Source organism: Pseudorhodoplanes sinuspersici, from assembly GCF_002119765.1.
Classification (GTDB): Bacteria; Pseudomonadota; Alphaproteobacteria; order Rhizobiales; family Xanthobacteraceae; genus Pseudorhodoplanes; species Pseudorhodoplanes sinuspersici.
Map to the genome: position 1 here is coordinate 3,854,661 of NZ_CP021112.1, position 113,143 is coordinate 3,967,803.

At 60.6% G+C, this 113,143-nt stretch carries 112 protein-coding genes (2 of these 112 only partly in view); 73 read left to right on the forward strand and 39 right to left on the reverse strand.

Annotation, left to right across the window (positions count from 1 at the left end):
• The 16 genes from CAK95_RS18685 to CAK95_RS18760 form a co-directional block, all read right to left on the reverse strand.
• A protein-coding gene (locus CAK95_RS18685) for a TIGR04283 family arsenosugar biosynthesis glycosyltransferase (protein ID WP_086089282.1) crosses the window boundary here: on the reverse strand, window positions 1-709 show its 5' portion. 62 nt of this gene lie to the left of the window's left edge; the window shows 709 of its 771 coding nt (coding positions 1-709); it begins with the start codon at window positions 707-709; its stop codon lies beyond the left edge, outside the window.
• 60 nt (window positions 710-769) lie between these two features.
• The gene (locus tag CAK95_RS18690; RefSeq protein WP_086089283.1) at window positions 770-1,570 is read right to left on the reverse strand and encodes a DUF3750 domain-containing protein; all 801 of its coding nucleotides are present in this window, start codon (window positions 1,568-1,570) and stop codon (window positions 770-772) included.
• A 275-nt stretch (window positions 1,571-1,845) separates the two neighbouring features.
• Window positions 1,846-3,198 carry a TIGR03808 family TAT-translocated repetitive protein gene (locus CAK95_RS18695; RefSeq protein WP_086089284.1) on the reverse strand — a complete coding sequence of 451 codons (1,353 nt, stop codon included), beginning with the start codon at window positions 3,196-3,198 and terminating at the stop codon, window positions 1,846-1,848.
• 93 nt (window positions 3,199-3,291) lie between these two features.
• Window positions 3,292-3,990, reverse strand: a complete 699-nt coding sequence (locus CAK95_RS18700; RefSeq protein WP_086089285.1) for a pyroglutamyl-peptidase I — start codon at window positions 3,988-3,990, stop codon at window positions 3,292-3,294.
• 8 nt (window positions 3,991-3,998) lie between these two features.
• The gene (gene meaB, locus CAK95_RS18705; protein WP_086089286.1) at window positions 3,999-4,985 is read right to left on the reverse strand and encodes a methylmalonyl Co-A mutase-associated GTPase MeaB; all 987 of its coding nucleotides are present in this window, start codon (window positions 4,983-4,985) and stop codon (window positions 3,999-4,001) included.
• A gap of 28 nt (window positions 4,986-5,013) precedes the next feature.
• Window positions 5,014-7,170: a methylmalonyl-CoA mutase gene (gene scpA, locus CAK95_RS18710; RefSeq protein WP_086089287.1), complete on the reverse strand. Its 2,157-nt coding sequence runs from the start codon at window positions 7,168-7,170 to the stop codon at window positions 5,014-5,016.
• 161 nt (window positions 7,171-7,331) lie between these two features.
• On the reverse strand, window positions 7,332-7,652 hold the full coding sequence (locus CAK95_RS18715; RefSeq protein WP_086089288.1) for a hypothetical protein: 321 nt from the start codon (window positions 7,650-7,652) through the stop codon (window positions 7,332-7,334).
• A gap of 182 nt (window positions 7,653-7,834) precedes the next feature.
• The gene (locus tag CAK95_RS18720) at window positions 7,835-8,230 is read right to left on the reverse strand and encodes a hypothetical protein (RefSeq protein WP_086089289.1); all 396 of its coding nucleotides are present in this window, start codon (window positions 8,228-8,230) and stop codon (window positions 7,835-7,837) included.
• Window positions 8,230-10,053, reverse strand: a complete 1,824-nt coding sequence (locus CAK95_RS18725) for a methylmalonyl-CoA mutase subunit beta (protein WP_086089290.1) — start codon at window positions 10,051-10,053, stop codon at window positions 8,230-8,232. Before CAK95_RS18725 ends, CAK95_RS18720 begins: the two co-directional genes overlap by 1 nt.
• 12 nt (window positions 10,054-10,065) lie before the next feature.
• Complete coding sequence (locus CAK95_RS18730; protein WP_198343741.1) at window positions 10,066-10,506, reverse strand: hypothetical protein; 441 nt, start codon at window positions 10,504-10,506, stop codon at window positions 10,066-10,068.
• A complete protein-coding gene (locus tag CAK95_RS18735; RefSeq protein ID WP_086089292.1) occupies window positions 10,499-11,104 on the reverse strand; it encodes a nucleotidyltransferase domain-containing protein in 606 nt (201 codons plus the stop codon). Before CAK95_RS18735 ends, CAK95_RS18730 begins: the two co-directional genes overlap by 8 nt.
• Window positions 11,105-11,150: 46 nt before the next feature.
• Window positions 11,151-11,633 carry a 2-amino-4-hydroxy-6-hydroxymethyldihydropteridine diphosphokinase gene (gene folK, locus CAK95_RS18740; RefSeq protein WP_086089293.1) on the reverse strand — a complete coding sequence of 161 codons (483 nt, stop codon included), beginning with the start codon at window positions 11,631-11,633 and terminating at the stop codon, window positions 11,151-11,153.
• Between the two features lies 1 nt (window position 11,634).
• Window positions 11,635-12,006 (reverse strand): dihydroneopterin aldolase, encoded by a 372-nt coding sequence (gene folB / locus CAK95_RS18745; RefSeq protein WP_086089294.1) that lies wholly within the window; start codon window positions 12,004-12,006, stop codon window positions 11,635-11,637.
• Window positions 12,003-12,845 carry a dihydropteroate synthase gene (folP, locus tag CAK95_RS18750; RefSeq protein WP_086089295.1) on the reverse strand — a complete coding sequence of 281 codons (843 nt, stop codon included), beginning with the start codon at window positions 12,843-12,845 and terminating at the stop codon, window positions 12,003-12,005. The genes folB and folP overlap by 4 nt, the downstream gene beginning before the upstream one ends.
• Window positions 12,846-13,016: 171 nt before the next feature.
• Entirely contained in the window at window positions 13,017-13,424 is a 408-nt protein-coding gene (locus CAK95_RS18755; RefSeq protein WP_086089296.1) for a DUF4332 domain-containing protein, read from the reverse strand.
• Window positions 13,425-13,445: 21 nt separating this feature from the next.
• The gene (locus CAK95_RS18760) at window positions 13,446-13,796 is read right to left on the reverse strand and encodes a hypothetical protein (protein WP_086089297.1); all 351 of its coding nucleotides are present in this window, start codon (window positions 13,794-13,796) and stop codon (window positions 13,446-13,448) included.
• Window positions 13,797-14,031: 235 nt separating this feature from the next.
• Between CAK95_RS18760 and CAK95_RS18765 the strand changes: the two genes are divergently transcribed.
• The gene (locus CAK95_RS18765) at window positions 14,032-15,765 is read left to right on the forward strand and encodes a helicase HerA-like domain-containing protein (protein ID WP_086089298.1); all 1,734 of its coding nucleotides are present in this window, start codon (window positions 14,032-14,034) and stop codon (window positions 15,763-15,765) included.
• Window positions 15,766-15,892: 127 nt separating this feature from the next.
• A complete protein-coding gene (locus tag CAK95_RS18770) occupies window positions 15,893-17,287 on the forward strand; it encodes a M20/M25/M40 family metallo-hydrolase (protein WP_086091510.1) in 1,395 nt (464 codons plus the stop codon).
• Window positions 17,288-17,468: 181 nt separating this feature from the next.
• On the opposite strand, the gene CAK95_RS18775 is transcribed toward CAK95_RS18770, so the two are convergent.
• Entirely contained in the window at window positions 17,469-18,971 is a 1,503-nt protein-coding gene (locus CAK95_RS18775) for a porin (RefSeq protein WP_157699676.1), read from the reverse strand.
• Between the two features lie 1,114 nt (window positions 18,972-20,085).
• On the opposite strand from CAK95_RS18775, the gene CAK95_RS18785 reads away from it, so the two are divergent.
• The gene (locus CAK95_RS18785; RefSeq protein WP_157699677.1) at window positions 20,086-21,315 is read left to right on the forward strand and encodes an MFS transporter; all 1,230 of its coding nucleotides are present in this window, start codon (window positions 20,086-20,088) and stop codon (window positions 21,313-21,315) included.
• A gap of 1,269 nt (window positions 21,316-22,584) precedes the next feature.
• Here CAK95_RS18785 and CAK95_RS18790 read toward each other — a convergent pair.
• The 3 genes from CAK95_RS18790 to CAK95_RS18800 all read right to left on the reverse strand — a co-directional run bounded on the left by CAK95_RS18790 (window position 22,585) and on the right by CAK95_RS18800 (window position 26,267).
• A complete protein-coding gene (locus tag CAK95_RS18790; RefSeq protein ID WP_086089301.1) occupies window positions 22,585-23,619 on the reverse strand; it encodes a calcium-binding protein in 1,035 nt (344 codons plus the stop codon).
• 317 nt (window positions 23,620-23,936) lie between these two features.
• Complete coding sequence (locus tag CAK95_RS18795; RefSeq protein ID WP_245303453.1) at window positions 23,937-25,556, reverse strand: glycosyltransferase family 39 protein; 1,620 nt, start codon at window positions 25,554-25,556, stop codon at window positions 23,937-23,939.
• A 108-nt stretch (window positions 25,557-25,664) separates the two neighbouring features.
• Window positions 25,665-26,267 carry a superoxide dismutase gene (locus tag CAK95_RS18800; RefSeq protein WP_086089302.1) on the reverse strand — a complete coding sequence of 201 codons (603 nt, stop codon included), beginning with the start codon at window positions 26,265-26,267 and terminating at the stop codon, window positions 25,665-25,667.
• A 359-nt stretch (window positions 26,268-26,626) separates the two neighbouring features.
• On the opposite strand from CAK95_RS18800, the gene CAK95_RS18805 reads away from it, so the two are divergent.
• Window positions 26,627-27,403 carry a hypothetical protein gene (locus CAK95_RS18805; RefSeq protein WP_086089303.1) on the forward strand — a complete coding sequence of 259 codons (777 nt, stop codon included), beginning with the start codon at window positions 26,627-26,629 and terminating at the stop codon, window positions 27,401-27,403.
• Between the two features lie 351 nt (window positions 27,404-27,754).
• On the forward strand, window positions 27,755-28,162 hold the full coding sequence (locus CAK95_RS18810; RefSeq protein ID WP_086089304.1) for a Ros/MucR family transcriptional regulator: 408 nt from the start codon (window positions 27,755-27,757) through the stop codon (window positions 28,160-28,162).
• 46 nt (window positions 28,163-28,208) lie between these two features.
• Here the strand turns inward: CAK95_RS18810 and CAK95_RS18815 are convergent, their stop codons facing one another.
• A complete protein-coding gene (locus CAK95_RS18815; RefSeq protein WP_245303454.1) occupies window positions 28,209-28,592 on the reverse strand; it encodes a YybH family protein in 384 nt (127 codons plus the stop codon).
• Window positions 28,593-28,680: 88 nt separating this feature from the next.
• Here CAK95_RS18815 and CAK95_RS18820 point away from each other — a divergent pair, with 88 nt between their 5' ends.
• The 3 genes from CAK95_RS18820 (at window position 28,681) to CAK95_RS18830 (ending at window position 30,406) form a co-directional block, all read left to right on the forward strand.
• A complete protein-coding gene (locus tag CAK95_RS18820; RefSeq protein ID WP_086091512.1) occupies window positions 28,681-29,034 on the forward strand; it encodes a winged helix-turn-helix transcriptional regulator in 354 nt (117 codons plus the stop codon).
• A 140-nt stretch (window positions 29,035-29,174) separates the two neighbouring features.
• Window positions 29,175-29,630 carry a helix-turn-helix domain-containing protein gene (locus CAK95_RS18825; RefSeq protein WP_086089306.1) on the forward strand — a complete coding sequence of 152 codons (456 nt, stop codon included), beginning with the start codon at window positions 29,175-29,177 and terminating at the stop codon, window positions 29,628-29,630.
• Entirely contained in the window at window positions 29,627-30,406 is a 780-nt protein-coding gene (locus CAK95_RS18830; RefSeq protein ID WP_342587962.1) for a DUF6456 domain-containing protein, read from the forward strand. The genes CAK95_RS18825 and CAK95_RS18830 overlap by 4 nt, the downstream gene beginning before the upstream one ends.
• Window positions 30,407-30,488: 82 nt before the next feature.
• Here CAK95_RS18830 and CAK95_RS18835 read toward each other — a convergent pair whose 3' ends face one another.
• The 3 genes from CAK95_RS18835 to CAK95_RS18845 form a co-directional block, all read right to left on the reverse strand.
• Window positions 30,489-30,782, reverse strand: coding sequence for a hypothetical protein (locus tag CAK95_RS18835; RefSeq protein ID WP_086089307.1), 294 nt, complete (start codon window positions 30,780-30,782; stop codon window positions 30,489-30,491).
• A 39-nt stretch (window positions 30,783-30,821) separates the two neighbouring features.
• On the reverse strand, window positions 30,822-31,247 hold the full coding sequence (locus CAK95_RS18840; RefSeq protein WP_086089308.1) for a SufE family protein: 426 nt from the start codon (window positions 31,245-31,247) through the stop codon (window positions 30,822-30,824).
• Between the two features lie 196 nt (window positions 31,248-31,443).
• Window positions 31,444-31,839: a DUF5330 domain-containing protein gene (locus CAK95_RS18845; protein ID WP_086089309.1), complete on the reverse strand. Its 396-nt coding sequence runs from the start codon at window positions 31,837-31,839 to the stop codon at window positions 31,444-31,446.
• Window positions 31,840-32,226: 387 nt separating this feature from the next.
• Here CAK95_RS18845 and CAK95_RS18850 point away from each other — a divergent pair, with 387 nt between their 5' ends.
• The 3 genes from CAK95_RS18850 (at window position 32,227) to CAK95_RS18865 (ending at window position 35,260) form a co-directional block, all read left to right on the forward strand.
• Complete coding sequence (locus CAK95_RS18850; RefSeq protein ID WP_086089310.1) at window positions 32,227-34,038, forward strand: sensor histidine kinase; 1,812 nt, start codon at window positions 32,227-32,229, stop codon at window positions 34,036-34,038.
• Window positions 34,031-34,834, forward strand: a complete 804-nt coding sequence (locus CAK95_RS29645) for a peptidoglycan-binding domain-containing protein (protein WP_183044153.1) — start codon at window positions 34,031-34,033, stop codon at window positions 34,832-34,834. Before CAK95_RS18850 ends, CAK95_RS29645 begins: the two co-directional genes overlap by 8 nt.
• A 78-nt stretch (window positions 34,835-34,912) precedes the next feature.
• Window positions 34,913-35,260 (forward strand): DUF1491 family protein, encoded by a 348-nt coding sequence (locus tag CAK95_RS18865; RefSeq protein WP_086089311.1) that lies wholly within the window; start codon window positions 34,913-34,915, stop codon window positions 35,258-35,260.
• Here CAK95_RS18865 and CAK95_RS18870 read toward each other — a convergent pair whose 3' ends face one another.
• Window positions 35,261-36,256: a DUF2336 domain-containing protein gene (locus CAK95_RS18870; protein WP_157699678.1), complete on the reverse strand. Its 996-nt coding sequence runs from the start codon at window positions 36,254-36,256 to the stop codon at window positions 35,261-35,263.
• Window positions 36,257-36,618: 362 nt separating this feature from the next.
• Here CAK95_RS18870 and CAK95_RS18880 point away from each other — a divergent pair, with 362 nt between their 5' ends.
• A complete protein-coding gene (locus CAK95_RS18880; RefSeq protein ID WP_147413446.1) occupies window positions 36,619-37,359 on the forward strand; it encodes a hypothetical protein in 741 nt (246 codons plus the stop codon).
• Window positions 37,360-37,362: 3 nt separating this feature from the next.
• On the opposite strand, the gene CAK95_RS18885 is transcribed toward CAK95_RS18880, so the two are convergent.
• The 3 genes from CAK95_RS18885 to CAK95_RS18895 form a co-directional block, all read right to left on the reverse strand.
• Window positions 37,363-37,911 carry a DUF1254 domain-containing protein gene (locus CAK95_RS18885; RefSeq protein ID WP_086089315.1) on the reverse strand — a complete coding sequence of 183 codons (549 nt, stop codon included), beginning with the start codon at window positions 37,909-37,911 and terminating at the stop codon, window positions 37,363-37,365.
• Window positions 37,912-37,936: 25 nt separating this feature from the next.
• Complete coding sequence (locus tag CAK95_RS18890; protein ID WP_086089316.1) at window positions 37,937-38,515, reverse strand: DUF1214 domain-containing protein; 579 nt, start codon at window positions 38,513-38,515, stop codon at window positions 37,937-37,939.
• 64 nt (window positions 38,516-38,579) lie between these two features.
• Window positions 38,580-40,790 carry a transglycosylase domain-containing protein gene (locus CAK95_RS18895; protein WP_086089317.1) on the reverse strand — a complete coding sequence of 737 codons (2,211 nt, stop codon included), beginning with the start codon at window positions 40,788-40,790 and terminating at the stop codon, window positions 38,580-38,582.
• Window positions 40,791-41,197: 407 nt separating this feature from the next.
• Between CAK95_RS18895 and CAK95_RS18900 the strand changes: the two genes are divergently transcribed.
• The 5 genes from CAK95_RS18900 (at window position 41,198) to CAK95_RS18920 (ending at window position 48,395) form a co-directional block, all read left to right on the forward strand.
• On the forward strand, window positions 41,198-41,782 hold the full coding sequence (locus tag CAK95_RS18900) for a YcgN family cysteine cluster protein (protein ID WP_425349619.1): 585 nt from the start codon (window positions 41,198-41,200) through the stop codon (window positions 41,780-41,782).
• 59 nt (window positions 41,783-41,841) lie between these two features.
• Window positions 41,842-43,050, forward strand: coding sequence for an SIR2 family protein (locus CAK95_RS18905; protein ID WP_147413448.1), 1,209 nt, complete (start codon window positions 41,842-41,844; stop codon window positions 43,048-43,050).
• Window positions 43,047-45,788: a hypothetical protein gene (locus CAK95_RS18910; RefSeq protein ID WP_086089319.1), complete on the forward strand. Its 2,742-nt coding sequence runs from the start codon at window positions 43,047-43,049 to the stop codon at window positions 45,786-45,788. The genes CAK95_RS18905 and CAK95_RS18910 overlap by 4 nt, the downstream gene beginning before the upstream one ends.
• Window positions 45,789-46,002: 214 nt before the next feature.
• Window positions 46,003-46,542, forward strand: coding sequence for a hypothetical protein (locus CAK95_RS18915; RefSeq protein ID WP_086089320.1), 540 nt, complete (start codon window positions 46,003-46,005; stop codon window positions 46,540-46,542).
• Between the two features lie 293 nt (window positions 46,543-46,835).
• Window positions 46,836-48,395, forward strand: a complete 1,560-nt coding sequence (locus tag CAK95_RS18920; protein WP_086089321.1) for an MDR family MFS transporter — start codon at window positions 46,836-46,838, stop codon at window positions 48,393-48,395.
• A 61-nt stretch (window positions 48,396-48,456) separates the two neighbouring features.
• Here the strand turns inward: CAK95_RS18920 and CAK95_RS18925 are convergent, their stop codons facing one another.
• Complete coding sequence (locus CAK95_RS18925; protein ID WP_086089322.1) at window positions 48,457-48,771, reverse strand: hypothetical protein; 315 nt, start codon at window positions 48,769-48,771, stop codon at window positions 48,457-48,459.
• 266 nt (window positions 48,772-49,037) lie between these two features.
• Between CAK95_RS18925 and CAK95_RS18930 the strand changes: the two genes are divergently transcribed.
• The 16 genes from CAK95_RS18930 (at window position 49,038) to CAK95_RS19000 (ending at window position 59,725) form a co-directional block, all read left to right on the forward strand.
• A complete protein-coding gene (locus tag CAK95_RS18930; RefSeq protein ID WP_086089323.1) occupies window positions 49,038-50,507 on the forward strand; it encodes an MFS transporter in 1,470 nt (489 codons plus the stop codon).
• Between the two features lie 219 nt (window positions 50,508-50,726).
• A complete protein-coding gene (locus CAK95_RS30505; protein ID WP_086089324.1) occupies window positions 50,727-50,966 on the forward strand; it encodes a DUF4160 domain-containing protein in 240 nt (79 codons plus the stop codon).
• Entirely contained in the window at window positions 50,953-51,438 is a 486-nt protein-coding gene (locus CAK95_RS18940; RefSeq protein ID WP_086089325.1) for a hypothetical protein, read from the forward strand. Before CAK95_RS30505 ends, CAK95_RS18940 begins: the two co-directional genes overlap by 14 nt.
• Window positions 51,439-51,512: 74 nt before the next feature.
• A complete protein-coding gene (locus CAK95_RS18945) occupies window positions 51,513-51,899 on the forward strand; it encodes a helix-turn-helix domain-containing protein (protein WP_342588015.1) in 387 nt (128 codons plus the stop codon).
• 236 nt (window positions 51,900-52,135) lie between these two features.
• The gene (locus CAK95_RS18950) at window positions 52,136-52,651 is read left to right on the forward strand and encodes a hypothetical protein (protein ID WP_086089326.1); all 516 of its coding nucleotides are present in this window, start codon (window positions 52,136-52,138) and stop codon (window positions 52,649-52,651) included.
• A complete protein-coding gene (locus CAK95_RS18955; RefSeq protein ID WP_086089327.1) occupies window positions 52,572-53,912 on the forward strand; it encodes a DNA-packaging protein in 1,341 nt (446 codons plus the stop codon). Before CAK95_RS18950 ends, CAK95_RS18955 begins: the two co-directional genes overlap by 80 nt.
• A gap of 193 nt (window positions 53,913-54,105) precedes the next feature.
• Window positions 54,106-54,729 carry a cupin domain-containing protein gene (locus tag CAK95_RS18960; protein ID WP_245303455.1) on the forward strand — a complete coding sequence of 208 codons (624 nt, stop codon included), beginning with the start codon at window positions 54,106-54,108 and terminating at the stop codon, window positions 54,727-54,729.
• A gap of 18 nt (window positions 54,730-54,747) precedes the next feature.
• Window positions 54,748-54,870 (forward strand): hypothetical protein, encoded by a 123-nt coding sequence (locus tag CAK95_RS30225; protein ID WP_280949824.1) that lies wholly within the window; start codon window positions 54,748-54,750, stop codon window positions 54,868-54,870.
• 99 nt (window positions 54,871-54,969) lie between these two features.
• Window positions 54,970-56,154 carry a phage portal protein gene (locus tag CAK95_RS18965; protein ID WP_086089328.1) on the forward strand — a complete coding sequence of 395 codons (1,185 nt, stop codon included), beginning with the start codon at window positions 54,970-54,972 and terminating at the stop codon, window positions 56,152-56,154.
• Between the two features lie 58 nt (window positions 56,155-56,212).
• Complete coding sequence (locus CAK95_RS18970) at window positions 56,213-56,818, forward strand: hypothetical protein (protein ID WP_147413450.1); 606 nt, start codon at window positions 56,213-56,215, stop codon at window positions 56,816-56,818.
• Entirely contained in the window at window positions 56,811-57,260 is a 450-nt protein-coding gene (locus CAK95_RS18975) for a hypothetical protein (protein ID WP_086089330.1), read from the forward strand. The genes CAK95_RS18970 and CAK95_RS18975 overlap by 8 nt, the downstream gene beginning before the upstream one ends.
• 54 nt (window positions 57,261-57,314) lie before the next feature.
• A complete protein-coding gene (locus tag CAK95_RS18980; protein WP_086089331.1) occupies window positions 57,315-57,500 on the forward strand; it encodes a hypothetical protein in 186 nt (61 codons plus the stop codon).
• Entirely contained in the window at window positions 57,500-57,688 is a 189-nt protein-coding gene (locus tag CAK95_RS18985; protein WP_086089332.1) for a hypothetical protein, read from the forward strand. Before CAK95_RS18980 ends, CAK95_RS18985 begins: the two co-directional genes overlap by 1 nt.
• 237 nt (window positions 57,689-57,925) lie before the next feature.
• On the forward strand, window positions 57,926-58,492 hold the full coding sequence (locus tag CAK95_RS18990) for an HK97 family phage prohead protease (RefSeq protein WP_086089333.1): 567 nt from the start codon (window positions 57,926-57,928) through the stop codon (window positions 58,490-58,492).
• 4 nt (window positions 58,493-58,496) lie between these two features.
• Window positions 58,497-59,357: a hypothetical protein gene (locus CAK95_RS18995; protein ID WP_086089334.1), complete on the forward strand. Its 861-nt coding sequence runs from the start codon at window positions 58,497-58,499 to the stop codon at window positions 59,355-59,357.
• Window positions 59,354-59,725, forward strand: a complete 372-nt coding sequence (locus tag CAK95_RS19000) for a DUF2019 domain-containing protein (protein WP_086089335.1) — start codon at window positions 59,354-59,356, stop codon at window positions 59,723-59,725. Before CAK95_RS18995 ends, CAK95_RS19000 begins: the two co-directional genes overlap by 4 nt.
• A 288-nt stretch (window positions 59,726-60,013) precedes the next feature.
• Here the strand turns inward: CAK95_RS19000 and CAK95_RS19005 are convergent, their stop codons facing one another.
• Window positions 60,014-60,295 (reverse strand): hypothetical protein, encoded by a 282-nt coding sequence (locus tag CAK95_RS19005; RefSeq protein ID WP_086089336.1) that lies wholly within the window; start codon window positions 60,293-60,295, stop codon window positions 60,014-60,016.
• Window positions 60,296-60,507: 212 nt separating this feature from the next.
• Between CAK95_RS19005 and CAK95_RS19010 the strand changes: the two genes are divergently transcribed.
• The 3 genes from CAK95_RS19010 (at window position 60,508) to CAK95_RS19020 (ending at window position 63,088) form a co-directional block, all read left to right on the forward strand.
• Window positions 60,508-61,761 (forward strand): phage major capsid protein, encoded by a 1,254-nt coding sequence (locus CAK95_RS19010; RefSeq protein WP_086089337.1) that lies wholly within the window; start codon window positions 60,508-60,510, stop codon window positions 61,759-61,761.
• Between the two features lie 194 nt (window positions 61,762-61,955).
• On the forward strand, window positions 61,956-62,681 hold the full coding sequence (locus CAK95_RS19015) for a hypothetical protein (protein ID WP_086089338.1): 726 nt from the start codon (window positions 61,956-61,958) through the stop codon (window positions 62,679-62,681).
• An 8-nt stretch (window positions 62,682-62,689) separates the two neighbouring features.
• Complete coding sequence (locus CAK95_RS19020) at window positions 62,690-63,088, forward strand: hypothetical protein (protein WP_086089339.1); 399 nt, start codon at window positions 62,690-62,692, stop codon at window positions 63,086-63,088.
• Between the two features lie 21 nt (window positions 63,089-63,109).
• Here the strand turns inward: CAK95_RS19020 and CAK95_RS19025 are convergent, their stop codons facing one another.
• Entirely contained in the window at window positions 63,110-63,865 is a 756-nt protein-coding gene (locus CAK95_RS19025; RefSeq protein ID WP_086089340.1) for a S1 family peptidase, read from the reverse strand.
• A 150-nt stretch (window positions 63,866-64,015) separates the two neighbouring features.
• Between CAK95_RS19025 and CAK95_RS19030 the strand changes: the two genes are divergently transcribed.
• The 8 genes from CAK95_RS19030 (at window position 64,016) to CAK95_RS19065 (ending at window position 68,351) form a co-directional block, all read left to right on the forward strand.
• Window positions 64,016-64,984 carry an AEC family transporter gene (locus CAK95_RS19030; RefSeq protein WP_086089341.1) on the forward strand — a complete coding sequence of 323 codons (969 nt, stop codon included), beginning with the start codon at window positions 64,016-64,018 and terminating at the stop codon, window positions 64,982-64,984.
• 258 nt (window positions 64,985-65,242) lie between these two features.
• Window positions 65,243-65,818 (forward strand): head-tail connector protein, encoded by a 576-nt coding sequence (locus tag CAK95_RS19035; RefSeq protein WP_086089342.1) that lies wholly within the window; start codon window positions 65,243-65,245, stop codon window positions 65,816-65,818.
• A complete protein-coding gene (locus CAK95_RS19040; RefSeq protein WP_086089343.1) occupies window positions 65,815-66,138 on the forward strand; it encodes a phage head closure protein in 324 nt (107 codons plus the stop codon). The genes CAK95_RS19035 and CAK95_RS19040 overlap by 4 nt, the downstream gene beginning before the upstream one ends.
• A 173-nt stretch (window positions 66,139-66,311) precedes the next feature.
• A complete protein-coding gene (locus CAK95_RS19045; RefSeq protein ID WP_086089344.1) occupies window positions 66,312-66,719 on the forward strand; it encodes a DUF3168 domain-containing protein in 408 nt (135 codons plus the stop codon).
• A gap of 14 nt (window positions 66,720-66,733) precedes the next feature.
• Entirely contained in the window at window positions 66,734-67,141 is a 408-nt protein-coding gene (locus tag CAK95_RS19050; RefSeq protein WP_086089345.1) for a phage major tail protein, TP901-1 family, read from the forward strand.
• A 121-nt stretch (window positions 67,142-67,262) separates the two neighbouring features.
• Window positions 67,263-67,580 (forward strand): gene transfer agent family protein, encoded by a 318-nt coding sequence (locus tag CAK95_RS19055; RefSeq protein ID WP_086089346.1) that lies wholly within the window; start codon window positions 67,263-67,265, stop codon window positions 67,578-67,580.
• On the forward strand, window positions 67,577-67,807 hold the full coding sequence (locus tag CAK95_RS19060) for a rcc01693 family protein (protein WP_086089347.1): 231 nt from the start codon (window positions 67,577-67,579) through the stop codon (window positions 67,805-67,807). The genes CAK95_RS19055 and CAK95_RS19060 overlap by 4 nt, the downstream gene beginning before the upstream one ends.
• Window positions 67,776-68,351 carry a phage tail tape measure protein gene (locus tag CAK95_RS19065; RefSeq protein WP_086089348.1) on the forward strand — a complete coding sequence of 192 codons (576 nt, stop codon included), beginning with the start codon at window positions 67,776-67,778 and terminating at the stop codon, window positions 68,349-68,351. Before CAK95_RS19060 ends, CAK95_RS19065 begins: the two co-directional genes overlap by 32 nt.
• 9 nt (window positions 68,352-68,360) lie before the next feature.
• Here the strand turns inward: CAK95_RS19065 and CAK95_RS19070 are convergent, their stop codons facing one another.
• Window positions 68,361-68,594, reverse strand: coding sequence for a hypothetical protein (locus CAK95_RS19070; RefSeq protein ID WP_086089349.1), 234 nt, complete (start codon window positions 68,592-68,594; stop codon window positions 68,361-68,363).
• 91 nt (window positions 68,595-68,685) lie between these two features.
• Between CAK95_RS19070 and CAK95_RS19075 the strand changes: the two genes are divergently transcribed.
• From CAK95_RS19075 to CAK95_RS19090, 4 genes are all read left to right on the forward strand, one after another.
• Window positions 68,686-69,330, forward strand: a complete 645-nt coding sequence (locus CAK95_RS19075; RefSeq protein ID WP_086089350.1) for a DUF2460 domain-containing protein — start codon at window positions 68,686-68,688, stop codon at window positions 69,328-69,330.
• A gap of 162 nt (window positions 69,331-69,492) precedes the next feature.
• Window positions 69,493-70,389, forward strand: a complete 897-nt coding sequence (locus tag CAK95_RS19080) for a DUF2163 domain-containing protein (RefSeq protein ID WP_086089351.1) — start codon at window positions 69,493-69,495, stop codon at window positions 70,387-70,389.
• A gap of 4 nt (window positions 70,390-70,393) precedes the next feature.
• The gene (locus CAK95_RS19085; RefSeq protein WP_086089352.1) at window positions 70,394-70,861 is read left to right on the forward strand and encodes an NlpC/P60 family protein; all 468 of its coding nucleotides are present in this window, start codon (window positions 70,394-70,396) and stop codon (window positions 70,859-70,861) included.
• Window positions 70,861-74,748, forward strand: coding sequence for a baseplate multidomain protein megatron (locus CAK95_RS19090; RefSeq protein WP_086089353.1), 3,888 nt, complete (start codon window positions 70,861-70,863; stop codon window positions 74,746-74,748). The genes CAK95_RS19085 and CAK95_RS19090 overlap by 1 nt, the downstream gene beginning before the upstream one ends.
• Before the next feature lie 2 nt (window positions 74,749-74,750).
• Here the strand turns inward: CAK95_RS19090 and CAK95_RS19095 are convergent, their stop codons facing one another.
• Window positions 74,751-75,218 (reverse strand): hypothetical protein, encoded by a 468-nt coding sequence (locus CAK95_RS19095; RefSeq protein WP_086089354.1) that lies wholly within the window; start codon window positions 75,216-75,218, stop codon window positions 74,751-74,753.
• A 63-nt stretch (window positions 75,219-75,281) separates the two neighbouring features.
• Between CAK95_RS19095 and CAK95_RS19100 the strand changes: the two genes are divergently transcribed.
• The 20 genes from CAK95_RS19100 (at window position 75,282) to CAK95_RS19195 (ending at window position 97,858) form a co-directional block, all read left to right on the forward strand.
• Window positions 75,282-76,727: a DUF2793 domain-containing protein gene (locus tag CAK95_RS19100; RefSeq protein WP_157699679.1), complete on the forward strand. Its 1,446-nt coding sequence runs from the start codon at window positions 75,282-75,284 to the stop codon at window positions 76,725-76,727.
• Window positions 76,728-76,877: 150 nt separating this feature from the next.
• On the forward strand, window positions 76,878-77,696 hold the full coding sequence (locus CAK95_RS19105; protein ID WP_086089356.1) for a metallophosphoesterase family protein: 819 nt from the start codon (window positions 76,878-76,880) through the stop codon (window positions 77,694-77,696).
• Window positions 77,681-78,448 (forward strand): sulfotransferase, encoded by a 768-nt coding sequence (locus CAK95_RS19110; protein WP_147413452.1) that lies wholly within the window; start codon window positions 77,681-77,683, stop codon window positions 78,446-78,448. The genes CAK95_RS19105 and CAK95_RS19110 overlap by 16 nt, the downstream gene beginning before the upstream one ends.
• 23 nt (window positions 78,449-78,471) lie before the next feature.
• On the forward strand, window positions 78,472-79,047 hold the full coding sequence (locus CAK95_RS19115; protein WP_086089358.1) for a hypothetical protein: 576 nt from the start codon (window positions 78,472-78,474) through the stop codon (window positions 79,045-79,047).
• A gap of 396 nt (window positions 79,048-79,443) precedes the next feature.
• The gene (locus tag CAK95_RS19120) at window positions 79,444-80,454 is read left to right on the forward strand and encodes a glycoside hydrolase family 108 protein (RefSeq protein ID WP_086089359.1); all 1,011 of its coding nucleotides are present in this window, start codon (window positions 79,444-79,446) and stop codon (window positions 80,452-80,454) included.
• 1 nt (window position 80,455) lies between these two features.
• The gene (locus CAK95_RS19125) at window positions 80,456-80,890 is read left to right on the forward strand and encodes a hypothetical protein (protein WP_086089360.1); all 435 of its coding nucleotides are present in this window, start codon (window positions 80,456-80,458) and stop codon (window positions 80,888-80,890) included.
• A 71-nt stretch (window positions 80,891-80,961) separates the two neighbouring features.
• A complete protein-coding gene (locus CAK95_RS19130) occupies window positions 80,962-81,639 on the forward strand; it encodes a nitroreductase (RefSeq protein WP_086089361.1) in 678 nt (225 codons plus the stop codon).
• 62 nt (window positions 81,640-81,701) lie between these two features.
• Window positions 81,702-82,037, forward strand: coding sequence for a PepSY domain-containing protein (locus CAK95_RS19135; protein WP_086089362.1), 336 nt, complete (start codon window positions 81,702-81,704; stop codon window positions 82,035-82,037).
• A 17-nt stretch (window positions 82,038-82,054) separates the two neighbouring features.
• Complete coding sequence (locus CAK95_RS19140) at window positions 82,055-82,723, forward strand: response regulator transcription factor (protein ID WP_086091518.1); 669 nt, start codon at window positions 82,055-82,057, stop codon at window positions 82,721-82,723.
• 152 nt (window positions 82,724-82,875) lie between these two features.
• On the forward strand, window positions 82,876-84,243 hold the full coding sequence (locus CAK95_RS19145) for an ATP-binding protein (RefSeq protein ID WP_086089363.1): 1,368 nt from the start codon (window positions 82,876-82,878) through the stop codon (window positions 84,241-84,243).
• 147 nt (window positions 84,244-84,390) lie between these two features.
• On the forward strand, window positions 84,391-84,870 hold the full coding sequence (locus tag CAK95_RS19150; RefSeq protein WP_086089364.1) for an RT0821/Lpp0805 family surface protein: 480 nt from the start codon (window positions 84,391-84,393) through the stop codon (window positions 84,868-84,870).
• A 78-nt stretch (window positions 84,871-84,948) separates the two neighbouring features.
• Window positions 84,949-86,358, forward strand: coding sequence for a hypothetical protein (locus CAK95_RS19155; protein ID WP_157699680.1), 1,410 nt, complete (start codon window positions 84,949-84,951; stop codon window positions 86,356-86,358).
• Between the two features lie 48 nt (window positions 86,359-86,406).
• Entirely contained in the window at window positions 86,407-87,555 is a 1,149-nt protein-coding gene (ccmI, locus tag CAK95_RS19160) for a c-type cytochrome biogenesis protein CcmI (RefSeq protein ID WP_086089366.1), read from the forward strand.
• A 19-nt stretch (window positions 87,556-87,574) separates the two neighbouring features.
• Entirely contained in the window at window positions 87,575-88,054 is a 480-nt protein-coding gene (ccmE, locus tag CAK95_RS19165) for a cytochrome c maturation protein CcmE (protein WP_086089367.1), read from the forward strand.
• Window positions 88,051-90,030, forward strand: a complete 1,980-nt coding sequence (locus CAK95_RS19170; protein ID WP_086089368.1) for a heme lyase CcmF/NrfE family subunit — start codon at window positions 88,051-88,053, stop codon at window positions 90,028-90,030. Before ccmE ends, CAK95_RS19170 begins: the two co-directional genes overlap by 4 nt.
• Window positions 90,031-90,034: 4 nt before the next feature.
• A complete protein-coding gene (locus tag CAK95_RS19175; protein WP_086089369.1) occupies window positions 90,035-90,538 on the forward strand; it encodes a cytochrome c-type biogenesis protein in 504 nt (167 codons plus the stop codon).
• Between the two features lie 172 nt (window positions 90,539-90,710).
• Window positions 90,711-92,243 carry a Do family serine endopeptidase gene (locus CAK95_RS19180; protein ID WP_086089370.1) on the forward strand — a complete coding sequence of 511 codons (1,533 nt, stop codon included), beginning with the start codon at window positions 90,711-90,713 and terminating at the stop codon, window positions 92,241-92,243.
• Between the two features lie 299 nt (window positions 92,244-92,542).
• Window positions 92,543-93,223, forward strand: coding sequence for a response regulator transcription factor (locus CAK95_RS19185; protein WP_183044154.1), 681 nt, complete (start codon window positions 92,543-92,545; stop codon window positions 93,221-93,223).
• Between the two features lie 5 nt (window positions 93,224-93,228).
• Complete coding sequence (locus CAK95_RS19190; protein ID WP_086089372.1) at window positions 93,229-94,686, forward strand: sensor histidine kinase; 1,458 nt, start codon at window positions 93,229-93,231, stop codon at window positions 94,684-94,686.
• Between the two features lie 154 nt (window positions 94,687-94,840).
• Window positions 94,841-97,858, forward strand: a complete 3,018-nt coding sequence (locus CAK95_RS19195; RefSeq protein WP_086089373.1) for a bifunctional [glutamine synthetase] adenylyltransferase/[glutamine synthetase]-adenylyl-L-tyrosine phosphorylase — start codon at window positions 94,841-94,843, stop codon at window positions 97,856-97,858.
• On the opposite strand, the gene CAK95_RS19200 is transcribed toward CAK95_RS19195, so the two are convergent.
• Window positions 97,843-100,131: a sensor histidine kinase gene (locus CAK95_RS19200; protein ID WP_086089374.1), complete on the reverse strand. Its 2,289-nt coding sequence runs from the start codon at window positions 100,129-100,131 to the stop codon at window positions 97,843-97,845. The two genes, CAK95_RS19195 and CAK95_RS19200, sit on opposite strands and share 16 nt — an antisense overlap.
• Before the next feature lie 176 nt (window positions 100,132-100,307).
• Window positions 100,308-102,950, reverse strand: coding sequence for an aminopeptidase N (gene pepN / locus CAK95_RS19205; protein WP_086089375.1), 2,643 nt, complete (start codon window positions 102,948-102,950; stop codon window positions 100,308-100,310).
• Between the two features lie 148 nt (window positions 102,951-103,098).
• On the opposite strand from pepN, the gene CAK95_RS19210 reads away from it, so the two are divergent.
• The 5 genes from CAK95_RS19210 (at window position 103,099) to CAK95_RS19230 (ending at window position 107,309) form a co-directional block, all read left to right on the forward strand.
• Entirely contained in the window at window positions 103,099-104,064 is a 966-nt protein-coding gene (locus tag CAK95_RS19210) for a tripartite tricarboxylate transporter substrate binding protein (RefSeq protein WP_086089376.1), read from the forward strand.
• Window positions 104,065-104,232: 168 nt separating this feature from the next.
• The gene (locus CAK95_RS19215) at window positions 104,233-104,901 is read left to right on the forward strand and encodes a PepSY-associated TM helix domain-containing protein (protein WP_245303456.1); all 669 of its coding nucleotides are present in this window, start codon (window positions 104,233-104,235) and stop codon (window positions 104,899-104,901) included.
• 8 nt (window positions 104,902-104,909) lie between these two features.
• Window positions 104,910-105,422, forward strand: a complete 513-nt coding sequence (locus CAK95_RS19220) for a DUF2271 domain-containing protein (protein WP_086089377.1) — start codon at window positions 104,910-104,912, stop codon at window positions 105,420-105,422.
• 17 nt (window positions 105,423-105,439) lie between these two features.
• Window positions 105,440-106,300, forward strand: a complete 861-nt coding sequence (locus CAK95_RS19225) for a DUF4198 domain-containing protein (RefSeq protein WP_086089378.1) — start codon at window positions 105,440-105,442, stop codon at window positions 106,298-106,300.
• A gap of 19 nt (window positions 106,301-106,319) precedes the next feature.
• On the forward strand, window positions 106,320-107,309 hold the full coding sequence (locus CAK95_RS19230; RefSeq protein WP_086089379.1) for an FAD:protein FMN transferase: 990 nt from the start codon (window positions 106,320-106,322) through the stop codon (window positions 107,307-107,309).
• Window positions 107,310-107,326: 17 nt separating this feature from the next.
• On the opposite strand, the gene CAK95_RS19235 is transcribed toward CAK95_RS19230, so the two are convergent.
• The 4 genes in view from CAK95_RS19235 to CAK95_RS19250 are tightly spaced (at most 12 nt apart) and all read right to left on the reverse strand, a layout consistent with a single transcriptional unit that may run on beyond the window.
• Window positions 107,327-108,022, reverse strand: a complete 696-nt coding sequence (locus CAK95_RS19235; protein WP_086089380.1) for an endonuclease III domain-containing protein — start codon at window positions 108,020-108,022, stop codon at window positions 107,327-107,329.
• Window positions 108,023-108,031: 9 nt separating this feature from the next.
• The gene (locus tag CAK95_RS19240; RefSeq protein ID WP_086089381.1) at window positions 108,032-111,328 is read right to left on the reverse strand and encodes an error-prone DNA polymerase; all 3,297 of its coding nucleotides are present in this window, start codon (window positions 111,326-111,328) and stop codon (window positions 108,032-108,034) included.
• 12 nt (window positions 111,329-111,340) lie between these two features.
• Window positions 111,341-112,903 carry a Y-family DNA polymerase gene (locus CAK95_RS19245; protein ID WP_086089382.1) on the reverse strand — a complete coding sequence of 521 codons (1,563 nt, stop codon included), beginning with the start codon at window positions 112,901-112,903 and terminating at the stop codon, window positions 111,341-111,343.
• Window positions 112,815-113,143, reverse strand: the end of a protein-coding gene (locus CAK95_RS19250; RefSeq protein WP_147413456.1) for an ImuA family protein. The gene runs 397 nt beyond the window's last position; only the last 329 of its 726 coding nucleotides appear in the window; its start codon lies beyond the right edge, outside the window — the gene reads right to left on this strand; the stop codon is at window positions 112,815-112,817. Before CAK95_RS19250 ends, CAK95_RS19245 begins: the two co-directional genes overlap by 89 nt.

The window sequence follows — 113,143 nt, forward strand, 5'->3', positions numbered from 1 at the left end:
CTGGCCCATAACGCTTCAAGATCTCGGCCGGCTTCATGCCCATGCGATAGCGAAAGCGCATCAGCCACATCATCCGCAATGTGGTCCAGAAGCCTTCGCGATCGAAGCGCCTCGCCGGCACGGTGACGCGCGAGGCAACGCAGATCGGCGGCGAGATTGCCTTCAGCCGTTTCGACATCTCGACATCGTCCATGACCGGCATGTCAGGAAATCCACCGAGGCGGAAGAACGTCTCGCGCTGTATGAAGATGGCTTGTTCGCTCGAGGCGATGCCGGACATGCGCGAACGCCAGTTCAGGATCCGAGCGGCAATTGGCAAAAGTGCATGCTGCCCGGTGAGACGCATGTCGAAACGTCCCCACACGGACGTGTCGCGCGCACGGCCATACATCACCTGCGTGTCGGCATCGGCGGGCAGGGTGATCTCGCTTGGCAGGAACAGGAAGATAAATCCGCTGGCGGCCTTGGCGCCCTCATTCATCTGCGCGGCGCGTCCGCGCGGCCCCCGGATCACGCGATCGGCCAGCGGCTGTGCAAGCTGTGCCGTGTCATCGTCACTGCCACCATCGACCACGATCACTTCCACGCCGCGCTGACGAAACGGCTTCAGCGCCGTCAGCGCATTCGTGATCGTGCGCGCCTCGTTCAGCACCGGCACGATAATGGAGAGAACTGGCGAATTGGTCTGAAGCGAATTGGTCTTGCGCATGCGTCGGTCTGGTCGCTCCCCGGCGTGCGGCCGAAAGAATCAACGCCGATACAATGAACTTTAGCGCTGTGGCGCAAGCGCGGCATTGGCCGTCGACGACGGCAAGCCGATCCGGCCAAAGCCCGGCAGTTTCAGCGCCGGATCGCGGAGATCGAGCCCGGCAACAAGACCGAGGACATTGACCTCGAGTCCTTCGACCCACCCGGCCTTCACACCAAGCAAGCCATAGAGATTGGCTTCGAGGCCGGTGCCACTGTCGGTCCGGCCGAAATAGGGGCCAGGCCGGAAATCGCGGCCGATCGCATTCGGCGGCATCGTCACCTGAATGTCCGGAATGTCGCGCAGCACCGCGGCGACGAAGGAATTGCTGTTGGGACCGGGCCAGAGGCGATAATCACCGGCGTTGGAGTAACGGTAATCTTTCACGGCTTTTTCGATCGCCGGGATGATCGCTTGTGCTTTCGCGCCTTTGATGTCGGCGATGACGGTCGGCGCGGTGCCATACCAGCGGCCGTCCGGCGCCCAGCCATTGAGGCGCACTGGATTACCCCAGCCGACGACATCATAGCGCGTCCAGCTTGTCGCACCCTCGCGCTTGAACACCACCCAGCTATGGACCGCGACCACGCCTTTCCACCCGCCGGTGCGGCCGGACAGGATCAGGACGCGTGCGTCGGGATGTGCGGAAGGAGCGGGCAGCGCGCCGATGCTCGACCAGTCGGCATTCCGCCAGCCGTTCGGCCTGTCCTCGAAAGCGAACAAGGCGGCGCGGGCGGCGACCGGGAGAAGGAACAGGACGAGGAAGGAAATAATCAAGATCTTGCGGCCGGAGCGGCGTTGCGGGGCGGGCGGCTGCGTCATGGGACAAAAAGCTAGTATGGGATTTGCGACCGAACAATGGCGCGGCGAGAAAGCTTTCCGGGATTTAATGTTGGTTGTGGCTGGGCAACGTCTCTCCGCTCATTCCCGCACCCGGGTCTGCGCATCCAAGTCGGTTATAGCCGACTTGGACAACGAACTTGCCGATCTCGGGTAAACCCGAGATCGGAGCGCAGCCCGGGTGTAAACTCCGGCGGGAATCCAGCGCGTGACTCTGGGTCCCCGCTTTCGCGGGGGACGAGCGGATATTCAATCGATCACCGCACGCGATTGCCGCTCAATGTCAGTTGCGTGTATTTGCCGACGCCATCCTTGGTCATGTCACCCGTCACGCGCTTCTCCCATTCCATGCCGACAATGGCGCCGATGCTGGCTTCGGCAATCAGGTTGTCGATGATCATCGCGGTGCCTGCGCCTTGCGCGACACTGACGGCGACGCCGATGCCTGTGCCGCGTACGACATTGTTGCTGACGATCACATCGCGCAGATAAGGCCCGTAACCGATGGCGATGCCGATCTCCGGCGCCTTTTCGATCACATTGCCGGAGACGACGCTGTCAGCGGCAATAGCGATCCCGAGGCCGCCACCTGGCTTGTCAGGCACAAGATTGCGCAGCAGATTGCCGGTCACGGTCGCAAGGCGTCCGCCGACATCGAAATTGGTGACCGAAATGCCGGCCGCCGCACCATCGACGGTGTTGTTGGCGATCACCGCGCCTTCGAACGAGAACTCCGAATAGATCGCGACTTCGCCAAGCCGCGTGCAGGTGTTGCCGGTGATCTGGATGTTGCTCGCCGAATTGCCTCGGATCGCGGAAAAGGCTGCCTTGTCGATGCGATTGCCGCGCACCATCACATTGCCGGCGCGGAACACCGAAATGGCATTGCCATAGGGGCCATCGCCACCGGAATCGGCGCGCGTATCCTCGATACGATTGTCGATCACCTGCGTGCCGTCGTCCCCCGGAGACGAGCGCCAGACCTGAATGCCGTTATTCCCGGAGCGGCGCACCACATTGCCGGATATGATGAGTCCCTGGGAATTGATCGCAAACAAGGCGCCGTCGCCGGCTTCCTGAATCGTGCATCCGCTGACGCTGCCGCCAATGCTTTCGAGCGTAATGCCATTGCGGCCGGCATTGTTGATTTCGCAATCGGTGATGCGGATGCCGGTACCCCGGATGAGATGGACGAGAGCGCGTCCTTCCGGCGGAAGGCGTTTGCCACCGTCCAGGACGAGACTGTTCAGATCGATATTGTCGGCGCGGTTCGATGTGAACAGCGATGCATTGCGCGTCAGTTCGATGCGCGTTGCGCCGCGTGTGCCGTGCAGCTTGGCGTTCGATGGCAGGCGCAATTCGCCACAACGATAAGTGCCGGGCGGCAGGACCAAGGGTGTGCGTTCCCGCGCGGCACGATCGATCGCGCGCTGTAGGAGCATGGTCTGCTCCTCCGGCGCGTCCGGCTTCAGGCCCAGATCGCTGGCATCGATGCCGAATGCCACGCTCTGGGCCGCATTCGCGGGGGCGGCCTGCGCTTGTGCAATGGTCGCGGTCGAGGTTGCGCCAATAGCAGAAGCAGCGATGAAATTGCGGCGGCTGACGCTCATATTGATGCTCCCGGCGGTCCGGCATCAAGATAGTGCCTCGCCGCGCAAGCTGCGCCCGAGCCCAACAAAGTATCGGTCCGTAAGGTTAAGCGGTTAACGGCGGGCTTTGGCCGCCTTGATCATCACAGTCGCAATGGCTTCTGCGGCAGTCACAAAATTGTCAATCGTGCGGGCGGAGCGGGCTGTTTTCGGTGCGTCCAGCGGCGGCACATGGATGAAGGCCGCACGGTGCGGGCCGCCGGTGCGGCCGACCGATTCCAGGGCATGCCAATAGAGATAATTGCAGAGATAATTCCCGGCATTGACCGACAGCCGCGCGGGCAGGTCGCTTGATTTTGCTGCCCGCAGCAGGGCTGCCTTCGGCGCGCGGATGGGGATGGTTCGCGGTCCGCCGTTGGCGATCTTTCGCGCTTCGGGGATGATGCCGGCGGCATCGGGAAAAGGAGCGATGCGGTTGCGCGCTTGCGTTTCTATTCTGAGACCGCGTGATTGCGTCGCAAGTCCGAACATCAACAGCGTGTCCGGCTTCTTGCGTGCGATGAGGCGCGGCAGGTTGCGATCGACGGCGGCATAGGTGGTGCGGAAGACATGTGTGTCGACTTGTACATCGGGATGCGATCGCAGCTTGCGCTTCAGTGCGCGGATGAGTGGACCGGTCGGATTCTTCGGTGCTCCCGGAAAAGGGCCGAAGCCGGTGATCAAGAGTTTGACGCGCGATGCTCTTGTACGCGATGTCGCGCGTTTGAATGTCTTGTGCGTTTTGCTTGCCGATGCCTTTTTCGTCGTCGCCATGGGCAATGTCACAACCCCATCGCGTCGGCGATCTCGTCCACGGCCAGCATCGGCGAGAGCTTGCCGGCGGCGACCGCCTTTTCGAGCTGCGGCAACCGTTTTTTCAGTTCCGGATCGGCGTGAAGCTTTGCGAGCAAACGGTCCTCCAGCATCGACCACATCCAGGTGATCTGCTGCTGCTTGCGTTTGGCGGCGAACTCGCCTGAAGCCGACATCTTGTCCCGATAATCGCAGATGTTCTGCCAGATCGTGGACAGACCGTCGCCGGTCAATGCAGAATAAGTGACCACCGGCGGCGCCCAGCTCTCGCTCGCCGGTTTGAGGATATGCAAAGCGGCGCGATATTCCGCCGCCGCCTGTTTCGCCCGCTTGATGTTGTCACCGTCCGCCTTGTTCACGGCAATCATGTCGGCGAGTTCGACCACGCCTTTCTTGATGCCCTGCAATTCATCGCCGGCGCCTGGCAGCATCAGCACCAGGAAGAAATCCGTCATGCCGGCGACGGTGGTTTCCGACTGGCCGATGCCGACCGTCTCGACGAGGATGACATCGTAGCCGGCCGCCTCACACAGCAGCATGGTTTCGCGCGTTTTCGCCGCGACACCGCCGAGCGTGCCCGATGACGGTGAGGGGCGGATGAAGGCGTTGTCGTCCGCGGACAGCCTGGCCATCCGCGTCTTGTCGCCGAGGATCGAGCCGCCGGTGCGGGTGGACGACGGATCGACGGCCAGCACCGCGACCTTGTGGCCTTTGCCGGTGAGATGGCTGCCCAGCGCATCGATGGTGGTCGATTTGCCGACACCGGGCGAGCCGGTGATGCCGATGCGGATCGCCTTGCCGGTCTGAGGCAATAGATCCTGCACCAGTTGGTGGGCCTGCTTGCGATGGTCTTCGCGCTTGCTTTCGATCAGCGTGATGGCGCGCGCCAGCGTTGCGCGATCGCCGGCGCTGATGCGGGCGGCAAGATCGGCGGATGGTGGCACGCGGGCCGTCATGGAGCGGGCTGTGATGGACAATGACGGGTCATTCCGCCGCTTTGCCATAGCCCAGACGCGTGTTGAGCTTGCCGATCAGGTCCTCGGCGGCGTCGGCGATCACCGTACCGGGCGGAAAGATGGCCTCCGCGCCGGCAGCTTTCACGGCTTCCCAGTCCTGCGGCGGCACGACGCCGCCGACCACGATCATGATGTCGCCGCGGCCCTGCTTCTCAAGTTCGGCCTTCAGCTCCGGCACGGCGGTGAGATGGGCTGCGGCGAGCGACGACACGCCCACAATATGCACGTCGTTCTCGACCGCCTGCCGCGCGGCCTCGGCCGAGGTGGCGAAGAGCGGGCCGATATCGACGTCGAAGCCGAGATCGGCGAAGGCCGAGGCGATCACCTTCTGGCCGCGGTCGTGCCCATCCTGGCCGATCTTGGCGACCAGGATGCGCGGCCTGCGGCCCTCGTCGGCTTCGAATTGCGTGACGAGCTTTTGCACCCGCGCGACGCTGTCGGACATGCCGCCGACCTCCCGTTTATAGACGCCGGAGATCGCCTTGATCTCTGCGCGATGTCGCCCGAATACCGTCTCAAGTGCGGCTGAAATCTCGCCGACCGTGGCTTTGGCGCGCGCGGCCTCGACCGCCAGCGCGAGGAGGTTGCCGCCTTGCGTCGCGCCATTGGTCAACGCGGTGAGGGCGCTTTCGACCTGCTTTGGGTCGCGTTCCTTCTTCAAACGTGACAGCTTGTCGATCTGCAGCGTCCGGACGGCCGAATTATCCACTTTAAGGACATCAATCGGCGCTTCAGAAGTTGGCTTGTACTTGTTGACGCCGATCACGGATTGCATGCCGGCATCGATGCGGGCCTGCGTCTTGGCGGCGGCTTCTTCAATGCGAAGCTTGGGAATCGAGGCTTCGATGGCCTTCGCCATGCCGCCCAGTTCTTCCACTTCCTGGATATGTCCCCAGGCTTTTTCCGCAAGCTCCGCTGTCAGTCTCTCCACATAAAACGAGCCGCCCCACGGGTCGATGATGCGGGTGGTACCGGATTCCTGCTGCAGCACGATCTGGGTGTTGCGGGCAATGCGGGCGGAGAAATCGGTCGGCAGCGCCAGCGCTTCATCGAGCGCATTGGTATGCAGCGACTGGGTATGGCCCTGCGTTGCCGCCATCGCCTCGATCATGGTGCGGGCGACATTGTTGAATACGTCTTGCGCGGCGAGTGACCAACCCGAGGTCTGGCAATGGGTTCGCAGCGACAGCGAACGCGCATCATGCGGGGAAAACTCCTTCATCAGCTTGGCCCAGAGGAGGCGCGCGGCGCGCAGCTTGGCGACTTCCATGAAGAAGTTCATGCCGATCGCCCAGAAGAAGGACAGGCGCGGCGCGAACTTGTCGATCGGGATGCCGGCGGCCATGCCGGCGCGGACATATTCGACGCCGTCGGCGAGCGTGTAGGCGAGTTCGAGATCCTGCGTCGCCCCGGCCTCCTGCATGTGATAGCCGGAGATCGAAATCGAATTGAATTTCGGCATGTTAGCCGAGGTATATGAGAAGATATCCGAAATGATCCGGAGCGACGGCGCGGGCGGATAAATGTAGGTGTTCCGCACCATGAACTCTTTCAGAATGTCGTTCTGGATGGTGCCGGCGAGTTTTTGCGGCGGCACGCCCTGTTCTTCCGCCGCCACAATGTAGAGCGCGAGAACGGGCAGAACGGCGCCGTTCATCGTCATAGAAACCGTCATCTGATCCAGCGGAATACCGGAGAACAGCGTCCTCATGTCGTAGATCGAGTCGATCGCAACGCCGGCCATGCCGACATCGCCGGAGACGCGCGGATGGTCCGAGTCATAGCCGCGATGGGTGGCGAGGTCGAAGGCGACGGAGAGGCCCTTCTGCCCAGCGGCGAGATTGCGCCGGTAGAAGGCGTTGGAATCCTCGGCCGTGGAGAAGCCGGCATATTGCCGGATCGTCCAGGGCTGGTTCACGTACATGGTCGGATAGGGGCCGCGCAGATAGGGCGCGATGCCGGGCCAGGTGTCGAGGAAGTCGAGACCGGCGACATCGCCCGGACCATAGGCGGGCTTTACCGGAATGCTCTCGGGTGTGATCCAGTCACTGGCATCGCCGGTCTGAAGGCCACCCGCTTTCGGGGCCTGCCAGTCAATGCGCGTGAAATCAGGCAGTCGGCTCATCGGGTCCTAAACCTCAGTCCGTAGCCCGCATGGGAGCAAAGCGGAATGCGGGTCCATGTTCCCGGATTTCGTGGAGTTCACCGTCGGGCGCGCCTTTGGCGCGACCCGATGGCTCATCCGGGCTACGAAGGTTCGCAGGCTACCACATTTTGTGCAGGGCATCATGGCCCTTTCGAGCGGAGCAGGGCCTCCCGCTTGGCGATCGCCTGCTCCAGCTTGAGCCGCCGGGCGGTCTTGCGGTCGGGTTTGTCGTCGGTTGGGAAGTCGGGAACATCTTCGAACAGGACGATCAGCAGCGCCATGACGATCAGGCCGGCCAGAGCGAACCACCGCCGCCCGATCAGCCAGATCAGCGCGCCGCAAGCGATCGCCAGCAGGATCGAGACGTGCAGCGCGAAGATTCGAGATGCAGCTTCCAGCCGACGAGAAAGCACAACAACGCCAGCGACGGAATGGAGAGCACTGCGCAGACGATTTCCCATGTCCGAATATGCGACTGCATGGCGTAGAGCGCCCGCAACTCGCGTTCGATGCGCCAGCGGCGCGGGGCAACTTTACCATGTCTTTCTACTTGCAGCCTTGCTGCTTCCGTCATGAAATAAGTTTCGCGATCGGTCGTTCGATTATGTTGCCTACAGGCGGATTTAATAGCGGCAGACGGCGCTTATAGTTGAGCCTTCAATTCAGCGAGACGTTTCTCGCGCTTCGCGATCCTCTTCTCCAGAACGATGGCGTAGCTCTTTTCGGGGTATCCAACCATGCCCGTTTTTCTGCTAAGCGGCGAAGCAATATCCACAAGGCGACCGGTCCATGCCGTGTGAGCGAAGGCCGTGAGAATGAAAAAACACATCAATGCAATTCCAAATGCGAGGAATTCCTCTGTGAAAAGACCATAAGTCCCAATCGCTATAACAACCAAAAACATAGCGATCAGTGATGGCCAGATAACGCGCCTGGCCCACTTCTCGATATTGCCCAGCTTTTCACGAAGCATGGCAATCTCGTGTTCGAGATTGGCGATCTCCATGTAAGCGGGCAATTGAGGTTGGTCTTGGCTCATCAAGTTTCCAAAATATCGTACGCTGCTTTCAATGTTCCCAGCGCATCACAGCCAGCATAAATGAAATCCTGAATGCCGGCTTGGCGGAAGGCGTCGCCCGGCCGGCCTGCGAGATAGATGTGGTTTGCCCCGGCTGCCGCCAAGGCTTGCGCGGAACCCGCCGCCTCTTGCGCATAGACCTCGTCCGACGAGCACAGACAGACGAGGGTGGCGTCAGAGGCTTTGAAGCTTTCGGTCAGATTGTTGCCGGTGAATTCCACCGCCTCGATGCCGCCGGCTTCGAAGAAATTGCGAGCGAAGGTCGCGCGCGCGATGAAGTCGGACGGCTGGCCGAGGGTGGCGAGAAAGACTTTCGGCCGCGCGCCTGTCGCCTTCAAAATCGCGTCAGAGGCATCGCGCAGCTTTTCGAACGGCTCGGCGAGGCGGATCGACGGCAGCGCATTTTCAGGAAACGCTGGAGCGACCTGCGATGCCGGTTGAAGCACCTTCACCGAATTCTCGGAAAGATGCGGGAACTCGCTGGTGCCCGTGAGAGGATCCCTGCGCGTGGCGATCGCTTTTTCGCGCGCGCGTCTTGTCTCCGCGACCTTGTTCTGAATCAATCCGGATTCGAGTGCCGAGGCAATGCCGCCGGCTTTCTCGATGTCCTGAAACAATGTCCAGGCCGCGCGGCAGAGCTGGTCGGTCAGATCCTCGATGCCGCCCGAACCCGCGGCCGGATCGGATACCTTCGCGAGATTGGATTCTTCAAGCAGGATGAGTTGCGTGTTGCGCGCCACGCGGCGCGCGAAGGCGTCGGGCAAACCGAGCGCGGCGGTGAACGGCAACACCGTCACGGCATTGGCGCCGCCGAGGCCGGCAGCGAAAGCGGCGATCGTCACGCGCAGCATGTTCACGTAGGGATCGCGCTGCGTCATCATCCGCCACGCGGTTTCGGCGGCGATGAATATAGGCTGCGGTGTGAGACCCGATGCTTCCTCCACGCGCGCCCATAGTTTCCGCAGCGCGCGGAACTTTGCCATGGTCATGAACTGATCGGCGTCGGCGGAGTGGCGGAAGAAGATCATCCGCCGCGCGTCGTCGAGCGCAACGCCGCCAGCTTCCAATGCGCGCCAATAGGCGACCGCGACACTCAACGCATAAGCCAGCTCCTGAACTTCCGAACCGCCGGCATTATGGATCACGCGCGCATCGGCTGCAGCAAAGGGGCCACGGAAACCGTCGTCCGCGAGCGCACGCGTCATCCGCGCGAACAAGGGTGCGATGTCGCTCCATGGTGCCGGGGCAGACGCGCCGGCGGCCATCAAGCCGATCGGATCGAAACCGATGCGCAGATCGCATGCGGCGGGATCGAGCCCGCGCTGCCTGATGATCGCGGCAACGTGCGCGGGCACGTCCTTGGCTTCGCGCGTGAGCTGGAATTCGATCGGCGCACCGGCATCGAGATAGATGCCATCGAGAATATGGGCGAGGCCGTCGGCCGATGTATCGATGCCGAAACCTTGCGATCCGATGGAGCCGGGACACACGAGAACGAGGCCATTGGCGCCGTTTTCCAGATCCTCCAGCGCCTGTACATTCGCGACCTTCGGATCGGGATTGTCCACCCGCATCATCACCTGCCACGGCGCAGCAGGGGCGCGGCCGGAAAGCGCGCTTGCATCGGCGCGCCTTCCGTAAAGCGGCTCGATCGTCAGGCCGTCATAGGTTTTCGAGACGAGCGTCTTCTCGAAAGATGCGCCTTTCAGCACACCATCGACGAGCTTTCGCCATTGCTCGCGGGTCGCGGGCGGGAATTCGGAGGCGAGGGGGAGGTCGGTCATGCGTTCGCCTTCTTATCTCGCCGGCTTTTGCGATTTTGCTACGGGCCCTAGTTTCTCAACTTCTTTTCGAACGATGTTCGTTGCGGCAAGAAGCTCGTCGAGGAGCCGAAGGTCAGGGTCGAAATATCCCTCGTATTCGGCAAGATTTCTTCTGCTATGCGACTTGTCCAGAATGCGTGCCATTTCGGGAGCAAGGCTAAGAGTGTGCACCAGCGCCTGAAAGACGACAAAGCGCTGCTTATCAGGACGGTATCCGTGCCAGCGCATCGCCGCTAGGGAAAGAGCATGCGCCGCATTGTAGGCAAGATCGAAGCGGCTTTCGAACGACAAAGCCTTGTTGCCGGCATCTGTCAGACGGTGTTGGCCGGACTGAACGAGACTATCGAACTCCCGCTGGTCCGGCGGTTCGGCTTTCAGGACGCCTGTGCGGACCAGGTTGTCGAGCTCAGGCAATGGCATGCGCGTCGCCCATGACGAACAGATGCGGTTGGCTGATTATCCTTGTCACGAATGAATTCTGCTCGTCGTGTCGGCGGCGCCAGTCCTGCAAGGTCATGACGCTGGGATTGATCGGGCGATGCAGGACAGCCTCGGCGTCTTGTAGCGCTTTGAAGATCTCTCCGTAGGTGACGTCATCGGTGATGATCATCAGATCGATATCGCTTGTGGCCGTGTCTGTTGCTTTCGCCACCGAACCATAGACGAAAGCGGCGTCGATGCGATCCGCAAATCGTGTAAGGGCTGCCCGGATCGGTTCAACGAGGCCGACGGTCTTGCGAACCAGGCTCTGCAACTCTTCAAAGACAGGAGACTCCCGATTGACGGAGTAGAGTTTCCGGTTTCCCGACATTTCGACATTCAGGATTTTGACATCTGCCAGCCGCTGCAACTCGCGTTGGACGGCGCCAGAGCCGGATGCAGCGAGTTTGATGATTTCGGACGCATTAAACGAGCGATCGGGGTGGCCAAACAAGATCGCCAGCACGCGGAGTTGCACGCGTGAGAATAAAGCCTTCGCCAGGCCGGAGGGGGTGCCCGATTTCTTACCCATTTTGGGAATGATATTACCCAAAATGGGTATTTTCAAGCCTCTGGCTTTATGCCAGCCGCTCGATCCCGCCCCGGTCCAGTCGCTCCAGCACTTCCCGCAAGGACCGGCCGGCGATCACCGCGTCCGGCGCGATTTCGCTGAGCGGCACCAGCACGAAAGCGCGTTCGAACATGCGCGGATGGGGCAGGGTCAGCTTCGGATCGTCGAGGGTCTCGTCGCCATACGTGATGAGGTCGATGTCCAGGGGGCGCGGACCCCAGCGTTCTTCCTTGTGCCGGTCGCGGCCGAAGGCGCGTTCGACCTCGTGGGCGCGATCGAGCAGGCCGAGCGGTGTCAGTGCCGTGTCGATGGCGATACAGGCATTGATGAACGCGGGTTGGTCGGTCTTGCCCCAGGGCGGCGTTTTGTAATCCGAAGAGCGTGCGATCAGGCGAACGCGATCGCCGTCGCAGAATTGCGCAATGCCGCGCGCAATGGTGTCGCGCGCATCGCCAACATTACCCCCGAAGGCGACGAACGCGCGCGGCATGTCAGCGCCCGCGCGTGATGATCACGCCGACATCGTCGAAGGTTGCGGCAATCGGGGCATGCGGCTTGTGCACCGTGAGCCGGATTTTCATGATCTGCGGGAATTTCTCGAGCAGGGCGTCGATGACCGCGCCGGCTGCCGCTTCGATCAGGCGAAAGCGTTGCGCGCAGAAGGCTTCGCTCGCGATTTCGGTGACCGTGCCATAAGACACCGTATGCGCGAGCCGGTCGGACCGCGAGGCCTGGCCCAGATCGATATCGATCAGGATGTCCAGTGTGAAGGTCTGGCCGACCTTGGCCTCATGCGCCATCACGCCGTGATAGGCATGCAGCGCGAGGCCGGTGATGAAGATGTTGTCGGTGGTCTTGCTCATTGTGCGTCCCTGATCGCTTCCGCCACGCGCAGCGCCTGCATCGTTTCGGCGACATCGTGCGTGCGGACGATTGTTGCGCCGGCCTGCACTGCCAAAAGGTGACCTGCGATCGAACCGCCCAGCCGCTGATCGGGTTCGGACGGCACGATGGACGCAATGAACCGCTTGCGCGACAGGCCGATCAGGATCGGCAGGCCGAAATGCTTGAATTTGTGCAGTTGCGCGACGGCGATGATGCTTTGTTCGGGCACTTTGCCGAAGCCGATGCCAGGATCGAGCACGATCTGCTCGCGGCGAAGGCCGGCCTTCGCAGCGATATCGAGCGAGCGCTCGAAGAAGGCGTTCATGTCGGCGATAATGTCGATGGCCGGATCGGCTGTCTCGCGATTGTGCATGACGATCACCGGCACGCCGTGTCTGGCGACCACAGGCGCCATGTCGGGATCGCGATGCAGGCCCCAGACGTCATTGGCAATCGCCGCGCCCTGACCGATGGCCCAGTCGGCGACCTCGGCTTTCATCGTGTCGATCGAGACCGGCTTGCCGAGCGCAACGACGGCGGAGAGGACGGGTTCCAGCCGTTCACGTTCGATCTGCGCCGTCACCGGCGCCATGCCGCCATAGGGCCGCGTCGATTCCGCGCCCACATCGATAATGTCGGCGCCTTCGGCAATCATTCTCTTGGCGTGGGTAATCGCAAGCAGCGGATCGATGAACCGGCCGCCGTCGGAAAAAGAATCCGGCGTCAGGTTGAGGACACCCATCACCGTCGCACGTTTCGGCGAAAGCAGGCGGTCCAGCAACGGCGATTGTGCGGCGTCGGCGATTGGATTGGTCATGGCCCGGCGCTTCTATCAGATCGATCGCTAAAGTCTGCTTCAGACTCTAGCTTATCTTTTTGTTTGAGCATGATCTTTTCGGAAAGCCGGTGCCCACTTTTCCGGTTCATGCTCTGAAAATCGTGTGCCTTGCAGATCTGTGCAAGGTGAGGGCAGGGCGCCGCCGTGTTTTCAATAGGAAATCTTCTGCGGCAATTTCTTCGCCGCTTCGACCCAGCGGCCCACCGCCTTTTCGGTCGGAACCAGGCGCACCAGTTTGAGCTTGTCATTCTTCTCGCGCATCGCCGCGGCAAGCTTTTCCGGGTTGCGATATTTCAGTTCCCGCACCGTATCGACGCCGACACGGCAGAGCAGTTCGGCATAGCCTTCGCCAAGGCCCTTGACCCGCAGCTTGTCGGCGAGATTGGCAAAGCGAAGGAGGCGGGCCTGATCGATTCCAGTCTTGGCCGATAATTCCTTGCGACCCTTCGGGCTCTTCGCGGCTTCCAGAAGCTTCTCCGATGTGCGGATGCCGGCCGATTTCAGGCTCAGGATCACGTCCGAGCCAAGCCCATCCAGATTCTTCAGCGATTTTGACAAAGCAGGAGACCCCAAAACAGATCAGGCGAATTGCGACAGGCCCGGGATCGCACCGACCAATTCGCCGACCGCGTCTTCACCCACTTTCTCGCGCGCAAACGCAAGGAGTGTGCGGGCAACGCCCTGCACCTCACCCATGCTGAGGCCCAGTCCCATCAATTGGGTGCCGACACCCATGATGCCGCCAAACATGCCACCGGCAGGCGCAGCGGCCGCAGCTTCTGCCGCACCAGGCATGGCATCCATCAACGGCTTGATGGTATCAGCCGGGGCTTCCTTGACGAGGAAAGCGAGAATGATACCGACAGCCTTTTCGGCGACGTCGCGATCGATACCGAGTTCGGCGACAAGTCGCCCGACGAGTTCGTCCATGTTGTTGGCCCCCTCCCGCACTGTCGGCGGGTTTGTAGCGATCATTGATAATGAAATCGGGGCGAAAGGAAATACATCCACTGACAAATATGCAACTGTGTGACACCGTAGCAACGATCCGTGATCGACATTGACAAAGCAGGTTGCAATGCGAAGTAAACGCGGTGCGTTGGCCGGCCTACGCGTTCATTTGAAAAAATGGTATTGATTTCAAGAGGCCAGTACGAGGACTGCGATGGCGAAGTCGACCAAGAAGACGAAATCAGCGGCGGCTGACAAGCCGGCAGCAGAGGCGATCGAGACGCCGACGAAGGCGACGGCAAAGACGACAAGAAAATCAGCAGCAAAGTCCGCAGCACCAGCGCAGCCGGTCAAGGCCGCCGAACCGCTCGAATTGCCGGGAACGATCTTCGTCGGCGAGAGTGTCAAGCCGGAACGGCTGACGCTTGCACTCGCCAATCGGCACGGACTTGCAACCGGTGCGACCGGAACGGGCAAGACCGTGACGTTGCAAGTGCTTGCGGAAGGTTTTTCACGCCATGGTGTGCCGGTCTTTGCCGCCGATATCAAAGGCGACCTGTCTGGTATCTCTGAACCAGGCGAAGCCAAGCCGGCTCTGCTCGAACGTGCGCAGAGCATGGGGCTGGAATACCAGCCCGATCAATTCCCGACCATCTTCTGGGATCTGTTCGGCGAACAGGGGCATCCGATCCGCGCCACCGTCACCGAGATGGGACCTCTGCTGCTGGCGCGGCTGCTCGATCTCAACGAGGTGCAGGAGGGGGTGCTCAATATCGCCTTCAAGATCGCCGACGACGAAGGCTTGCCGCTGCTCGACTTCAAGGATTTGCGCGCGATCCTCGACGCCATTGCGCCGTTCGGCAGCAAGCGCGAAGCCGAAGAGGGGTCGGGAAATGCGATCGTCGATCAGATCAAGCAGACGGTGGGGAAATACGGCAACGTCACCAAGCAGACGGTCGGGACCATTCAGCGCGCGCTGCTGGTGTTGGAGAACCAGGGCGGCGAGAAATTCTTCGGCGAGCCGGCGCTCGACCTGAAGGACTTCATGCGCACCGATCGCGATGGCCGCGGCTATGTCAGCATTCTCGCCGCCGACAAGCTGATGGCCAATCCGCGGCTCTATGCGACCTTCCTGTTATGGCTTCTCTCCGAATTGTTCGAGGAATTGCCGGAAATCGGCGATCCGGACAAGCCGAGGCTCGTGTTCTTCTTCGATGAGGCGCATCTTCTTTTTGATGATGCCCCGAAAGCCTTGCTCGACAAGATCGAACAGGTGGTGCGCCTCGTGCGCTCGAAGGGCGTCGGCGTCTATTTCGTCACCCAGAACCCGCTCGACGTGCCGGACAAGGTGCTGGCGCAGCTCGGCAACCGCGTGCAGCACGCGCTCCGCGCCTTCACGCCGCGCGACCAGAAGGCGGTGCAGACTGCGGCCGATACCTTCCGTCCCAATCCGGATCTCAACACCGCCAAGGTGATCACCGAGCTTGGCAAGGGCGAAGCTTTGGTGTCGTTCCTCGAAGGCAACGGTACGCCGTCGATGGTCGAGCGTACGATGATCCGTCCGCCGTCAGCGCGGATGGGCCCAATCAGCCCGGTCGAGCGCGCAGCCATCATCGCGGCCAGTCCGGTCAAGGGTAAATACGATACAGTGATCGACAGCGACTCCGCTTACGAGAAGCTGAGCGAGCGTGTCGAGAAGGAGGCCGCGCCGGCGGATCAGGGCGGCGGCATCGGCGACTGGATCGGCAGCATCTTCGGCACCAATCGCAAGCGCGGCGAGCGCCTCACGACCAGCCAGACGATTGCCCGCGAAGTGACACGTACGGTCACCGGGCGAGTCGCCGGCGGCATTGCCGCCTCGATTGGCAAGAAGATCGGCGGCTCGGCGGGCTCCTCGATCGGCCGCGCGATCGTGCGTGGTACGCTCGGTGGGATATTGAGGCGGTGATTAGCTCGTCATCCTGAGGTGCGAAGGCGCAACGCGCCTGAGCCTCGAAGGATGATGGGCCGTCGCCCTTCGAGGCCATCGCTATGCGATGGCACCTCAGGGTGACGGTACATAGATGGAGTGGATGATGACCCCGACCGACGCCCTGCCCAAAGTCCTCGACCGCATCGACGCCGATCTCGACAACAGCCTCGCGCGGCTGTTCGATTTTCTGAAAATTCAATCGATCTCGACCGATCCGGCTTATGCAGATCAATGCAAGAGCGCGGCGGCCTTCGTGGCAAGGGATCTTGAAACGCTCGGACTGAAAGCCGAAATGCGACCGACCAGCGGGCATCCGGTGGTGATCGGCAAGCCCGAAAAGCCGAATGGCGGGCCGCGCGTTCTGTTCTATGGACATTACGATGTGCAGCCGGTCGATCCGCTGGATCTGTGGCAGACGCCGCCGTTCGATCCGCGCATCGAAGATCTCGGCAATGGCCGCAAGATCATCGTCGCGCGCGGCGCCTGCGACGACAAGGGCCAGCTCATGACGTTCCTGGAAGCCTGCCGCGCCTATAAGGCGGTGACCGGCACGCTGCCGCTCGACATCACGGTGATGATCGAGGGCGAGGAAGAATGCGGATCGAAAGGTCTGTTCTCGTTCGTGAAAGAGAATGCCGACGAATTCAAGCTCGACATGGCTTTGGTCTGCGACACCGCCATGTGGTCGCCGACAACCCCGATGGTCACGACATCGCTGCGCGGGCTTGTCTATGAAGACGTGACGGTGACGGCGGCGGACCGCGATCTGCATTCCGGTCTGTTCGGCGGCGCGGCGCAAAATCCGATCCGCGTACTCACCAAAGCGCTGGCAGCCATTCACGATGACGATGGCCGCATCACCATTCCCGGCTTCTACGATGGCGTTCCGGAATTGCCGGACGATATCAAGGCCGATCTGAAGGCACTCAATCTCACAGCCGAAGAATTTCTCGGCCAGATCGGGCTCAGTATCCCGGCCGGCGAAAAGGGCCGCCTGCTGATCGAGATGATCTCGACGCGGCCGACCTGCGATATCAACGGCATCATCGGCGGCTATACCGGTGAGGGCGCCAAGACCGTGATCGCTTCGCAGGCGAAAGCGAAAGTCTCGTTCCGGCTTGTCGGCGATCAGGACCCGGTCAAGGTGCAGCAGGCCTTCCGCGACTTTATCCGCGCGCGCATCCCGGCAGACTGCAAGGTGGAGTTCGAGAACCATGGTCTCGCACCGGCACTGCAATTGCCGTTCGACAGCCCGGCGATCGTCAAGACGCGCAAGGCGTTGCAGGACGAGTGGGGTCACAAGGCGGTGACGGTCGGCGCCGGCGGCTCGATCCCGATCGTCGGCGATTTCAAGCGCGTGCTCGGCATGGACTCGCTCATGGTCGGCTTCGCGCTCGACGACGATCGCGTGCATTCGCCGAACGAGAAATACGATCTCACCTCGTTCCACAAAGGCACGCGCAGCTGGGCGCGGATTTTGGCGGCGCTGGCAGGGTAGGTCGCTGGCCCTCGCGCTCAGACGCGACAATGCAGACGGACAAGGATTTGACGGACTATCATCCGAAATGAGTTGGTTCCCGCGTACGGGAACCAACCGCCTTGGCTCGTTCGTGCAATGTCTTCATACGGGGGATGTGAAGACAATCAGCCGCGCGGGTGATCGGCTGATTGCGTTGCACTCACGGCCAGAAGCTGCGCTGGACACGAAGCGCCGCAGACCAAACCCCTTGATCTTCCAGGGCGTAGGAACCGGCAGCGAGCCCGTTATTGGAAGAGGTCAAGGTGGCTGTCGAACCTCCGAACGCGGTATTCACCTCTGTGTAGGCCACTTCGAGGCCCACATCGAAATTGCGGACAGGAGTCCACATGGTGCGGGATGAGACGCGCCATGTCGAGAAATCCGGATCGCAGGCCGCGGGGTTGCTGATCACGACATTGGTGCCGATGCAGCGGGAGCCCAGATTGGCGATCAAGGCCTTGGCCCGGTCGGTGTACTGAACACTCATGTAACCAAAGACCCATGACGTCCTCAGGCTGGGTGTCCAGTAATGCTGGAACGCGACCGAACCGCCCCAGGTCTCAGTCAGTTCGAGCTCGGTCGAACCGCCCTCCGCCGGAGTAACGCCGCCGAACACCGCGTCGTTGAAGGCACCGAGTGCAAGACCGCCGCTTGTGTGCAGCGCGTTGTTCGAGTTCGCGAAAGCGACATAGCTCGAAGCGCCCTTTGCGTAGGCGATCTGGCCGGACAGCGTATCCTTGGAATCCCAGGGCATCTTCAGGGTCAAGCCGGCACCAACCGCCCAACCCCATTTTTCGTCCGGGTGGCCGCACGATGTCGTATTGGTGCCGCCGCCATTGCAGGTCGGCGATGAGTTGGTGAAATTATAACGCGCACCGACCTCGCGCAGCGCACCCATGATCTGGGCGGAGCCCCAGGCCTGGTCGACGCGGATATTGCCGACGAAATCAGGCATCCGCGCGCCCATGCTGTCGCTTGCGTTCGACGAGAATGGTGCAGCACCAAGCACGCCGGCGGTGTTCGCCGCGTTGCCGAGATCGACGACGCCCTTGCTGTGCGCATTGGAGTCTTCAAGCGATAGACTGGCCGAGAGGCCATTGCCGAACTGCCACGTATAGGCGGCGAGGTTCATGCCCGTTGAGCTGGTGCCGCCGTCGAAGGTGCCGGTGAGAAGTCCAAAGGACGATGCGCTGTAATGTGCGAAGAACGTTTCGGAGCGGCCAAAGGTGAAACCCGCGAACTGAATGAAGGCGCGCTCCAGAGCAACCGATGTGCTGGGTGCACCGTTCTCAATGGCGTTGTTTCTGACATTGACGCCGAAATTGAAGTATGACCTCAGCGTGCCGTATTCGGTCTGCGTGCGCGCATCCGCAGAGAGCCGGAAGCGCGACTGCATCGCGAAGGTGTTGGGGAGGCGGGTGAAGACGCCGGTTGCGTTGTTGACCGGATAAGCTCCCTGAGGCGCGTTGTGGTAGGCTTCAAAGCGGACATAGCCGCCGATCTTGATACAGGTGTCTGTGCCGGGGATGTAATAATAGCCGGCACCATACAGACTGCAGATCCTGACATATTCGACCGCTTTGGCCTTCACAGGAAGATCGGCGGATTGCGCAGCGGCTGCTGTCAACACGCTAGCCGCGGAGGCGGCGAGAATTGTCTTCATCAAGTTCATCGTAAGACGCACCCCATTTCAAAGGTCAGTTACATTCGGCATTCGTTGCCTGGGCCTGAATGTCGGTGCTGCATTACAGTCGGATGACACGCGCATAAGCGTTACGCGCATTCGGTGTCGTCGCACGGCGTTTCATTTCGCGTTGTTGTTGCGCTGGCGGATCGATGCGACGGAGCGTGAGATGTCGCTCAGTTGCTCTTTATTGTCTCTTTGAATGACATGTTGTTCCGATCGCGATCGATCGGGAAGACACGCTCGTGCGTCATACGCGATACGATTGTATCGCAAGCTACTTTATGGTGTGTGGCGATATGACCCGCGCATGCGGCTGCAACGGCAGATGTGTGATCCATCAGCAACGCATTTGCGCTGCGCGTCATCATCGAATTCGGTGATGGACATCATCGTGCTGTAGATCAAGCGCTGCTGTGTTGGCGACTTGATCCCGATCATTGATGGTCGGATTCGTGCGCGACGATGACCGCGCGTATTCTCGTCACGAGACAGACAATCTCATGTCATTCCACAAAGGCACACGAAGCTGAGTGCGCATTCTGGCGAACTGATGCGCGCCGCAGCTTGTCGGCTTGTTTTCAAATCCGTTCGCTGCGCTATCTTCGCATGATGAATGATCGCGTTGTGATGTTCGCACGTGTCGCGGTGTTGCGCCGTCTGATCGCTCCGATGATCGGCGAACGCGCTTCAATCGTTGATCGCGGGGTTGCTGATGGGTGCCGGCGTCTGGCTCCACCTGACGGAAGTGCACGACCACGACCGTGACCATGAACCGATGGCGCATGTTCATGGCCACGTGCACGACATTCAGCACCGGCACATGCACGGTTCCGATAGTCCTCCTGGGGAGCCGCATTCCCACCGCCACAAGCATGTCCGGCTGCGGCACAGGCATTCTCACGTGCCCGACATGCATCATACGCACCGGCACTGACGCTTCTGCAGGTGACGCAATGCTGGCGCATCGGCGCCTGGAACTTTGACTGGGCCCATCCGTCCTTGTCGCGCGGGCGGGATGCCCCATCTTCCGCCAACGCATGCCCCTTTTACCGGCACCGTGCTAAGCACCCCGCCAGCCGGGATTACGATAATGACGCCGACCACCATTGCCGCCGCTCCAACGCGTTCGACCGATTTTCGGGCGATCGGCCTCATCGGCGCGGCCCATTTCGTCAGCCACGTCTATATGCTCGTGCTGCCGCCGCTGTTTCCGTATGTGCGGGCCGAGTTCAATGTCAGCTATCTCGAACTCGGCTCGGTCATTGCCGTATTCAACATCATTTCCGCGGTGTTGCAGACGCCGGCCGGCTTTCTGGTGGACCGCACCTCGGCGCGGACGGTGCTGATCGGCGGCCTGCTGATCGGTTCGGCCGCCTTGGCCGCCGCGGGGCTGGTCTCGGGTTTCCTCGCTTTCGGCGTGATGTTCGCGCTGCTGGGGCTCGCCAATACCGTTTATCACCCGGCCGATTATGCCCTGTTGTCGAATCGGATCTCCGGGCCGCGGCTGAGCCAGGCTTTCTCGATCCACATCTTTGCCGGCTTCATCGGTACGGCGCTGACGCCGGCGGCGATGATCATGCTCGCAAGTTCGCTCGGATGGCGCGGGGCGTTCCTTGCGACCGCCATTCTCGGTTTCGTCGTTGCGCTTGCGCTGATGGCGTTCGGCGGGCCGCTGGCGGGGCGTGAAGCGGCGCGGGCCAAAGCCGCCACCGGCGGCACAGCGCCGGGGGCGGGCGACTGGCGCGTGCTGATGACCTGGCCGGTCATGCTCAACCTCTTGTTCTTCGTGCTGATTTCCGGCGTGTCGGTTGGCGTGCAGAATTACAGCATCGTCGCGCTTCAGGCCTTGTGGGGAACGCCAATCTCGTTCGGTACGACCGCCTTAACGGCTTACCTTCTGTGCTCCGCTTTTGCGGTCCTGGCCGGTGGCTGGATCACGACGCGGACGCATCGCCATGACCTTGTGGCGACGACCGGTCTCGCTCTCAGCGGCTTTACCTTGCTGCCGGTTGCCTTCTTCGACCTCGGCGCCGCTTTGCTATTGTTCTTCATGGGCTTGTCGGGCTTCTTCAATGGCGCGCTTCAGCCCTCCCGCGACATGATCGTGCGACAGGTGACGCCGCCCGGCGCGTTCGGGCGGGTGTTCGGCTTCGTCACCACTGGCTTCAATATCGGTGGCATCATCGCCCCGCCGGCCTTCGGCTATATGATGGACAGTGGTTCTCCCCGGGCGATTTTCATCGGCTCCGCCTTGCTGTCGCTCGCCGCTATCCCGACGGTGATGGCCACGGTTGCGAATCGCCCGCGCAAGGCGGCATAAGCCACTGGCAGAATCTTAATGTTCAGTAAGCGTAACAACCGCATGATGTTGCGGGAGATTTCGTCACAACGGCGATGATTGCTGCCATTGCAGCTTCGTCGGTTGTCTCTCGTTCGCTCAAGCGCGCGGCATGTGGTTGCGTACAGACGTTGTGAGCGAAAAGCAGCTCCGGTGCGTTTGCTACCGGCGTTTGTATTGCTGTCGGTGGTGTGCGGGGTGGTGCGTTCGGTGTTTGGAATCTGTCACGTCGTGACTGGGAATGTTGGCATGACCGGCGTCACCTGCGCCGCTGCCAAATCGATTGCAGTTATCGATACTTGGTCGTCGCTTCGCATGGAGCGATCCGTCTGCTGCGCTGCGACAGACAGACAACATCTCGGCAAAACATTTGTGAATAAGGCGGTGGATAACAATTCACCCCTTACGCAACGCGTCGGACCTCGCTTAGGATCGTTGTTGGTGGAGGTTGCGTCGTGTTGAAGTACAGATGCTCGCGAAGCGGCCGAGAAGTTACAACGAGTATCGAGACCGATACCGTCACGTTGCTTGAGATGCGCAACATGAAGTTGTCGGTTTGGTGCCCGCATTGCTCGACGTCGCATCAGATCAAAGTGAGCGAAGCCTATCTGGAGTCATTCGCGCTCGCGGCGGAATGATTGATCGGTAAGGCTGGCGTATGTGCCGGCGGTGTATGGTCGATACGCCGTGGTCAAACTTGCGCGATGTCGAAGCCAATCCGTTGCTGATAAAAATTGATGTGCGATCATTCTCATGCATGATCATGATCGCTATTTACTCCAGCTATTCATTCTACATGTCCGCGGACTGCGAACCGCATACGCAGACGAAGTGATCCCGGAGAGGACAATCGAAGATCGTACCCGACGCGTCGGGCGGTGTCGTTCTTGTCTAGGGCGTAAACCTGATCTGGCCGCCGCGGAGATATCATAGCTGAGAGCGTTTCGAGCGAAGTGGACATCGGTCTTCGCTGGCCATAGCCGGCTTCGTCCGGCGACGGCCGGCTCGTGTGAAGAAAACGCGTCAAAACAAAGAGCCGGCCCCCCGGCTTTGATGCCATCAAAACCGGAAGGCCCTAGCCACACGAGTCATCGGCGTGCTGTTGCAGGTTGGCGTCTTATGCGCTTTCGTGGGCCTCTCCGCCATTTCTTCTGGCGTCGATGATCGCGGGCACGGCCGTGCTTCAGGACGCTTTTGACCCAGGCTAGCTGGGCCTTGCCGTCAACGACACATACTTCTGACCCGGCTGTCTCACACGAAGAACTGGAAGTCCGCCTCGGTCAGGAGGGTCACGCCATACACCGTAATGTTATTCGCGTGGTCGAACTGAATGAGGCTGCTATCCGCAACGTGATCTCCATCGGTATCTATGGTTTTGATGTCGAGATCCGAAAACGATGCAAGACGGCGCCTCGAAAAGCCGCTCAGTTCGATGATGTCCTGACCTTGATGGAAGTCATGGACGTAGTCGCAGCCGTTATGCGGTGAGAACACAAATGTGTCTTCGCCCAGAAGGGAGACACTATCCGTGATTTGTGCATCACCCCACATGTGATCGGTCGTGCGGGCGGCGCTGATCAAGCGGTCGTCTCCAGCGTCCGTTGCGGTGATGGTGTGGCCCTCTCCGTACATGTAGTTGACGCCTCCCATACCGCCGATCAGCGTATCGTCGCCACCAATTCCGTTATTCAACCAGCCGGCGTCGCCGTAGATCAAGTTTGTGCTCTTTGCGCCGCCGATCAACAGATCGTTTCCACCTGTGCAACCGACGTTGAAGCCTCCGGCATCTCCGCTCAAGGTGTTTGTGGAGTTTCTCCCACCTATGATCGTGTCATTGCCGCCTCTGGAAAAAAATATATCCTCGGCGTCACCACATGCGAAGTTCTCGGAATTGTCGCCTCCGATAATGAGGTCATTTCCGCCGGTTGATGAGGATCGTGGCAGAGCATCCATCCGCTCTCCGTCGCCACTCAGATGGTTCTCGGAATTCTTGCCGCCTGTGATGATGTCATTGCCGCCTATCGCATTCGTCATCTGCCCGGCATCCCCCCACACGAAGTTCAGGGAGTTGTTGCCTCCGACAATGATGTCATTTCCACCGGTCGCTTCCTGCAACCCGCCAGCATCGCCAAACAAGTGGTTTTCGGACTTGTTGCCTCCGATGACTGCGTCGTTTCCTGGTGTTTGCTGGAAGAGCTGACCTTCAAAATCGCCAAAGACAAAGTTCGTCTCGCGATTGCTCCCCTTCAAAATCTCATTCGCCAATGTTCCGACAATTATTGCCATGACGCATTCTCCTTTTGGATCGAACGCCAGTCACTCGTGTTAGTTTGATACGGAGCTCGCTTGTTCAATTGATGAGGATCAATTTTGGGAATGCATCGCCGTCGGCAGCATTCACCGTCATGATAATCTCAATATGGATGTATGGTGGGCGGAACTGCATCGACCCGTTGATGGCCGTGGACTTTGCTCGGAAGCCCTGACGTCGCGACAAATTTCAAGGGGTAACATGCGCGAAATTTGCTTGTCTGTCGTGCGAAGACGGCCGATTGAACGCACTCAAGAAGACCGTCCAGAATAATATTTAACGCGCGGACACCTTAATGTGTAATCGGCGGCTCCGTGAACAGGCTGGGAATGTTGCGGCCGCGAATATCGTAAACGCGAGCAAAGACAACGCCGTCGCGTTCGATCTTCACAAGCTCCGGTGCGTTCAGTTCGGCGCAATAGAACTCGCCAAGCATTAGCGCGAAGTCAGCGCCCTTGGTGTTCCAGGTGATGACGAAATCGGAGCCGAGTTCGGCTTCAGCCGGCGGGTGCGGGCCGCACACGGCGATGACCCATCGCCGCCCTTCGGGGGTCGCGATGCCTTTTTCCTCAAGCACAGTCAGCAATTGGTCGGCGGCTTCCTTGAACGACAAGCCCCAGTAATCGAGCATGTAATGGTGGTTGGCACCGCGCATACCGCCACTGACGCGATTGTAGTGGGTGTATTGATAGGGGTGGAGACCGACCATATCGACGGCCGGGACGGCGAAGCCGGCGACCATCACCACAGCGGCGACCGCTGTGGCAAGGCGGGAGCGTTCGGCCAGCCAATGGAGCAGCCAGGCACCGGCAAGACCGCCCAGCACGGTCAGCGGCGGCAGCACGAAGATGAAATGCCGGATGCCGTTATAGAGAGCCGGCCGCGTGATGATGGTGATGCCGATCGGGATTGCGAAGGCCCCCGCCAGCAGCACCATCGTGGCGCGCCGGCGAACGGGAATGTCGTGGCGAACCGAGAGCCCGATGCCGGCGATGAGGCCGGGAATGCCAAGCAGCAGAAGAATTTCCGTGAGCTTCAAGCCGAACAGGGTCGGCAGGTAACTGCGCGGCATGTCCGGGACGGAAATGAGTTGTCCGTCGAACATTTCCTTCCAGGGCTTTTCGAAGAAGTGCGAGAAATAGCCGACGGCGCGGATCGGATTGAGCGGCTCCCGGATGCACCACGGCCAGATTACCGCCATCACGGCATAGGCGAGCAGGAATCCCGGAAGAAGCCGCAGCAGGAAGGCACCAAAATTGACCGCTGCCGGTTTCGCACCATCGGCGCGCATATCGTGGACGATCAGAAGCGCCATCGGCAACACCATGTAAAGTGCGGCCATGCCGCCCATGATGCGTGTGCCGAGCGTCAGGCCAAGACCGAGGGCGAAGATCAAGACGGTCACTGGTCTCGGCTTGGGATAATCCTCGAGGAGGCGCACCAGTCCGAACAACAGCACCGCCATCGCGACGGCGAACGGGGCGTCCTTCGCATTGATGAAGATATGTCCGTAATAGAGCGGCGTCGTTGCAAGCAGCGCCAGTGCGATCAAGCCGGCGACCGGCCCGCCGATGCGGCGAGCGAGTCGCCATATGACGAACAAACCGATGATGCCGACGGCTGCACCCACAAGGCGCCGGGTTTCGAACAGATCGTAGGGGAGGAGCTTGGCGATCAGGGCCGCCAGCATATCGAAGCCGCCGCCATACATGTAGAGATTGACGAAGGACAGCGCGCGGGTGTCGGTCAAGCCGGAAGCATAATAGTCGAGCAGCAATTGCCCGTATTGCGAATGGGTATAGTCGTCCCATCCGAGGCCGTAATCGTCGAAGGTAAGATAGGCGATGAGGACGACCGCGAGGAGGATAGCCCAGGCCGCGGCATCAAGGGCTCGCGTTGCCGAAAAGGACAAGCTTCCGGCCGCACCTTTCGCCGACGGTGCGGACGAAATAGCGGCCGCCGGGACTGGCGGCCGCACATTCGCTTGTTGGATGTTGCTCAAGGTCGCATGGAAGGCTGCTTACTTGGCGGCCTTCTCGTACATTTCGGCAACGTAATCCCAGTTCACCAGATGATCGACAAACGCCTTCAGATAATCCGGACGGCGATTGCGATAATCGATGTAATAGGAATGCTCCCACACGTCGCAGCCGAGGATCGGCGAGGCGCCCTGAACCAGCGGGCTTTCGCCATTGGCAGACTTCATGATGGCGATCTTGCCGTCCTTGACGGCAAGCCAGCACCAGCCTGAACCGAACTGGGTGACACCGGCCTGGGCGAAGTCTTCCTTCATCTTCTCGACCGAGCCGAGGTCCGCGATGATCTTCTTCTCGAGATCACCCGGAATCTTGCTGCCGCCGCCATTCGGCTTCATCCATTTCCAGAAATGGATGTGGTTGTAATGCTGGCCGGCATTGTTGAAGAGGCCGGGATTCTTGCCGAAGGAGCCCTTCACGATCTCTTCCAGCGGCTTGCCTTCCCACTCGGTGCCGGCAAGCAGCTTATTGCCATTGTCGACATAAGCCTTGTGATGCTTGTCGTGATGATATTCGAGCGTTTCGCGCGACATGTAGGGCGCGAGAGCGTCGTAAGAATAGGGGAGGTCGGGCAGCGTAAAGGCCATGATAGCGTGCTCGCTTCTCGGGTGACTTGCGGATGACGATAAGAAGGAAGGCAAACCTTCCTGCCCGGCGATTGTGGCGCCAAGGCAGCATTCAGTTAGGCGCTGGGTCATGATGAAGCAATTAATATTGTAGGTATTTTGCAGCAGAGGCGGCTGCCCTGCAATCCGGCTCGTGCGCAGGACGGCGAGGAACGAACCGGGCGGACGGCGCGTTAAGTGTGGTTAAGCCGGCCGTTCGATTTGGGCGTTAACGAAATTATAAGGTTTCACATGGCCCGGTCGGTCAACGGCTTGCTTGGGGCCGGGAACAACGTCACAATTCATTTAGAAATGTGGCGGCGGGCTTTGAGGACGACGGTATGTCTTTTGTGTTGATGCTGGTCGGAATTCTGGCGACCGCTCTGGGCGCGATTCTGATTGGATTCGGCATTCCGATCAATGAGTTCAGCCTGGGTAACACTCTCATTCTGGCGGGCACCGTCACCGCCGCAGGCGGGGTCATTATCTTCGCGCTGAGCCGCGTGGTCGCCCAGCTCTCCCGCATTGCGGATCAGCTTGCCAGCCGGCCGGTGGCTTCGGCGATAGCCGCCGGAGCAGAGGCGTTTGATCCATCCCGTTCGCCAATGGCTCCTCGGCCGCCGGCCCCGCGCGCGCCGGAACCCCGCTTGCAGGCTCCCGAGTTTGATATGCCGCCCGCCCGTCCGACGGAGGAGCACGAGGAGGCTCCCCTGTCGCCACGGGCTCCCGTTCGCGCGGCGCAATCGACACCTGAAACAGCCGCCCCGGCCGGCTGGCGGCCTCCGCGTCCGTCGGCGGAGCCGGCACAGCCGAAACCCGAACCTCGCCGGGCCGCCGCTGCTCCGCAAGTTGGTGCTGAAAATCCGTTCGAAGCCACATGGCCGGGCGGACGCAAGCCGGCGGCGGCTCTGCGCCGTGAACCGGTGATCGAACCGGCGCCGGAAGCACCGGCTGAGGCTCCCAAGCCGGAGCCCGTCAGCATCCTTAAATCCGGCGTCGTCGACGGCATGGCCTATACGCTTTACACCGACGGCTCGATCGAAGCCGAACTGGCGCAGGGCGTGGTGCGGTTTGGCTCGATCGAAGAGCTGCGCAATCATCTCGAAAAGAGCGCGTAACCGTCACACGGCCGTATTCGCATTCGTTTTCATCGCCCGCGTGACAGCCTCACGCGGGCGTTTTCACGCACCGTACCTCCTGTGGTGGGAGGATCGCTGTGAGCCAAGCGAATGGTGGGTGATCAACGCCAGAGCGGGCTCTTGACAAAATTCCTATAAGATTATATACCTAGTCCGTCTTGCTCAGGTGAGGGGTGCCGTCCGGAGGCGTGCGCTGCAGAGCCGGGACGCGAGATTGTCGCCACTTCTTCGCCAGGGCGGACCGTTGCTGTAAAGGCTGCAATATTGGAATTCGCGAATACTGGCCTATTCTATGGTCTTCGATTCCATGATTGCAGGTGGCCGTTTCAGATGACCAACGACAACAAATTCATCGATCAGACGGCCAGCATCGTTGCCGCTTATGTCAGCCACAACACGATTGCGGCCGATCAGGTGCCGGCGCTCATTGCCAAGGTGCACGCAGCCTTATCGCAGGTCTCGGGCGGACAAGCTGTCGCCGGCGGCGGTGGTGAGCCTTTGACGCCGGCGGTGCCGGTCAAGCGGTCGGTGTTTCCCGATTATCTCATCTGCCTGGAGGACGGGAAGAAGTTCAAATCCCTGAAGCGGCATCTGCGAACGCAGTACAAGATGTCGCCGGAGCAATATCGCGAGCGCTGGAACCTGCCGGCCGATTATCCGATGGTGGCGCCGAACTATGCCAAGACCCGCTCGCAGCTGGCCAAGAAGATGGGCCTCGGTCAGCAGCGCAAGCGCTGAGGCTGTCTGGCAATTCGCTCGTGCAACCAGCCCCGGACCGGGGTGTTCAAGCGACCCTGGCCAGCCCGGCCCCTGCAGCGTGATCGATCGCGTAGCGCCATGTTCCATCGGACTGCCTGCGCACGATTTCCGCCGAACTGCCGGACACGACGACGGTCCCATCGCTGCCGATGAACGTCCAATCTGCGCGCAGCAAAGCAATATCGCCGTGCTCAATGCAGAAGTTATTGTTGGAGATCATGGTTCCTGGCATTTGCATCAGTGCGTTCAGCTCGTCCGCGATCTCGCTTCGACCGCTCAGCGTTTTCTCGCTCGCATCCACTCTCAGCTTGGCGTCATGCTCATAAAGAGCAAGCAGGCTGTCGATGTTGCGGCTGTTGAAGGCACGGGCGAAGGCTTGGTTCATGAATCGGGGATTTGTCACAATCATCGCTTATCTCCTCTCGGCTTTGCGCGAACGCATAGACGAGTGGTTCGGAGCTATCCAAATGGAAAGGAACGAATCCAAGGACCCAAACATGGCACAGCACACAGCTTCGCTTCGTCTCGACGAGCCCTCTGCGCGTCGTCCGCCGGAATGCCCTGTCGAAGACTGGTTAGCTTTCCTCGGACATCGATGGAACGCGCTTGTTTTATGGCATCTCAAGGATGGGCCGAAACGCCATGGCGAACTCGCCTCGCTCCTGCCGGGAATCACGCCAAAGGTTCTGGTGGAGCGCCTGCAGGGGCTGGAAAATCGCGGCCTGGTCCTGCGATCGCCGCGTCTGGCATATCCGCGCAGTGTAACCTACGCGTTGTCGCGCCGCGGCGAGCAATTGACCCGCATCCTCGATCAGATCGAAACATGGTCGGCACTGATGGAGCGGCGGTGACCTCGATTTCGCGACGATTTCCCCACCTATAGTGCCGGATCTGCCGCCGCGGCGCGGTTTTTCAAAGCCGAAGAAAAAAGTTATCCCCGCACGGTCTGACCCATTGCATTCTGTAGGTATTAAGTCCTACAGAGGTGCAAATGGTCCATTCAGCGATCTTGCCGGCAACCCCGGCCGATACCAGCCCCGCCGCGGTCAATCTCATCTGCCCATCCGCGAACCGGCAGCGTGGAGTCATCTCCAGCGTTGTGTCCGCCGCTTTCGACGTTCCAGTAAAAGATCTGCGTTCGCCGAAACGGGGACGTGCCAAGGTGGCGCTCGCCCGCCAGGTGGCGATGTATCTCTCCCATGTCGTTCTGCGCATGACCTTGTGCGATGCCGGCCGCCTGTATGGCCGCGATCGCACGACGGCAGCGCACGCCTGCAGGCTCGTTGAGGATCTGCGTGATGAGCAGCGTTTCGATACCCTGCTGTCACTTTTGGAAAACATGGTGCGGGCGGAGATCATTCATCGCGCGGCCAGAGCGTTTTCAAGCGAAGGGGGCACAGGTTCACCTGAAGAAAACGCGACAACACAAAAGGACGGCGGGCGATGACGGTGCATAGCACCTCGCTCAAGCGTTCTGCGTTGCGCCTCCTGGAGCAGCTTGCCCCCGGTCAGCGCCCGGTAGCGTCAGCGCAGCAGGCTGATGCGGATCTTCTGGTGAAGAACGATCTTGCGACAATGCCGTCGCAGGGTTGCCTTGCGTTGACGGACGCGGGAAGGGCCTTCCTCACCCGAAGAGCTCATGCGCAGCAGGATCGTGGGGCTTCGCAGGTCGACGCGTTCCGTGCGCAGCATCTGTCGATCGTGAGCGCGGATGCATCGGCAAGAAGCGGCCTAGGGCCGAAATTCGATGAATCGGAAAGTCCGCTTGTGTGGCTCGCCCGGCGGAAGGGAACGGACGGCCGGCCGCTGATCGAACCGCATCAATTGCAGGCCGGTGAGCGGCTGCGCGCGGAATTCACTGCCGCGCAGATGATGCCGCGCACCACATCGAACTGGCATGCGCCGATCGCCGGGCGCAGACGCGATGGACATGCAGGCGAGCACATGACCGACCATATGGTGGCGGCGCGCCAGCGCATGCGGCATGCGCTCGATGCGGCGGGGCCGGAATTCTCAGGCCTGTTGCTGGACGTCTGCTGCTTTCTGAAGAAACTGGATGAGGTCGAGCGCGAGCGCCGCTGGCCAGCGCGTTCCGCCAAGGTCGTGCTGCAATTGGCGCTCGAACGGCTGGCCCGGCATTTCGGCTATCAGCGTGATGCGACCGGAAAGGCTGCGGCGGCTGTCCGCACCTGGGCGGCAGACGATTTCCTGTCGGAGATTTGAGGCAGGACTCATGAATTGAGATCACGACCCGCGCGAGCGGAAGCCTCAAGCCGACCCGCACCGAAGTCTCTGCGGCTTTCCTTCAACTGCCGAAGAGACTGAATATCGCAGCGAAGAAAGCAGCGATCGCGCCAAGCACACCAAAAACAACTGCGGCAATGGCATCCAGAACCATTTCGACAAGATCGGACGCCGCGCTTGCCGCAACCACGACAATGCCGAAACCGGCTGCGATCAGCAGAGACGTGAGAACGCTGAGAGCCATGAACCACAGCAGGAGGAAGATCAGCCCGCTCACGATCACCGTCGCCACGAGGCGTCGAGCCATGGCGCTCGCTGACGCAGGCCGCGTGACCGGCTCATGAGGTGCGTTCATAACCGGTTCTCCGGGGATCTGTGCATCGTGTCGCGGGGTCTAGGCGACGGCCATCGCGGCTCGGGCGTCCGACTGAATACGATCGACCATGGCGCGGAAGCCGTTCGAGCGCTGCGGCGTCAAATGCTCGCGCAGGCCGAGCTTTTCGAACAGGGAATGTGCGTCGGTCGACAAAATCTGCGTCGCAGATTTCCCGGAATACAGCGCGAACAGGATCGCGATCAGCCCGCGCACGATATGCGCATCGCTGTCGCCCTGGAACTCCAGAACGGGGCCGGCCGCACCGTTAGGCTGCACGGCGGTTTTCATCCAGACCTGGCTGGCGCAGCCGCGGACCTTGTTGGCCTCGGTCCGGGCCTCGTCCGGCAATTCGGGCAATGCACGGCCCAGCTCGATGATGTACCGGTAGCGGTCGTCCCACTCATCAAGCAGCTCGAAATTGTCAGTGATCTCTTCGATCGTCATCAGTCCGTCCGGTTCTGGGATTTTCCTCAAGATATAAGCAGCCGGACGGGCCAGATCACGATGATTTTGGATCGGAACCGATCCAAAATCATAAACGTGATCGATTCTAATAAGTTAGAGCATGATGTCGTCCGAAAACCGCTTCGCACTTTCGGCATCATGCTCGCGCAAAAGCGTGGATATGGTTCCCGAACGGTCAGGTGGGACGGCGCGGGTCCTTCGGCGGCATCGGACCGCGCCATTCCGGATTGAGATCGGCCGGCGTCAATGTGTTTTGCGACTGCGGCAGCGGGCCGGAACGGCCAATCGAGCCGGTCTGCGCGGGTGCGAGGCTGTCCTGCAGCAGGTCGAACAGATAGCGCGCGCCGGCCTGGGCGCGTTGACCGAAGGCAACGGCCGCTTGGCCTCCCACCTGGCAGGCCTCCGGCTGACGCTCGCAGAAGCCACTCATGTCCGAGACGGCCGCGCTTGCCGCGCTCACCGCATCGGCGGCGCCGATCGCCGGTGCCTGACTCTCAGCTTGATATTTTCCGCTTGGCAGAAGGACGAGCACGATGCTCAGCCAGAATGCCACCCGCAGCAGAAAGAACATGACGCAAACCCCGAAACTCCCCGGCGGCTCGTTTGGCCGCTTGTCCGACAGGTATCAGGCGCGGCTGAAAAGCCAGTTTTGGTTTTTGGGCTTATTCGATGAGAATGATCGGAGATTTTGAATAGAATTTGAATCATTTCTTAGCGCAAGCGACGCCAAAAGGCCTTGTGTTTCCGCGCGATGGCCGGAATCCACTACCGTGACGGACCCGGCCCAATTTCACCATTCGTTCACGATGAAGCGCGGCCACGGATTATTTTTGCCGAGCCAGGAGCGCGGCGACGCCGCAAAGTCCGTTCCCTTAGCGTTCGCTTAAGCCGGGTCTGACACGATCCCGGTCCTAAATGGGGAGTGTGTCAGCCAAGGCTGCTGACGCAGTGGGTTGCTTTGAGTCTGGTTCAGCCGTTTCGCGACTATATCGACGGCCTCGTTCATCCGTCCGTCCAGCATGATGCGCTGGCGGCGCGGCGGCATCGCGCATTCATCGCGCCGCGGCTTTTGGGTTCGCTGATCGCGATCGCGGCTTTTCCGGTTTATCTCGCGACGCGCGGTGTTCCGACGGCGCTCGAGATCGCGATCTTCGCCTGGCTCGTGGTGCCGATCCTTGTCGCCTATTTCCTGTCGCGGACCGGCCAATATGAAAGCGCGCATATTCTCTCGTCGCTGTCGCTGACCGGGCTGGTTTTCGCCGTCGCCTGCGCAACCGGAGGCATTGCATCCTTTGCCGCGATCTGGCTGGTTGTCGTTCCGCTGGAAGCGGCCCTGTCTGTATCACGCCGCGCGGTCGGTATTGCCTCGATCTTCGCGCTGATGGCGGCGGGCGTGCTGCTGGTCCTGACCAACTTTGGCGTGTTGCCGGGCTTCGACGGCCTGAATGGCGCGGCACTGACAGCGCTTGGCATTATATCGGCGTCGCTTTACGCAACCGGTCTTGCCCTCGGCACGGAGTCTCTCGCCCGCACCAGCTCGTCGCTGCTCAATGCCGAAGAAGAGCGCTATCGTTTGCTTGCTCGCAACATGACCGACGCGATCACGCGGCATGCGCGCAACGGTGCGGTGTTGTTCGTCTCGCCCGCGGCCGAGCCGTTATTCGGTGCGCGCATTGAGGATCTGATGGGCCACGGCCTGTTCGATCGCGTGCATGTCGCTGACCGGCCGGCCTATCTTAAGGCGCTATCCGATGCGGCGATGCTCGGCAGCCAGCAATCGGTGGAGTTTCGCGTCAAACGCCCGCAGAGCGATGCGGAACACGCTGTCGAATTTGTCTGGCTGGAAATGCGGTGCCGGCCATTTGATGATCAAAAAGCTGCTATGGACAATTCGCGCGAGGTAGTTGCCGTGATGCGCGACGTGTCCGACCGTAAAAGGCAGGAACACGCGCTTCATCTCGCCCAGGCCGAATCCGATCGCGCGCATGCGGCGAAGACGAAATTTCTCGCGACCATGAGCCACGAACTGCGCACGCCCTTGAACGCCATCATCGGCTTCTCCGATATGCTAGTGAATGAAGAGCAGATGCGGCTTGATGCAGCGCGCCGAAAGGAATATGCGCAATTGATCAACGATTCAGGCAGCCATCTGCTGTCGGTGGTCAACGGCATTCTCGACATGTCGAAAATGGAAACCGGCGATTTCGAGATCACGCCGGAGCCGTTCGCGCCCGCTGCCGTGATCAACAATTGCTGCGATATCCTGGCCCTGAAAGCCCGCGATGCCGATATCGATCTGATCGTCCGCAATGCTGCAGGTTTGCCCGATGTCGTGGCCGACAAGCGCGCGTTCAAGCAGATCATGCTCAACCTTTTGTCCAACGCCATCAAGTTCAGCAACCGCGGCGGCCAGATCACGGTCGTCTCCCGCGTCGACGGTGCGCGGCTCATGGTGTCCGTCGAGGACAACGGCATCGGCATTGCTTCAACCGATCTTCCGCGGATCGGCAATCCGTTCTTCCAGGCGAGGTCCGCTTACGATCGCCGGCATGACGGCACCGGCCTTGGTCTGTCCATTGTCAAAGGGTTGCTGGAGCTTCATGGCGGTGAATTGAAGGTCTCGAGCGAACTCGGGAAGGGGACTTCCATTTCGATCTATCTTCCGCTCGACTGCGAGACGGTTACGGTTCTAAAAAAGCCAGAGGCTGCGCCCCCTCACGTGGAGACGGCGGTCGCGGCGGATGAAATGACGGTTCGTAAAAGTGCGTAAGCCCATAAACAGAAAGACGGTTGCGGCGAAGGCGAAGGCCGCGCCAGCTTCCAGTTCTTTCTTTCAGCGCAAGGACATTATTGCCGGTGCGCTGGCTTTTGCGGCGGCAACGGCAATTGTCGCCAATGCGGCCTTCCTGCAGGCCGGACCGCATCCAGCGCCGATGTTTGCCGGGAGCGTGGGCGCTCCGGGTCCTGCTTTGAAGTCGATCCCAAAATCGATCCGTGTGGTCGGACAGGACATCACCGGTCCGGCGCCTTTGCCAATTGCGGCCCCCAAGGCGCGTCCGGCCGAACCCGAATGGCCGAAGGTTGAGCCTGCGGCTCCTGCGGCAGCGCGGCCGCGCAACGAAATCATGGCCGACATCCAGCGCGAACTGTCGCAGCGTGGCTTCTATGACGGCAGCATCGACGGGGTTCACGGCCCCAAGACCGATGCGGCGATGCGCGATTTCGAACAGGCGGCCGGGCTCAAGCCCGGCTCGGAGCCCAATGATGTGTTCCTGCGGGCCTTGACGCGCTCGCAGGCCAAGGCTTCGGCTCCCGCCGCCGCGCAGCCAACCCGCAACGACCCGATTGCCGAACTGATCGCGCCGTCATCCAAACGTGTTCTGGCGGTTCAGCGCGCGCTCGCTGAGTATGGCTATGGGCAGATCAAGCCCAACGGCACATTCGGTCCCGAGACCAAGGATGCGATCGAGCAATTCGAGCGCGCGCGCAAAATGCCTATCACGGGTCAGATTTCGCCGCGCCTGGTGCGGGAATTGTCCGCTCTCACCGGACGACCATTGGAATAGCCGCGGCCTTGCGTCCAACATCGTTTCGCGGGAAGAGCGATCAGCCAAAACCTGCCGCCGTCACAAGATCTGTCGCGCATGAGATTGAAATCGTCGATCTGGGTTTCTGCCTATATCCGGCGCTGCATGATCGAAGGCGCTTATGCGGTCGTGCGACGGCGGGGTGCGGAAGAGGCCGGCGCCATTTTCGTCAAAGTCGACCGGCTTGACGGGACATCCGACCTGTTCGGTCCCGCGCCGCAAACCGAATTTGACGATGCGCAACCGACGGACCGCGCATTCATGGCCAGCCTGCGCGATCAGCCCAAGCCGAATGATGAGATCGAGACCTATCTCGGCCGTCAGATCAAATTCGACCCCGATATCTGGATCGTCGAGGTCGAAGACCGGAACGGCCGAAATTTTCTCGAGCGGATCGTCGGGTAATCAGGAACCTGATGGCGTGCGACGCTGGGTTACATTCGTGGCCGCCGTTTGATCATCGGCTCGCTGCTGATCGTGCTGCGTCTTGTCCCGCGTTCGCAGGTCGGTTTCCGGCCAATGCAACGGACGATGAGAAGCCTTTCTCGCCTCCAGGCGATCGGCGGCCCGCCAGATCGCAACCATCTGAAGGGCCGCAGGCAACGGCAACGCCTCGAACAGATCCGACAATTCATAGACCCGATCGACCGAGTGGCTGATGGATGGATTGAGGAACATCAGGATGCGCTGGAAGGCGTCCGCCGGCATCGCCATGGCTTTAGCCGACACGGCGAATGGTTCACCCAGTGGATCGGCGATGACCCGCCCGGTGATCGCACGGGACGTTCCCAGCGATTGCTGGAGCAGGGTGGTGAATTCCTGGAAGCGTCCGGCGAGCGCGGCCTGTTCGAGATAGCGTACGACATTCGTGCCCTGCGCCAAAGGCACGTGCTGAATGTCGGTTGAATAGTCGAGCTTGAGCAGGATCATGCGGCGCTCGCGCGAATCGGAAGCGAAGAACGCATCCCGTTGCGCAACATAGTCGTCGGCAAGCTGTGCGGTCGCAGACGCGGCTGGATTTGATGCGGATTGCTTCTTGACGGGTTCGAAGATGCCGAGATCATCTTCAAGCCATGGATCAACGGGTGTTGTTGGGGCCGGCTTTTGCGACAGCGTATTCTCGACCGACACACCAAGCCGACGTAGCACGTCTTCCGGCGCACCGGGATAGCTTTTCAGTTTTTCCGCCACAGTCGCGCAGGTGGCGGCATCGACGACATCGATCAGCCGGAGCGCCAGTTCGGTATAGTGGCGGACTTCTTCCGGCGTGTGCGATGGCTTCTGGATATAGAGATCCGTGAGCACACGCAGCAGGATTGGACGCGTGTCGACACCCGTCCGGTCAGTCAATCCGGCAAGACCGGTCAGACCATCAAGATTTTCGAGACTTAAGGATTTCACGGCACCACCCAACGCATAATGGTGGACTTTATCCGTGAGGCCGTTAGCAGAGCGTTAACCTTGAGGGTTTCTTAATCCACTCAGACAGACCGGCCATCGCATCGGCCGGCGGGGGCTGAGACAATGGGTATTGTCATCGACTTTCCAGTGCGTGAGGCCGCGTCTGTATCGCGTGGCGAGACTTTTCTGAACCATCGCGCCGAGGTTGTCATTCTGCCGGTTGTTCGGATCGAGCGTTACGACGATCATTCGGCCTTCATACCGCCGACGAGAACGGGCGATACAAGCCGCAGACGTCGCCGTCGTGCTGCACGTTCGTGACCTTGCGGTCGGTTCTCGAAACATTTTTTGGAATAGCGGACATGCCGCGGAAAATACGACTGGCGCGGATGCGGGTTCTTCTCTGTGTCCCGATTCTCGGCTGCATCAACGCCGACTTTGGACGTGTCCGGCCGTCCTTACGCACCGACGACATGCATTCGTGGATGGGCCCCGCGATCGCCGAGCGCTATGGTGAGCCCGCATCGCAGTTCCGTTTGACCGATGAAGAACGCAGCTTGCGCGATCTTGCTTATCCCCTGATCGAGCCGCCGTATGAGCGCCAGCGCTGGTACAGCGTCCTCAACGAATATGGAATCTCGCGAATTTTCCAGCGTGACTGGTGGGCCTACGACGAGACCGCCTATACGACCGCGATGTTCGGCAACCCGGCACGTTCGACCCAAACCTATTACAACCGTCTGATCGACGATATCCGGAACGATATCGTCCGCATCGGTCCTTTCGCCGCCAACGCGCGTTATATCAGCGATATGGACCTGAGGCGTGAGAAGAGTTTGCGGTATGTGTCAAACCTGAGCCCCAGCGAAAGCGGTAACACGCTCGCGCGCATCGCCGAGAATTCGCTGATCGCACGCTGGGTGAATCAGTCGCTGATGCAGCGGGCGAATTCCTATCAGTTCGCTTTGGAGCGTCTGGTGATTTCAGCGCCGTCGCCGATGGCGGCGGAAGCCGAGCGTCAATTGCAACTGATGCGGATTGCGATTGCCGAAGCCGCATTGGTGCCGCGCGGCGCGCCACCAATGCCGTTGATCACCAAATAACAATTATGGTGTGAAGGATTCGCAGCGGGCACCGGATAATGCGTTGACCGCCGCCGGCATCATCCCGGGTTCCGACGCAAGAGCGCGCAGCACGATGAGACCTGTCTGCGTGGGCGATTCGACGATCAGTCGGTCCGCTGCGGCGATTTCCTCGTCGTCGGGAAGCTGTGCGCGTTGCGCGCTCGTCATTAGATCGAGCTCGATGGTGCGGCGACCGGCAGCACGATCGTTGATCGCATAATAGGCGATGTCCTTGTTGGTGTAGAACGTCACCGACGTGTAGGCGGGACTGACCGGTGTCGTCAGCTTGAGCGGGCTTTCCCTCAGGTCATAACGGCACACGGCCGCCGCGAAGGCCGGATCCATCAGCGGCACGACTGCCTTGCCGGCGATTGGTGCGGGCAGGGGAACGACCTTGTTGACCGGTGCGATTTCGGAAATTTTTGTGTAGGCATTTTGTGTCGCCGTGTTCGGCAGATAGAGGATCGTCACGAAATGGACGATGCCGCCGAGCAGCAATCCGGCCAAGAGCCACAACACCCACCGGATCATGGCCGGCATCTCATGCGTCGGCGGCTTAGGGACATTTGATCACCTTGATCGACGGCATCGGGGTCTCGCGGCCAGTACGCGAGGCGGCGCTGATCGGCGAATCGTAAAAGCGCATCACCAGGATATAGCGATCGACGCCGCCGGTCGGCAGCCAGTTGCCCGAGCGAGCGCGTGGGGCGACTGACACATTGATGAGCCCTTCGGAATTGCGCACTATCTCTTGACTCGTGAAGCCGTGGCGGGCGAGCGCGTTGCCGACCAGCTTGCCATCCGGTTCGTAGAGCGTGAGGGTCCAGAAGCGCGCCTGCGGTGTAACACCGGTCACGGTGACATCGCAGCGGCCATCAAGCGCTGCACCATTGTCGTCTTTGGTCGCAACAAAGGCGATGCCGTCGCCGGCGCCCATCGGCAATTCGCCGCTGCGCGCGACCAACGCTCGTGCATAGGGATCGATGTCGGATGTGCCGGTGCGCGGCCATGCCGTCCACGTGCCTACAGTGAAGGCGCCGAACGGGGTTCCTTCACGCAGCGCGAACAATGTTGTACCGAGGCCGACGGCTGCAGCGACCGCGAATGCCAACAGCAATCCGATAAGCAATCGCACGAGACGTCCGGGTCAATGGTGATGGAATAGGTGCAAAAGGCAATCGCCGGATTTGCACGCGCTGTCAATTGCGGCGCGGCGTGCGGCCCTCGGATGCTGCGATGATACCGCCGGTGCGGGCGGGGCCATTCGGCTGGTTCTCTGCCGTGCCGGGACCTTTGACACCAAGCTCACGACTGGCCTCTTCAAGCGCCTTCTCGATGCGGACGAGAATGTCCGCTCCGCGCCGCGTCAAGAGGATCGGGCGGGGGATCTCGTCACCGGGACGCGCCCCCGGTTCGGCGGCGACATGAGGTCCGAGCGGCCCCGGGTTCGGCGCCACGCCTGGCATTTGTTTCAACTCGATACCCTGGTGCGCATAGGCCATGATTTTTTTCCAGGTCATGGCCGGGAGCGAACCGCCGGTCATGCGGTTGGTCGGAGCATAGTCATCATTGCCGAACCAGACAGCGGCGACCATGTTGCCCGTATAGCCGGCAAACCAGGCATCGCGATAAGCGTTGGTGGTGCCGGTTTTGCCCGCTGCCTTGACGCCGTCGAGCATGGCTCGTTTGCCCGTACCAGCTTCAACGGCCTGGTTGAGAATCATGTTGATGTCGGCCGCCACTTGCGCCGGCATGACGCGGCGCGGCTTTGGCCCGTCGCGATCGAAACGCCAGATCGGATCGCCAGTCGCGCTACGGACTTCAAGAATTGCGTGCGGTGTCACAGCCATCCCGCCATTCGGGAAGGTTGCGAAGGCGCCGGTATGGTCGAACACGGTTACCTCATCGGCACCGATCGGCAGGGACGGCGTATCCGGGAGGGGGCTGCGGATACCCATGCTCCTGGCGAGCGCAACGATCTTGGCGCGACCGGCCTTTGGATTGCCGTTGCCGATCATGATCGAAAGCCGGACTGGAACGGTGTTGATCGAGCGCACCAAGGCGCTCGTCAAAGTCTGCGTTCCGGAATAACCGCCCGAATAGTTATGGGGGCACCAATTGCCGATGCAGATCGGTCCATCGACGATCGTCGTCGTTGGTTTCAGGCCGTGAATGAAGGCGGCCGAATAGACATAGGGTTTGAACGATGAGCCAGGCTGACGCTGTGCGTCGGTTGCGCGATTGAACTGGCTTTCGCTGTAATCACGGCCGCCGACAATCGCACGGACGGTGCCATCGTTTTCCATGACCGTGGTCGCGGCCTGTCGCGTACCGTATTGCCGGCCATAATCACGCAGCGTTTCCTCGACCGCGTTTTCCGCCTGGCGCTGCAAATTCACATCGAGACCAGTACGCACGATAAAAACGCGCTCGGTCACCGACTTCGGAAGCTTTTCAACCAGCTTCTTGAGCTCGTCATAAGCGTAATCGAGATAGAAACTCGGCTGGCGTTCGTCGCGGCGGTCGATGGCGACGGCAGGATTGCGCCGCGCACCAAAAACTTGACCTTCCGTCATCATTCCGGACTCGATCAGATTGTCGAGCACGGTATTGGCGCGCGCACGGGCGGCAGGCAGATTAATATGCGGCGCATAGCGCGTCGGCGCCTTGAACATGCCGGCCAGCATCGCCGCTTCTGCGAGATTGACCTCGCGCGCGGACTTGCCGAAATAATATTGGGCGGCGGCATCGACGCCGAAGGCGCCGGCACCAAGATAAGCTCTGTCGAGATAAAGCTTGAGTATCTGGTTTTTCGTCAGCCGCGTCTCGAGCCACATCGCAAGGAAGGCTTCCTTGACCTTGCGTTCGATCGTCCGCTCATTACTTAGAAACAGGTTCTTGGCGAGCTGCTGGGTTAGGGAGGAGCCGCCCTGCACGACGCCGCCGGCCCGCGCATTGATGAAAATCGCGCGGATCGTGCCCGGCACGTCGATGCCGAAATGCTCGTAGAACCTGCGGTCCTCGGTCGCCAGCGTCGCCTTGATCAGATGGTCCGGAAACTCTTCCAGCGGGATGGAATCGTTATGCTTGATGCCCCGCGCGCCGACCTCGTTGCCGTAGCGATCAAGGAACTGCACCGCCAGTTCCGACTTCTTCAGCCAGTCCTCGTCGCGCGTCTCGTAGAAGGCCGGGATCGCCAGCGCCAGCATCAGCACGAGGCCGACGGCGCCGAACGTGGCCATCTCCGACAACGGCTCGACGAACACCCAGCGCCGCCAGCCGCCGACATGGAACCGGTCCATGAAGGTGACGAAGCGCTCCCACAATTCCCGCGACCAGCGGCCGGCCTCGAACAGCCCCGAATCGATGCGCGCGTCGAGATCGAGAAAGAAGCGCCGGAGGCGTTCCATGAAGCTGATGGGCCTTGGCTCGGGCAAGCGCCGTCTCCGGAAATGGGCTCTTTACATGGGGTGGCGGCCGCCGCCACCGGGCCGTCTTGTCAATCCTTGGCCGATCTCGCAAGCCGTCCCGTAAGCGTTTGAAGGGCTTTGAGAAATGCCTGCAATCTCGCCTTGTCTAGCCGATCCCTGCGGCCAGGGCCATGCCACCAGAGCCACACAGGATGTCGAAATTGCGAAGAAGCATGCAAAATCACCCCCGATTCCTCAAGGAATCACTAAGACTTGTGCTGTGATCGCGGCAAAACTGTCCGTGATCGCAAACAGTCCGTAACCGGATGAGCCGCCCGCGTGCCGCCCGGAGAACCGCTTAAGAGAGCCGCCCAAAAAAACCGCAGAGGGCGGCCGGAGACTTTTCAGTGACCAAGGCCCTGTCCAGAACCCAGCCCCGGAAGACCGCCACCCCCAAGGCCGGCGCCACCAAGACCGCCGCCACCAAGGCCGCGGTCCGGCCGAAGGCGCGCGCGGCCGACGATCGTCCGTTCTGGAAGCGCAAGACGCTCGACGAGATGACCCCGGCCGAATGGGAAAGCCTGTGCGACGGCTGCGGCCGCTGCTGCCTCAACAAGCTGGAGGAGGAGGACACCGGCAAGCTGTTCTTCACCGATGTCGCCTGCAAGCTGCTCGACCATGAGAGCTGCCGCTGCAAGAACTACAAGACGCGGTTCAAGAAGGTGCCCGATTGCGTGTCGCTGACGCCCAAGGAGGTGCGCAAGATCGACTGGCTGCCGCCGACCTGCGCCTATGATCTGCTCGCCAAGGGCAAGGACCTCTATTGGTGGCACCCGCTGGTCTCCGGCGATCCCGACACGGTGCACAAAGCCGGCGTCTCGGTGCGCGGCCGCGTCGGCGCGAGCGAGAAGGATGTGCCGGACGCCGAGCTGGAAAACTGGATTGTGAAATGGCCGGGGAAGGTTCCGAAGGGGGCGGCGAGGAAGCGGTGATCTGTTAAGTTAAGTATTTTCATTCTCCAGAAATTTCTTTATTTGGATTGGATTAGTTCTTGACGCGCGACGTATCAGCAGAAGACCGAGTTATTGTCTTAGGCAGCGGCTTGGCGCCGATTCCAGAGCGCTTGCTGCTTGCACACGCGCGAGGCGAAGTTCTGTTCATTTGCGGTGCGGGAGTTTCCAAGCCAGCAGGGCTGCCAGATTTTCGTGAGCTAGTGCTCGATGTTTACCGTGCTCTTGATGCCAGTGTTCATACAGTCATTGCTTCCTTGCCACGTGGAGCATGTAACCGGTGGGAAGTGGATTGCTCAACTCTAAATGATAGACAGAAGGCAGAGGTTAAGCGGTTCATCAACGGCGACTATGACGTTGTTCTTGGCATGCTTGAAAGGCGTCTTGATGATCAGACACGTGGCGATAGCCAGGTTAGGTTCGAAGTAGCTAAGCGTTTGCGAGCAGGTCAAAACAAACCCGCTTCGATCCATCGTACGCTTATGCGCTTGGCTGACCGAGGTGGCACAACGACCATTGTGACGACTAACTTTGACCTTCTGCTTCAGAGGGCAGCACTACGGCGTACGTCCTTAATTCAAACCTACTCGCTTGGCTCGATCCCTAGACCAACGCGGAACGCAGAGTTTTCTGGAGTGTTGCATATTCACGGGGCTCTAAGTGCAAATCCAAGCCGGGTCTCGGAGCTTGTCCTTTCAGATCAAGACTTTGGCGAATTCTACCTTCGTCGGCGCGTGGTTCCTGATTTTATCTATGATGCCGCTCGTCTTTTTCACTTAGTTTTGGTTGGCTACAGCGCTTCCGATCCACCAATGCGCTATCTGTTGAATGCAGTCGCGGCCGACGGGACACGCTTTGACGACTTGAAGGAGCGCTTCACTTTTTTCGGAACAAGCGAGCCAGATCCAGTCGCGCTTGAGGACTGGAAAGCGCGCGGCATTACCCCAGTCCATTACAGGGGAGAGAATAATCATTCGGCTCTACGAGAGACACTGGAGCGATGGGCGGAATTTTCTGCAATCAATGGAAGGAAAGATCGCGTCGATGCCAAGATGCGTCGAATCGTAAAAGCGCCCAGAGCGGCAGCGCTCGATGAGGATCGCGATTTGTTTGATCACTTCATTAGGCGAAGCAACATGAGTGAGCGAGTCAGACTATCGGCTTTGGTGTCCGAGGCAAAGGCTGACCTTGGGTGGCTCGATGCGATCGTCAAGATTGGTGCGGAAAGAGAGCGGGAACAGCGACCATGATCCCGGCTTGGGCTTATCTCAACGATGAGGATCGTGCGGCGTTTAGAGCCGCGGTCGCGTTTCTTAATAAGCGCCTTGCGGAACAGGCGACGATAGATTGGGCGCTTAGTTTGAAGCGCACCCAGCGTATAGAACGTCTTGCAATCGAGGATTTGCTGGACAGTCCCAGTGCGATCAATCTTGATGAACCTTGGGCGACTGCGTGGAGATTGATCGAAGAAGGCTGGTCTGCCCCGTTGATGGAAGAAGGTGCGTCGACGGCAATATATGGCATCCAGAAGCGGCTTCGAGCAGGGGATCGTTCAGGCGCAGTCATCTCTAACATTGTTGGTCTTGTTGCGCCCAGCCTTAAGGTTGAGCCGCTTGATGCTTGGCGTTGGCAGCTAGTAAAAAAGCCTCGGCACCCAAAGACTTTTGATCAGCTGCTTCATGCAACGCTGACCAGCGGAGATCTTGTAGATTTAAATGTCTTAAATATAGCAAGCCTGACAGATGTTGCCTTCCTAAGATCGTTAGGAAGTGCGCTTGAGTACGCCGTTAATCACGGACTCGAAATAGCCAAGAGGCTTGGGTGGGATGGACAGCGGTCGCTGTGGCGGCTCGGGTTCTTAAGTCGTGTGTATTATACTCAAGCCGCGAGAAGGTATGGAGAAACAAGTGAGCCTGATGCTTATCACCGTGGCATCGCCCCCTCGGTCAAGCTTCTCTGGACGGTGGTTGCGCGTCTAGCTGAGTTGGAAGCTCAAGATGCGATGCCGTTCATTCACCGTTGGCGGATGGCTGAAACCGTTGTCCATACGCGACTATGGGCAGCGGCGGCCCGAAACTCTAATCTTGTCGGCCCGGAAGAAGCGGGCGCATTCCTGAAGAATCTTGATGATCGTCATTTCTGGGATTTGGATGCATTTCCGGAAATCGCTGAGCTTCGTTCGATACGGTTTTCCGATCTCGCTCCTAATGTTCAGAAGGCGATAGCAAAAAGAGTTCGAAAAGGGCCTCCTCGCAATCATTGGCCACGTAAGGCAGACGAAGCAAAGGTAGGAAATTTTCAGCTTTATTGGACTGTGCGCGAGCTTAAGCGGATAGAGGTTGCCGGTGGTGATTTGCCCGCGGATGAGCGGAGTTGGTTGAATGTTAACATTGGCCAGTTTTCAGATCTGGCCCAGATGAATATTGAAGAAGGATTCTCAAGAGCGTCTGAGGTCTATACTGTTCTTCCAAATCCAGATGAGAAGCTTGACGCTCTTAGCGGGTTAGCACGTTTGCGTGCGTTGGAAGTTGCGTTTTCAACTGCTCGCAATGGTTGGGGTGATGATCCCGCCGAGCGCGCTAGCGAATGGCTTCGGCAGCCGGGAAGAATTCAGCTTTTGATTGGTGAATTGGAAGCAACTGGGAATGGTGGAAATGATTTCCCCCATATTTGGAGCCGTTTCGGCTGGGCGCATTCGCCGAAGGACGAGCAGCATGCGACGGCAAGCTCGCAACGAAATTTGCAAGCAGAAGCTAATCGCGTTCTCGTACTTCTAAACGAACTATCCAAAGCTACCCTGGCAGCCGCAATTGAGGGTATTAGCGCTTGGCTCGATGCATGGGAGAAACAAGTCGTTGCATCCGCCTTGGGGTTGGCGGTGTGGCTGAGGATTTGGCCGATTGCGGTTGAAGCCACGAATGCGAGACCGGAGAAGGAGGGCGACGCAAATCTCAGCGTAACGGCCAGCAATGCTGACGATGATAGCGATTCGATGGATATCGATACGCTGAATACACCCACTGGCAAGCTCGTCGGCGTTTTCCTCGCTGCATGCCCGTCTCTTAACGATGCGCCGAGGCCATTCGAAAGTAGCAGCGCTGTGCACCAAATGCGTGGTGCTATGATTGATGCCGCCGGCCGATCCGGTTTGATCGTGCGGCACCGATTGATTGAGGCTCTGCCGTATTTTCTCCGAGCTGATCGCTCGTGGGCAGAGCAATATCTTATATCGCCTCTATTAAAAGATGATGGGGCGTCGCTAGCTTTGTGGCGCGCAATTGCGCGTCGAACACACTTCACCGAAGTCTTGAAGATTATCGGTAACGCTATGGCCGAAAGGTCGACTGATCGTCGCTTGGGGCGTGAAACTCGGCAGCAGCTGGTGTTTAGCCTTGTTATTGAAAGTTTACATGCGTTTCGCGAGGGTCGCGAGGCGGCAGTATCCAATCCGCGTGTTCAACAAATGCTTCGGACAATCGATGACGAGGTTCGTGCCTATGCGGCGAACGCCATCCAACGGTTCATCTATGATCTTTCCGTGGATAAGTCAGGCACTGGGCAAGCGCCAAGCGCCGCCGATTTGTTCCGGTCCGCTGCTGCGCCTTTTCTCCAGCATGTTTGGCCGCAAGAGCGTTCGTTGGCTACGCCGGGCGTCAGCAGCGCGTTTGCGGACCTCCCTGCGACATCAGGAGAAGCATTTGTAGAGGCTGTCGACGCTATCGAGCGTTTTTTAGTTCCTTTCGAATGCTGGTCGATGCTTCAATACGGCCTTTATGGTGAAGATGGAGGGAAAAAGAAGCTCACTATCATCAACACAGAGGCTAAAGCGGAAGCTTTGCTTCGCTTGTTTGATTTAACAATTGGAAACTCTGAGGGCTCGGTGATACCTTACAATTTGACTGACGCACTGGATCGAATCCGATCCGTTGCGCCGGAACTTGCGAAAGGTTCGATCTACCGACGTCTTTCTACCGCCGCCAGGCGCTAGGGAATCCGGTCCCGGTATTAATCCCTTGGAATCCTTTGAAAAGGAAAATAATCCTTGACAGCGTGACGCTGCCGGGATAGGGTTTCGGCAATCTCCACAATTGCATCGGCAGCGCGCGATGGCGCTGCACCCCCCCTCCCGACGCGCTGCGCACGTCGACCTCCCCCGCAAGGGGGGAGGTGAACCGTGTGCGCGGCCCGCATCCGAGATTCCCATGGCCTTATCCGACCATATCAAGCCCGAGCCCAATCCGCCGCTGACGCGCGAGCGCGTGATCCTGGCGCGCGAGATGTATGCCGAAGGCTTCGCCGTCGCGCGCATTATGGCCCAATGTCTGATGTCGCTCGGCACGCTCTATGCCTGTCTCGACGGTGTGCCGTTCGGCGCCGACGGCGAACAATGGCCGCCCTTGCCGCGGCGGCGGCAGACCCTGCATCAGAAGCGGCGGGCGCTGAAGGCCGATGCCGTGTCGCTGGCCAACCGGCTGACGCGCACCGCCGAGCGGCAGGTGCGCGATATCGAAATGCGGCTGTCGGCGCGGACGATCGCGCCGGTCGATCGCGAGCGCGATGTGCGCATGCTGGCCCAGCTCGCGCGCACGCTGCGCGATTTGCGTTTGCTGGGCGCGGCCGATGCGGCCGGTGCGGCGCGCAAGGCACAGGATGAGCCAAAGCGGGACATCGCGGAATTGCGGGCTTCGGTGGCGCGCAAGCTGGAAGCGATCATCGCCCAGCGCGACAACCGGCAGACCTGATATGTGCTAGTGGTCCGATTCTAACGTTCGCATCCCGTTTCAACAGGCACCGTTGCGAACGTTAGAATCAAAGGACCACTAGCAAACCTATGATTCTAGTGTGGTTTGGTTCGGAAATCCGCTTGACGAGCTCGCCGCAACAATGAAGCGGATTTCCGAACCACCACACTAGTGGAGTTTTGGATTTGACATTCGCTTTGCGAGCCTTTCGGTTAACAGGGTGGCGAATGTCAAATCCACTCCACCGGCGTTGAACGGCTTGCGCGGACCCGCGCTTCGGGCGAAGAGACGGCATGGATAAAAAGACGCCGAAACAGAAGCCTCCGAAAGGCAAGGAGGGCAAAACCGCTGCGCCCGCCGAGGGAAAGCCGCAGCCGCAAAAGCCGCTGCCCCCGAAGCCGCTGACGCATGTGGAGGTCCGCACGGTCGTCATCGGCCTGATGCTGACCATGTTTCTCGGCGCGCTGGACCAGACCATCGTCGCCACCGCCTTGCCGACCATCGGCCGCGCCTTCCACGACGTCGAGAATTTGTCCTGGGTGGTGACGGCGTATCTGCTCACCGCCACCGCCAGCACGCCGCTGTACGGCAAGCTGTCGGACATCTATGGCCGGCGCACGGTGATGCTGACCGGCATCGGCATCTTCATCCTGGGTTCGATCGTCTGCGGCCTGGCGCCGAACATGTGGACGCTGATCCTCGGCCGCGCGGTGCAGGGGCTCGGCGGCGGCGGCCTGATGTCGCTCGCGCAAACGATCATCGCCGACATCGTGACGCCGCGGGAGCGCGGCCGCTATCAGGGCTATATCGGCGCGGTGTTCGCCTCATCCTCGGTCGGCGGGCCGGTGCTGGGCGGGGTGTTGACCGAGCATCTTCACTGGTCGCTGATCTTCTGGATCAACCTGCCGCTCGGCCTGATCGCGCTCGGCATGACCAGCAACGCGCTGCGCCATGTGCCGCTGCACAAGCGCGATCACGCGCTCGATCTGTTCGGCGCGGCGCTGATGATGTCGGCGGCGGTCTCGTTGCTGCTGGCGCTGACCTGGGGCGGCGTGCGCTTTCCGTGGCTGAGCTGGCCCATCTTCGCGCTGCTGCTCGGCTCGGTGTTTTTGTGGTCGTTGTTCTCGTGGCGGCTGGTCTCGGCGCGCGAGCCGTTCCTGCCGATGACGGTTCTCGCCAATCCGATCGTGCGCTGCGCGACGCTCGCCGGCACCTGCTGCATGGGCACGCTGGTCGGCATGACGATTTTCATCCCGCTGTATTTCGAGACGATCCTGCATTTCTCCGCCAGCCAGTCCGGCCTCGCGCTGATCCCGCTGATGGGCGCGACGGTGATCTCATCCACCGTGACGGGGCGGCTGATGGTGGTGGTCGATCACTATAAGCGCATGGCGGTCGCCGGCATTGTCGTGGCGATCCTGGCGCTTGGCGCGTTGTCGATCTGGCCGGTGGGCTTGCCGCTGGTCGTTCTCATTCTGCTGTTGATGGCGGTCGGGCTCGGCATCGGCGCGGTATTTCCGATCACCACGGTCGGCATGCAGAATGCGGTGTCGCGCAGCCATATGGGCATCGCGACGGGTGCGATGAACTTCTTCCGCTCGCTCGGCTCGGCGCTGGTGGTGGCGCTGTTCGGCGCGATCGTGCTCGGCGGCATCGGCGCGGCGGGCGGCGTCTCGGTCGAGTCGCTGGCGCGCACGGCATCGGAGCCGGCGCTCGCTTACGCGTATCGCTTCGTGTTTCTGGCGGCGATGCTGGTGCTGTGTTTCGGGCTCGCCTTCCTGATCGCGATGGAAGAAAAGCCGCTGCGGGGGCCGGCGAAGAAGCCCGACGAACTGCCGGTCGATCACGTCTAAAGCGTTTTCGAGCGAAGTGGGTACCGGTTCGCGTGAAGAAAACGCGTCAAAGCAAAAAACTCTAGCGCCGGCGTGTCGTCGCGCGCACCTTCACCGGCACGGGCACCGGTTTCGGCATCAGCAGGTCGAGCAGGACTTCGATGAGGCCGCGCCCGAAAGCCGGGATCGCCACCGGCCTGCCGGCCGGCGCGCTCCACCATGGCGATCGTGTTGGTGAATTTTCGGTTTGCGGGCCGGCGATGGTGCCGCTCTCCGCGCGTTCTTTGTCTTGGGGCGAAGCGCCGTTGCCTGGCCGCTCCGATGCCGACCATTCCGATGCCAAAGTTTCCGCCGATGCCAAAGTTTCCGCCGATGCCAAAGTTTCCGCCGATGCCATGTGACGGGTCTCCGTCCTGAAAGTGCGGCCTTTGCGGCCATTTGTGCAGTCAACACGACACTGCGACATTCGGTTCCACCGCCAAGGCTAGGCCGCAAAGCTTTCCAAGACGCAAAGGGCTACCAGCAAAAGCAATCGATCCGGCGTTTCATATGGGCCGGAACCATTGAAAAGCGTGGTTCATTGCGACATGGCAGGCTTGAGCGGAGCGCACATGTGGCTGCCACGGCTATGCATCGCGGCCTGAATGCCTAGACTGCCGGGCCATGTTCGGACCGCACCGCCTGCCATGCGAAACGCCGGAGGCGCATCGCGCCTCTGAAGCAAAGACGTTTGCGCCGGATGCAATCGATACGCGCTGGGTGCTGCCGGTCACGATCCTCGGATCGAGTTTGCCATTCATCGACGGCTCGGTGGTGAATGTCGCGCTCCCGGCGATCGGCCGGGATCTCGGCGCCGATCTTCCGACCATGCAATGGGTCATGAACGGCTACATGCTGACGCTGGCCAGCCTGATCCTGATCGGCGGCGCTGCGGGTGACCGGTTCGGACGCAGGCGTGTGTTCATGGTTGGGCTGATCGCATTCGCCGCCGCGTCGGCGATCTGCGGTCTTGCGCCATCGGCGGCGTGGCTGGTGGTGGCGCGGCTGCTGCAGGGAGCGGCGGCCGCATTGCTGGTGCCGTCGAGCCTTGCCATCATCGGCGCGTCGTTCACCGGGGCGGAGCGTGGCCCGGCGATCGGCACATGGGCGGCGGCCGGCGCATTGACCACGGCGCTCGGGCCGGTGCTCGGCGGCTGGCTGGTCGATCATGTCGGCTGGCGCGCGATCTTTTTCATCAATGTGCCGATCGCGGCTGTCGCCGTGCTGCTGGCCTTCCGGCTGCCGAACGACCGGCATGAGACGGGCGATCTGCAGACACGCGATCTGCCGCTCGATCTTCTCGGCGCACTGCTGACGGCGGTGGCGCTGGGATTGTTGAGCTACGGCCTGGTGGCGCTCGGCGAGGGCGCCTGGCGCGCGGGCTTGATCGCGGTGCTGCTATCGTTGCCGGTGGCATTGCTGTTCATCCGCGCGGAGGCAAAGGCCGCCGCGCCGATGATGCCGCTGTCGCTGTTCCGCGATGCGAATTTTTCCGGTGCCAACGCGCTCACGCTGTTTCTTTATGCGGCGCTGACCGCGAGCCTGTTTCTGTTGCCGCTGCTCTTGATCAATGTGCATGGCTACAGCGCCACGGCGGCCGGCGCGGCGTTCCTGCCATTCTCGATCATCATGGGGGTGGGCTCGCGTTACGCCGGCCGGCTGGTCGATCTCGTTGGTGCGCGCTGGCCGCTGATCGCGGGGCCGAGCGTGACCGCTGTGGGCTTTGCGCTTCTCGGCATGACGGGGAATGATCCGAATTTCTGGCGCGGATTTTTTCCGGGACTTGTTGTCGTCGGCATCGGCATGACGATCAGTGTCGCGCCGCTGACGACGGTGGTGCTGAACTCGGCACCAAATGAGCAGAGCGGCATCGTCTCGGGCATCAACAATGCGGTGGCGCGGGCGGCCGGTCTTGTTGCTGTCGCAGCGCTCGGTCTTGCGTTCGGCGGCGCCGCCGCGCCGTCGATCGAAGGGCCGGCGCTGGCGCAGGCCTATCGGCTGGTGATGTTCGTCAGTGCGGCGCTGGCGGTGCTGAGCGCTGTCATTGCGGCGGGGACGATTGGTATCTCGCAGGGGAGTCGGAAAGGATTATAATCTCAAAGCGGCCTCCGGGCGCTACCGCGATATTTTGAGCCGCGCGCAGTGGCGTCTTTTCTTTTGTGTGCCGCGCAACTTGAGGTTGGTAACACGCTGAAAACACTATAAATTCCCTCCGTTTAGGGGGAAATTAATAATGTGCAATTATTGCACAATATTGTTATTGGAACTGTGCAACCTTTGCACTAGCATCTGCGTCTGATTGGTAGCCGAACGATGCCAGAAATCGTCCGGCTGAGTAATTGCAAGATTTGTGTATATGCAGGTGATCATGCTCCACCTCATTTCCACGTACGAGGACCAGGTTGGACAGCGGCTATCTGCATGACGTCGTTCAAGGTGCTCAAAGGCAGCGGCCCGCGTTGTGACCTAGAAGAGGCAATTCGGTGGGCAATTACTCCTGATAATTCCTATCGGTTAGCGTACGAGTGGAGACGGTTGAATGAACGCGAATGAAATTGTCGATACGGGCCAACTTATGGCGCGCATCGGAGAATTGCGCGTCGTTCGCCCCCATTTGATTGAGATTACGTGGGCTGAGGGAGCGCGTGCTGGATACAGAGAGCAAGTGGATCTTTCGCCCGCGATCTACAGCTATAAGATCTATCGTCCTTTACGAGACGACGAAGCTCTATTCGCTACGGCAAAGCTGAGAGACAGTGGCGATATTATCGTTTGGGACGGCGATGACTTAGAAATGACCGCCGAAATGGTCGAGACGCTCGCCGAAGAAACGATGACTCCTGCTGAATTTGCGGCCTTCTTGAAAAGGAATAACCTCACCCAAGAAGAAGCAGCCGCGTTGTTAGGGCGTAGCCGCCGTCAGATTGGATACTACCTGAATCCGGGCCCTATTCCACGCGTCATATCCCTAGCTTGTTTGGGGTATGAAACGTTAGTGAGTCTGCGGAAAGATCGAGCGGCTTAGAGGGCCTCAGTTTGAACGGCTTTTTTTGAAGCCACTTCACTTTCTATGACCGCTCGCGACCCGGAGACCGTGTGATGATGGATGTCAGGCCACTCCACACGCAGCAGGATTATGAATGGGCGCTCGCCGAAGTCGCGCGCTATTTCGATCATCAGCCCGCTCCAGGAACTGATGACGGCGACCGTTTTGAAGTTCTGTCCACGCTCATCAAGGATTACGAGGACAGGCACGTTGAAATTCCGCAAGCCGATCCCATCGAGGTTCTCCGTTTCGCGATCGAGTCGATGGGCAAGTCGCAATCTGAGTTGGCCGATCTTCTCGGCAGCCGAAGCCGCGCTTCGGAAGTGCTCAACAAAAACCGCCGGCTGACGCTGGATATGATGCGTACTATCAGTGCGGCCTGGGGCATTCCCATTGAGGTGCTGACCCCGCATTACGAACTCGCGCGGGACAGCGCTTAGGCGTTTCGATCGGCGGACCATTTATTTCGGCGACAAGGAAAATAATCCTTGACAGCGTGACGCTGCTTCGATAAGGTTTGGTCATTCTCCACAATTGCGATCCGGGCCACGTGCTCCCGCTCATTCCCGCGAATGCGGGAATCCAGAATCCTTCAATGCTTTTCTTTTGCGCTGGGTCCCCGCCTTCGCGGGGACGAGCGGTACTGTGTGTTGGGCTCAAATTCGAATTTACATCCATGACCGATATCCCCGAAGCCGCGCTGCGCGCGCGGCAGATGTATGAAGAAGGCGCGACGACACGCGAGATCGTTGCGCAAACCAAGCTCAGCACCTGGGCGGTGTATTACTGGGTCGCGGGCGGACCGAAGACGATGGGCGTCCGCGCGCTGCCGGCCTTGCCAAAGCGGCGGATGGTGATCCGGCGGAAAATCCTGAAAGAGGATCGCGTCGCGCTGGTCAATCGCATGATGAAGGCCGCCGAGCGGCAGGTCTGCGATATCGAGATGCGTCTTGCGGGAATGCAGCAGGAGGCGGGCGATCGCGAGCGCGACGCCCGCACGCTCGCCGTGCTGGCGAAGACCATGCAATCGCTCACCGCGCTCGACGCGCTGCATGAGAAAGGTGCGCCGAAGCCGAAGGCGCCGAAGAATGAATCCATTCCAAGATCGATCGATGAACTCAGACGATCCGTTGCACAGAAACTCGAAGCAATTATTGCGCGACGAGATTCCGGAAGCGATTGCCAGTCTTGATGCTGAAGAACTCGCTGCACTCAATGCTGCGTGGGACATTCTTGCTCACCCGCACCAGCTTCCGCCCGCTCTCGGCAATAACGGCGAGCCCTGGACCACGTGGCTTTTGATCGGCGGGCGCGGCGCCGGCAAGACGCGCGCCGGCGCCGAATGGATCAAGGGCCTCGCCAATGCGCCCAGGCAGGAAGACGAAACCGAGCGGCGCATTGCGCTGATCGGCGAGACCGAACACGAAACGCGCGAGGTGATGATCGAAGGCGTGTCCGGGCTTCTCGCCGTGCATCCGCATGACGCGCGGCCGCTCTGGTCGCCGGCACGGCGAAGACTGGAATGGAATAACGGGGCGATCGCGCAGGCGTTTTCGGCGGAAGATCCGGAAAGCCTGCGCGGCCCGCAATTCTCCGCCGCATGGGCGGATGAGCTCGCCAAGTGGCGTCATGCCGAAGCCACCTTTGACATGCTGCAGTTCGGACTGCGCCTTGGCGCGCGGCCGCGGCAGGTGATCACCACCACGCCGCGGCCCATTGCATTGTTGAAACGCCTGATCACCGATCCGACCAGCGCGGTGACGCATGCGGCGACGCGAGCGAATGCGTATTACCTGTCGCCGGCTTTCATCGACACGGTGGTGAAGCGCTATGACGGCACGCGGCTTGGCCGCCAGGAACTGGATGGCGAGATCATCGACGAGCGGCCGGATGCGCTGTGGTCGCGCGGCGGCATCGAAAGCTGCCGCGTGGCAGAAGCGCCGGCCTTGCAGCGGATCATCGTTGCGGTCGATCCGCCTGTGTCGGCGAGCAAGGGCGCCGATGCCTGCGGGCTCGTCGCCGCCGGCCGGAATGAGAACGACATTATATATGTGATCGCCGACGAGACGGTGTCCGGTCTTTCGCCTGCCGGCTGGGCGGCGAAAGCGATCGCGCTGTGGCGGCGGCTGGAAGCCGATGCGCTTGTCGTTGAAGTGAACCAGGGCGGCGACATGGTGCGCAGTGTGATCCGCGAGGTTGACGGAAGCGTGCCGGTGATCGCGGTGCGCGCGCATCGCGGCAAGTGGTTGCGCGCCGAGCCGATCGCGGCGTTATACGAACAGGGGCGGGTGAAGCATGCGGGTGTGTTTCCGGCGCTGGAAGACGAGATGTGCGACTTCGGGCTGGATGGTCTGTCCTCCGGCCGCTCGCCCGACCGGCTGGATGCGATGGTGTGGGCGGTGGCGCATCTGACTTTCGGCGGAAGGGGCGGGCCGCGGGTGAGGGGGCTGTGATCGCTCGCGGCGATGCGGTCTGTAGGGCGGATTAGCAAAGCGTAATCCGCCTCCTTTGTTGATTGGTGGGTTACGCCTGCGGCTAACCCACCCTACAATTGAGCAATACTCGCTTCACCGAGACCGCGCATGGCGATTGACGGCGCGGAAACGGCAGACAACAGTCCGGCTTTGCGTTTTGCAGGAGAGGATCATGTCTGAACACTCAAGACGCGACGTGATGGTGGGCGCGGCGCTGGCGAGCGCCGCTTCGCTGACATCGTCGCAAGCGGGCGCGCAGGGGATGGGTTCTTCGATGCACAATGACATGACTTACGATGAGGTTCGCAAGCTTCTCAACCTCGAACCGAATGCGACCTGCGGCTATGTGCGCGTCACCTTCGTTTCGAAGCAACGGATTGCGCCGGGCGGATTGCCGGCGCCGTTCGAGAGCGGCCGGCCGGCCGGATCGGCGCTTTATTTCATGCTGACGCCGGAAGAGCCGGTGAAGCTGCATCGCATCCGCAACGATCAACTCTATCATTACTATCTTGGCGATCCGCTTGAGATCCTGATGATGATGACCGATGGCACGACGCAGCATCATATCGTCGGGCCCGATATTCGCGCGGGGCACAAGGTGCAGCTGTTCATTCCGGGCAACACGTTTCATACGGCGCGGGTGACCGGTTCGCGGCGCTGGTTTCTCGGCGGCTCCACCGAATGGCCCGGCGTCGAGCCGGCCGATGTCGAACTCGGCAAGATGGATGAACTCGCGGCGAAATATCCAAGTGTTGCCGAACAGATCCGAACCTGGCCATTACCGGCGAAGGGATGATTTGCGGAACATTATGGTGTGTCCCGCGTTGTCTCTCCGACTGAGGAAACGAACAAGGAGGGCAACATGCCGATCATCCTGTGGCTGCTTGGCGTGCCGCTGAGCGTGATTATCATTCTGGCATTGCTCGGCGTGTTCTGACGCGCATTATCATTGAAGCTTGAATTTGATGAAGGCCCGCTTCGCAGCGGGCCTTTTGCTTTGCGAATCTCTGGTGCCGATTTTCCTCGCGGAGAAGCCATGCCGTTCAATCTGAAAAATCCATTCCGCTCTGCAAAGTCCGCACCGGAAACCAAAGCGTCGCGCGCCGCACAGCTGATTGCGTTGCAGACGTCCGGCCGGGCGCGCTGGACGCCGCGCGATTATGCGGCGCTGACGCGTGAAGGCTATCTGAAGAATGCAGTGGTGCATCGCGCGGTGCGGCTGGTGGCCGAGAATGCGGCATCGGTGTCGTGGCTGCTTTATGACGGCGCCGCCGAACACGACACGCATCCGCTGCTCGATCTGATCGCGCAGCCCAACCCGCGGCAGGACGGTGCGGCGTTTCTCGAAAGCGTATTCGCGCATCTGCAGCTTGCCGGCAACGCCTATATCGAAGCGGTGACGCTGGACGGTGCGGTCCGCGAACTCCATGCATTGCGGCCGGACCGCATGCGTGTCGTGCCGGGCAGCGACGGCTGGCCGGACGCCTACGATTATCTGGTGGCCGGACGCAGCATGCGCTTCGAGCAGGCGCAGGCGCTGCCGCCGATTTTGCACCTGACGCATTTTCATCCGCTCGACGATCATTACGGCTTGTCGCCGCTGGAGGCGGCTGCGGTGGCGGTCGATACGCATAATGCCGCAGCAAGCTGGAACAAGGCGCTGCTCGACAATGCCGCGCGGCCGTCGGGTGCGCTGGTTTATTCCGGACCGGATGGTTCGATCCTGTCGGAGAACCAGTTCGATCGCTTGAAGCGCGAATTGGAAGACAATTATCAGGGCGCGGTGAATGCCGGCCGGCCGCTGCTCTTGGAAGGCGGGCTCGACTGGAAGGCAATGTCGCTGTCGCCGAAGGACATGGATTTCCTCGACGCCAAGCACAATGCCGCGCGCGAGATCGCGCTCGCTTTCGGCGTGCCGCCGATGCTGCTCGGCATTCCCGGCGACGCGACCTATGCCAATTATCAGGAAGCCAACCGCGCATTGTGGCGCGACACGATCCTGCCGCTGGCGTCGCGCGTCGGCGTGGCCTTGTCGCAATGGCTGGCGCCGGCTTATGGCGGGCAGGTGCGGCTTGCGATTGATAGCGATCGCATCGAGGCGCTGAACAACGACCGCGCCGCGCTGTGGGAGCGCATCACCGCCGCGCCGTTCCTGACGCTGAACGAGAAGCGGATCGCCGTGGGATATGCGCCGGTGGAGGGTGGGGACCAGTTCGGCTGAGCTGCTTCGAAGCGGGTGTTGTCCGGCCTCCTTTCAACTGATTTTCCAGGTCAATCACATGCTTAAAACAAACGATGCCTGGCTGGCGCGTGAAACGTGCCGCTGGATGCGGCCTGATGCGCACCGCTGGATGCGGCCTGATTTCAAACGCTTCCTCGCGCCAGGTGAACGCAAGGCAGGCTTTGATCCCGAACAGCCGCGCGACGAATGGGGGCGATGGACGGAGACCGGAGCGGAGGAAGATGAGGTCGCGGACTCCTTCGAGGAGTCACTCAGTTTTGATCTGCTGGATGAATTTAGTGATGCGCGGCGAAGCCGGGCAGATGGTCACCACTATGTGCCGCGCCAAATCTTCAAAGACGAGGGGCTTTCCGAAGAAGCCCGAAAGGTCTTCAGAGACGCGAAGACAGGACGATTGTATAATCCGCGGTTGAACCTGTTCGACGAAGAACATCGAGCATATAATGATGTTGTGGCTTCTCGGTTTGAGGAATTCCTGGCTCGCCACAGCGTCAAAAAATCGAAGATGACGACGGCTCAGGCGCAATCGTTTCTTGACGAGGTTCTTAGCTCGCGCGACCCGCGAATTCGCGACTTCAATCGGAGAATGAGGTTCAGGGAATTATTTTACAGGGTCCGGTACGGGATACGCGGCAATGAATAGGAAGTCAATTCCAGCGCCTGCCAATGATAACGAAGATGACGATGACGGCTACGTGCTGGATGAGCAGGAGGCTACGTGGGGGGTATTCTTCCGCAAGCTTCACGAGCTGTTGGGTCAGTTCGGGACACACGACTGGCGGGGCCGTGCAGACTTTCTGATCGTCGATGACAATTATGGATACTGGCGCTCGCATGTCGAGGTGCATCAGCTTCGAATGCTTCAGCCTCACATCGTTGCTGAAGTGCAGAAGCTGGTTGTTGGCCATCCTGAATGGACGATTGTTATGGCGGTCAGCGTACCAGGGACCGAGGGCCGCTGGCCGCCAATGGGACTTACGATACGAGCCCATGAAACCATCGATGGTCTCAAGCGTGATTACCTGCCTGAACCATATCGAAGCTATCGGTATGAGAACAGTAGGCCGGGAACCGGGTATGACTGAGGCCGTGTCTGGTTGCTGTTGAGCAGCGACGGCTTTTTTCTATGAGATCCCACCATGTCCGACCTGACCACCGTGTTCGCCGAACGCGGCGATCTTGCTCATCTGGCCCTGTTCCTGTGGGCGATGTCGGCGAGTGCCTTATTGATTTTCACATTGCGTGAGCTCGCGGCGGCGATGCGCCGCTTCGACGATTTCGTGCGCGAGCTCTCCCGTTTCAACAAGAAATTTGGAGGCCGTTGATGGATGAATTGCATTCCGTGCTGCGCTCGTTGCGTCCCGCACCGAAAACTGGACGCAATTCTGGGCGCGATCACCTGACTGTGTTCCGTGAATTTCTCAATCACCTCGACCGCATCGGCAAGGAAAACGCGACGCGCGATGTGAAAGCATTGCGCAAGCGGAATGGTCGCAAGCGTCCGAAGGGCTAACGCTTTTATCCTCCCATCGAACTCGGGTGTTCCCGAGTTCGATCTCTGTTCAGGAGCCAAAGTCGGAAGCATCCGACTTTGGCGAGGTCGGTGAGCATCGAACGTATGTGAGATGCGAGACGGGGTGGGGTGATAGCCCGCTCCGATTTCTACCTTGATCATTCACCCCACCCCGCATGCTGTCGCTTCGCTCCAGCCTGCGACCCTCCCCCTCCAGGGGAGGGTGGAGGACACGTCATGCTCGCACCCAATACCAACAATCCCGACATCGCCTTTCACCCGCGCGCGACCATCTTCCCCGACGGCAGCGTCGAAGGCTACGCCAGTTTGTTCGGCGAGATCGATCAGTCGCGCGACATGGTGATGCCCGGCGCCTTCACGCAATCGCTGAAGCTGCGCGGTGCGCGCCGTGTGCCGATGCTGTTTCAGCACGATCCGGCCGAGCCGATCGGCATCTGGCTCGATCTGCAGGAGGATTGGCGCGGCCTGCGCGTGCGCGGCAAGCTGATCCCCGACGTGGTGCGGGCGCGAGAACTGCTGGCGCTGCTCCGCGAAGGCACATCCGACGGCTTGTCGATCGGCTTCAAGACGGTGCAGGCGCGCGTCGATCCGAAGACGCGCGTGCGCAAGCTGCATCAGATCGATCTCTGGGAAATTTCCATCGTCACGTTTCCGCTCCTCCCCGGGGCGCGCGTCCGTGCGGTGAAGCAGGCGAGACGGACCTCTCTCGCTGCTCCTGCGCGGGCGCGCGAGACCGCGTTGACGCGGGAGGTGCGGGATCTGTTTCGCGGCGGATGGCGGTGACGCGATGCAATCACTGGCAGCAATCAGGTCGGAGCTGGTCCGGCTGAAATGGCATGTCGCGGCGTCACGCTTTCAGGTGGCGCTGCGACGGCATGCCTTGGCGCTGAAAGCCGGCTTCAATCCCGATCAGCCGCGCGTGCCGGCGGACAATGCGAATGGCGGGCAATGGACGAGCGGCGGTGCGGGCGGCGGCGGTGTGTCTGTCCGTTTTCCATTGGCGGTTGGCGATGACGCGGGTCTCGGTATCTTCGGCGAGGAAGGTGCCTTCGAAGATTTCTATGGATATGAGGACTTCATCGACTTTGGTGAGCTCGGCGTTTTTGACGATGATGGTCTTACCGATTTTTCGGATGCCCGTCGCCGGCCGCCGCTTCCGCCGATTGAGAATCCACTCGCCATCCCCAGCATCCCGCCGGAAGCGAGACAGCACATCAATCAGATCGCCCGCGAAGTCGCACGCAGTCCCTATCTGACGATCTATTACTTCACCACGATCACGGAGATTGCCGAGCATTGGCTCAACGAGCTTCATTGGGAAATCAAGGCCAATCAAGATCCGCCGAAGACGCTAGGTGAATTATACGAAGCGATGTCGCAGCCGGACAAAAGAGGTTATGATCGCCACCATATTGTCGAACAGACGGCTGCGCGTAACCAGGGCTTTCCGGACAGCCGGATCAATGGCCAGGACAATCTGGTGCTTATTCCGAGATATCGACACGAACAGATCAATTCGTGGTATCAAAGGCCGAATAAGGAATTTGATGGGCTAACGCCCCGCCAGTATCTGCAAGGAAAAAGCTGGGATGATCACAGGCGCGTCGGCCTCGATGCAATGCGGTTGTTTGGGATTCTCAAACCATGAAGCGCGTCAAACTCCGGAATCTTTCCGTAGAGCAACTCGTACAGCTTTTTGCCGACCTTTCTGTTCAGCAGGACATGGCAATGATGGCCATGCTCCAGGGAGACATCAACAAGCTGTATTGGAAAATCGAGGCTGTTGAGGATGAACTCAAGGCGCGACCTGGCGATCAGCGTTCGGCGCTTCTTCCTCTATATAATCACAAGAATATGCAAGTTCGTCTCAAAGCTGCGCATGCTACTCTTGCGCTTCAGCCCCAAACAGCACGAGCTCAACTCGAAGCCATAGCGGCCTCCGGTTGGCAGCCGCAAGCTGGAGACGCTGGCATGTCGTTGTTGAGCCTCGACCGGGGAATCTACAAGCCGAAATAGAGATGCTGGCAATCTCAGGCCGGTGACACCGGTATGTCGCCGCCGCGGAATCTGGAGCGTGCAGCCCCATAAGCGCAGTAGGCAAAAGGCTTTTAATCGCGAGCGCATCAACCATGACGCGCGTCCGTGCGGTAAGCAGGCGGGACAGGCCGCGCTGCCGCGCGGACGCGCAAGCCAGTGGCGACGGATGCCGCGGAGCCGTGGCGTGTACTCTATCAGCGTGCAGTATAAGCCTCTTGCCGGATGATCCGATCCTGCAAAAGCGCAGACTGGATCAACGGCCCTTCATCAGCAATCGGCGCATGTGTCCAGCGCCTCGCGCGATCCGGAATAGACAGAGGCCGGCGCATTGTACCAATAGTTGGAGTGTCGCGACGGCGCATAGGCGTAGGCTCCGTAATAGCTCGGATACCGTCGATAGCCACCATAGTATTGCACCGGCTGTACCCGCGAGGCTGTGGCTTCCGCCATCGCTCCGGCGCCAAATCGGGCTTGAGCGCTGTTGGGTGCGGAAATGGCGACAGCACCAAGGCTCGTCACAGCTGCGATAATCAGGAAAATTTTACGCATGACACATCCTTCATTGGTTTGACGCTCCACAGCCCCGACGACGAAGATGCGTTGACGACATAAAACGTTCCCAGATGCCCATGCGGTTGCATCACAATAAGGTGCTCGTCACCGCTTCAAGGTTCGGCGAATTTTAATCCAATCAACCGTGTCGCGCGCAGGGCTCCGCCCCGCGCGTTTTTTATGGCCTATTCACAAGGAGAAACCTCAATATGACCCTCGATATTCACGATCATCTCGAAACCAAGGCCGGCTTTTCGCCGGACGCTGCGGTGACGCATGGCGACATGATGCGCACTTTCGAGGCTTTCAAGTCCGCCAATGACGAGCGGCTCGATGCGATCGAACGGCGCTCGGCCGATGTGCTGCAGGAGGAGAAGGTGGCGCGGATCGATGCCGTGCTCGACAGCCAGGCGCGGCGCCTCGACGCGCTGACATTGAAAGCCGCGCGCCCGCAACTCGGCTTCGACCGCGCGATCAGCGCCGCATCGGAGCGCGAACACAAGAGCGCCTTTGAAGCCTATATCCGCGCCGGCGAAAGCGTAGGCTTGCGCACGCTCGAAGTGAAGGCGATGTCGATCGACGCGCCGGCCGATGGCGGCTATCTCGTTCCTGAAGAGCTTGAACGGGAGATCGGCAGGCGGCTCACCGCAATCTCGCCGATCCGCTCGATTGCCGCGGTGCGCGAGATTTCCGGCAACACTTACAAGAAGCCGTTCATGACAGCGGGGCCCGCCACCGGCTGGGTGGGTGAAACGGCGGCGCGGCCGCAGACCAATTCGCCGGTGCTCGATGAGCTCTCGTTTCCCGCCGCCGAACTTTACGCGATGCCGGCGGCCACCGGCGCGCTGCTCGAAGATGCTGCGGTCAATATTGACGAGTGGATCGCCAGCGAAGTGGAGCAGGTTTTCGCGGTGCAGGAGGGCGCCGCCTTCGTCAATGGTGACGGCGCCAACAAGCCGAAGGGCTTCCTGCAATATGACAAGGTGGCCGAAGGCTCATGGGCCTGGACCAAGGTCGGCTTCATCGAGACCGGCGTCGCTGGCGGCTTTCCGGACGAGGGCTCGGCGGATCCGCTGATCGATCTCGTCTATGCGCTGAAGGCGGGCTATCGCCAGAACGCGGCCTTCGTGATGAATCGCAAGACGCAGAGCGCGATCCGCAAGCTGAAGGATGTGGACGGCAATTATCTCTGGCAGCCGCCGGCGCAAGTCGGCGGGCGCGCGGGACTGCTCACATTCCCGGTGGTGGAAGCCGAAGACATGCCGGACATCGCGGCCGACAGCTATGCGATCGCGTTCGGCGATTTCAACCGCGGCTATCTCGTGGTCGATCGCCAGGGCGTGCGCGTCTTGCGCGATCCGTATTCGGCCAAGCCCTATGTCTTGTTCTATACGACCAAGCGTGTCGGCGGCGGCGTGCAGGACTTCGATGCGATCAAGCTGCTGAAGTTCTCGGGGGTGTGATGCGCTGAGCGCACAGCAGACTCCGTTCATTCCCGCGAAAGCGGGAATCCAGTTCTTGACTCTGGGTCCCCGCTTTCGCGGGGACGAACGGAGATGGATGGCTTTAGTGGCGAAGAGAATTCTTCGCATTGCGTCTTTACCAATGGTCTAACACAAGGCCGCCGTCACGGCGGCCTTTTCATTTTCAGACATCAATGAACCAATCTCATTCCGCCTGGCTGGCGCGCGAGCAGCGCCGCTGGCTGCGCAACGATGCGCATCGCTGGCTTCGGCCCGACCACACGCGCTTCGAGAAGCCGCAGCAGATCGAGCGCAAATACAATCCCGATCAGCCGCGCGTGCCTGCGGGGAATTCCGATGGCGGGCAGTGGACGAGTGGGGCGGGCACCGGGCTCACGCTGCCGTTCGATCTTCCAATTGATGCTCAGTTTCTACTTGAAGACTTCCTGGATCCCGACTGGTCTTTTGACTACGCCGAAGAGCTGCAGCTCGCTCAGCTCGAAGGCATTCTGGATGCTGATGGAAATCCGTACTATCGTTCTGGCGGCCATCACGAGATGCCACGAGGTGTCTACGGACAATGGAATTTGAGCGACGAAACACGTCGAGTCTTCGAGCGCTCAACGACCGGAACAATTCCCCGTATGCTTTTGCGCACCACGCCGGATGGTGTACCGCGAGGGCATTTCTGGAGCGGCAGAGATGGTCCCCATGGTCAATATAACGCGGCGATTAAAGAACTTGGAGATGCGTTTCTAAAGCGAAATCAGATTCGGCCGGATCAAATGACACCAGATCATGCACGGGCTATGCTGAGAGAGATAAGAGAATCCTCCGATCCTCGAATTCGTCAGTTTAACGATACTATGAGACTTTTAAGGCGCTTGTTTCCTCTGCGTGGTGGGCGCGGAACAGAATAGAGTGTACCATGAATGATGGCATTGATCCCGTTCAGGACCGGGAATGGCAGATCCTGCACGACCGGATCACGGAAACATTGGACCAGTTCGGCCGCAAGGATGCGTTCGGAAAGGGGGATTATTGGCTGGTGGATGATAATTGGGGATGGCGACGTCATCAGCTCGAAATCCAGAACCTGAATTTGATCAAGCCGCATGTCATCACGGCGTTGCAGAGAAATCTGTCAGGCTATCCGGAATGGTGCATTGCCGCCGGCGTCTATCCCGGATTGCAGGATTGGCCCGAGGCTGGGATGGGCCTGATCATTTATGACGATGAGGTTATCGATGAATTGCAGCGGCGCTATTTGCCGCCCGAGTTTCGCGACCTTCGCTACGAAGGCAGTCGCCGGGTTTTTGATCCCTGAATAGTAAGTGCCGCTGATCGTCTAATTAAGCGGACTGCCCAGCTTCCGCGCCGTCTCCGCGATCCAGGGATAATATAATGACAGCGGTGTCACGCCGGTGAGGCCGCCGCAGCCGGCCTGGTTGCCGGCGGCGGTGGACCAGCTCACGACGCCGATCACCTTTTGCTGGCCGTTGATATCGCGGAGGACTGGCCCGCCGGAATCCCCCGTGCAGGCGCCAAGGCCAGCGCGTTCGTTGCGTGTCGCCGGGTCCATCAAACGGATCTGCAATGTGCCGGGCTGGCCGGTGACCAGAAGCTGCGCGTTGCGCAGCGTGCCGCCGCTCTTGCCATTGCCGATTTGCGTGAGGCCATAACCGAGCACGGTGAAGCGGTCGTTCGGTGTGAACGAGAGCCGTTCGCCGTGAAGAGTGGCCGGCATGCCGGACACGACAGGCGACGCGAACTTGATCAGCGCGACATCGGCCGTCGCACGGTGATTGTCGAATGTCTTCTGGCTGAATTGCGGGTGCCGCGCGATGCTTTGCGTGTCGCGCAGGCGCGGCTGACGCTGCGCATCGAACGCGACCAGCTTGTAATCGGCGCCGGGCGGCACGCAATGCGCGGCCGTGAGCACAAGGTCGCGGGCGATGGCGATGCCGGTGCAGGAATTGCCGCGCGAGCCGACGATCATCACTGCCGCATGCGGGCCGGCAACAGGCTGCGCTCCGCCGACGAGCGCTGCGGCGGGTGTGATGCATGAGACGAGCAGGGCGGGGATGAGAAGGCGGGTGAGCATGGCCGTGGTTTGAAGCCTGATTGGGTGGACGCTGTCAATGCACGGCGGGGCTGGTCATCACAAATGTGACCATCCCGCCGGCGCGTGATAGGCTGCAGACGAACCTTCATTGTCCCAGCGCCGGGATTTTTTCGAGGCGACGGCGAATCGATGCTGGCCAGTTCATTTTCCGTTCTGTTGCCTGTCCTGTTCGTGCTTGTGCTCGGATACTGGGCGGGACGGGCGAAAAAATTCGACAAGGATCAGGTCAAAGGCATCAACGAGCTGGTGCTGGACTTCGCACTGCCGGCCGTCATGTTCGTCGGTATCGCCAAGACAACGACGAGCGAGGCCGTCCAGGAGCTTCCGTTTCTGTTCGCAATCTTTCTCGGCTTTCTGGGGTTTTATCTCGTCGTATTGTCGGTGAGTCTGTTTGTGTTGCGTCATTCGATCGGGGAAGCCGCGCTGCAGGCCAACGCGTTGAGCTTTCCGTCCGTGGCGTTCATGGGGATCCCGATCTTCAAAGGGCTGTTCGGCGATGCCGGCGTGCTTTCGGTCACGACGGCAACCGTCATCGCCAACCTGACCATCGCCCCGCTGACGGTTGTGTTGCTGGAAGTGCATTCGAAACGGTCGGCTGAGGCGCAACTCGCCAGTGCCGAAAGCGAGGCCGCGCGGCTGGCGCGGCAGGTGCGGGCCGCGCTCATGAACAGCCTGGCGCAACCGATGGTGTGGGCGCCCCTGAGCGCCATTGCTCTGCTGCTGTCGGGGCTTCGGGTGCCGGCGACGATCGACGACATGCTGACGTTGATCGGATCGACGACCTCGGGCGTCTCGCTGTTTGCCGCCGGACTCATCATTGCCGCGTACAAGATCAGAGTGACGCCCGAAGTCGCCGGCAATGTGCTGGTGAAGATGATTGCACAGCCGCTGTTTATGGCAGCGCTTGTTCTAATCCTTGCCGTGGACAATCCGCTCGGGCGGGAGGCTATTCTGATGTGCGCAATCCCGTCATCGGCGTTCTCGACGTTGCTCGCGCCGCGTTACGGCATCTACGAAAGCGAATCCGCATCGACCCTGGTTCTGGCAACGCTGGCCATGATCGTCGTCGTGCCGGCCGCGATTATCCTGACGGCTTAGCTGCTCCGGATTGCGAGGCCAGCATGCAAATGCACATCGCGCGGTGCGAAGCTGACTTCTGCCGCCTTTGTCAACCCATGCACGCGTATCCCGGACGCATTGCAGCGTGAAGCGCTGCGATGCTGATCCGAGACCCATTTTGCGATCCTTATAAGTTCCGGCTCTGCACCGCGTCATTGCATAGCGCGTTGAAGACGCGCGCGTGACGCGCTTATGCCGCGGCGCGTCCGGGACACGAGATCTGAGAAAGTTCAAACAATGTCCGCCATTCTCTTGACGCCGCCGGCGATCGAGCCGGTGACGCTTGCCGATGCCAAGCATTTTCTCCGCATTGAGCACGACGACGATGACGACGTGATCGCGGCTCTGATGGCCGCGGCGCGGGTGCATGTCGAAGCCAGGACACGCCGCGCGCTGATCACACAAACCTGGCGGTTGACGCGCGATGTGTGGCCTTCGGCCGGGGTGTTGCCGATCCTGCCGGTGCCGCTGCGTGCGGTCACGGCGATTGGCGTCTATCGCGACGACGGCCTGCTGCAGATGCTGGATGTCGATGGCTTTCATATCGATCCCGTGTCGGCGCCGGCCATGCTGATGGTCGAGCGCGGCGCTGTGCCGGCGCCGGGGAGAGTGTCGGGCGGCATCGAGATCGATATCGACGTGGGTTATGGCGACACGCCCGACGATGTGCCGGCGCCATTGCGCCAGGCGATCCGGCTGCTGGTCGCGCATTGGTATGAGAACCGGCGGCTTGTCGTGGCGAGCGGCGAGGTGGCGTCGATGCCGGTCTCGGTGTCGTCGCTGATCGCACCGTTCCGGGTGTTGTCGCTATGAGCGATCCGGGCAAGCTCAATCGGCGACTGGTGCTCGAAGCGCCGCTGGAAACAGACGACGGCGCAGGTGGCGTCATGCGCAGCTTCGGCGCCATCGCCACTTTGTGGGCGTCGGTCACGCCGGTCTCCGCGCATGAGGAGATCGAGGCTGCACGCCTCGGCGCGCGCGTCACGCATCGCATCGGCCTTCGCTTTTCGAGCGATATCACGACGCGGCATCGCTTTCGCGATGGCAGCGCGGTCTATCGCATCGTGTCGCTGCGCGATCGCGATGGCCGCAAGCGGTTTCTCGACATTGCCGCCGAGGAGAGAGTTGATTGAGTTTCACCCTCCCCTGGAGGGGGAGGGTCGGCGAAGCATCGAGCATGGCGAGATGCAAGCCGGGGTGGGGTGACTTGCTTAGTGTGTGGCGTTTCACCCCACCCCGCCTGCTTCGCTTCGCTCGTCAGGCGACCCTCCCCCTCCAGGGGAGGGTGAAGAATTCGGAGTCATTTATGTCCACAGCCACCGCCGCATTGCGCGCGGCGATTCACGATGCTTTGACGACCGATACCGCGCTGGCTGCCATTCTCGGCGGCGCCAAAGTCTACGACGAGCCGCCGCGCCATGCCGATTTTCCTTATGTGACGCTCGGCGAAGCGCGGGTCAGCGATTATTCCGCCGGCGACGAGACGCTGCAAGAGCATCAGCTCACCTTGCATGCCTGGTCGCGACAGGGCGGGCACAAGGAGGCGCATATGATTACCGGCGCGCTGCTGCAGGCGCTCGACGATGCGCCGCTTTCGCCCGACGGGCATCAGCTTATCAATCTCCGCTTCTCGCTCGCCGACATCCGGCGCGAAGCGGATGGACGAACCTATCACGCGCTGGTGCGCTTTCGCGCGGTCACCGAGCCGGCATAGATCAAGAGGACCATATGGCTGCACAAAAGGGCAAGGACCTGCTCATCAAGATGCATGACGGCACAGGCTTCGTCACGGTGGCGGGCCTGCGATCGCGGCGGATCGCTTTCAACGCCGAAACGGTCGACATCACGCACGCTGAATCCGCCGGGCGCTGGCGCGAATTGCTCGACGGGGCGGGGATCAAGCGCGCTGGCATTTCCGGGCGCGGGCTGTTCAAGGATGCCGCGACCGATGCGCTGATGCGGCAAACGTTTTTCGATGGTGCGGTGAAGAATTGCCAGGTGGTGATCCCTGATTTCGGGACGGTCGAAGGCGCCTTCCAGATCACCAACCTGGAATTTGCCGGTGAGCATAACGGCGAAGTCACTTATGAATTGGCGCTGGAGAGCGCGGGTGCGCTGAGCTTTGCTTCTTCGTAAACCCAAGCCATCACGGAAGTATCACCTCTCCCGCTCATTCCCGCGAAAGCGGGAATCCAGTCTTGTGACTCTGGGTCCCCGCCTTCGCGGGGACGAGCGGATTACAAAGGCATACACTTTTATGGCCCACAAATATCGCGGCGAAATCGATGCCGACATCGGCGAACGCAAGCGCACGTTGGTGCTGACGCTCGGGGCATTGGCGGAACTGGAATCGGCTTTCGGCGCGGAAGACCTTCCGGCTCTGGCCGAGCGTTTTGCGCAAGGGCGGCTGCGCTCGCACGATCTCATTCGCATCATCGGCGCGGGACTGCGCGGGGCAGGTGAGAGCGTGAACGACGACGACGTTGCGGGCATGAGCGTGCCGGGTGGCGCGCAAGGTTATGTCCGCATTGCCTCGGCCTTGATCGAGGCCACGTTCGGATCCGCCGACACATGACAATCAAACCGTTTTCCTGCAAGCCATTTCCCTGGGCCGACGCGATTGGTTTTGGTCTCGGTGTGCTGCGGCTCTCGGCGAAAGATTTCTGGGCGATGACACCGCGTGAACTGGCGCATGCGATCAACGCGGTGACAAGTGCGGTTTCGCCGATGCAGCGCGATGAACTCGACAACCTGATGACGAGATATCCCGATGGCCGAAAACATCACGCCACAGATCGATGAGGTCGGGCTGAGCAACGCGCTGGATCGGATCGATCTGCGCATCCTCGCTGCCCAGCGCAGCGCGGCGACTTTTGGCCGGCTCATGACCGATGCCTTCTCGCAAAGCGTCATCGGCGGCCGCAGCTTCGAAGACGTATTGAAATCGCTGACGCTGCGACTCTCGGATATGGCATTGAAAGCGGCATTCAAGCCGATCGAGACGGGTCTGGTTCGGGGTCTCGGACAGCTCTTCGGCTCGTCCACTCAGATGGCTGCCGCAGGAGGCGCCATCAAGCCGTTCGCCTCGGGAGGCATTATCGGCACGCCATCTTACTTTCCGCTGCGCGAAGGCGGCGTCGGTCTCGCTGGTGAGGCCGGCCCGGAAGCGATCATGCCGCTCACGCGCGGCGCAGATGGCAAGCTTGGGGTGATGGCCGCCGGTGGCGGGCGCGCCAATATCACGGTCAACATCTCGACGCCGGACGCCGATTCATTCCGGCGTTCGGAAATCTATCTCACGGGGCAGATCGCGCGTGCGGTGGCGCGCGGACAGCGCGGACTTTAATAGCCGGTATTAAAGGCGATCGCGCAATCCGGTGACGCCCTTGTGCTCGGCGCAGTGATCGCAGCAGAAATATGTGCCGTCTTTTTCCATGCCGTGGCCGACGATCCGGATGCCGCAATTCGCGCAGGTCGGTGCCAGGGCATGGATCGCGCATTCGAAACTGTCATAGGTGTGGCTGGTGCCATTCTTCGTGACATGGATGGGCTTGTCATAGTCATTGCCGCAGGTTTCGCAGGTGGCCATCGCTCTCTCCTGTGGGGCTCGGACCTATCTAAAATCGCGAAACCGCTCCCGGTTCCCGAACGACCCTGCCGTTATTGCCGAAGGAGCCATCATGGCGCCAGCGTTCCACGACATTCTGTTCCCGCTCGATATCGCGCTGAACAGCGCCGGCGGGCCGGAACGGCGCACGGAAATCGTCGCGCTCGGCTCAGGGCGAGAGGAGCGCAATGCCCGCTGGGCGCATTCGCGGCGGCGTTACGACGCGGGTTACGGCGTCAAGTCTTTCGACGCCTTGAGTGAGGTCATCGCTTTTTTCGAGGAACGTCGCGGCATGCTGCATGGCTTTCGCTGGCGCGACCGGCTCGATCATTCCTCGGCGGCGCCAGGCCTCGCGGTGACGCCGCTCGATCAGGCGATCGGGATTGGTGACGGCGAACGCACCGGCTTTTCGTTGATCAAGACATATGGCGGCACATTCGCGCCCTACGCCCGGCCGATTGTGAAGCCGGTGAGTGGCAGTGTGCGTGTTGCGGTCAATGGTGACGAAGCTGGCGAGGGTGTCGATTTTTCCTGTGACGTGACGACAGGCGTTGTGACGTTTCTCGATGGTCATGTACCCGGTGAGGGCGCGGCGATCAGCGCCGGCTTTTTGTTCGACGTGCCGGTTCGGTTCGACACCGATTATCTGGAGGTCGATCTGTCAGCATTCGCGGCAGGTGCGATTCCGAAAATTCCGCTTGTTGAGATCAGACTTTAGCTTTCACCCTCCCCTGGAGGGGGAGGGTCGTCGCGAGTGAAACGAGCGGCGGGGTGGGGTGACTTCTTTGATCGAAGGGCCTTTCACCCCACCCCGGCTCGCATCTCGCTATCGCTCAATGCTTGCCGACCCTCCCCCTCCAGGGGAGGGGGAAGGACAACAATGCGCAACATCTCTCCCGCCTTTCAGGCAAAACTCGACGCCGGCGCCACCACATTGTGCCGCTGCTGGATTCTCACCCGGCGCGATGGCGTGGTGCAGGGCTTCACCGACCACGATCAGACTGTCATCGTGAATGGCGTGAGCTGCCGCGCTGATACGGGCTTCACGGGGTCAGAGGCGGTGGCTCGGCTCGGCCTCTCGGTTGATGGCGTGGAAGTATCCGGCGCGCTGTCGGATGATTCACTGAACGAGTCAGCGCTGGCGGCCGGCCACTACGATGCGGCGCAGGTCGACATGTATATTGTCGACTGGAGCGAGCCAGCCCTGAATGTGCTGATGACACGCGGCCATATCGGCGAGGTGCGGCGGGAAGGCGCGGCCTTCGCGGCGGAACTGCGCGGGCTTGCAGACACGCTCGCGCATGAGACCGGACGGCTGTACACCGCGGCCTGCAGCGCCGACCTTGGCGACACGCGTTGCAAGATCGATCTCGATGACCCGTTGTATCGCGGTGAGGGAAGCATCGTCGCGCCGCGAGGCGTGTCGGCTTTCACGGTCTCCGGCCTGGATGATTTTGACGTTGGCTGGTTCACCGCCGGGCGGCTGACATTCACGAGCGGCGCGAATGGCGGCAGTGCCATGGAAGTGAAGCGCCATTATATCGCGAGTGACAACGTCGTCATCGAGCTGTGGCAGGCGATGGCGGAGCCGATTGCACCCGAAGATACGTTTATCGTCACCGCGGGATGCGACAAGCGCTTTGCCACCTGCCGCGACCGCTTCAACAATGCGCTGAATTTTCGTGGCTTTCCGCATATTCCGGGCAACGATTTCATCGTGCGCTATGCCATTGACGGCGAGCCGGGGCACGACGGCAAAAGCCTGAGCGGCGACTAATACCATGCACATCACTCCATCGGACATCGTCGCGCAGGCGCGCGCGTGGATTGGCACGCCGTATCAGCATCAGGCTTCGCTGAAAGGCATTGGCTGCGATTGCCTTGGCCTCGTGCGCGGCGTGTGGCGCGCACTGTATGGCGAAGAGCCGGAGCGCGTACCGGCCTATTCGCGCGACTGGGCGGAGGCCTCGCACTTTGAATCGCTGGCGGAGGCGGGGACACGTCATCTCATCGCCGTATCGCTCAAGGCTATGACAGCGGGCGATGTCGTGCTGTTTCGCTGGCGTAGCGGCATGGTTGCCAAGCATGCCGCGATCCTGACCGGCGACGGCACGATGATCCATGCCCATGACGGCGCGGCTGTCGCCGAAGTGGCATTCGCCCCATGGTGGCGCCGCCGCGTCGGCTATGCGTTCCGGTTTCCGGGAGTGCAAGAATCTGGAGTGCAAGAATCTGGAGTGAATGAGTAATGGCATCACTCGTTCTGTCCACCGCAGGCGGTGCCGCCGGCGGCGCATTGTTCGGCACCGTCGGCGCGATGGCGGGGCGGCTCGCTGGCGCTGTGGCCGGCAGCCTGATCGACCAATCGCTGTTCGGTAGCAGCGGCACCCAGCAAACGCGCGAAGGGCCGCGGCTGCGCGATCTCGACGTGATGGTGTCGACTGAAGGCGCGCCGATTCAGCGCGTGTATGGCCGTGCACGCATTGCCGGTCAGGTGATCTGGGCAACGGCGCTGCAGGAAGCGATCGACACCCGCACCGAAACGACAGGCGGCGGAGGCGGAAAGGGCGGCGGCGGAAGCGCGGCGTCTCAGCCGGTGACCACCAAGACGACAACCTATTCCTATTATGCCAACATCGCCGTCGGCCTTTGCGAAGGCCCGATCGGTCATGTCGCGCGCGTGTTTGCCGACGGCAAGCTGCTGGACCTCAAACGCATCAACTATCGTGTGTATCGCGGCGATGATGATCAGCCCGCCGATCCGCTGATCGTTGCGAAGGAAGGCGCGGACAATGCGCCGGCGTATCGCGGCCTCGCTTATATCGTGTTCGAGCGGTTGCCGGTCGCGCAATTCGGCAATCGCATTCCGCAATTGTCGTTCGAGGTCATGCGTCCGGTCGGTGCACTGGAGCAGCAGATCCGCGCGGTGACCTTGATCCCGGGTGCGACGGAGTTTGGCTACGAGCCATCCACTGTCGTTCGTGTCATGGGCAAGGGCAAGTCGGCGCCGGAGAACCGTCATGTGTCCTATGCGGATTCCGATGTCGTTGCGTCGCTCGATGAATTACAGGCGACGTGTCCCAATCTCGAGCGGGTCGCGATCGTCGTGACCTGGTTCGGCAACGATCTGCGCGCCGGCGAGTGCCGCATCAGACCGGGCATCGACAATCGCGAAAAGGAGACGCATGGCGCGACATGGTCCGTTGCCGGGGTGAATCGCAATAATGCCTATCGCGTGTCCGTAGTCGACGATCGTCCGGCCTTTGGCGGCACGCCGTCCGACGCCAGCGTGCGGCATCTCATTGAGGAGCTGAAGAGCCGCGGGCTCAAGGTGACGCTTTATCCCTTCGTGATGATGGATGTGCCGCCGGATAATGCGTTGCCCGATCCGTGGACTGGCGAGGCGCCGCAGCCGGCATTTCCGTGGCGTGGCGAGATCACCTGTTTCCCTGCGCCCGGCGTGGAGGGGTCACCGGACGGCACCAGCGCAGCCGGTGCGCAAGTCGATGCTTTCTTCGATGCGGGGGGCGGGGCCGGCTGGAATCATCGCCGCTTCATCCTGCATTACGCGACGCTGGCGAAAGAGGCCGGCGGCGTCGATGCCTTTCTCATCGGCTCGGAGATGAAGAGCCTGACGCGCGTGCGTGCGGCTTCCGGTGTGTATCCGGCGGTTGGTCAATTCGTCGCGCTGGCGTCCGATGTGAAGGAGATTCTCGGCAACGACACCGTCGTCACCTATGCCGCCGACTGGACCGAATACGGTGCGCATGTGGTCGATGCCGGGGCGAACGAAGTCCGCTTTCCGCTCGACCCGTTATGGGCGTCGCCGGATATCGATGCAATCGGTATCGATTATTATCCGCCGCTGTCGGATTGGCGCGATACCCCCGATCATGCCGACCGCGCCTTGGCCGATACGATCCATGATCGCGAGTATCTCGCGGCCAATGTGAATGGCGGGGAGGCGTTCGATTTCTATTATGCGGATGCCGCCGCGCGAGCCACGCAAACGCGCACGCCGATCACCGACGGGCTCGGCAAGCCCTGGATCTATCGGCAGAAAGACATCTGGAATTTCTGGTCGCAGCCGCATCATGAGCGCGTCGGTGGGGTGGAGCTCGGCAGCGCGACGGCATGGGTGCCGCAATCGAAACCGATCTGGCTGACCGAAACCGGATGCTCGGCGGTGGACAAGGGCTCGAACCAGCCGAGCGTGTTTCCCGATGCGAAGTCATCGGTCGGCGGCTTTCCTCACTTTTCGAACAAACGCCGCGACGATCTGATCCAGCGGCGCTTTCTCGAAGCGGTGCTGGGCGTCTTCGCCGACGAGAGCGACCTCAATCCGGTGTCACCTTTATACGGTGGCCGAATGGTCGATCCGTCCGGTATCCATATCTGGACCTGGGACGCGCGGCCCTATCCGATTTTCCCAGCGGTCACCGACGTGTGGAGCGATGGACCAAACTGGGAAACCGGTCATTGGCTCACCGGCCGGCTGGGGGCGTCCAATATGGAAGGGCTGATGTCGGCCATCCTGTCCGATGCCGGCGTCGTTTCTTGCGATGTCAGTGCGCTCGGCGAAGGACCGGATGGTTACGTCATCGACCGGCCGATGAGCGCCCGCGCCGCGATCGAGCCTTTGGCGCAAGTTTACGCGTTCGATGCGGCCGAGGAGGACGGTCAACTCGTTTTTCGCCCGCGCGGCGGCGTGCCGGTGATCGAACTCGCGGAAAGTGATTGCGTGCTCGGAGACAAGGGGGCGCCGCTGCGCCTTCTGCGCGCGCAGGAAACCGAATTGCCGCGTGCGGTGGCGCTCGGCTTTACCGACTTACAGAACGATTATCGGCGATCGGCGGCCACATCGCGGCGGCTGGTCGGCGGATCGTCGCGATTGACACAGAACGATCTTGCTATCGTCACCAACGGTGTGTCGGCCGAGCGCCGCGCGGACATCTGGCTGCAGGACGTCTGGGCCGGTCGGGAGAGTGCCAACTTCGCCTTGCCGCCAAGTCTGCTGTCGCTTTCGCCGGGTGACGTGATCGCGCTGACGGTCGATGGCCGGCGGCGCTTGCTCGAGGTGAGCGAGATCGTCGATACGCAATCGCGTGCGGTGAAGGCGCGCTCGATCGATCCTGAAATCTTCAACCTGCCATTGGCGCCGGCCAGCGTAACCGCGCCTTCGGTGCCGCCGGCCATCGGCCCGGTGGAAGTTCGATTGCTCGATCTGCCATCGTTCAATGGCGAAGAGCCTGTCGTGCTGACGCGGGCGGCGATCTTTGCCGATCCGTGGCCCGGTCCCGTTGCGATCTGGCGCTCACGCGATGGCGCGTCCTATGAGCAAGTCGCTACCGCTGTGGCGCCGGCGATTGTCGGCGAGATGATCGATCCCTTGCCGCGCGGCCCTCTCGGGTGTTTCGACGATGCAAACCGCGTTCGCGTGCAGCTCTTTGGCGGTGTCCTGGCGTCGGTGTCGGACCAGACGTTGCTGGGCGGTGCGAACCTTGCCGCGTTGCAGGGGCCGACTGGCGCATACGAGATCTTTCAGTTTGCCAATGCCGAACTGGTTGGCAACGGCACTTACGAATTATCGCGGCTATTGCGCGGGCAGGGTGGCAGCGAATGGTCCATGGCCGACCTGCTGGAAGAGGGCGCGACCTTTGTCTTGCTCGATCAGCAACTTGTGCCGGTGGCGCGCGGTCTCGAAATGCTCGGCCGTCCGCTCTCGCTCCGGATTGGCGCGGCCAGCCGCGATCATGGCGATATCGCCGCAGTGACAGCGGAGGCAACGCCACAGGCGATTGCCTTGCGTCCTTATGCCCCTGTGCATCTGCGGGCGACGCGCGGCGCGGACGGCATCACGCTGTCGTGGATCCGGCGGACGCGGGTGAGCGGCGATTCCTGGGAAACGCTCGATGTGCCGCTTGGTGAGGATGGGGAGCGCTACGAGATTGACATTCTTGACGGCGATGTCGTGAAGCGTGTGCTGCAATCGGCGACGACGAGCGTCACGTATTCAAGCGATGACGAGATTGACGATTTCGGCGGCGCTCTCGATACGATCTCGGTACGGATCGCGCAGATGTCTGCGACCGTGGGACGTGGTGTTGCGACAGAGGTGGCTCTTGCGGTGGCGTGACCTCAGGGCCCCACGTGCCAGTCCCCGGCCTTGCTTTCTTCAGCAGCGACATCGGCGGCAATGGTGTCCCAGTCAAGGCTTTCGGCTTGCATGCGCGCCTTGGTCACGATCTCGATAAATGGCCGGATGCCCCACCTGATGAATTCGATATAGGTGCCGTCCCTCATCGTGACCCTGAATTTGCGGACGAGGAGCCACGAGGTATTTCTCACGTCGAGGATCGCAGGTAGAAAAATCGAAAAGACGGGCGTCGGCCGCTCGGTCGGTTTGAACACGAGCCGGTAGTTGGTCAGATGCAGCACGCCCAGTACCCTTTCCGGCGCCGATGACCCCATCACCCAGGGCTTCCCGCCAGTGCTGCCGATGTTCGGATAGCGCGGCAGCAATGCGTTGGCGCCGACACTTCTGATCAGCGTTTCGCCCGGAAAACGATTGTCCGGTGTGAGCGCGACCGCGCTGAATACGTCCATCGTCCTTGCCTCGCCTCCATCATGCGCAGAGCGCGCCAAGCCCTGTTCCATACCGAGAAAAATATGACCAATTCATTGCATCTGGCGTTGCCTTATATCGCAGCCGCGCAGGCACAAAAGCACGTCACGCACAACGAGGCACTGCGCATTCTCGACGCCCTCGTGATGCTGGCGGTTGACGACCGCGACTTGTCGTCGCCTCCCGGCGCGCCGGCGGAAGGTTCGCGATATCTGGTGAAGCCCGCCGGAAGTGGTGGCTTTGCCGGGAAGGACAACCAGATTGCGCATTTTCGCGACGGCGCCTTTGCTTTTTTCGCGCCGCAGCCCGGCTGGATTGCCTATGTGATCGACGAGGGCGTAACGCTTGTTTTTGACGGCAGCAACTGGGTGCCGCTGCTGGGCGCGGCGCCACAATTGCAGAATGTGTCTCGCCTGGGATTAGCCGCGACTGCCGATGCCATCAATCCATTGTCGGCGCGTCTCAACAGCGCGTTGTTTGCGGCGAAAACGGTGGCCGATGGCGGCAACGGCGATCTGCGCTACACGCTCTCCAAGGAAAGCGTCGCCAAAACCCTCTCTCTTTTGTTTCAGAATGATTTCTATAGCCGCGCCGAGATTGGCTTGACCGGCGACGACGATTTTCATGTCAAGGTGTCTGATGACGGTGCGACCTGGCGCGAGGGCATCGTGGTCGCGTCTGACACGGGGAAGGTGAGTTTTCCGCAAGGCGCCGTCGGCATTCGTGAGAAGCTGACAGCGGCTCGCACTTATTATGTGCGAACCGACGGGAGCGATGCCAACGATGGTCTGGTCAACAGCGCAGGAGGCGCTTTTCTCACCATCCAAAAGGCGATCGATATTGTTTTTGGAACGCTCGATCTCGATGCCTTCAATGCTACGATCCAGCTTGGCGACGGCACCTATACCGTCGGCGGCAATGCTACGGCGCCGCGGCTCGGCACCGGCACAGTGACCATTCAGGGCAATGCGACGCATCCTCAGAATGTGATTGTGAATGCGTCTTCGGTCGGCTGTTTTCGCGCGGCATCAGGAGCGTCCCTGATCGTCAAGGATATGGAATTGCGGACGACAGGCGGGACCAATTGTCTGGTCGCCAGCGTCGGCGGGTTCATGCAATTCGGCAATGTCCGGTTTGGGACCAGCGGATCCTCTCATATGCGGGCGGAGATCGGCGGGCTGGTGGAGGCGATCGGGAATTATTCCATCGTCGGCAATGCCGGATCTCATATCAATATGGGTCTTTGCGGAGTTGTTCGGATCTCCGGTCGGACGGTCATGCAGATCGGTAACCCCACCTTCAGCGGCGCCTTTGTGCTGGGAACGACAGCAGGGATGGCGGTGCTGAACGGAAATACCTTCACCGGTGCGGCAAACGGGAAACGCTACGACGTGACCCTGAATGCCGGGGTCAATGTGACGGGCGCCGGAGTCAATTATCTGCCAGGCGACGCCGCCGGAACGACGGCAACGGGCGGGCAATATGGATAATCCATAGCGGCTGCCGACTTATGTATTCCATTGTGCCCTCGTTTCGCGCAGACTTGCTGTCTGTAGCTTGGCTAAAGAGTCGCTGGCGATTTTTGGCGGTTGTTTATTTCGGCGGTGTCTTCGCAGCATGCGGGAGATCCATTTCCGTCTATGACCAAGTCTCTCCGTATTCTCATCGTGTCCGATGTTCACCACAGATATGTCGATGCGCGGCCGAAGCTCTGCTCACAGGGGCTACAGCTTCTCGAACCTGTCGTTTCACAGACGATGGCTGGTGAATACGATCTTCTAGTCGACCTTGGGGACCGGATTGAAGATCTAGGACCTGAAGAAGATATCGGGCTGGCCAAGGATATCGCCGCAGTCTTCATGCAGGCCCGCGTGCCACGCGTCCACCTGATGGGAAACCACGACAGCTATTTCCTGACGGCTCAGCACTGGTCCGACATCCTGCAGACAGAGATCGGATCAAAGATCATGGAGATCGCTGGTTACCGGCTGATCTTCTTCTGTCCCGATGTGGATAACCAGCGTGGACGTCACGATTACAATCTGGCGCCGTCCGAACTGGAATGGCTGTCCGGTGCGTTGCAATCGCCATTACCGAGCATCGTTTTTTCGCATGTGCCGCTGCTGGCCGGACCGTTATTCGGAAATTACTATTTCGAAGGCAAGCGCGGCCGTGCGGAGTTTCTCAATGCCGCCGAAGCCCGGATGATGCTGTCCAACAGCAACGCGATTTTGTCGCTGTCTGGCCATGTGCACTGGAATACCTGGCATAGTCTCGACGGTGTTCACTATGTGACGCTTCAATCGCTGACGGAAAGCTTCACCACTCATCCTTTGCCCGCAGGGGCAAACACCGTGCTGGAGATTGGCGAGGACATTTCAATCGATGTCGGAGGTCTTGACCGCATGCAACTGCGTCAGCGGCTTCGGAGGAGCGGACGTCAGTGGTTGAAGCGCTGACGAGTGCCCATGCCGTCATTCTCGGCTGCGGCCGCAGCGGCACGTCGATTTTCGGCGAGTTGTTCGAGAGCCTGCCGTCATATCGAGGCCGCTATCGTTTCGAGCCGGCTTTCGATGACCTGCGAACGATCGATTTCAAGGCCGGCCCCGTCGCGATCAAAGTGCCCAAGCGGTCGTCCGGGGAGAGGATGACCCCGGGTTTGCCATTCCTCTTGGAGGATTTGCTGGCAATTGTGCCGGAGCCGCGTGTCATCTTTTGGCAGGTCCGCCATCCGCTGGATGCCATCTGCTCGCTTCGGCCAGGCATTACGGCCGACTGGTCGCATAACCCGAAACCGCCGGACTGGATGGAGTGGCAGAAGCGTCCCGTCATTATGCAATGCGCGCGACACTGGCAGCATATCAATGAGACCGGCTATCGTGCAGTCAGGGATATTGCAGCAGTGATGCATTACGAAGATCTGGTCTGCGATCCGCATTATTTCGCAAGGCAGGTTTGCGACAAGGCGGGCATCGATATGATCGATCATGCGGAGGGCATTGAGGCCTGGGCCGCGCGTGTCGGCAATGCCAAGTCGCCGGACAGCTATGAAGCCAAGCGTCAGACGCATTGGTCGCGGCAGGATCATACGACGCGCGTCGAACGCTGGCGGGAAAACATGTCGCCGGAGGATGTCGAGATGGTGCGTCCGGTCGTCGAGACGGCGGCAAGGCTTCACGGCTATGACTTGCCGGAGCGGGTTTCAGCATAGGCAGGAGAGGCTGTTACGATCCAATGACAATATTACATGACGACGCGCCGCTGCGCGTCTTTCTCATTCGAGGGCTGGCCGGTGGCCGGCCCTTTTTCTTTTCCGGGGGCATGGATGGGCTTGCGCGCAAGCTGAAAGCAGCCGGTGTTGCTGCCAGCGTTCACGAGCAGGGCTCGTTCCTCCGGCCTTATGGCGAAGTCGGGGTAATTGCGACAACGGCTGTGGCGGCTGCACGCGATGGCAAGCGACCGATCCTGATCGGGCACTCGATGGGCGCCGATGCGGCGCTGAAAGTTGCGACGAAGTTATCAAGTGAGCGCATCGCCGTGCCGCTGGTCGTGTGTTTCGATCCGACCAGCTTTCGTGTGTTGTTTGGCCCGCCGCCGGTGCCGGCGAATGTCGCGCGAGCGCTCTGCTTTTATCAGAAGATCAGTCCGCTTGGACGCGGCGTCCTCAAAGTAGCGCCCGGCTTCAAGGGCGTCTTGATCCAGGAGCAAGTTGCCACTTTTCATAGCGCAATCGATGACGACCCCGTGTTACAGCAGCGGGTGATGGATGAAATTCAGCAATTGTCATTGTTGCGACAGTCCGTCGCGTGATGGAGATCATTCCGTTATCGGCGTGTCATGAATGAACGCGATGGTGATTGGCTGCGACGGAACAGAGCGCCGCTTTGGGCCGCTCGCACAAGGAACACCGCCATGTCTCTGATGGTCGCCAGTATTCTCGTCACCGGTCGCGCCTCTTCGGGCAGCCGGCCGAAGTAATTCGTTCCGCGTCACGGCCGGAAGGCCGGACCGACAAAAGCCAGCCGTGAGGCTGGCTTTTGTATTTTGGGCTGAAAGCCGCGCCGCAAGCGCGGCTTTTTTCATTTCAAGGAGATCGACATGGAATGGATCGGCTGGGCGATTGTGATCGTCCAAATCGCGGCTCTGTCCGCTTATCGCTATTGGTCCGGCAAATGGCCGCTCAGGCTGGATCTTTAGGGCGCGCACATGGTTGCATCGAATTATGAAGCCTCGCTCGTCCGCGTGCTGAAGCATGAGGGCGGCTATTCCAATCATCCGTCCGATCCGGGCGGCGCCACCAATTATGGCATCACCATCGCCAGTTATGCGCGCTTCAAGGGGCGCGCGGTGACGGCCGCCGAAGTGCGAGCGATGCCGTTATCGGATGCAAAGGCGATCTACAAAACGAGTTACTGGAACGTCTTGCGCTGCGATGAATTGCCGGCGGGTCTCGATTACGCCGTGTTCGACTATGGTGTTAACTCCGGCCCGAGCCGCGCGACCAAGGTGCTGCAACGTCTGCTGGGACTTGCTGCGAGCGGAGCGATGACCGATGAGGTCATTGCCAACGTCCGTACGGCCAACCTGCCCACTCTGGTTGCAAAGTTGTGCGATGAGCGTCTTGCTTTCCTGAAATCGCTGAAGACCTGGCCCGTGTTCGGCGTCGGGTGGGGACGCCGCGTCTCCGATGTGCGGCGTGACGCCTTGGCGATGGCGAAGAGTGAGGCGGTTACGCCGGCTGCATCGTCAGCGGTAAGCGGCAAAGGACATGTTCCAGCACCGACATCCGTACGCACGACGACGACGGCGGCGACGGTCGCCGCCGGAGCAGGCGCCGCACTGGCAACTCACGATGTGGGTGCACCGGCGTCGGTTGTTCTGGCAGTCGTTGCCATGAGTGCCGTGCTTGCTGTTGCCGGCTGGATCGGCTGGACCATCTGGCACAAGCGCAAGCAGGATGCCGCCGCGCCGCCTGTCATCGGCGCCAACGTCATAACCTCGTTCCGTCTTAAGCTAAAAGGATGGCGCACCGTTATCTTCGGTGGCGCGCTCACCGTGGCGGGAGCGTCTCTCGACATTCTCAATGCGCTGCAACTGGTCGACATCACGCCGCTGCTGCCGCCGGAGCACGCGCTGAAAATCATCGCCATCATTGGTGTCGCTACAGTGGCGTTGCGCGTGATGACGACAGGCCGGATCGGGCAGAGGGATTGCTGACATGCTGACATCGATCCTGCTCAGGCTTGTCGGTTGGCTCGGCGGTGGCGTGTTCGACACCCTGATCGGCCGCGTGGCGGATCACCTCCGCCAGAAAGCAAGCGACGATCTCGTCCGGTTTCAGACCGGCGTGCAGGCCGACACGCAGATCGCACTGGCACAGCTCAATGCGCAGATCGAGGCGCGGAAACTGCAGGCGCAGATCATGGAAGCGGATCGCGGCTGGTGGGTGACGTCCTTCATCCGGCCGTTGATCGTCTATCCTTGCGTCCTGCATTTTAGCGCCATCGTGCTGGATTCAACATTCATGTTTGGCTGGGGCATTGCCAAGCTGCCGCCGCCTTATGACGGCTACGAGCAGGCGATCATCTTGTCGTTCTTCATCGCTCGGCCATTCGAGAAGGTGGCGCGGGTGTTTGCGGCAGGGCGGACGTAGTATGCGGCAAATGGGCTTGGCGTGGCGCAGCCAGCTTCGTAAACAGGTCGATCCTCTGGAGTCCAAGATCGATGAATGTCCGCGATGCCGTTGCTTCCCGCTATTCCTGCCGCGCCTTCCTTCCCACACCGATCCCTGAAAGCACGATCCGCGAGATCATCGAACTCGCCGTGCGTGCGCCGTCGGCCGGCAACATGCAGCCATGGCGGATCGATGTGATCGCCGGCAAGAAGGTCGAGGCGCTGAAGGATCTCTTGCGTCCGCGCATGGGCGAATTGCCGCGCGGCGAGGGCACCGAGTACACGATTTACCCGCCGGAAATGAATGCGACCTTCCGCAAACGGCGTTTCGATGTTGGCGAACGTCTATACAAGTCGATCGATGTGCCGCGCGAGGACAAGCCTGCGCGTTACCGGCAGTATGCCCGCAACTTCGAATTCTTCGGCGCGCCGGTCGGCATTTTCTTTTCGATCGATCGGACGCTCGGTGTCGCGCAATATTCCGACATGGGCGGCCTGATCCAGACGGTGATGCTGCTGGCGCGCGATTACGGTCTGCATGCTTGTGCGCAGCAGGCCTGGGCTTCATGGCCGCAGGCCGTGTCGGCCTTCCTCGATTTGCCCGAGCACATGATGCTCTTTTCCGGTATGGCGCTGGGCTACGCGGACGAAACGGCTCCAATCAATTCCTGGCGAGCGCCGCGCGCGCCCGTGGAGGAATATGCGAGCTTTTCGGGGTTTGACGGATAGTGGATCACTGTGGAGCGCCAATATTCATGCGTCATTCAGGCGTCGAGGCCTAGTCGATTCCTATGTCCATCCGCTTCCTTATCCTTGCTGCGGCGATGCTGACCGCCGTCCTTGGCGCATCCGCATCGCAGGCGGCTGAACTGAAGGCCGTCGGCAAGCTGGCCGATGGGCAATGCCTCTCGCCGGCGCAGCGGCGCCACGTCTCCGCGAGCGGCAAGGTGGTTCCCCTGGGCAAGGCCATCCGCGCCGCCAAGGCCCGCCGTAGCGAGGTGGTCGATGCCAAGCTCTGCAAGGGGTCGAAAGGTCTCGTCTACCTGCTGACTCTGCTCGCGCATGATGGCAAAGTCACCCGTGCGACCGTCGATGCCGCGAGTGGAACTCTCGCGGAAGGCGGCTGATCCGGAGGGCCTTGAAATTGCGTCTCCTCGTGATCGAGGACGATCCCGACCTCAACAGACAATTGGCAACCGCGCTGACGGAAGCCGGTTACGTGGTGGACCGCGCGTTTGATGGCGAAGAGGGGCATTATCTCGGTGAAACCGAGCCCTACGACGCCATTATCCTCGATATCGGTCTTCCCAAGATGGATGGTATCTCGGTGCTGGAATCCTGGCGTCGGGCCGGCCGTGCAACGCCGGTGCTGATGCTGACCGCGCGCGACCGCTGGAGCGACAAGGTCCAGGGCTTCGACGCCGGGGCCGACGATTACGTGCCCAAGCCCTTCCATATGGAGGAGGTGCTGGCGCGTGTCCGCGCGCTGCTGCGCCGCTCGGTCGGACACGCCAAGAGCGAATTCAATTGCGGGCCGGTGCGGCTGGATACGCGGACCGGGCGGGTGGCGGTCGATGGCAGCCCCGTGCGGCTGACCAGTCACGAATACCGGCTGCTCTCCTATCTCATGCATCATACCGGGCGTGTCGTGTCGCGGACCGAACTGGTCGAGCATCTTTACGATCAGGACTTCGACCGCGACTCCAACACCATCGAGGTTTTTGTCGGCCGTATTCGCAAGAAGCTCGGCGTCGATGTCATTCAGACCGTTCGCGGGCTCGGTTATCTGCTGACGCCGCCCGATGCGCGCTAGCTATCAGCTGTCATGCCCGCACTTGTTGCGGGCATCCACGTCTTCGCTTGGCGGCAAAGACAGGACGTGGATGGCCGGGGACACCGGGGATACAAGGCGTCAACGACGCCGTCTTGGACGGCTATGCCCGGCCATGACAAGGTCGGTGAGCGATGCGCGCTAACTCGCTGGCGCTGCGGCTCTTTCTCTGGGCCGCCGGCTGGACGCTCGCGATCATCCTGGTCACTGGCATTTTATTGTCGTCGCTTTATCGCGAGGCGGTGGAGCGCGCCTTCGATGGACGGCTGCAGGTTTATCTGCGCACGCTTGTCGCCGATCTGGCCGCGCCCGAAACACCCGATGACAAGCTGGCGCAAGGCGTCAGCGAACCGCTGTTCGAATTGCCGTTGTCGGGCTGGTATTGGCAGGTGACGCAGCTCGACAGTGCGAAGCCCGATATCCGGGCCTCTCGGTCTCTGTGGGATGGCGGTCTGCCTCGCCTGCCTGTGCCGACCGCCGCTGCGGCACTCGGTGTGCGCTCGGGCTATGTCAACGGGCCAGAAGACCAGAAACTGCGGCTGGTCGAACGCACGGTCGATCTCGGCGAAGAGGGCCATTATCTCGTCGCGGTGGCCGGCGACGCAGCGGAAATCGAAGACGATATCAGAAGCTTCAACCGCGCCTTGATCGTCACCTTCTGCGGTCTCGGGCTTGTCCTCCTGCTGACGACAGGCTTTCAGGTTCAATTCGGGCTGTCCCCGCTCAAACGCATTTCGCAACAGCTGGCCGCCATTCGCTCCGGCCAGGCCGAACGGCTCGAAGGCCGCTTCCCCGTCGAAATTGCGCCCTTGGCGCGCGAAGCGAATGCCTTGCTCGATGCCAATCGCGAAATCGTCGAACGCGCGCGCACCCATGTCGGCAATCTCGCGCACGCGCTGAAAACGCCGCTCTCCGTTCTCATGAATGAAGCATCCTCGCGTGCCGACGATCCACTGTCACAAAAAGTCAGCGAGCAAGCCGACATCATGCGCGACCAGATTGCCCGCCATCTTGAGCGCGCGCGCATGGCGGCGCGATTGACGGTGATCGGCACGATCACCGATGTCGCGCCGGTGGTGCTGGCGATTGCACGGACGATGGAGAAGACCAATCGCAACAAGGATCTTCGCCTCAAGGTCGATGTCCCGGAGGATGCGCGCTTTCGTGGCGAGCGTCAGGATCTCGAGGAGATGGTCGGCAATCTGGTCGACAATGCCTGCAAATGGGCGCAGTGGCGGGTCGCCATCGAGGTTCTGAAGGAACGGGCCGAGCCGGATCAGCAAGTCGTGCGGATCATTGTCGACGATGATGGTCCGGGCCTTTCGCCCGCAGAGCGCGAACAGGTGACGCGACGGGGACGCCGGCTGGACGAGACAAAACCCGGCTCGGGGCTCGGGCTTTCGATCGTGGTGGAACTCGCAGCGCTGTATGGCGGGACATTCACGCTCGGGACCGCGCCGATTGGTGGCCTGCGGGCGGAACTGGTCCTGCCGGCCGCCTGACGCGAACCGCTTTCTTTACGATTTGGTGTCTATATCGGTGGCCGGATAAAGGGGCCGCGGCCTGACAATCGCCGCATTCCCTGTAGTTAAGTGAATGCCTGCCGCGAGCCTTGCGGCGTACCGGGGGAATCGGGGAAGGGGCGTTTCATGCGTTTAATTGGTACCATTGTGGTGGCGTCGGCCATCCTTGCCGGCTGTGCTGGTAACCCCGAAACCGGAACTGGACCTCGCGAAAATACCGGAACTTTGGTTGGCGCGCTCGCTGGCGCGGCGATCGGTTCGCAGTTCGGCGGTAGCACTGGCTCGCGCGTGGCGGCCGGTGTTGCCGGTGCCGCGATTGGTGGCTTGCTGGGCAATCGCATTGGCGCGGCCATGGACGATGAGGACAAGCAGCGCGCCTATTACGCGCAGATGCAGGCACTCGAAAGCGGCCCTGCCGGCGCCCCGACGGCGTGGGAGAACCCTGATTCCGGTCGCCGCGGAACGATCGTGCCGGGCCCGCAATATGACCGTCGCGGAATGCAGTGCCGCGACTATACCCACACCATCTATATCGACGGCAGGCCGCAGATCGCGCGCGGTGCCGCATGCCGCAATCCGGATGGAAGTTGGACGCCGGTGGCGTAACCCACCGGAGCACCTAACCCGTTTTTAACGCACCTCGCGTATCACTCACGTCTTGAGTGCAAGCGTAGAGTGATGCGTATGTCCGGCGGCCTCCTTGTCGAGCGGTTACGACAGTTTCTTCGGGATCTCAGTCCCGACGCGCGTAACCTATTGATGACGGAATTGGAGCGCGGGCTGCTGCGGGGCGAAGAGACGCCTGGCGCGGAACTCGTGTTGCAGGAATTGCGGCGCGACGCGCGCGAGCATGCACGGCCGAAACGGCCCGGCAATCTCAGCCGTCTGTTCTTCCAGCCACTTGAACCCTTCCTTGTCGACGACAGCGCGACCCATAATCACCCCGGCCGCATTGCGCGTGTCATCCTCGAACCGGTTTGGGACTGGATCTGCCGCGATCTCATGCCGGGCGAAGCCAAGGCGGTCACGGACCAGGTCGCGCTCGCATTCGACAACGGCGAACCCAAGCGGGCGGAGCAACTGGCGCGGGCTTTTCAGGACCGCACGGCTGTCCGCATGGAAGAAGCGCTTGCCGCCGCGCATGCCGATGAAAGATTGAAGCGGCGACTGACCGGCCAGATCAATACGCCGCGCGCGCTGACCGACATCGCCTCCATCCTCACCATCATCAAGTCGCGTGACGTTCTTGCCACTTTCGGATCAAAGCTGCCTGGACATATCAAGGTCTTCGATGGCGCGCCGGTTGTCGAGGTCAAAGAGCTGATCGATTCGCCGGTCGCAGGAGGGTCGAAGCTTTTTGTCTACACGCTGGTCATGACGATGAGCCGTCTCGCCGCGCCATGGCAATTGATCCGGCTCGCGACCCGCGCTGCGGGCAGTGATCACGCCTCGCGAATTGCCGAAGGGCCTTACTCGGCAGCGGTTGAGATCGTATTCGCCGAAATCGAACGCATGACCGGCGAACTGAAGGCCGAGCTGCGTACCGGCCGCGGGCTTGCAACCGGCGCCTTGCTCAAGGGCATTCACGATGCCGCACGTGGCATGCGGAGCGAAATCAACCTGACGCATGACTCGCCCTGGAGCCGCCGTCTCGCTGCGCTGCGGACGCAGGTTTCCGATCTGCTCAAGAACGAGATCGAAAGCCTCACCGGCCGCGTCCGCCGTCTGCTGCGGCCCCGTCCGATCAAGGAAATCGCGCCGCATTCGACCATCGATATCAACGAGGTTGGCGATACCGAGGCATTGATTGAATTCGTCAAGACCTGCCGCGTTTATGCGAACGAGCTTGCGGTCAACGAACTGACCTCGCGCACCTGGTCGGACCTGCAGCACTATCTCGACACGACGACGCCCAGCCTCGTCGAAAACCTGCGCAATGCCGGCGAATCGGATCGTGCGTTCCGGCAGTCGCAACTCGACGCTGCGGTACGGTTCTGCGCCAAGGTGTTCGGTCAGGAATATGCCTCGCTGCTGCTGAAATCGGGCGAGGTGGCGGTGGCCAGCGAGCAGAAAAAGCTGGCCGCGAAAGCGTGATTGCCGCCTAGTTGCGGGCGCCGTCCGCCCGTGATGTAACGCGGACGCATGACCCTGTTCCTGATCCTGGCCCTGATGACGGCGGCGGCGATTTTCGCCGTGTTGTGGCCGCTTTCGCGCCGGCCTCCGGAGGCGGCGACGGATGGCTATGATGTCGCGGTTTATCGCGACCAGCTCGACGAAGTCGAGCGTGACCGCAAGTCCGGATTGATCGCCGACAGCGAGGCGGAGGCGGCGCGGCTGGAAATTTCAAGGCGATTGCTTGGCGCCGCCGATAGGGAGGTTCAGCCTTCCTCGGAGGTCGCCGGCTCACTTTGGCGGCGGAGGGTTGCGGCACTGACCGCTCTGATCGCGCTGCCTGTGATCGCTGCCGGGCTGTACATCAACTGGGGTTCCCCACATCTTCCCGGCGCTCCGCTGGCGGCCCGGCTCGATTTGCCGCCGGAACAGCGCTCGATCGAAAGCATGGTGGCGCAGGTGGAAGCCCATCTCGAGCGCAATCCGGAGGACGGTCGGGGGTGGGATGTCGTCGCTCCGGTCTATATGCGGATGGGCCGCTACAATGATGCGGTGCGCGCACGGGCCAATGCCTTGCGGCTTCTTGGAGCTTCGGCCGATCGCGAGGCCGACCTCGGCGAGGCGATGGTCGCGGCTGGCAATAGTATCGTGACAGCCGACGCCAAGGCGAGTTTCGAACGTGCTTTAAAAATCGATCCCAATCACCTGAAGGCACAATATTTCATCGGTCTTGCCGCCGAGCAGGATGGCCGGCCGGAAGAGGCTGCACAGATCTGGCGCGCCATGCTGGCCCGCGCGCCGGCCAATGCGCCATTCCGGCCGCTGGTCGTGCAATCGTTGGCACGGGTCGACAAGGGTGAGCCGCCGAAAGGCATCGCGGTCGAACCCAGGGCGCCGCAGCCGGGACCAACACAGGAGGATATGGCGGCCGCCCAGCAACTGACGCCGGAGCAGCGCACCCAGATGGTGCGCGGTATGGTCGATCGGCTGGCGGAGCGGCTGAAGACCGACACCGCCGATTTCGAGGGCTGGTTGCGACTGGTTCGCGCCTATGTCGTGATGGGCGATGCTGACAAAGCGCGCGAAGCCCTGGTCAACGCGCGCAATGCGATTGGAAGTGACGACGACAAGCGCAGGCGTCTTGACGACCTGGCAAAGGGGCTCGGCATTGATGGTTGAGTTTAGGAGCAGGATTTAAATGACGCGCAAGCAGCGGCGTCTGGTGTTGATCGGATCTGGGCTGGTCGTGCTGGCGATTGCGGCCGTGCTGGTGCTGACCGCCTTGCGCGACTCCATCGTGTTCTTCAACTCGCCGACCGACATCGTCGAAAAGAAAGTGGAGGCTGGCTCGCGCATCCGTCTCGGCGGGCTCGTTCAGCCGGGCAGCCTGCAACGCAAGGATATCGATGCCGTCTTTGAGGTCACCGATGGAAAGAATGCCATCCGCGTCACCTATCGCGGGATCCTGCCGGATCTGTTCCGTGAAGGGCAGGGCGTGGTGGCCGAAGGCCGGTTGATCGATAGCACTTCATTTCGCGCCGATAACGTGCTGGCCAAGCATGATGAGAATTACATGCCGAAGGAAGTCGCCGACGCACTGAAGAAGCAGGGCCACTGGAAAGACGATTACGGCAAGGCGCCGGAGGCGCAAGGTGCATCTCAGGTGACGCCAAAATGATTGCCGAAATCGGTCACTACGCCCTCGTCCTCGCGCTGACGCTGGCAATCATTCAGGCAACGCTGCCGATGATTGGCGCGCGGTTGAATGACCGTGTGCTGATGGGCGTTGCCGAGCCGGCCGCGCTTGCGCAGTACGCATTTGTCGGCCTGTCGTTCGCGATGCTGACGGTGCTCTACGTCACCTCCGATTTTTCCGTCGTCAACGTGTTCGAGAACTCGCATTCGGCGAAGCCCCTGATCTATAAAATCAGCGGCGTGTGGGGCAATCACGAAGGCTCCATGCTGCTCTGGGCACTGATCCTTGCCCTGTTCGGTGCGCTGGTTGCGGTGTTCGGGCGCAATCTGCCGCCGTCGCTCCGCGCCAACGTGCTTGGTGTGCAGTCATGGATCGCGGCGGCTTTTCAGCTGTTCATCCTGGGAACGTCAAATCCCTTTGCGCGATTGGCACAAGCACCATTCGAGGGCCGTGACCTCAATCCGGTGCTGCAGGATATCGGCCTCGCGGTGCATCCGCCACTGCTCTATCTCGGTTATGTCGGCTTTTCGATTTCGTTTTCGTTTGCCGTCGCGGCCTTGATCGAAGGGCGCATCGACGCCGCGTGGGCGCGCTGGGTCCGGCCTTGGACGCTGGCGGCCTGGATGTTCCTGACACTCGGCATCGCGATGGGCTCGTATTGGGCCTATTACGAACTCGGCTGGGGCGGCTGGTGGTTCTGGGATCCGGTCGAGAATGCATCGCTGATGCCGTGGATCGCCGGCACCGCGTTGTTACATTCTGCGGTGGTGATGGAGAAGCGCAACGCGCTGAAGGTCTGGACCATCCTGCTGGCGATCCTGACTTTCTCCTTGTCGCTGCTTGGCACCTTCCTTGTGCGTTCGGGCGTCCTGACCTCGGTTCACACCTTCGCCACCGATCCGACGCGCGGCGTTTTCATCCTGGCCATTCTCGTCTTCTTCATTGGCGGATCGCTCGCGCTGTATGCGTGGCGTGCGCCGTCGCTGAAGCAGGGCGGCTTGTTCGCGCCGATCTCGCGTGAAGGCGCACTGGTCCTCAACAACCTGTTCCTCACGACCGCCTGTGCGACGGTCTTCGTCGGCACGCTTTATCCACTGGCGCTTGAAGCGTTGACCGGCGACAAGATTTCGGTCGGCGCACCATTCTTCAATGCCACTTTTGGTCCGTTGTTCTTGCCACTGATGATCGCGATGCCGTTCGGTCCGCTTCTCGCGTGGAAGCGCGGCGATCTTTACGGGGCGGCACAGCGCCTGATGCTGGCCTTCGCCGTCGCGCTGATCGCCATGGCTGTCACCTTTGCCATCGAGTGGGGCGGTCCGGTGCTGGCGCCATTCCTGATCGGCGTCGCCTTCTTTGCAATGACTGGCTCGCTGATTGATCTGGCCGAACGCGTGCAGCTCTTTCGTCAGCCATTCGCAGTATCGTTGCGCCGTTTTGCCGGTTTGCCGCGGTCCTCGATTGGGACGGCCGTTGCGCATTTCGGACTTGGTGTGTGCCTGCTCGGCATTGCCTGCGAAGCCAATTACGGCGCCGAACGCATTCTTTCCATGAAGCCCGGTCAGGCGGTATCCGTTCGGGGCTATGATCTGACATTCGACAATCTCGCCTCGCGGCCGGGACCGAATTATCGCGAGCTTGTTGCAAAATTCACGGTGCGCTCTGGAGGCACCACGATCGGTGTGCTCGAGCCGTCGAAACGGACGTTCCAGGCCCGCAGTTCGTCGACGACCGAAGCGGCCTTGCTGACGCGTGGCTTCAGCCAGATTTATCTGTCGCTCGGCGATGTTGCCGCTGATGGTTCGGTCGCGGTGCGGCTCTATCACAAGCCGCTGGTGCTGCTGATCTGGCTGGGTGCGGTGGTCATGGTGCTGGGCGGCGCCTTGTCGCTGTCGGATCGGCGGTTGCGCGTCGGTGCACCGCGGGCGGCCAAGAAGCCGGCCTTGCAGCCGGCGGAGTAGGGCGATGCAGCTCTTGCGTTTCGTTGCGGTGATCGTTGCCCTGGCCTTGTTGTATGCAGCTCCGTCATCGGCCGTGCAGCCCGACGAGATCCTCCCCGATGCGGCGCTTGAACAACGGGCGCGCCACCTCTCACGCGAATTGCGCTGCATGGTGTGCCAAAATCAATCGATCGACGATTCCGACGCGCCGTTGGCCCGCGACCTGCGGTTGCTGGTTCGCGAGCGGCTAAAGGCGGGCGACTCTGACCAACAGGTGCTGGACTTTCTCACGGCGCGCTATGGCGACTTCGTCCTGCTGAACCCGCCGCTGAATTGGCGCACGGCGCTGCTGTGGGCATTGCCAACCGGATTGCTTGTCTTTGGCGGCTTGGTTTTGTTGATGATGGCGCGGCGTCAGCGCGGCCGCCCCTTGGCGACCGATTCGTCAGGGCACCAGGCGCCTCTGACCCCGGAAGAAGAGGCGCGCATTACCACGCTGCTCAACAAAGACCCGCGAACCAAGGCTTAATTTATTGATTTTATTTGATTTTCTCTGTCTCTCACCATTACCAAAGTTTAATTCCGCCGACAGGTGTCCGTAAGGAGACTTCCCCCATCTTAGGCTTCGAACGGTGCCGGGATCGCTTCTCGCGAAGTGTCAAATACCGGTGGAATTTTAGCTTACGAATGGAGTGGACCCCATGACACCAAGCCAGCCGAGCAAGGGTGGTTTTCTAAAAGGACGCCGGGTGATGTTGCTCGGTACGACCATTTTAAGTCTCGGTGCAGCAGCGCTGTTTGTTGCTCCCGATGCGGCCCGCCATCCCGCGGTCGCACAGAATGTGACGCAGCAGGCGCAAACGGTGCAGCGTCCGGTTGGATTTGCCGACATTGTCGAGAAGGTGAAGCCCGCGGTTATTTCCGTCCGCGTGAAAGTGAATGCGTCACCTGAGAATTCATCTTTCGAGGGTGGCCAGCTTCCGCAAGGTTTTGAGCGCTTCTTCCGCCGCTATGGCATGCCTGAAGACATGTTTCCGGAAGGACCGCGAAACCGTGGCCCGCGTGAGCGCGGCCCGCGTCAGCGGACAACCGGCCAAGGCTCCGGCTTCTTCATTTCGCCGGACGGCTATGCGGTGACCAACAACCATGTCGTCGACAAGGCTGATGAAGTCGACGTGCAGACCGACGACGGCAAGACCTATACCGCGAAGGTCATCGGTACCGATCCGCGCACCGATCTTGCTCTCATAAAAGTCGATGGCAATAACTTCCCGTATGCCAAGCTCGCCGACAAGGCGCCGCGCATCGGTGACTGGGTGCTGGCGGTGGGTAATCCGTTCGGTCTGTCCTCAACCGTGACGGCGGGTATCGTGTCTGCTCGCGGCCGTGACATTGGCGCTGGCCCGTATGACGACTTCCTGCAGATCGACGCGCCGGTGAACAAAGGCAACTCCGGTGGCCCGACCTTCGACATCGATGGAAACGTCGTTGGCGTTAACACGGCGATTTTCTCGCCGTCGGGTGGTTCGGTCGGTATCGCCTTCGCTATTCCTGCCGCGACGGTCGATTCTGTCGTCACCCAGCTCAAGGACAAGGGCTCGGTCACGCGTGGCTGGATCGGCGTTCAGATCCAACCGGTGACGCAAGACATTGCTGACAGCATGGGCCTCAAGAATACGGATGGCGCGCTCGTTGCCGAGCCGCAACCCGGAAGCCCTGCCGTGAAGGCCGGTGTCAAGGCTGGCGATGTCATCACCGCCGTCAATGGTGAGAAGATTGGCAATGCCCGCGAACTCGCACGCCGCATCGGTTCGATGGCGCCGGGTAATTCGGTCAAGCTGACTCTTCAGCAGGGTGGCAGCGAAAAGACGGTCAACGTGACGCTCGGCGAATTGCCGGCTCAGGTGGAAGCGCGTGCTCGCGGTGGCGATGACCGCGGCTCGCTGAACGAGGGTTCTGCTCTCGGTCTGCAGCTTGCGCCGGCCGGCTCCGTTGCCGGTTCGGGCTCCGAAGGTGTGGTCGTGACCGGCGTGTCGCCGGACGGTCCTGCCGCGGAACGCGGCTTCAAGACCGGTGACGTGATCCTGGAGGTGGCCGGCAAGGCGGTGTCGAACCCGGCTGACGTCCGCAAGGCGCTCGCTGACGCCCGCAAGGACAACAAGCGCACCGTGCTGATGCGCGTGAAGTCCGGTGAAGGCACCCGCTTCGTCGCACTGCCGGCAGGCCGTGCCTAAAGCGATCAGCGTGCGGCCTTTGGGCCGCACGCAAAAGTAAGGGACGTGATGCCGGCTACCGTCGCCCCCGCCGGTGCCACGAAACCCGGGGGGCGGGCTTCAAAACCCGTCCCCACTTCTCTACCCCGAAACCGGCTACCGTCGCCCCCGCCGGATCGGGGTTAGGTGAGGGGGTGGCGGAGTAACCTTCAAGAGTCGCCACCCCCTTCATCATGTCTTATCTCTGGTCCAGTTCTCAGCTTGCAAAATCGCCCGCGACGGGCGATGCCCTTTCGGACCACGTGGGACAGTCCGAAACCATGCGCTTGCTGATCATCGAAGATGACCGCGATGCAGCGGATTACCTGGTCCGGGCTTTCCGCGAGACCGGCCATGTTGCCGACCATGCCGCAGATGGCGAGGAAGGCTTCGCCATGGCCCTTGATGGCAATTACGATGTCCTGATCGTCGATCGCATGCTGCCAAAGCGCGACGGCCTGTCGGTCATCGGTGAATTGCGCGACAAGAAAGTCGAAACGCCGGTGCTGATTCTGTCAGCCCTCGGACAGGTCGACGATCGTGTTAAAGGTTTGCGGGCCGGCGGCGACGATTATCTGCCGAAGCCTTATTCATTCTCCGAATTGCTGGCGCGTGTCGAAGTCTTGGCTCGCCGCCGCGGTGGCCGGAACGAAGACACCGTTTATCGCGTCGGCGATCTCGAACTCGATCGCCTGTCACATCGTGTCATGCGCGGCACCGAAGAAATCCTGCTGCAGCCGCGTGAATTCCGCTTGCTCGAATATCTGATGAAGCATGCCGGGCAGGTGGTGACGCGCACCATGCTGCTCGAAAATGTTTGGGACTATCATTTCGATCCGCAAACCAACGTGATCGACGTGCATATCTCGCGGCTGCGTTCGAAAATCGACAAGGGCTTCTCGCAGCCGCTGCTGCATACGATCCGCGGCGCCGGCTATATGGTCCGCGACGGCGCGCGCTGAAGGCCGTGGGGGCGCTCGGCAAGCTGTTCCGGACAACCGCGTTCAAGCTGACGCTGGCCTATCTGACCGTCTTCGCGCTGTTTGCATTTTTTCTTCTCGGCTACTTCGCGTTCAATACCCAGCGCCTGTTCACCGAACAGGTGACGGAAGTGGTGAATGCGGAAGTGGCTGGCCTCACAGAGCAATTCAATTCGGGCGGCATCCGGCGCCTTACTCTTATCATCGAAGCACGTTCGCGGCGTCCCGGCTCGAGCCTCTATCTCGTGACGAGCCCGAGCGGGGATGGTCTTGCCGGAAACGTCGGATCGCTTCCGACCGGCGTCCTCGATAAACCGGGCTGGACCGAGACAGTCTATCGCCGCATCGAGGAAAGCGAGACTTCCGAGCTTCATCGCGCATTGGTCCGCGTCTCACAACTGCCAGGCGGTTTCAAGCTTCTGGTCGGGCGCGATCTCGAGGAGCGCGACCGGCTCTACAACGTTGTCCTTGATGCCGGCAAATGGTCGGCCGCTGCGGTGATTTTCCTCGGCTTGCTCGGAGGCTTCTTTGTCGCACGGCGGGTGTTGCGCCGTGTCGATGCGATGACCGAGACGACGCGGACCATCATGGGCGGCGATCTTTCCGAACGTCTGCCGGTTGGCGGGAGCGGCGATGAGCTCGATCGTCTCGCCCATAATCTGAACGAGATGCTGGACCGGATCGAAGCCCTGATGGGCGGTCTGAAAGAAGTTTCCGACAATATTGCCCACGATCTGAAGACACCGCTGACGCGCATGCGCAATCGCGCGGAGGAAGCGCTGCGCAGCTCGCACAACGAAGCCGACTATCGCGCGGCGCTGGAAACAACGATCGATGAATCGGACTCGCTCATCAAGACCTTCAACGCTCTGTTGATGATTGCACGCGCCGAAGCCGGGCAGGCGCGCGGCAATATGGTGGAATTCGATGCCGCCGAAGCTGCGCGCAGCATTGGCGAACTCTACGAACCGCTGGCGGAAGAGCAGGGGCTGACGCTTGAAGTCTCCGCGCCGGCGGCGGTGACCCTCCATGGCAATCGAGAGCTGATCAGCCAGGCGCTTGCCAACCTTGTGGACAATGCCATCAAATATGCCGCGCCCATGGCCAAGGCCAATGGAAAGCCGTCTGAGGTCTTGGTGACTGCGACGCTGGAGAACGACCGTGTGCTGCTCAGCGTCAGCGATCGTGGTCCCGGTATACCTGAGGCCGACCGATCGCGCGCGGTGGAACGCTTCGTGCGGCTGGAACAGAGCCGTTCCGTGCCGGGTTCCGGCTTGGGATTGAGCCTGACCGCAGCAGTGGCGCATCTGCATGGCGGCGAATTGCGGCTGGAAGACAATGCGCCTGGCCTTCGCGCCACGCTGATCCTGCCGCGGTTTGGCCCGCAAACACAAGGCCTGCCCGAGCGGCGGGACCTGACGCAGTCTCCGGTCGGGAAGCAATAAACCTCCCATTTCCGTGTCGAGTGGTTTAATCCAGGAGCATGATGCCGAAAAGTGCGAAGCGGTTTTCGACGCCATCATGCTCTAACTTATTAGAATCGATCACGTTTTATGCTTTTGGATCGATTCGATCCAAAAGCATCGTGATCGAGGCGTGATGAGCAAAGAACCCGGCGGTAGCGCCCAACAATCCTCTTCCCACACGGCCATTTCCGCCGCGGATTCCCTTGCCGCGCGGATTGCCGAAGCACCTTTTCTCCCGCCATCCATTGCCGTATCAGCCAAAGTCGACGCCTGGCTGGCGGAGCTTGAGGCAACGGCGGAGACGGCTCCGCTGCAGCAAATCCTTTCCGCCCATCCCAAATCACTGCAATTGCTCGCAGGCGTTGCAGAATATTCGCCGTATCTATGGGACCTGGTCCGTGCGGATGCGACGCGGCTTCTTCGCATCTTGCTGGCCGAACCCGATCGTCATTTCCAGGATCTGCTTCAAGCCGGGCGCGCAATCCTGTCGTCCACCGATGATGAAGCGGAGGCGATGCGCGCCTTACGCCATATGAAATCGGAGGCCGCACTCCTGATCGCTTTCGCCGATATTGGCGGCGTCTGGCCGGTGATGCAGGTAACGCACGCGCTCACCGAACTCGCCGATTGCGCGGTGCAGGGTGCGGTTCGTTACCTTCTCAACAATGCCGCGCGCCGCGAACTCCTTGCACCCGCCGATCCTTCGCGCCCGGAAATCGGCTCCGGCTACATCGTGCTGGCCATGGGCAAGATGGGTGCGTTCGAGCTGAACTATTCGAGCGACATCGACCTGATCGTTTTCTTCGATCCCGATGCGCCTGCCATTCCCGCAGATACCGAGCCGCAATCGCTCTATATTCGGATCACGCGCGGGCTCGTGAAATTGCTGCAAGAGCGCACGGCCGACGGCTATGTCTTCCGTGTCGACCTGCGCCTTCGGCCCGATCCTGCTTCGACCCACATTGCGATTTCAGTGCCTGCAGGCCTCGACTATTACGAGCACCGCGGCCAGAACTGGGAACGCTCGGCCATGATCAAGGCGCGCCCTTGCGCCGGCGATATCGAAGCGGGCGAGACATTTCTAAAGGCGTTATCGCCATTCGTTTGGCGCAAATATATGGATTTCGCTGCGCTGGCCGATATCCACGCGATGAAACGGCAAATCCACGCTTATCGCGGGCATGGCGAAATCGCCGTCGCAGGTCACAACATCAAGCTCGGACGGGGCGGCATTCGCGAAATCGAATTCTTCGTCCAGACCCAGCAACTGATCGCCGGTGGCCGCCACCCGGAATTGCGAGACCGGCGGACTCTGACAACATTGACCTCGCTTGCCGACGGCCAGTGGGTCGGCCAGGTTGCGAAACGCGATCTCGAAGATGCGTATCTTTTCCTGCGGCGCGTCGAGCATCGGTTGCAGATGGTCGCGGATGAGCAGACGCATGCGCTGCCATCCGAGAATGAGCAACTTACATCTTTTGTGCATTTTCTCGGGTTCGACAGCGTCGCAGCTTTCTCCGAAACGCTATTGAGGCATTTGCGCGACGTTCAGCAGCAATATTCCAGGCTGTTTGAATCAGCATCACAGCCGCAGGATCAAAGCCTGCAATTCCCCGCAGATGCGGACGATCGTGAAACGCTCGACCGACTTTCGGCGATGGGTTTCCGCAATCCGCTTGAGGTGTCCGCAATTGTCCGCGGCTGGTTTGGCGGAAAATATCTTGCTCTGCGCGGTGATTTCGCACGATCGCAGCTGCGCGCCCTTGTCCACCCGCTGATCGAACAACTGGCCCGCACAGAGAACCGGGAACAGGCGGTGCTGGCGTTCGACCGCTTTCTTGCGGGACTGCATGCCGGCGGCGGCGGCCGGCTGATCACGCTGTTGTTGCAAAATCCCGATCTCCTCGCGCTCGTGGCTTTAATGCTTGGAACGGCGCCCCGGCTGGCCGACATTCTCTCTCATCAGCCACAGGTGATGGATGCGCTGATCGATCCAGCCTTTTTCGGCATGCTGCCCGACGCGGAGACCCTTACCAAGGAGTTGGCGCGGTCGCTCGATCAAGCCGCTTCGTATGAGGATATCCTAGACCGCTTGCGTCTGTTCGGGCAGGAGCACATGTTCCTGATCGGCGTGCGGATTCTTTCCGGGACTGTATCAGCGGAGCAGGCCGGCGAAGCCTTCGCACGGCTTGCCGATGTGATCATCCGTGCGCTCCACCGCGGCATCGAGAAGCTGTTTGCAGAGGCACACGGACGTCTTCGGGGGCAGAAGACTGCGTGGCTCGCGCTCGGCAAGCTCGGCGGGCGGGAAATGACGGCGAGTTCCGATCTCGACCTCATCATGGTCTATGACTTCGATGAAGCCCATCCGGACTCCGATGGCGAGCGGTCGCTTTATGGCGCGCAATATTTCGCGCGGCTCACCAAGCGGTTTATTTCGGCTCTGACTTCGCAGACGAATTATGGTGCGCTCTACAACGTCGATATGCGCCTTCGGCCGTCGGGACGCTCCGGACCTGTGGCAACCAAGATCGATTCATTCCGCGACTACCAAACGGATGAAGCCTGGACCTGGGAACATATGGCGCTGACCCGGGCGCGCGTCGTGTCGGCGACGCCGGGCTTTGCGGAGGAAGTGGAAGGCGTCATCCGCAACGTGCTGGCGCGCGCACGCGACGAACGCGTGATTGCCGGAGATGCTTTCGAGATGCGGATGGCTATTGCATCGGAGAGAGGCGAAAGCAATCGCTGGGATCTGAAATACGCGGCCGGGGGTTTGATCGATATCGAATTCATCGTGCAATACCTTCAGCTTGTTCACGCGGACAAGCATCCGGACATTCTGGATCCCTCGACGTCGAAGGTTCTTGAACGGGCCACGCGGCTTGGTTTGCTATCGCGCGAAGATTCCGAAGTCTTGCGTCCCGCCGTGCAGCTTTATCAGAATCTCAGTCAGATCCTGCGGCTTTGCCTGTCAGGTCCGTTCGACCCGAAGAAAACCGATCCGGGTCTGTTGCGGCTTCTGGCCCGAGCCGGCGACGTTCCCGATTTCGCGACCCTTGATGCGCATGTGACCGAGACGCAAATGCGGGTACGCCGTCGATTCGAACTCTTGCTGGGTCCCGTCGGCGTTGCTCAAGCTGCGATCTGACCTTTGCATGGGCCGTCGGCGGACAGTCGGACCTGAACGATTGTGCCGACGCCCGGGGTTGAGCGGATACGCATGCGTCCCCCATGCAACTCGACCAGTGACTTTGCGATTGCAAGGCCAAGTCCCGAGCCATGATGCGTCTTTGTCAGTTGGCTCTCGACCTGCTCAAAGGGATGGCCAAGCTTCTGCAAGGCCTCCTGGGCAATGCCGATGCCGCTGTCACTGATGCTGACCAGCACGCAACCACCGGCGCGACGCCCCCGCACAGTGACGTGTCCGCCAGCCGGGGTGAACTTCACGGCATTCGATAGCAAGTTGAGGGCGATCTGCTTGATCGCGCGCCGGTCGGCCCGCAACGTGATGTCAGACGAGATACTGGATGACAGCGTCAGGTTCTTCTCCGCGCCATGGGTTGAAACCACACGGATGGCATCGGCCAGGATATCATTGAGGACGAGGTCCTCCGGCTCCAGCTTCATGCGGCCAGCTTCGATCTTCGACATGTCGAGCACGTCGTTGATCACGTCGAGGAGGTATTGGCCGCTCTGATGAATGTCGCGGCAATATTCGTGATACTTGTCGACGCCGAGCTTTCCGAACATTCCCTTTTCCATGATTTCGGAAAAGCCGATGATGGCATTGAGCGGCGTGCGCAGTTCGTGGCTCATGTTGGCGAGGAATTTCGACTTGGCCTGATTGGCTTCCTCGGCGCGCGTTTTCTCGGCGGCGTATTTTTCGGCAAGATCTTCAAGCTGCTGTTTTGACTGACGCAGGTCCTCGATCGTTGCGAGGAGGCGCGTCTCGCTATTCTTTAGCTTGCGTTCCTGCTGCTTGAGGCTGGTGATGTTGGTGCCGACGGAGACATAACCGCCGTCTTTGGTGCGCCGTTCACTGAACAACCAGTTGCGGGTGTCGAGTTGCGCTTCGAAGGTGCGGGCGCCGGGCAGTTCAGGGCCGACATTGGCGACTTTGCCAATATTCAGATGGGTCTGTCCGGCGGCTGCGATGATTTCATAAGGCGTGCCGGCCTGAATGATGTCATCCGGCAGCTTGTGCAGGTCCTGGAAATTTGAATTGCATAGCACCAGGCGGTTGTCGGAATCCCAAAGGACGAAGGCTTCCGGGATCGTCTCGATGGCGTCACGCAGCCGCATATCGGCGGCAGTGGTTTTCTCAACGAGTGTCTTCTGCTCGGTGACATCGACGGCAATGCCGATGAGATGGATGCCCGGCTCGCCATGCTGGCGGACGACCTCGCAGCGCACGCGCAGCCACACCCATCCGCCATTGGCATGCAGCATGCGAAAATCATGATCGATGGCGTTCAGGCGCGCATCCGCCACCTGGGTCGCAAGATCGTAGAGATCGATATCGTCGGGGTGAACGTATTTGTTGATCTCGCCAAAGGTCAGCAATTCGTCGCGTGTTTCGAGGCCGAGAATGGCAAACATCGAATGCGACCAGAAAATCCGTCCGCGTGCGAGATCCCAATCCCACAATCCGCAGCGGCCGCGATTGAGAGCCGTGTCGATGCGACTGCGTACGGTGTCGTAGATCAGGTCGGCTTCGCGGGCGCGTGTCGCCTGCCAGTGGAAGGCAAAGCCGAGGATCAGGAGCACAAAACCGGTGGTGGCAGACAGGGTAACGGTCAGTGCAGTATCCGAGCGCCATGCAGCCAGGGCATCAGTACGGCGCTGGTAGACGGCGAGTTGACCGAGCGGGTCTTCCAGCATGCGGACGGTAGCCAGCGCCCGTTTGCCGTCGGGAAGGGTGATATCCATCACACCGGCTTTTTCGCCGAGAATGGTGAGCGGATGTGCATCGCCAAGGACGTCGATCAGACGGCGTCCGGTGATCCCGGCGACATCAGGAGCCGCGGCAATGATCATGCCGTCCGGGCCCGTGACGACGATCTGGCGTCCGGCCGCCGTCGTGCGCGGCGTGCGTGCCTGATCGAGCTCCTGCTGGGCGCGGCGCCATGCGGTGGTTCGGTCGACGTTGCGGGGGCGTTCGAGACGCTGCGACATCACTTCGGCAATCGTCTCGATGTCCTTTGTCGCATCCGCGAGCGCACTGCGCCGATGATCGAGCACCTGCACGAACGCGCCGACCGCGATGGTCAGCAGGAAGGCTATGATGAGTGCTGGCACCGCGCGCCGCAGAGCGGGCTCGGCGGTGAGAAGACGTCGATAGGCTGGCTTTGCGATCGACTGCGCCAATCCCTTGATGGAATCGCTTTGCGCAGACGCGTGCGCTGCCTCGGCGCGCGCCATGTGTATTGCCCCCGTATAGGATTGTCGTTTGACGCAACCCTTGACCGGGAAGGTGTGCCGCATCTCGTCCCGAATCGAGAATCATAAGAATCGATACGAGGTGATTTGTCGAGAGTCCGGAGAGTCAAGAACCTAAAAAAATTACTAACAGGCTGCCGATTGCAGCATTTTCCACCTCATGTGTCAGCCAGGGCGCGGCTGACGATGTCGTTCACGTCGGCAGAAAGCGTCGATGCGTTTGCGATGCGGCGAAGCGCCGCCTGCGCCTGTTCGCGTCGGCCGCTTTCCAGCGCCCGCCAGGATCGGAAAGACGTGGCGAGCCGTGAGGCGACCTGTGGATTTTTCCTATCGAGCGTCAGCACGGCGTCGGCGATGAACGCATAACCCGCGCCATCGGCCCGATTGAACTGCGTCGCATTGCCATGCGCAAAAGCGCCGATCAGCGAGCGGACGCGATTGGGGTTGTTCATCGAGAATGCTGGATGAGATGTCAGTGACCGCACACGGTCGAGCGTGCCGCTTTCCGGGATCATCGCCTGCAGCGTGAGCCATTTGTCGATGATCAGCGGATCGCCGTGGTAGCGCTCGTAGAAATCCTGCAGTGCCTCGGTCCGTTCCGGAACGTCGTGCAGCGACAGCGTCGATAATGCCGCCATGCGGTCGGTCATGTTGTCAGCGGAACGATACTGCTGGATCGCACGGTCGATGCCGACCTTTCCGCCGGGAGCGGCGAGAAGATCGAGCGCGGTGTTCTTCAGCGCGCGTTGGCCGGCGCTGGCTGCATCCGGGCTGTAGGGCGCGCCGTTTTGCATGCGCCGATAGGTCTCTTCCAGCACCGATTGCAGCTTGGTGCCGATCTCGTTGCGCAGATAGATGCGGGCGCGGAAATTAGCGTCAGGATCGACGTCGTGGCCGATTTCCCGCGCGATGTCGGCTTCGGTTGGCATCGTCAGTGTCAGCGCGACGAAGGCCGGTTCGAGGCGATCGTCGGCCAAGATCGCAGCAAGGGCGGCGATCAGCCCTTCGTCGGGAATGGCGTTTTGGCCGGCCTGTAGAAGGCCGACGTTTTTCACGAGAAGCCGTGTGGCCAAAGTCTGAACGGCCTGCCAGCGATTGAACGGATCGCTGTCATGCGCTGCCAACCGCCGCAAATCCTCAGCCGAGAGGTTTGTGGTGAGTTTCACCGGCGCGGAAAACTCTCGGTTGATCGACAGGACCGGGCGTTCGCTCACGTTTTCGAAAACCAGCGTCGCGGCGGGCTGGTTTAATGTGATCACATCGCCGGCCATCGGACTGCCTGAAACGACCAGGGGCAAATCGGCGCCGTCGGAGCCGACGAGGCCCGTCCGCAACGGAATGACCATCGGCTCTTTCACCGGCTGGTTCGGCGTCGGCGGCACGATCTGCGAGAGTTTCAGCGTGAAAATCTTCTTGGCATCATCGTATTCGCCATCAGCGATGATCTCCGGTGTGCCGGCCTGCGCATACCACAGCATGAATTGGGCCAGGTCACGCTTCGAAATATCGGCAAAGCATTGCACGAATTGCTCGATGGTTGCTGCCTCGCCATCGTGCCGATCGAAGTAAAGATCCATGCCTTTGCGGAATGTCGCATGTCCCAACATCGTACGCAGCATGCGTACAAGTTCAGCGCCCTTTTCGTAGACGGTGGTCGTGTAGAAGTTGTTGATCTCCTGGTAGACCTGAGGCCGCACCGGGTGCGCCAGCGGCCCTGCATCCTCTACGAATTGATGGGCGCGCAGATTGCGGACATCGGCAATGCGCTTCACCGCGCGCGATCGCATATCGGCGGTGAATTCCTGATCGCGAAAAACCGTCAGGCCTTCCTTCAGGCAAAGCTGGAACCAGTCGCGGCAGGTAATGCGGTTGCCGGTCCAGTTATGGAAATATTCGTGGGCGATGATGGCCTCGATCGATGCGAAATCGGCATCGGTCGCGGTCTCGGGCGAGGCCAGCACATAACGGTCGTTGAAGACGTTGAGCCCTTTGTTCTCCATCGCCCCCATGTTGAAGTCGGACACTGCCACGATCATGAAAATGTCGAGGTCGTATTCGCGGCCGAAGGCCTGCTCATCCCAGCGCATCGAACGCTTCAGCGCGTCCATGGCGTAACCGCAGCGGCTTTCCTTGCCGGGCTCGACGTAAATTTTAAGCGCGACCTTGCGGCCAGATACGGTGACGAACGTGTCTTCGACGCAGCCGAGCGTGCCGCCAACCATCGCGAACAGATAGGACGGTTTCGGAAATGGGTCGTGCCACACCGCATAGTGACGCCCCGCGGGCAGGTCGCCGCTTTCGATCAGATTGCCGTTGGCCAGCAGGATCGGGGCTTGGCCTTTGTCGGCTTCGATCCGTGTCGTGTAGACGGCCATCACGTCGGGACGATCGGGAAAATAAGTGATGCGGCGAAAACCCTCCGCCTCGCACTGCGTGCAATAGGTGCCGCTGGAGCGGTAGAGGCCCATCAATTGGGTATTGGCTGAGGGATCGACGACAGTTTCGATCGTCAACGTGAACGGCCGCTGCGGCGGTTGTGCCAGGGTGAAGCGGTCCGGCGAGGCGACATAAGCGTCAGCAGCGAGCGGCTGACCATCCATCGTGACTGACGAAAGGCTAAGACCATCGCCATCGAGTACGAGCGGCGCTGGGCTGGTTCCCGGATTTGGCCGGAGATTTAGTGTGGCGCGGACTTTCGTTGCCGTCGGATGCAGCGAAATGTCGAGATGGACCGTCTCCACCAGCCAGTCCGGCGGACGGTAATCCTGGAGGCGGACGGGACGGGCCTGTTCGGTGCGCATGGGCGAGGGGTCATCCTTTTGATGATGTGAAAGTCAGGTATCCGGCGCCGGTTGGACAAATCGATGACGTCCATATCCGAAATTTGCGTGACCTGATAGAACGGCGCCAGCCGGAAACATATCCGGGATCGCCTAGGGAGATATTTCAATGCCGACATTACGGTGGGCCCTTTTGGGTGCGGCCGCTTTAACCCTCGCAAACTTTGGCGCCTTCGCTCAGGCGCCGTATCCGAATCAAGTGGTGCGTATCGTTGTGCCGTTCTCGGCCGGCAGCGCGACCGACCTTCTTGCCCGGGCCGTCGGTGAGAAGCTCAGCGAGAAATGGAAGCAGCAAGTCGTGATCGAAAACCGGCCGGGTCTTGCCGGCACCACCAGCGCGGCCAAGAGCGCGGCGGATGGCTATACGCTGATGCTGACCTCCAACGGGCATACCGTGGCCGGTGCCGTGAACAAGAATCTGCAATTCGATCCGGTGAAGGATTTTGCTGGCATTACGCCGGTAGCGTCAATACCGCTGGTGCTGATCATCAATCCGGACATCCCGGCCAAGAGCGTGAAGGAATTCATTGACCTGGCCAAGGCCAAGCCGGGATCGATGAATTTTGCGTCGCCGGGCCTCGGAAGCACCACTTTCATCGCCGGGGCACTGTTCCGGGAGAACGCCGGCATCAATCTTGTTCATGTGCCCTACAAAGGCGCGCCGGAATCAAACATGAGCGTGGTCCGCGGCGACTCGCACATGTATTTCACGCCGGCCAATACCGCGCTCGAATTGATGCAGTCCGGCAAGGTGCGTGCGCTTGCGGTTGCAACTGCCAAACGTGTTCCGGAGATGCCCGATGTGCCGACGCTGGCGGAGGCAGGTCTATCGAACTTCTCTTATGACTCCTGGTTCGGTCTGATGGCTCCGGCCGGCACGCCGAAGGCGATCATCGACAAGATCAACAAGGATACGGTTGAGGCGCTGCAGGACCCTGGCTTACAGGACCGTATGGCTAAGCAAGGGGGCGTCGTCGTGATTCATAGCTCGCCGGCCAAGTTCGACGAGATCATCAGAAGCGACACCGATCGTTACGGCAAGATCTTCGCAGCCGCTGGCATCGGCGCGAAATAACGACATAGCAAAGACGCCGGCCGTTACGACGGCCGGCGTCGCAACTCGCATTGCTTATGTGATCTCGGTATGGCTGCGCCCCTGGCCATGCATTCGCGCAACAGTTTTGAATCTCCCTAAATCATTGTGTTTGCAGCGTGTTTTGTTCTTGATTACGTAGCGTAGTCAATGTCCATCCTGACCGCGATTGCGCAAAACACACTGTTTTCAATGAAGCCCAAATTGACGCTCGGCAGCCGGGCTTTCTGGCTGCGGCAGATGCGGCAATGGCATTGGATCAGCGCCGCCGTTTGCCTGATTGGAATGCTTCTATTCGCCGTCACCGGCATCACACTCAATCATGCCGGTCATATCGAAGCGCGCCCCAGCGTCAGCGAGCGCATCGCCACGATGCCCCAAACGCTGCTGGACCAGATCAAGGTCTTACCGGCGAAGGGCAAGGGAGTCATGTCCGATACCGTTGTAAAATGGGTGTCGGACGCTGTGCGCGTCGATATCCGCGGGCGTGAAGCAGAATTTTCCCCGAATGAAATCTATATCGCGCTGCCGCGGCCGGGTGGCGACGCCTGGCTCAGCTTCGACCGTCAGAATGGCGAGGCCCGCTACGAACTGACCGACCGCGGTTGGATTTCCTATCTCAACGATCTGCACAAGGGCCGTAACACCGGATTCGTCTGGTTTCTGTTTCTCGACGCATTCGCGATCGCCTGCATCGTCTTCTGCATAACCGGTCTCGTGCTGTTGCAGTTGCTGTCACATGCGCGGCCTTCGACTTGGCCTCTGGTCGGCCTCGGCCTCGTCATCCCGGCGCTGATTGCCATTTTTCTCATGCATTGAGGATTTTCATGCGCGCGTTTCTCTCGATTACGATGTCTGGCGCATTAACGGTTCCGACGCTCGCCGCCGAGATGAATGTGAGTATCGAAATTCCAAAACTGAATGTTGCTGAATATCACCGGCCCTATGTCGCGATCTGGCTTGAGAAGCCGGACCAGTCCTTCGTCGGCAATCTCGCTGTTTGGTACGACGTCAAGCTCAAGAATAACGAAGGCACCAAATGGCTGAAGGACATGCGGCAATGGTGGCGCAAGTCCGGCCGCGAACTTGACATGCCGGTGGATGGATTGAGCAGTGCAACCCGTGCGCCCGGTGAGCACAAGATCAGCGTCGCGCTCGACAAGCTGCCGGTGAAGGATCTTGCAGCGGGCGAATATCAGCTTGTCGTTGAGGCGGCGCGTGAGGTGGGAGGCCGGGAGTTGCTTCGAGTGCCGTTTCAATGGCCGGCCAAGACTGCACAGAGTTTGAAATTCAAGGGCGAGCACGAGTTGGGTAGCATCGCGCTCGACCTGAAACCTTGAAGATCAGGAGCAACATCATGGTTCTTTCGCGCAAATGGCTTGTTCTTGCGCTGTGTCTCGGTCTGCCGGTCAGTGCCGCACAGGCGCATCGGGCATGGCTGTTGCCGTCGGCGACGGTGTTGTCCGGTGATGATGTCTGGGTGACGGTTGACGCGGCGGTGTCGAACGATCTGTTCTACTTCGAGCATTTCCCGCTGCGGATCGCCAATATCGGCACGCCGGTGGAGACGGCGGGTGGGCGCGGTGGCCGCCCTGCGCAATTGGTGATCACGGCGCCGGACGGCTCGGCGGTTGAAGCACAGAACGGCAGCATCGGCCGCTATCGCTCGACCTTCGACGTGCCGCTGAAGCAGAAAGGGACTTACAAGCTCGCTGTCACCAATGACGGTATCTTCGCGAGCTACAAGGACGGCGGGCAGACCAAACGCTGGCGAGGCAAGGCTGAAGATTTCGCCAAGGAAGTGCCGCAGAATGCTGAAGATCTGCGGGCTTCTTTCATGCAAACTCGCATGGAAGTCTTCGTGACCGCCGGCAAGCCGACCGAGGAGACGTTGAAGATCACCGGCTCCGGCCTCGAGCTTGCGCCGGTGACGCACCCGAACGATCTGAATGTCGGGTCCGACGCGACGTTCCAGATGATGCTCGACGGCAGGCCGGCATCCAATCTCAAGGTCAGCGTGATTCCGGGCGGCAACCGCTATCGCGACAAGCTCGGCGAAATGACGCTGACGACCGATGCCGACGGCAAATTTACGGTCAAATGGCCGGAGCCGGGGATGTATTGGATGGAAGCGAATGTGCGCGATGACAAGGCAGCTGCCAAAGAGGTGAAGCAGCGCCGGGCCGGCTATACCGCGACACTGGAAGTGCTTCCGTAACGCGTTTGGTTTTGTTCTGATGCGGCGCGTTCTCGTTCCGCTGCATGTGCCCGGCATTGCGCCGCTTCTTCCGCGAGCGGCGCAAATCGTTTCGCTTGCGGGGGACACGATGGGCACATCATGGTCGGTGAAGGCCGCGACGGCGATCGACGAAGGCCATGTTTTGAAGATCGTCGAGAACGCTCTCGCTATGGTCATCGCGCAGATGAGCCAATGGGAGCCGAATTCCGATATCAGCCGTTTCAATCGCGCTACTGCCGGTACGTGGCATGCGCTGCCGGACGAATTCTTCTCTGTGCTGAAATGCGCGCTCGATTTTGCGCGAGAGACAGACGGTGCCTACGATCCCACGATCGGTGCCTTGTCGGAACTATGGGGGTTCGGTGCGTCCGGCCGTAGAGACGATGTGCCAGATCAAACCGATATCGATTGGGCGCGCGGACATTGCGGATGGCGCAGTATTCGACTTGATCATGACCGGCGAGCGGCATTCCAGCCGGGCGGTTTGCAACTCGATCTATCGTCGATTGCCAAGGGCTTCGCTGTCGATCTTATATCCGAAACATTGTCAAAGCGCGGTATCGCCGATCATCTTGTCGAGATCGGAGGAGAACTGCGCGGCAGTGGCGTGAAGCCCGATGGGTCGCCTTGGTGGGTGGCGCTGGAAGGCGGCGATGGTGCAGCCGATGACACGATTGTCGCTCTGCATGCGTTGTCGGTTGCGACATCCGGTGACGTCCGGCGTCATATCATGGAGCGCGGTCGGAGGCTATCGCACTCGCTCGACCCGCGAACGGGTCGGTCTGTCCCTGACACTCTGACGTCAGTGACTGTGTTCGATCGCTCCTGCATGATGGCTGATGCCCTGGCAACGGCGTTGACGGTGCTGGGCCCAGAGAAGGGGGGCGATTTCGCGACCGCGCGCGATATTGCGGCGCGCTTCATCATACGAGAACCAACTGGCTTGCTGGAGCGGATGACGCCCTCTTTCGCAGCGATGCTGGATTGATGTCCAAACCCGTCTTCTCATGCTTGTAGGCAGGCTGCGCTTGGGCAGAGAGATGCAAGGGGGCAGCGACCGCAGAGGGGCCGTTCGTGAGTACATATTTTTTGACCGAGGTATTTCATTAGCCAGTGCAATTCGTAAAGATCGTCCGCATCCCAGTTGTTGGGGATGAGGTTTGAGAGCGTGATATAGCCGCGCTTGAAGTTATGTCTGTTGGGTGCGAGACCCAACCGCCAAAAGACTCGCAGGACGTGGGTATCAATGGCGAAGACGGGTCTGCGCAATGTGCTGAAATTGAGTGTGACGCAAGCAACCTTGGGGCCTGTGCCTGGAAGAGAATTGAGCCAGTCGAACGCCACCTGGGTCGGCCAGTCAGCAAGGAAATCCAGCTCGACGGTGCCTCGTCGGCGTTTGATGATCTGGGCCGATTTGGCAAGGTGGATTGCCTTGTTTTGAGCAAAGGTCACGTCGTGAATCATCGGCGTAATCTCTGTGGTCTTCATTTGCGCCAACATATCCCATGATGGAAGGCCCCTTAGTCGCACAAAAGCGCCATCCGATATGGCATCGAGTGTGCGGGAGCTGATCATCGCCTTCACCCATTGCGGCGTTGGCTCATGACGCAGTTCATCACGCTGCTGACCATAGATTTGGACAAGACGATTGCGAATTTGCAGCAGGATCGGCTCGCGTTCGAATGTGAACGTTAGCTGCATGGCTGCCTCTCAATGAAAATCCCGGCTCTTGAGGAGTGACAAGTCCGGCGGCGGAGTATCCGCGGCCGACTCACCAATGAATGGCAATTCCCCGTCACGCAGGTCCCGCAAATGATCGCTGAGATCGCGGAAACTTTCGGCCACGACATGGATAACAAGTCCTGCGCGCTGCAGGCGGCCGCGCACGGCCAGGAATTTCGAATTCATGACAAGGCGACGGTGCTTTTCGAACACCTTGCGCCAGACGATGATGTTGGCGATGCCCGTTTCGTCCTCGATCGTCAGGAAAACGACGCCTTTGGCGGTGCCTGGCATCTGCCGGATCAGGACGAGGCCGGCGACGGTGATGCGCTGGTTCTGGGGCAGGTTATCGCTGCGATGTTCGGCTGTGGTAATGGCGCCAATGCGGCGGAGGCGTTCGCGAAAGAAGCGGATCGGATGCGCCTTCAACGACAGGCCGGTGGCGACGTAATCCTCTGCCACCTGTTCGGATAGTTGCATCAAAGGCAGTGCGATTTGCGGCTCGGGGAATAGCTCTTCGCTCATATGCGGCGCAAGAAGCGGGAGCGGCGATGTCGTATCTTTCCTGCGCGTCTTGTGCACCATCGGCTTGCGAATGCCGATGGTGTCGAGCCGTCGCGCCGCCCAGAGCGCCGCCCGGCGATCGAGCCCAACAGAGCGGAAGGCATCGGCGGCGGCGAGGCGCTCGATGGTGAAGCGCGACACGCCGGCGACGGCGGCGAGCCGCTCCACACTGGCAAAGCCATTGCCGCGCTCCTTCACGAGCTTTTTTAACTCGTCTTCATTCAGTCCCTGGATTTGCCGAAAACCGAGACGGACGGCAAGGCGTTCGCCTCCGTCGGAAGCCGGTTCCAGCGTGCAATCCCAATCGCTGTAATTGACATCAACCGGCTTCACTTCGACGCCATGCTCACGGGCATCGCGGACAAGCTGCGCCGGCTGATAGAAGCCCATCGGCTGGCTGTTGAGAATGGCGGCGCAAAAGACTTCGGGATAATGGCACTTGATCCAGGCTGAAGCATAGACCAGCAGTGCAAAACTGGCGGCATGGCTTTCGGGGAAACCATATTCGCCGAAACCTTCGATCTGGCCGAAGCAGTTTTCGACGAATGTGCGATCATAGCCGCGCTCGGTCATCCGTTTGATGAATTTGTCGCGGAAAAGATGGACGTTGCCGTTGTGGCGGAATGTCGCCATCGCTCGTCGCAAGCCATCGGCTTCGTCGGGCGTGAATTCCGCCGCGGTGATGGCGATCTGCATCGCCTGCTCCTGGAAGAGCGGCACGCCTTTCGTTCGCTTGAGGACTTCTTCCAGTTCGTTGGCGGGGCCGTATTTGGGGCAGGGCGAGGGATAATATTCCGGTTCGATCCCATCGCGCCGGCGCAGATAGGGATGCACCATGTCGCCCTGGATCGGGCCGGGGCGCACGATCGCGACTTCGATGACGAGATCGTAGAATTCTTTTGGTTTGAGGCGCGGCAGCATCGACATCTGCGCTCGGCTTTCGACCTGGAACACGCCGACGGAATCGGCGCGTGACAGCATCTCGTAAACCGGCTTGCTGGTGACGTCGCCGTCTTTCGGCAGCGTGGCGAGCGTATAATCTTTGCCGTAATGCTCCTTCATCAGATCGAGGCCACGCCGCAGGCAGCTCAGCATGCCAAGCGCGAGCACGTCGACCTTCATCAGTCCCAGCGTATCGATATCATCCTTGTCCCATTCGATGAAGGTGCGCTCCTCCATCGCGGCATTGCCGATCGGTACGGTTTCGTCGAGGCGTCCTCGCGTCAGGATGAAGCCGCCGACATGTTGCGACAAATGACGGGGAAATCCGATCAATTCGCGTGCCAGCATCACCGCCTGCATCAGCGCGCGATTGGATGGATCGAGGCCAGCCTGCCGAATGTGCTTGTCGGGCAGACCGTCGGCATGGCTGCCCCAGACGGTTTTCGACAAGGCTGCTGTAATGTCCGGCGTCAGGCCGAGCGCTTTGCCGACTTCGCGAATGGCGCGGCGTGAACGATAATGAATGACGGTGGCGCAGATCGCCGCGCGGTGACGTCCGTAGCGCCGGTAAACATATTGCATGACCTCTTCGCGCCGGTCGTGCTCGAAATCGACATCGATGTCTGGTGGTTCACCGCGATTTTCCGAAATAAAACGTGCAAACAAAAGACCGCTTTGGTCAGGGTTGATTTCGGTGATGCCAAGGCAGTAGCAGACAGCGCTGTTGGCCGCCGACCCGCGGCCCTGGCACAGGATGTTCTTTTCATTACGCGCCCATGCCACGACGTCATGTACCGTCAGAAAATATTTGGCATATTTCAGCGTTGCTATGATCGCGAGTTCTTCTTTCAGTCGCTTGACGACATCAGTCGGTGTGCCATCGGGATAGCGACGTTGCGCGCCGGCCCACGTCAAGTCTTCGAGGTGCTGCTGCGGCGTTTTTCCCGGAGGCACTGGTTCGTCAGGATATTCATTCTTGAGATCCTCAAGCGTGAATTGACAGGCATTAGCGATATCGATTGTGCGTTCGATAGCATCAGGGTGATTGCGAAACAGTCGCGCCATTTCGTGGGGTGATTTCAGGTGCCGCTCCGCATTCGCTTCCAGACGGAAACCGGCTTCGTGAATGGTGCATTTCTCCCGAATGCACGTGACGACATCGGCCAGCGCACGGCGTTCCGGCCCGTGATAATGCACATCGTTGACGGCAACGAGCGGTGCGCCGGTTCGCTGGCCGAGCTCGTTCAGAAGGCCCAGTCGCCGGATGTCGTTGCCGTGATAGCGGTGCATGCCGGCGAGGTAGGTTCGCCCTGATGCGGTCCGCGCCAGCATTTCAAGCCTGTCTGTAAATGCCGATGAAAGGTCTTCGGGTGGGATAACGATGAAGATCTGTCCGCCGCCGACCGAAAGCACGTCTTCGAAATTGATGTGACATTCCGCTTTCTTGCCATCCAGAAGGCGATTGCCCTTGGTGATCAGCTTGCAGAGCTCGCCATAGGCGACGCGGTCTTTGGGATAGGTCAGAACTTCAAAGCCATCGATAGTGACAAGCCGTGTGCCGACGAGCAGCTTGACGATCTTTTCTCCAAGTTGCTTCTCGTTTCTTATTTTCCTCCATTGATCATAGGCCCGCACGACGCCGGCAAAGTTGTTCCGGTCGGCGATGCCGATAGCCGAGAGCTCCAGCGCGTCGGCGGCCAGCACCATTTCCTGCGGATGAGAGGCGCCGCGCAGGAAGGAGAAATTAGTGGTGACGGCGAGCTCGGCATAGGCAACCATCCGCAACGCTCCTCACGCAAATAGCCCGTGCACGAACCAGCGCGCCCTGTTGGTTTCGCGTTCATACAACCCTTCCCGGTAAAGCCAGAAGCGGTGACCGGCTTTGTCTTCGACGACGTAATAATCGCGCGTCGGCTGGAAATGACTGCTTCGCCACCATTCGCCGGCAATGCGTTCGGGCCCCTGCGAAAAGAGAACATCGTGCAGGGCGCCCCGCCAGCGAAAGCGTTGCGGCGGTCCTTCCGGCACCATGGCGATGACATCGCATGCCGGTTCGGCGCGCGGCAGCAGCAGCAAGGGGCGTAGTCGGTCTTGATCCGGATCGGGCCAGGTCTGCGCGATATCGACCGCCGTATAAACTTCTTCGGCTCTTTCAGGGCAATGGCTTTCGATCGGCTTGATTTGTTGCACGCTGCCCGGTCCCAGACGCTGTTGCAAATGGTCGATCAATTGAGCACAGCGTTCAGCTTCATGCGTGCCATGGAGGACAGATGTGAACTCCACCTGCTGCTCATCCATCGATTCGGCAATCGTCACCGCAAGCCCGAGCGTCTCAAAGCCGAAACCGGCATCGATGTCTTTGGTGAATCGCTCAAGCTTCAGGTCGATCAAGCGTGCAATATGGGAAGGATCGCGGGTCGGCATGGTGAGACCGATATCGACAATCGAGACATCGCCATCGACGCGATAGAGCGAGAGCCGCAACGCTCTTGCGCCGACACCATCGCGGACCAGGGGATGGACGAGATCCTTCATCAAACGCGTCGCAACGGCAATCACCGCGTCTTGTGTCCAGATTGGTTCGAGCAGATAGCGTGTGCTGTGATAGAGGGGAGGAGAAACAATAAGGCGGAGCGGCTCCGCTGCATGACCAAGCGCCTGATCAAGGCGCGTCAGCAGTTCCGTCTCGAAGCGTGCGGCGAAAGGCGCGCGCGGCTTGTCAATCAGCGCGCCGACGCGCTTGAAACCGAGCCGCCGCAGCGTCGTGCGTGTATCGGGTGAGAGCCTGAGTGCCTCGATGGGCAAGGACGCGAGTGCTGCCGCTTCTTGTCCACCAGGCATCACGACAGCATGCAAGGGATGATAACGCGACAAAGCCCAGGCCGCGCCGGGCGTGTCCGCGATCGCCAGCCGCGCCTGCAATCCGAAACAGCTCAGCCGGTGAGACAGATCGGCGAGCAGTTTTTCTTCTCCGTCAAATAAATGCGCAGCGCCGGTAATATCGAGAAAGAAACCATCTGCGCCGTTGTCCTCGCTCCATGGCGACACGGATGGTGTGTAACGCGTGGCCCACAAGGTCAGCCGTCGCAAGGCTGCATCGTCAGCCGCGGGATCATGAACAGCGACTTGCAGGCCTTCCGCTTTGGCGCGCGCATCGGCCAGTGGATCGCCAACCGCAAGTCCGTATTTTTCAGCGGCCATATTCAAGGCGGCGATGCGAGGGCCACCGGAGGCGTCGGCTGAGAGAACGAACGGCCGGGCAGGATCAAACGGCTCGCCGGAAGGATCGCGCGTCTGCGTCGTGAAAAAGCGCAGGATCGGCCATCGCGGCAGCCAGACTGAAACGATACGCATGATCGAACTCCACCAACCATTCGCCCGGACGTCCGTTCCGACAGCGTTCGAGCTTAACCCTCCATTGCCAGCGCGTGATCAGGCCGAAGCGGTCGCGCGCGGCTGCGGCTGCGCCGATACGCCAGCGCGTCATCGCAACGCTCGTTCCCACAATTTCTGACGGCCGAAGCACCAGCAAAGGACGCCCGGAATTTTCAGCGGCGAGATGCAGTCTTTGACTCGCGCGAAACCCCAGGAATT

Excerpts from the sequence above, each read along its gene's own strand:
- CAK95_RS18690 (WP_086089283.1), bottom strand. The coding sequence starts at position 1,570 with ATGACGCAGCCGCCCGCCCCGCAACGCCGCTCCGGCCGCAAGATCTTG.
- CAK95_RS18695 (WP_086089284.1), bottom strand. The coding sequence starts at position 3,198 with ATGAGCGTCAGCCGCCGCAATTTCATCGCTGCTTCTGCTATTGGCGCA.
- CAK95_RS18700 (WP_086089285.1), bottom strand. The coding sequence starts at position 3,990 with ATGGCGACGACGAAAAAGGCATCGGCAAGCAAAACGCACAAGACATTC.
- meaB (WP_086089286.1), bottom strand. The coding sequence starts at position 4,985 with ATGACGGCCCGCGTGCCACCATCCGCCGATCTTGCCGCCCGCATCAGC.
- scpA (WP_086089287.1), bottom strand. The coding sequence starts at position 7,170 with ATGAGCCGACTGCCTGATTTCACGCGCATTGACTGGCAGGCCCCGAAA.
- CAK95_RS18715 (WP_086089288.1), bottom strand. The coding sequence starts at position 7,652 with ATGGGAAATCGTCTGCGCAGTGCTCTCCATTCCGTCGCTGGCGTTGTT.
- CAK95_RS18720 (WP_086089289.1), bottom strand. The coding sequence starts at position 8,230 with ATGAGCCAAGACCAACCTCAATTGCCCGCTTACATGGAGATCGCCAAT.
- CAK95_RS18725 (WP_086089290.1), bottom strand. The coding sequence starts at position 10,053 with ATGACCGACCTCCCCCTCGCCTCCGAATTCCCGCCCGCGACCCGCGAG.
- CAK95_RS18735 (WP_086089292.1), bottom strand. The coding sequence starts at position 11,104 with ATGGGTAAGAAATCGGGCACCCCCTCCGGCCTGGCGAAGGCTTTATTC.
- folK (WP_086089293.1), bottom strand. The coding sequence starts at position 11,633 with ATGCCGCGCGCGTTCGTCGCCTTCGGGGGTAATGTTGGCGATGCGCGC.
- folB (WP_086089294.1), bottom strand. The coding sequence starts at position 12,006 with ATGAGCAAGACCACCGACAACATCTTCATCACCGGCCTCGCGCTGCAT.
- folP (WP_086089295.1), bottom strand. The coding sequence starts at position 12,845 with ATGACCAATCCAATCGCCGACGCCGCACAATCGCCGTTGCTGGACCGC.
- CAK95_RS18760 (WP_086089297.1), bottom strand. The coding sequence starts at position 13,796 with ATGGACGAACTCGTCGGGCGACTTGTCGCCGAACTCGGTATCGATCGC.
- CAK95_RS18765 (WP_086089298.1), top strand. The coding sequence starts at position 14,032 with ATGGCGAAGTCGACCAAGAAGACGAAATCAGCGGCGGCTGACAAGCCG.
- CAK95_RS18770 (WP_086091510.1), top strand. The coding sequence starts at position 15,893 with ATGACCCCGACCGACGCCCTGCCCAAAGTCCTCGACCGCATCGACGCC.
- CAK95_RS18775 (WP_157699676.1), bottom strand. The coding sequence starts at position 18,971 with ATGAAGACAATTCTCGCCGCCTCCGCGGCTAGCGTGTTGACAGCAGCC.
- CAK95_RS18785 (WP_157699677.1), top strand. The coding sequence starts at position 20,086 with ATGACGCCGACCACCATTGCCGCCGCTCCAACGCGTTCGACCGATTTT.
- CAK95_RS18790 (WP_086089301.1), bottom strand. The coding sequence starts at position 23,619 with ATGGCAATAATTGTCGGAACATTGGCGAATGAGATTTTGAAGGGGAGC.
- CAK95_RS18800 (WP_086089302.1), bottom strand. The coding sequence starts at position 26,267 with ATGGCCTTTACGCTGCCCGACCTCCCCTATTCTTACGACGCTCTCGCG.
- CAK95_RS18805 (WP_086089303.1), top strand. The coding sequence starts at position 26,627 with ATGTCTTTTGTGTTGATGCTGGTCGGAATTCTGGCGACCGCTCTGGGC.
- CAK95_RS18810 (WP_086089304.1), top strand. The coding sequence starts at position 27,755 with ATGACCAACGACAACAAATTCATCGATCAGACGGCCAGCATCGTTGCC.
- CAK95_RS18815 (WP_245303454.1), bottom strand. The coding sequence starts at position 28,592 with ATGATTGTGACAAATCCCCGATTCATGAACCAAGCCTTCGCCCGTGCC.
- CAK95_RS18820 (WP_086091512.1), top strand. The coding sequence starts at position 28,681 with ATGGCACAGCACACAGCTTCGCTTCGTCTCGACGAGCCCTCTGCGCGT.
- CAK95_RS18825 (WP_086089306.1), top strand. The coding sequence starts at position 29,175 with ATGGTCCATTCAGCGATCTTGCCGGCAACCCCGGCCGATACCAGCCCC.
- CAK95_RS18830 (WP_342587962.1), top strand. The coding sequence starts at position 29,627 with ATGACGGTGCATAGCACCTCGCTCAAGCGTTCTGCGTTGCGCCTCCTG.
- CAK95_RS18835 (WP_086089307.1), bottom strand. The coding sequence starts at position 30,782 with ATGAACGCACCTCATGAGCCGGTCACGCGGCCTGCGTCAGCGAGCGCC.
- CAK95_RS18840 (WP_086089308.1), bottom strand. The coding sequence starts at position 31,247 with ATGACGATCGAAGAGATCACTGACAATTTCGAGCTGCTTGATGAGTGG.
- CAK95_RS18845 (WP_086089309.1), bottom strand. The coding sequence starts at position 31,839 with ATGTTCTTTCTGCTGCGGGTGGCATTCTGGCTGAGCATCGTGCTCGTC.
- CAK95_RS18865 (WP_086089311.1), top strand. The coding sequence starts at position 34,913 with ATGAGATTGAAATCGTCGATCTGGGTTTCTGCCTATATCCGGCGCTGC.
- CAK95_RS18880 (WP_147413446.1), top strand. The coding sequence starts at position 36,619 with ATGCCGCGGAAAATACGACTGGCGCGGATGCGGGTTCTTCTCTGTGTC.
- CAK95_RS18885 (WP_086089315.1), bottom strand. The coding sequence starts at position 37,911 with ATGATCCGGTGGGTGTTGTGGCTCTTGGCCGGATTGCTGCTCGGCGGC.
- CAK95_RS18895 (WP_086089317.1), bottom strand. The coding sequence starts at position 40,790 with ATGGAACGCCTCCGGCGCTTCTTTCTCGATCTCGACGCGCGCATCGAT.
- CAK95_RS18910 (WP_086089319.1), top strand. The coding sequence starts at position 43,047 with ATGATCCCGGCTTGGGCTTATCTCAACGATGAGGATCGTGCGGCGTTT.
- CAK95_RS18915 (WP_086089320.1), top strand. The coding sequence starts at position 46,003 with ATGGCCTTATCCGACCATATCAAGCCCGAGCCCAATCCGCCGCTGACG.
- CAK95_RS18920 (WP_086089321.1), top strand. The coding sequence starts at position 46,836 with ATGGATAAAAAGACGCCGAAACAGAAGCCTCCGAAAGGCAAGGAGGGC.
- CAK95_RS18925 (WP_086089322.1), bottom strand. The coding sequence starts at position 48,771 with ATGGCATCGGCGGAAACTTTGGCATCGGCGGAAACTTTGGCATCGGCG.
- CAK95_RS18930 (WP_086089323.1), top strand. The coding sequence starts at position 49,038 with ATGTTCGGACCGCACCGCCTGCCATGCGAAACGCCGGAGGCGCATCGC.
- CAK95_RS30505 (WP_086089324.1), top strand. The coding sequence starts at position 50,727 with ATGCCAGAAATCGTCCGGCTGAGTAATTGCAAGATTTGTGTATATGCA.
- CAK95_RS18940 (WP_086089325.1), top strand. The coding sequence starts at position 50,953 with ATGAACGCGAATGAAATTGTCGATACGGGCCAACTTATGGCGCGCATC.
- CAK95_RS18945 (WP_342588015.1), top strand. The coding sequence starts at position 51,513 with ATGATGGATGTCAGGCCACTCCACACGCAGCAGGATTATGAATGGGCG.
- CAK95_RS18950 (WP_086089326.1), top strand. The coding sequence starts at position 52,136 with ATGACCGATATCCCCGAAGCCGCGCTGCGCGCGCGGCAGATGTATGAA.
- CAK95_RS18955 (WP_086089327.1), top strand. The coding sequence starts at position 52,572 with ATGAACTCAGACGATCCGTTGCACAGAAACTCGAAGCAATTATTGCGC.
- CAK95_RS18960 (WP_245303455.1), top strand. The coding sequence starts at position 54,106 with ATGTCTGAACACTCAAGACGCGACGTGATGGTGGGCGCGGCGCTGGCG.
- CAK95_RS18965 (WP_086089328.1), top strand. The coding sequence starts at position 54,970 with ATGCCGTTCAATCTGAAAAATCCATTCCGCTCTGCAAAGTCCGCACCG.
- CAK95_RS18970 (WP_147413450.1), top strand. The coding sequence starts at position 56,213 with ATGCTTAAAACAAACGATGCCTGGCTGGCGCGTGAAACGTGCCGCTGG.
- CAK95_RS18975 (WP_086089330.1), top strand. The coding sequence starts at position 56,811 with ATGAATAGGAAGTCAATTCCAGCGCCTGCCAATGATAACGAAGATGAC.
- CAK95_RS18980 (WP_086089331.1), top strand. The coding sequence starts at position 57,315 with ATGTCCGACCTGACCACCGTGTTCGCCGAACGCGGCGATCTTGCTCAT.
- CAK95_RS18985 (WP_086089332.1), top strand. The coding sequence starts at position 57,500 with ATGGATGAATTGCATTCCGTGCTGCGCTCGTTGCGTCCCGCACCGAAA.
- CAK95_RS18990 (WP_086089333.1), top strand. The coding sequence starts at position 57,926 with ATGCTCGCACCCAATACCAACAATCCCGACATCGCCTTTCACCCGCGC.
- CAK95_RS18995 (WP_086089334.1), top strand. The coding sequence starts at position 58,497 with ATGCAATCACTGGCAGCAATCAGGTCGGAGCTGGTCCGGCTGAAATGG.
- CAK95_RS19000 (WP_086089335.1), top strand. The coding sequence starts at position 59,354 with ATGAAGCGCGTCAAACTCCGGAATCTTTCCGTAGAGCAACTCGTACAG.
- CAK95_RS19005 (WP_086089336.1), bottom strand. The coding sequence starts at position 60,295 with ATGCGTAAAATTTTCCTGATTATCGCAGCTGTGACGAGCCTTGGTGCT.
- CAK95_RS19010 (WP_086089337.1), top strand. The coding sequence starts at position 60,508 with ATGACCCTCGATATTCACGATCATCTCGAAACCAAGGCCGGCTTTTCG.
- CAK95_RS19015 (WP_086089338.1), top strand. The coding sequence starts at position 61,956 with ATGAACCAATCTCATTCCGCCTGGCTGGCGCGCGAGCAGCGCCGCTGG.
- CAK95_RS19020 (WP_086089339.1), top strand. The coding sequence starts at position 62,690 with ATGAATGATGGCATTGATCCCGTTCAGGACCGGGAATGGCAGATCCTG.
- CAK95_RS19025 (WP_086089340.1), bottom strand. The coding sequence starts at position 63,865 with ATGCTCACCCGCCTTCTCATCCCCGCCCTGCTCGTCTCATGCATCACA.
- CAK95_RS19030 (WP_086089341.1), top strand. The coding sequence starts at position 64,016 with ATGCTGGCCAGTTCATTTTCCGTTCTGTTGCCTGTCCTGTTCGTGCTT.
- CAK95_RS19035 (WP_086089342.1), top strand. The coding sequence starts at position 65,243 with ATGTCCGCCATTCTCTTGACGCCGCCGGCGATCGAGCCGGTGACGCTT.
- CAK95_RS19040 (WP_086089343.1), top strand. The coding sequence starts at position 65,815 with ATGAGCGATCCGGGCAAGCTCAATCGGCGACTGGTGCTCGAAGCGCCG.
- CAK95_RS19045 (WP_086089344.1), top strand. The coding sequence starts at position 66,312 with ATGTCCACAGCCACCGCCGCATTGCGCGCGGCGATTCACGATGCTTTG.
- CAK95_RS19050 (WP_086089345.1), top strand. The coding sequence starts at position 66,734 with ATGGCTGCACAAAAGGGCAAGGACCTGCTCATCAAGATGCATGACGGC.
- CAK95_RS19055 (WP_086089346.1), top strand. The coding sequence starts at position 67,263 with ATGGCCCACAAATATCGCGGCGAAATCGATGCCGACATCGGCGAACGC.
- CAK95_RS19060 (WP_086089347.1), top strand. The coding sequence starts at position 67,577 with ATGACAATCAAACCGTTTTCCTGCAAGCCATTTCCCTGGGCCGACGCG.
- CAK95_RS19065 (WP_086089348.1), top strand. The coding sequence starts at position 67,776 with ATGGCCGAAAACATCACGCCACAGATCGATGAGGTCGGGCTGAGCAAC.
- CAK95_RS19070 (WP_086089349.1), bottom strand. The coding sequence starts at position 68,594 with ATGGCCACCTGCGAAACCTGCGGCAATGACTATGACAAGCCCATCCAT.
- CAK95_RS19075 (WP_086089350.1), top strand. The coding sequence starts at position 68,686 with ATGGCGCCAGCGTTCCACGACATTCTGTTCCCGCTCGATATCGCGCTG.
- CAK95_RS19080 (WP_086089351.1), top strand. The coding sequence starts at position 69,493 with ATGCGCAACATCTCTCCCGCCTTTCAGGCAAAACTCGACGCCGGCGCC.
- CAK95_RS19085 (WP_086089352.1), top strand. The coding sequence starts at position 70,394 with ATGCACATCACTCCATCGGACATCGTCGCGCAGGCGCGCGCGTGGATT.
- CAK95_RS19090 (WP_086089353.1), top strand. The coding sequence starts at position 70,861 with ATGGCATCACTCGTTCTGTCCACCGCAGGCGGTGCCGCCGGCGGCGCA.
- CAK95_RS19095 (WP_086089354.1), bottom strand. The coding sequence starts at position 75,218 with ATGGACGTATTCAGCGCGGTCGCGCTCACACCGGACAATCGTTTTCCG.
- CAK95_RS19100 (WP_157699679.1), top strand. The coding sequence starts at position 75,282 with ATGACCAATTCATTGCATCTGGCGTTGCCTTATATCGCAGCCGCGCAG.
- CAK95_RS19105 (WP_086089356.1), top strand. The coding sequence starts at position 76,878 with ATGACCAAGTCTCTCCGTATTCTCATCGTGTCCGATGTTCACCACAGA.
- CAK95_RS19115 (WP_086089358.1), top strand. The coding sequence starts at position 78,472 with ATGACAATATTACATGACGACGCGCCGCTGCGCGTCTTTCTCATTCGA.
- CAK95_RS19120 (WP_086089359.1), top strand. The coding sequence starts at position 79,444 with ATGGTTGCATCGAATTATGAAGCCTCGCTCGTCCGCGTGCTGAAGCAT.
- CAK95_RS19125 (WP_086089360.1), top strand. The coding sequence starts at position 80,456 with ATGCTGACATCGATCCTGCTCAGGCTTGTCGGTTGGCTCGGCGGTGGC.
- CAK95_RS19130 (WP_086089361.1), top strand. The coding sequence starts at position 80,962 with ATGAATGTCCGCGATGCCGTTGCTTCCCGCTATTCCTGCCGCGCCTTC.
- CAK95_RS19135 (WP_086089362.1), top strand. The coding sequence starts at position 81,702 with ATGTCCATCCGCTTCCTTATCCTTGCTGCGGCGATGCTGACCGCCGTC.
- CAK95_RS19145 (WP_086089363.1), top strand. The coding sequence starts at position 82,876 with ATGCGCGCTAACTCGCTGGCGCTGCGGCTCTTTCTCTGGGCCGCCGGC.
- CAK95_RS19150 (WP_086089364.1), top strand. The coding sequence starts at position 84,391 with ATGCGTTTAATTGGTACCATTGTGGTGGCGTCGGCCATCCTTGCCGGC.
- CAK95_RS19155 (WP_157699680.1), top strand. The coding sequence starts at position 84,949 with ATGTCCGGCGGCCTCCTTGTCGAGCGGTTACGACAGTTTCTTCGGGAT.
- ccmI (WP_086089366.1), top strand. The coding sequence starts at position 86,407 with ATGACCCTGTTCCTGATCCTGGCCCTGATGACGGCGGCGGCGATTTTC.
- ccmE (WP_086089367.1), top strand. The coding sequence starts at position 87,575 with ATGACGCGCAAGCAGCGGCGTCTGGTGTTGATCGGATCTGGGCTGGTC.
- CAK95_RS19170 (WP_086089368.1), top strand. The coding sequence starts at position 88,051 with ATGATTGCCGAAATCGGTCACTACGCCCTCGTCCTCGCGCTGACGCTG.
- CAK95_RS19175 (WP_086089369.1), top strand. The coding sequence starts at position 90,035 with ATGCAGCTCTTGCGTTTCGTTGCGGTGATCGTTGCCCTGGCCTTGTTG.
- CAK95_RS19180 (WP_086089370.1), top strand. The coding sequence starts at position 90,711 with ATGACACCAAGCCAGCCGAGCAAGGGTGGTTTTCTAAAAGGACGCCGG.
- CAK95_RS19185 (WP_183044154.1), top strand. The coding sequence starts at position 92,543 with ATGCGCTTGCTGATCATCGAAGATGACCGCGATGCAGCGGATTACCTG.
- CAK95_RS19195 (WP_086089373.1), top strand. The coding sequence starts at position 94,841 with ATGAGCAAAGAACCCGGCGGTAGCGCCCAACAATCCTCTTCCCACACG.
- CAK95_RS19200 (WP_086089374.1), bottom strand. The coding sequence starts at position 100,131 with ATGGCGCGCGCCGAGGCAGCGCACGCGTCTGCGCAAAGCGATTCCATC.
- pepN (WP_086089375.1), bottom strand. The coding sequence starts at position 102,950 with ATGCGCACCGAACAGGCCCGTCCCGTCCGCCTCCAGGATTACCGTCCG.
- CAK95_RS19210 (WP_086089376.1), top strand. The coding sequence starts at position 103,099 with ATGCCGACATTACGGTGGGCCCTTTTGGGTGCGGCCGCTTTAACCCTC.
- CAK95_RS19215 (WP_245303456.1), top strand. The coding sequence starts at position 104,233 with ATGTCCATCCTGACCGCGATTGCGCAAAACACACTGTTTTCAATGAAG.
- CAK95_RS19220 (WP_086089377.1), top strand. The coding sequence starts at position 104,910 with ATGCGCGCGTTTCTCTCGATTACGATGTCTGGCGCATTAACGGTTCCG.
- CAK95_RS19225 (WP_086089378.1), top strand. The coding sequence starts at position 105,440 with ATGGTTCTTTCGCGCAAATGGCTTGTTCTTGCGCTGTGTCTCGGTCTG.
- CAK95_RS19230 (WP_086089379.1), top strand. The coding sequence starts at position 106,320 with ATGCGGCGCGTTCTCGTTCCGCTGCATGTGCCCGGCATTGCGCCGCTT.
- CAK95_RS19235 (WP_086089380.1), bottom strand. The coding sequence starts at position 108,022 with ATGCAGCTAACGTTCACATTCGAACGCGAGCCGATCCTGCTGCAAATT.
- CAK95_RS19240 (WP_086089381.1), bottom strand. The coding sequence starts at position 111,328 with ATGGTTGCCTATGCCGAGCTCGCCGTCACCACTAATTTCTCCTTCCTG.
- CAK95_RS19245 (WP_086089382.1), bottom strand. The coding sequence starts at position 112,903 with ATGCGTATCGTTTCAGTCTGGCTGCCGCGATGGCCGATCCTGCGCTTT.